The organism is Micromonospora sp. C95 (genome assembly GCF_018070465.1).
Taxonomy (GTDB): Bacteria; Actinomycetota; Actinomycetes; order Mycobacteriales; family Micromonosporaceae; genus Micromonospora.
The window spans coordinates 1-114863 of record NZ_JAGPXT010000009.1; the positions used below are offsets into that span (position 1 = coordinate 1).

108 protein-coding genes, 2 tRNA genes and 1 pseudogene (1 of these 111 running past the window's edge) are annotated in these 114863 nt (G+C 71.4%); 65 read left to right on the top strand and 46 right to left on the bottom strand.

Features of this window, described 5'->3' with window-relative positions; genetic code table 11:
• The 7 genes from KBX00_RS13060 to KBX00_RS13090 form a co-directional block, all read right to left on the bottom strand.
• The coding region (locus KBX00_RS13060; RefSeq protein ID WP_210826663.1) for a hypothetical protein at positions 1-525 on the bottom strand (525 nt) is incomplete at its 3' end.
• A gap of 151 nt (positions 526-676) precedes the next feature.
• The gene (locus tag KBX00_RS13065) at positions 677-1075 is read right to left on the bottom strand and encodes a Fur family transcriptional regulator (protein ID WP_210826665.1); all 399 of its coding nucleotides are present in this window, start codon (positions 1073-1075) and stop codon (positions 677-679) included.
• A gap of 67 nt (positions 1076-1142) precedes the next feature.
• Positions 1143-1442, bottom strand: coding sequence for a helix-turn-helix transcriptional regulator (locus KBX00_RS13070; RefSeq protein WP_093407467.1), 300 nt, complete (start codon positions 1440-1442; stop codon positions 1143-1145).
• A 37-nt stretch (positions 1443-1479) separates the two neighbouring features.
• Entirely contained in the window at positions 1480-2349 is an 870-nt protein-coding gene (locus tag KBX00_RS13075) for a metal ABC transporter permease (protein ID WP_210826667.1), read from the bottom strand.
• Positions 2346-3110: a metal ABC transporter ATP-binding protein gene (locus tag KBX00_RS13080; RefSeq protein WP_210826669.1), complete on the bottom strand. Its 765-nt coding sequence runs from the start codon at positions 3108-3110 to the stop codon at positions 2346-2348. The genes KBX00_RS13075 and KBX00_RS13080 overlap by 4 nt, the downstream gene beginning before the upstream one ends.
• Positions 3107-4084: a metal ABC transporter substrate-binding protein gene (locus tag KBX00_RS13085; protein WP_210826671.1), complete on the bottom strand. Its 978-nt coding sequence runs from the start codon at positions 4082-4084 to the stop codon at positions 3107-3109. Before KBX00_RS13085 ends, KBX00_RS13080 begins: the two co-directional genes overlap by 4 nt.
• Before the next feature lie 54 nt (positions 4085-4138).
• On the bottom strand, positions 4139-4396 hold the full coding sequence (locus tag KBX00_RS13090) for a hypothetical protein (protein ID WP_210826674.1): 258 nt from the start codon (positions 4394-4396) through the stop codon (positions 4139-4141).
• 29 nt (positions 4397-4425) lie between these two features.
• On the opposite strand from KBX00_RS13090, the gene KBX00_RS13095 reads away from it, so the two are divergent.
• The 5 genes from KBX00_RS13095 (at position 4426) to dusB (ending at position 9019) form a co-directional block, all read left to right on the top strand.
• Positions 4426-4767 carry an antibiotic biosynthesis monooxygenase gene (locus KBX00_RS13095; RefSeq protein WP_164449440.1) on the top strand — a complete coding sequence of 114 codons (342 nt, stop codon included), beginning with the start codon at positions 4426-4428 and terminating at the stop codon, positions 4765-4767.
• Between the two features lie 25 nt (positions 4768-4792).
• Positions 4793-5350, top strand: coding sequence for a hypothetical protein (locus KBX00_RS13100; RefSeq protein WP_301547875.1), 558 nt, complete (start codon positions 4793-4795; stop codon positions 5348-5350).
• A 112-nt stretch (positions 5351-5462) separates the two neighbouring features.
• Entirely contained in the window at positions 5463-6842 is a 1380-nt protein-coding gene (locus KBX00_RS13105; protein ID WP_210826676.1) for a glycine--tRNA ligase, read from the top strand.
• 122 nt (positions 6843-6964) lie between these two features.
• The gene (locus KBX00_RS13110) at positions 6965-7816 is read left to right on the top strand and encodes a hypothetical protein (RefSeq protein ID WP_210826678.1); all 852 of its coding nucleotides are present in this window, start codon (positions 6965-6967) and stop codon (positions 7814-7816) included.
• 54 nt (positions 7817-7870) lie between these two features.
• Positions 7871-9019: a tRNA dihydrouridine synthase DusB gene (gene dusB / locus KBX00_RS13115; protein ID WP_301547893.1), complete on the top strand. Its 1149-nt coding sequence runs from the start codon at positions 7871-7873 to the stop codon at positions 9017-9019.
• Positions 9020-9269: 250 nt separating this feature from the next.
• Here the strand turns inward: dusB and KBX00_RS13120 are convergent, their stop codons facing one another.
• Together KBX00_RS13120 and KBX00_RS13125 are read right to left on the bottom strand one after the other, a co-directional pair.
• On the bottom strand, positions 9270-9929 hold the full coding sequence (locus tag KBX00_RS13120) for a C39 family peptidase (RefSeq protein WP_210826683.1): 660 nt from the start codon (positions 9927-9929) through the stop codon (positions 9270-9272).
• A gap of 673 nt (positions 9930-10602) precedes the next feature.
• On the bottom strand, positions 10603-12483 hold the full coding sequence (locus KBX00_RS13125; RefSeq protein ID WP_210826685.1) for a beta-N-acetylhexosaminidase: 1881 nt from the start codon (positions 12481-12483) through the stop codon (positions 10603-10605).
• 312 nt (positions 12484-12795) lie between these two features.
• Between KBX00_RS13125 and ppdK the strand changes: the two genes are divergently transcribed.
• Positions 12796-15531, top strand: coding sequence for a pyruvate, phosphate dikinase (ppdK, locus tag KBX00_RS13130; protein WP_210826686.1), 2736 nt, complete (start codon positions 12796-12798; stop codon positions 15529-15531).
• A gap of 388 nt (positions 15532-15919) precedes the next feature.
• On the opposite strand, the gene KBX00_RS13135 is transcribed toward ppdK, so the two are convergent.
• Positions 15920-16420, bottom strand: coding sequence for a roadblock/LC7 domain-containing protein (locus KBX00_RS13135; RefSeq protein WP_210826688.1), 501 nt, complete (start codon positions 16418-16420; stop codon positions 15920-15922).
• Between the two features lie 290 nt (positions 16421-16710).
• Here KBX00_RS13135 and KBX00_RS13140 point away from each other — a divergent pair, with 290 nt between their 5' ends.
• The 9 genes from KBX00_RS13140 to KBX00_RS13180 all read left to right on the top strand — a co-directional run bounded on the left by KBX00_RS13140 (position 16711) and on the right by KBX00_RS13180 (position 26203).
• On the top strand, positions 16711-17064 hold the full coding sequence (locus KBX00_RS13140; protein WP_164449447.1) for a VOC family protein: 354 nt from the start codon (positions 16711-16713) through the stop codon (positions 17062-17064).
• A complete protein-coding gene (locus KBX00_RS13145) occupies positions 17061-18302 on the top strand; it encodes a deoxyguanosinetriphosphate triphosphohydrolase (RefSeq protein WP_210826690.1) in 1242 nt (413 codons plus the stop codon). Before KBX00_RS13140 ends, KBX00_RS13145 begins: the two co-directional genes overlap by 4 nt.
• Positions 18303-18354: 52 nt before the next feature.
• Entirely contained in the window at positions 18355-19200 is an 846-nt protein-coding gene (locus tag KBX00_RS13150) for a siderophore-interacting protein (protein WP_210826692.1), read from the top strand.
• 199 nt (positions 19201-19399) lie between these two features.
• Positions 19400-20983, top strand: coding sequence for a BCCT family transporter (locus KBX00_RS13155; protein ID WP_374225298.1), 1584 nt, complete (start codon positions 19400-19402; stop codon positions 20981-20983).
• A gap of 178 nt (positions 20984-21161) precedes the next feature.
• Positions 21162-23027 carry a DNA primase gene (gene dnaG, locus KBX00_RS13160; RefSeq protein ID WP_210826696.1) on the top strand — a complete coding sequence of 622 codons (1866 nt, stop codon included), beginning with the start codon at positions 21162-21164 and terminating at the stop codon, positions 23025-23027.
• Positions 23028-23029: 2 nt separating this feature from the next.
• On the top strand, positions 23030-23566 hold the full coding sequence (locus KBX00_RS13165) for a hypothetical protein (protein ID WP_210826698.1): 537 nt from the start codon (positions 23030-23032) through the stop codon (positions 23564-23566).
• A 49-nt stretch (positions 23567-23615) separates the two neighbouring features.
• Entirely contained in the window at positions 23616-24548 is a 933-nt protein-coding gene (locus KBX00_RS13170; protein WP_210826700.1) for an ABC transporter ATP-binding protein, read from the top strand.
• 26 nt (positions 24549-24574) lie between these two features.
• Complete coding sequence (locus KBX00_RS13175) at positions 24575-25372, top strand: ABC transporter permease (RefSeq protein ID WP_210826702.1); 798 nt, start codon at positions 24575-24577, stop codon at positions 25370-25372.
• Positions 25373-25393: 21 nt separating this feature from the next.
• Complete coding sequence (locus tag KBX00_RS13180) at positions 25394-26203, top strand: ABC transporter permease (protein WP_210826704.1); 810 nt, start codon at positions 25394-25396, stop codon at positions 26201-26203.
• A gap of 257 nt (positions 26204-26460) precedes the next feature.
• On the opposite strand, the gene KBX00_RS13185 is transcribed toward KBX00_RS13180, so the two are convergent.
• Positions 26461-26775: a flavin reductase gene (locus KBX00_RS13185; RefSeq protein ID WP_307868572.1), complete on the bottom strand. Its 315-nt coding sequence runs from the start codon at positions 26773-26775 to the stop codon at positions 26461-26463.
• A 594-nt stretch (positions 26776-27369) separates the two neighbouring features.
• Between KBX00_RS13185 and KBX00_RS13190 the strand changes: the two genes are divergently transcribed.
• The 3 genes from KBX00_RS13190 (at position 27370) to KBX00_RS13200 (ending at position 29512) form a co-directional block, all read left to right on the top strand.
• The gene (locus KBX00_RS13190; protein ID WP_307868575.1) at positions 27370-28173 is read left to right on the top strand and encodes a helix-turn-helix transcriptional regulator; all 804 of its coding nucleotides are present in this window, start codon (positions 27370-27372) and stop codon (positions 28171-28173) included.
• Positions 28164-28355 carry a DUF397 domain-containing protein gene (locus KBX00_RS13195; RefSeq protein WP_210826706.1) on the top strand — a complete coding sequence of 64 codons (192 nt, stop codon included), beginning with the start codon at positions 28164-28166 and terminating at the stop codon, positions 28353-28355. The genes KBX00_RS13190 and KBX00_RS13195 overlap by 10 nt, the downstream gene beginning before the upstream one ends.
• 197 nt (positions 28356-28552) lie before the next feature.
• A complete protein-coding gene (locus KBX00_RS13200; protein ID WP_210826708.1) occupies positions 28553-29512 on the top strand; it encodes a hypothetical protein in 960 nt (319 codons plus the stop codon).
• An 83-nt stretch (positions 29513-29595) separates the two neighbouring features.
• Here KBX00_RS13200 and KBX00_RS13205 read toward each other — a convergent pair whose 3' ends face one another.
• From KBX00_RS13205 to KBX00_RS13225, 5 genes are all read right to left on the bottom strand, one after another.
• Entirely contained in the window at positions 29596-30564 is a 969-nt protein-coding gene (locus tag KBX00_RS13205) for a TAXI family TRAP transporter solute-binding subunit (protein ID WP_210826709.1), read from the bottom strand.
• Positions 30561-30983, bottom strand: a complete 423-nt coding sequence (locus KBX00_RS13210; RefSeq protein WP_301547876.1) for a roadblock/LC7 domain-containing protein — start codon at positions 30981-30983, stop codon at positions 30561-30563. The genes KBX00_RS13205 and KBX00_RS13210 overlap by 4 nt, the downstream gene beginning before the upstream one ends.
• Complete coding sequence (locus KBX00_RS13215) at positions 30984-33392, bottom strand: nitrate- and nitrite sensing domain-containing protein (protein ID WP_307868578.1); 2409 nt, start codon at positions 33390-33392, stop codon at positions 30984-30986.
• Positions 33393-33454: 62 nt separating this feature from the next.
• Positions 33455-34474, bottom strand: a complete 1020-nt coding sequence (locus KBX00_RS13220) for a TAXI family TRAP transporter solute-binding subunit (RefSeq protein ID WP_210826710.1) — start codon at positions 34472-34474, stop codon at positions 33455-33457.
• A 17-nt stretch (positions 34475-34491) separates the two neighbouring features.
• On the bottom strand, positions 34492-36702 hold the full coding sequence (locus KBX00_RS13225; RefSeq protein ID WP_374225295.1) for a TRAP transporter permease: 2211 nt from the start codon (positions 36700-36702) through the stop codon (positions 34492-34494).
• 647 nt (positions 36703-37349) lie between these two features.
• On the opposite strand from KBX00_RS13225, the gene KBX00_RS13230 reads away from it, so the two are divergent.
• The 17 genes from KBX00_RS13230 to KBX00_RS13310 all read left to right on the top strand — a co-directional run bounded on the left by KBX00_RS13230 (position 37350) and on the right by KBX00_RS13310 (position 59901).
• Positions 37350-38513, top strand: coding sequence for a YhjD/YihY/BrkB family envelope integrity protein (locus KBX00_RS13230; protein WP_301547878.1), 1164 nt, complete (start codon positions 37350-37352; stop codon positions 38511-38513).
• Between the two features lie 183 nt (positions 38514-38696).
• On the top strand, positions 38697-39875 hold the full coding sequence (locus KBX00_RS13235; RefSeq protein ID WP_210826711.1) for an ROK family transcriptional regulator: 1179 nt from the start codon (positions 38697-38699) through the stop codon (positions 39873-39875).
• The gene (locus KBX00_RS13240) at positions 39872-41446 is read left to right on the top strand and encodes a sugar ABC transporter ATP-binding protein (protein WP_301547879.1); all 1575 of its coding nucleotides are present in this window, start codon (positions 39872-39874) and stop codon (positions 41444-41446) included. Before KBX00_RS13235 ends, KBX00_RS13240 begins: the two co-directional genes overlap by 4 nt.
• Positions 41443-42561 (top strand): ABC transporter permease, encoded by a 1119-nt coding sequence (locus KBX00_RS13245; RefSeq protein WP_210826712.1) that lies wholly within the window; start codon positions 41443-41445, stop codon positions 42559-42561. Before KBX00_RS13240 ends, KBX00_RS13245 begins: the two co-directional genes overlap by 4 nt.
• Positions 42562-42651: 90 nt before the next feature.
• On the top strand, positions 42652-43704 hold the full coding sequence (locus KBX00_RS13250) for a substrate-binding domain-containing protein (protein ID WP_210826713.1): 1053 nt from the start codon (positions 42652-42654) through the stop codon (positions 43702-43704).
• 54 nt (positions 43705-43758) lie between these two features.
• Entirely contained in the window at positions 43759-44934 is a 1176-nt protein-coding gene (locus KBX00_RS13255; RefSeq protein ID WP_374225299.1) for a Gfo/Idh/MocA family protein, read from the top strand.
• A 499-nt stretch (positions 44935-45433) separates the two neighbouring features.
• The gene (locus tag KBX00_RS13260; RefSeq protein ID WP_210826715.1) at positions 45434-46594 is read left to right on the top strand and encodes an inositol-3-phosphate synthase; all 1161 of its coding nucleotides are present in this window, start codon (positions 45434-45436) and stop codon (positions 46592-46594) included.
• Positions 46578-47534: an SCO3242 family prenyltransferase gene (locus KBX00_RS13265; protein ID WP_210826716.1), complete on the top strand. Its 957-nt coding sequence runs from the start codon at positions 46578-46580 to the stop codon at positions 47532-47534. Before KBX00_RS13260 ends, KBX00_RS13265 begins: the two co-directional genes overlap by 17 nt.
• Positions 47531-48466, top strand: a complete 936-nt coding sequence (locus tag KBX00_RS13270) for a sugar phosphate isomerase/epimerase (RefSeq protein WP_210826717.1) — start codon at positions 47531-47533, stop codon at positions 48464-48466. The genes KBX00_RS13265 and KBX00_RS13270 overlap by 4 nt, the downstream gene beginning before the upstream one ends.
• Positions 48467-48536: 70 nt before the next feature.
• Positions 48537-49154 (top strand): EboA domain-containing protein, encoded by a 618-nt coding sequence (locus tag KBX00_RS13275; RefSeq protein WP_210826719.1) that lies wholly within the window; start codon positions 48537-48539, stop codon positions 49152-49154.
• Complete coding sequence (locus KBX00_RS13280; protein WP_210826721.1) at positions 49154-50002, top strand: TatD family hydrolase; 849 nt, start codon at positions 49154-49156, stop codon at positions 50000-50002. Before KBX00_RS13275 ends, KBX00_RS13280 begins: the two co-directional genes overlap by 1 nt.
• On the top strand, positions 50002-51303 hold the full coding sequence (eboE, locus tag KBX00_RS13285) for a metabolite traffic protein EboE (RefSeq protein WP_210826724.1): 1302 nt from the start codon (positions 50002-50004) through the stop codon (positions 51301-51303). The genes KBX00_RS13280 and eboE overlap by 1 nt, the downstream gene beginning before the upstream one ends.
• A complete protein-coding gene (locus KBX00_RS13290) occupies positions 51300-52688 on the top strand; it encodes an alkaline phosphatase family protein (protein WP_210826726.1) in 1389 nt (462 codons plus the stop codon). The genes eboE and KBX00_RS13290 overlap by 4 nt, the downstream gene beginning before the upstream one ends.
• A complete protein-coding gene (locus tag KBX00_RS13295; RefSeq protein WP_210826728.1) occupies positions 52685-53752 on the top strand; it encodes a polyprenyl synthetase family protein in 1068 nt (355 codons plus the stop codon). Before KBX00_RS13290 ends, KBX00_RS13295 begins: the two co-directional genes overlap by 4 nt.
• Positions 53753-54015: 263 nt before the next feature.
• Positions 54016-56847 carry a PQQ-dependent sugar dehydrogenase gene (locus tag KBX00_RS13300; RefSeq protein WP_210826962.1) on the top strand — a complete coding sequence of 944 codons (2832 nt, stop codon included), beginning with the start codon at positions 54016-54018 and terminating at the stop codon, positions 56845-56847.
• 78 nt (positions 56848-56925) lie between these two features.
• Positions 56926-58644 (top strand): ThuA domain-containing protein, encoded by a 1719-nt coding sequence (locus KBX00_RS13305; protein ID WP_210826730.1) that lies wholly within the window; start codon positions 56926-56928, stop codon positions 58642-58644.
• A gap of 249 nt (positions 58645-58893) precedes the next feature.
• Positions 58894-59901, top strand: coding sequence for a sugar phosphate isomerase/epimerase (locus KBX00_RS13310; RefSeq protein WP_210826732.1), 1008 nt, complete (start codon positions 58894-58896; stop codon positions 59899-59901).
• 36 nt (positions 59902-59937) lie between these two features.
• Here KBX00_RS13310 and KBX00_RS13315 read toward each other — a convergent pair whose 3' ends face one another.
• Positions 59938-61116 carry an ROK family transcriptional regulator gene (locus KBX00_RS13315; protein WP_210826734.1) on the bottom strand — a complete coding sequence of 393 codons (1179 nt, stop codon included), beginning with the start codon at positions 61114-61116 and terminating at the stop codon, positions 59938-59940.
• Between the two features lie 157 nt (positions 61117-61273).
• A complete protein-coding gene (locus tag KBX00_RS13320) occupies positions 61274-61657 on the bottom strand; it encodes a hypothetical protein (RefSeq protein ID WP_210826736.1) in 384 nt (127 codons plus the stop codon).
• A 276-nt stretch (positions 61658-61933) separates the two neighbouring features.
• Between KBX00_RS13320 and KBX00_RS13325 the strand changes: the two genes are divergently transcribed.
• From KBX00_RS13325 to KBX00_RS13345, 5 genes are all read left to right on the top strand, one after another.
• Positions 61934-62006 (top strand) — tRNA-Asn (locus KBX00_RS13325).
• Positions 62007-62141: 135 nt separating this feature from the next.
• Complete coding sequence (locus KBX00_RS13330; protein ID WP_210826738.1) at positions 62142-63377, top strand: NAD(P)/FAD-dependent oxidoreductase; 1236 nt, start codon at positions 62142-62144, stop codon at positions 63375-63377.
• Positions 63378-63424: 47 nt separating this feature from the next.
• Complete coding sequence (locus KBX00_RS13335; RefSeq protein WP_301547880.1) at positions 63425-64375, top strand: lipopolysaccharide assembly protein LapB; 951 nt, start codon at positions 63425-63427, stop codon at positions 64373-64375.
• Positions 64372-66069: a pitrilysin family protein gene (locus KBX00_RS13340; RefSeq protein WP_210826742.1), complete on the top strand. Its 1698-nt coding sequence runs from the start codon at positions 64372-64374 to the stop codon at positions 66067-66069. Before KBX00_RS13335 ends, KBX00_RS13340 begins: the two co-directional genes overlap by 4 nt.
• 153 nt (positions 66070-66222) lie before the next feature.
• Positions 66223-66299: transfer RNA gene (locus KBX00_RS13345), tRNA-Ile, on the top strand.
• A gap of 294 nt (positions 66300-66593) precedes the next feature.
• On the opposite strand, the gene KBX00_RS13350 is transcribed toward KBX00_RS13345, so the two are convergent.
• The 5 genes from KBX00_RS13350 to KBX00_RS13365 form a co-directional block, all read right to left on the bottom strand.
• Positions 66594-66848: a Txe/YoeB family addiction module toxin gene (locus KBX00_RS13350; protein ID WP_210826744.1), complete on the bottom strand. Its 255-nt coding sequence runs from the start codon at positions 66846-66848 to the stop codon at positions 66594-66596.
• Entirely contained in the window at positions 66845-67129 is a 285-nt protein-coding gene (locus KBX00_RS13355) for a type II toxin-antitoxin system Phd/YefM family antitoxin (RefSeq protein ID WP_210826746.1), read from the bottom strand. Before KBX00_RS13355 ends, KBX00_RS13350 begins: the two co-directional genes overlap by 4 nt.
• A gap of 341 nt (positions 67130-67470) precedes the next feature.
• Positions 67471-68388, bottom strand: coding sequence for an NADP-dependent oxidoreductase (locus tag KBX00_RS13360; RefSeq protein WP_210826748.1), 918 nt, complete (start codon positions 68386-68388; stop codon positions 67471-67473).
• Between the two features lie 168 nt (positions 68389-68556).
• Positions 68557-68688, bottom strand: coding sequence for a nuclear transport factor 2 family protein (locus KBX00_RS29280; protein WP_301547881.1), 132 nt, complete (start codon positions 68686-68688; stop codon positions 68557-68559).
• Positions 68689-68699: 11 nt separating this feature from the next.
• Positions 68700-69803, bottom strand: a complete 1104-nt coding sequence (locus KBX00_RS13365) for an aldo/keto reductase (protein WP_210826750.1) — start codon at positions 69801-69803, stop codon at positions 68700-68702.
• Positions 69804-69935: 132 nt separating this feature from the next.
• On the opposite strand from KBX00_RS13365, the gene KBX00_RS13370 reads away from it, so the two are divergent.
• The 3 genes from KBX00_RS13370 to KBX00_RS13380 all read left to right on the top strand — a co-directional run bounded on the left by KBX00_RS13370 (position 69936) and on the right by KBX00_RS13380 (position 71595).
• Positions 69936-70541 (top strand): TetR/AcrR family transcriptional regulator, encoded by a 606-nt coding sequence (locus KBX00_RS13370; protein WP_210826751.1) that lies wholly within the window; start codon positions 69936-69938, stop codon positions 70539-70541.
• A 458-nt stretch (positions 70542-70999) separates the two neighbouring features.
• On the top strand, positions 71000-71284 hold the full coding sequence (locus KBX00_RS13375; RefSeq protein ID WP_210826752.1) for a type II toxin-antitoxin system Phd/YefM family antitoxin: 285 nt from the start codon (positions 71000-71002) through the stop codon (positions 71282-71284).
• Complete coding sequence (locus KBX00_RS13380) at positions 71284-71595, top strand: type II toxin-antitoxin system RelE/ParE family toxin (RefSeq protein WP_210826753.1); 312 nt, start codon at positions 71284-71286, stop codon at positions 71593-71595. Before KBX00_RS13375 ends, KBX00_RS13380 begins: the two co-directional genes overlap by 1 nt.
• Before the next feature lie 721 nt (positions 71596-72316).
• Here KBX00_RS13380 and KBX00_RS13390 read toward each other — a convergent pair.
• Complete coding sequence (locus KBX00_RS13390; RefSeq protein ID WP_210826754.1) at positions 72317-72664, bottom strand: hypothetical protein; 348 nt, start codon at positions 72662-72664, stop codon at positions 72317-72319.
• Positions 72665-72932: 268 nt separating this feature from the next.
• A complete protein-coding gene (locus KBX00_RS13395) occupies positions 72933-73334 on the bottom strand; it encodes a helix-turn-helix domain-containing protein (RefSeq protein ID WP_210826755.1) in 402 nt (133 codons plus the stop codon).
• A gap of 94 nt (positions 73335-73428) precedes the next feature.
• On the opposite strand from KBX00_RS13395, the gene KBX00_RS13400 reads away from it, so the two are divergent.
• The 5 genes from KBX00_RS13400 (at position 73429) to KBX00_RS13420 (ending at position 77223) form a co-directional block, all read left to right on the top strand.
• On the top strand, positions 73429-74076 hold the full coding sequence (locus KBX00_RS13400) for an NAD(P)-dependent oxidoreductase (protein WP_210826757.1): 648 nt from the start codon (positions 73429-73431) through the stop codon (positions 74074-74076).
• 846 nt (positions 74077-74922) lie between these two features.
• On the top strand, positions 74923-75270 hold the full coding sequence (locus KBX00_RS13405) for a PadR family transcriptional regulator (RefSeq protein WP_210826759.1): 348 nt from the start codon (positions 74923-74925) through the stop codon (positions 75268-75270).
• A gap of 2 nt (positions 75271-75272) precedes the next feature.
• Positions 75273-75653: a DUF1048 domain-containing protein gene (locus KBX00_RS13410; RefSeq protein WP_210826761.1), complete on the top strand. Its 381-nt coding sequence runs from the start codon at positions 75273-75275 to the stop codon at positions 75651-75653.
• Complete coding sequence (locus KBX00_RS13415; protein WP_210826763.1) at positions 75650-76462, top strand: ABC transporter ATP-binding protein; 813 nt, start codon at positions 75650-75652, stop codon at positions 76460-76462. The genes KBX00_RS13410 and KBX00_RS13415 overlap by 4 nt, the downstream gene beginning before the upstream one ends.
• A complete protein-coding gene (locus KBX00_RS13420) occupies positions 76459-77223 on the top strand; it encodes an ABC transporter permease (RefSeq protein ID WP_210826765.1) in 765 nt (254 codons plus the stop codon). The genes KBX00_RS13415 and KBX00_RS13420 overlap by 4 nt, the downstream gene beginning before the upstream one ends.
• Before the next feature lie 93 nt (positions 77224-77316).
• Here the strand turns inward: KBX00_RS13420 and KBX00_RS13425 are convergent, their stop codons facing one another.
• From KBX00_RS13425 to KBX00_RS13450, 6 genes are all read right to left on the bottom strand, one after another.
• Positions 77317-78165, bottom strand: coding sequence for an aminoglycoside phosphotransferase family protein (locus KBX00_RS13425; RefSeq protein WP_210826767.1), 849 nt, complete (start codon positions 78163-78165; stop codon positions 77317-77319).
• Positions 78166-78251: 86 nt separating this feature from the next.
• Positions 78252-80120 carry a DUF2207 domain-containing protein gene (locus KBX00_RS13430; RefSeq protein ID WP_210826769.1) on the bottom strand — a complete coding sequence of 623 codons (1869 nt, stop codon included), beginning with the start codon at positions 80118-80120 and terminating at the stop codon, positions 78252-78254.
• An 11-nt stretch (positions 80121-80131) separates the two neighbouring features.
• Entirely contained in the window at positions 80132-80653 is a 522-nt protein-coding gene (locus KBX00_RS13435) for a LemA family protein (protein WP_210826964.1), read from the bottom strand.
• A gap of 179 nt (positions 80654-80832) precedes the next feature.
• The gene (locus tag KBX00_RS13440) at positions 80833-81978 is read right to left on the bottom strand and encodes an RNA polymerase sigma factor (RefSeq protein WP_210826771.1); all 1146 of its coding nucleotides are present in this window, start codon (positions 81976-81978) and stop codon (positions 80833-80835) included.
• 6 nt (positions 81979-81984) lie between these two features.
• Positions 81985-82392 carry a YciI family protein gene (locus tag KBX00_RS13445; protein WP_210826773.1) on the bottom strand — a complete coding sequence of 136 codons (408 nt, stop codon included), beginning with the start codon at positions 82390-82392 and terminating at the stop codon, positions 81985-81987.
• 104 nt (positions 82393-82496) lie between these two features.
• Positions 82497-83375, bottom strand: coding sequence for a dihydrodipicolinate synthase family protein (locus KBX00_RS13450; RefSeq protein ID WP_210826775.1), 879 nt, complete (start codon positions 83373-83375; stop codon positions 82497-82499).
• 70 nt (positions 83376-83445) lie between these two features.
• Here KBX00_RS13450 and KBX00_RS13455 point away from each other — a divergent pair, with 70 nt between their 5' ends.
• Entirely contained in the window at positions 83446-84354 is a 909-nt protein-coding gene (locus KBX00_RS13455; RefSeq protein ID WP_210826777.1) for a LysR family transcriptional regulator, read from the top strand.
• Between the two features lie 67 nt (positions 84355-84421).
• On the opposite strand, the gene KBX00_RS13460 is transcribed toward KBX00_RS13455, so the two are convergent.
• Positions 84422-85507, bottom strand: coding sequence for a hypothetical protein (locus KBX00_RS13460; RefSeq protein ID WP_301547883.1), 1086 nt, complete (start codon positions 85505-85507; stop codon positions 84422-84424).
• A gap of 184 nt (positions 85508-85691) precedes the next feature.
• Here KBX00_RS13460 and KBX00_RS13465 point away from each other — a divergent pair, with 184 nt between their 5' ends.
• Positions 85692-86588, top strand: coding sequence for an aminoglycoside phosphotransferase family protein (locus KBX00_RS13465; RefSeq protein ID WP_307868592.1), 897 nt, complete (start codon positions 85692-85694; stop codon positions 86586-86588).
• A 42-nt stretch (positions 86589-86630) separates the two neighbouring features.
• Positions 86631-87869: an acyl-CoA thioesterase/bile acid-CoA:amino acid N-acyltransferase family protein gene (locus tag KBX00_RS13470; RefSeq protein WP_210826782.1), complete on the top strand. Its 1239-nt coding sequence runs from the start codon at positions 86631-86633 to the stop codon at positions 87867-87869.
• Positions 87870-87894: 25 nt separating this feature from the next.
• Here the strand turns inward: KBX00_RS13470 and KBX00_RS13475 are convergent, their stop codons facing one another.
• The 3 genes from KBX00_RS13475 to KBX00_RS13485 all read right to left on the bottom strand — a co-directional run bounded on the left by KBX00_RS13475 (position 87895) and on the right by KBX00_RS13485 (position 90299).
• The gene (locus KBX00_RS13475; RefSeq protein ID WP_210826784.1) at positions 87895-88584 is read right to left on the bottom strand and encodes a dihydrofolate reductase family protein; all 690 of its coding nucleotides are present in this window, start codon (positions 88582-88584) and stop codon (positions 87895-87897) included.
• A 108-nt stretch (positions 88585-88692) separates the two neighbouring features.
• The gene (locus tag KBX00_RS13480; protein ID WP_210826968.1) at positions 88693-89940 is read right to left on the bottom strand and encodes an RNA polymerase sigma factor; all 1248 of its coding nucleotides are present in this window, start codon (positions 89938-89940) and stop codon (positions 88693-88695) included.
• A complete protein-coding gene (locus KBX00_RS13485; RefSeq protein ID WP_210826785.1) occupies positions 89937-90299 on the bottom strand; it encodes a YciI family protein in 363 nt (120 codons plus the stop codon). Before KBX00_RS13485 ends, KBX00_RS13480 begins: the two co-directional genes overlap by 4 nt.
• Positions 90300-90569: 270 nt before the next feature.
• On the opposite strand from KBX00_RS13485, the gene KBX00_RS13490 reads away from it, so the two are divergent.
• The 6 genes from KBX00_RS13490 (at position 90570) to KBX00_RS13515 (ending at position 95134) form a co-directional block, all read left to right on the top strand.
• Positions 90570-90839 (top strand): hypothetical protein, encoded by a 270-nt coding sequence (locus KBX00_RS13490; RefSeq protein ID WP_210826786.1) that lies wholly within the window; start codon positions 90570-90572, stop codon positions 90837-90839.
• Complete coding sequence (locus KBX00_RS13495) at positions 90839-91876, top strand: hypothetical protein (RefSeq protein WP_210826787.1); 1038 nt, start codon at positions 90839-90841, stop codon at positions 91874-91876. Before KBX00_RS13490 ends, KBX00_RS13495 begins: the two co-directional genes overlap by 1 nt.
• Positions 91877-92014: 138 nt before the next feature.
• On the top strand, positions 92015-92386 hold the full coding sequence (locus KBX00_RS13500; protein WP_301547884.1) for a GntR family transcriptional regulator: 372 nt from the start codon (positions 92015-92017) through the stop codon (positions 92384-92386).
• Entirely contained in the window at positions 92383-93303 is a 921-nt protein-coding gene (locus KBX00_RS13505) for an ABC transporter ATP-binding protein (RefSeq protein WP_210826788.1), read from the top strand. The genes KBX00_RS13500 and KBX00_RS13505 overlap by 4 nt, the downstream gene beginning before the upstream one ends.
• Positions 93300-93995, top strand: coding sequence for an ABC transporter permease (locus tag KBX00_RS13510; protein ID WP_210826789.1), 696 nt, complete (start codon positions 93300-93302; stop codon positions 93993-93995). The genes KBX00_RS13505 and KBX00_RS13510 overlap by 4 nt, the downstream gene beginning before the upstream one ends.
• 209 nt (positions 93996-94204) lie before the next feature.
• On the top strand, positions 94205-95134 hold the full coding sequence (locus KBX00_RS13515; RefSeq protein WP_210826790.1) for an LLM class F420-dependent oxidoreductase: 930 nt from the start codon (positions 94205-94207) through the stop codon (positions 95132-95134).
• A 267-nt stretch (positions 95135-95401) separates the two neighbouring features.
• Here the strand turns inward: KBX00_RS13515 and KBX00_RS13520 are convergent, their stop codons facing one another.
• The gene (locus KBX00_RS13520) at positions 95402-95830 is read right to left on the bottom strand and encodes a hypothetical protein (RefSeq protein WP_210826792.1); all 429 of its coding nucleotides are present in this window, start codon (positions 95828-95830) and stop codon (positions 95402-95404) included.
• Positions 95831-95889: 59 nt separating this feature from the next.
• Between KBX00_RS13520 and KBX00_RS13525 the strand changes: the two genes are divergently transcribed.
• Entirely contained in the window at positions 95890-97125 is a 1236-nt protein-coding gene (locus tag KBX00_RS13525; RefSeq protein WP_210826794.1) for a D-arabinono-1,4-lactone oxidase, read from the top strand.
• 59 nt (positions 97126-97184) lie between these two features.
• Positions 97185-97739, top strand: a complete 555-nt coding sequence (locus tag KBX00_RS13530; RefSeq protein ID WP_210826797.1) for a Uma2 family endonuclease — start codon at positions 97185-97187, stop codon at positions 97737-97739.
• A 17-nt stretch (positions 97740-97756) separates the two neighbouring features.
• Here the strand turns inward: KBX00_RS13530 and KBX00_RS13535 are convergent, their stop codons facing one another.
• Entirely contained in the window at positions 97757-98896 is a 1140-nt protein-coding gene (locus tag KBX00_RS13535; RefSeq protein WP_210826799.1) for a site-2 protease family protein, read from the bottom strand.
• A 420-nt stretch (positions 98897-99316) separates the two neighbouring features.
• Between KBX00_RS13535 and KBX00_RS13540 the strand changes: the two genes are divergently transcribed.
• On the top strand, positions 99317-100582 hold the full coding sequence (locus KBX00_RS13540; RefSeq protein ID WP_210826800.1) for a glycosyltransferase: 1266 nt from the start codon (positions 99317-99319) through the stop codon (positions 100580-100582).
• 310 nt (positions 100583-100892) lie between these two features.
• Positions 100893-102974, top strand: a complete 2082-nt coding sequence (locus tag KBX00_RS29670) for a prolyl oligopeptidase family protein (RefSeq protein WP_210826802.1) — start codon at positions 100893-100895, stop codon at positions 102972-102974.
• Between the two features lie 13 nt (positions 102975-102987).
• Here the strand turns inward: KBX00_RS29670 and KBX00_RS13550 are convergent, their stop codons facing one another.
• The 7 genes from KBX00_RS13550 to KBX00_RS13580 form a co-directional block, all read right to left on the bottom strand.
• Entirely contained in the window at positions 102988-103959 is a 972-nt protein-coding gene (locus tag KBX00_RS13550) for a hypothetical protein (RefSeq protein ID WP_210826804.1), read from the bottom strand.
• A 120-nt stretch (positions 103960-104079) separates the two neighbouring features.
• Positions 104080-104526, bottom strand: coding sequence for a hypothetical protein (locus tag KBX00_RS13555; protein WP_210826805.1), 447 nt, complete (start codon positions 104524-104526; stop codon positions 104080-104082).
• Between the two features lie 74 nt (positions 104527-104600).
• Complete coding sequence (locus KBX00_RS13560; protein ID WP_210826806.1) at positions 104601-105248, bottom strand: hypothetical protein; 648 nt, start codon at positions 105246-105248, stop codon at positions 104601-104603.
• Positions 105245-105883, bottom strand: coding sequence for a hypothetical protein (locus tag KBX00_RS13565; protein WP_210826807.1), 639 nt, complete (start codon positions 105881-105883; stop codon positions 105245-105247). The genes KBX00_RS13560 and KBX00_RS13565 overlap by 4 nt, the downstream gene beginning before the upstream one ends.
• 16 nt (positions 105884-105899) lie before the next feature.
• Positions 105900-106160 (bottom strand): hypothetical protein, encoded by a 261-nt coding sequence (locus KBX00_RS13570; protein ID WP_210826809.1) that lies wholly within the window; start codon positions 106158-106160, stop codon positions 105900-105902.
• Positions 106161-106329: 169 nt separating this feature from the next.
• Complete coding sequence (locus KBX00_RS13575; RefSeq protein WP_210826811.1) at positions 106330-106542, bottom strand: DUF397 domain-containing protein; 213 nt, start codon at positions 106540-106542, stop codon at positions 106330-106332.
• Positions 106535-107413, bottom strand: a complete 879-nt coding sequence (locus tag KBX00_RS13580) for a helix-turn-helix transcriptional regulator (RefSeq protein ID WP_210826813.1) — start codon at positions 107411-107413, stop codon at positions 106535-106537. Before KBX00_RS13580 ends, KBX00_RS13575 begins: the two co-directional genes overlap by 8 nt.
• 354 nt (positions 107414-107767) lie before the next feature.
• Between KBX00_RS13580 and KBX00_RS29295 the strand changes: the two are divergent.
• From KBX00_RS29295 to KBX00_RS13595, 3 genes and pseudogenes are all read left to right on the top strand, one after another.
• Positions 107768-108067, top strand: a pseudogene (locus tag KBX00_RS29295) (DivIVA domain-containing protein); the annotation flags it as partial.
• Positions 108068-108183: 116 nt separating this feature from the next.
• Positions 108184-108441 carry a hypothetical protein gene (locus tag KBX00_RS13590; RefSeq protein ID WP_210826816.1) on the top strand — a complete coding sequence of 86 codons (258 nt, stop codon included), beginning with the start codon at positions 108184-108186 and terminating at the stop codon, positions 108439-108441.
• Entirely contained in the window at positions 108438-110459 is a 2022-nt protein-coding gene (locus KBX00_RS13595; protein ID WP_210826818.1) for a hypothetical protein, read from the top strand. The genes KBX00_RS13590 and KBX00_RS13595 overlap by 4 nt, the downstream gene beginning before the upstream one ends.
• Positions 110460-110498: 39 nt before the next feature.
• On the opposite strand, the gene KBX00_RS13600 is transcribed toward KBX00_RS13595, so the two are convergent.
• The gene (locus tag KBX00_RS13600; RefSeq protein ID WP_301547885.1) at positions 110499-111413 is read right to left on the bottom strand and encodes a L,D-transpeptidase family protein; all 915 of its coding nucleotides are present in this window, start codon (positions 111411-111413) and stop codon (positions 110499-110501) included.
• A 146-nt stretch (positions 111414-111559) separates the two neighbouring features.
• A complete protein-coding gene (locus KBX00_RS13605) occupies positions 111560-113008 on the bottom strand; it encodes an alpha-amylase family protein (protein WP_210826821.1) in 1449 nt (482 codons plus the stop codon).
• Between the two features lie 256 nt (positions 113009-113264).
• On the opposite strand from KBX00_RS13605, the gene KBX00_RS13610 reads away from it, so the two are divergent.
• Positions 113265-114863 carry the 5' portion of a ferric reductase-like transmembrane domain-containing protein gene (locus KBX00_RS13610; protein ID WP_307868599.1) on the top strand. 186 nt of this gene lie beyond the right edge of the window, so the window shows 1599 of its 1785 coding nt (coding positions 1-1599); it begins with the start codon at positions 113265-113267; its stop codon lies off the right edge, out of view.

Consider the following 114863-nt stretch of genomic DNA (forward strand, 5'->3'; position numbering starts at 1 on the left):
CGCCTCGGCGACGTCGGGGGCGATCCGGGTGAGTTTGCGCAGCGGTTGGCCGGCCAGGGCGCGCAGGGCCAGCAGATCCCGGCCGGCGGGCGCGGCGGCCAGCGCCGCCGCCGAGCCCGCCCGGCGCATCCAACGCACCCGCAGCGGCAGCCAGCCGAACACCACAAGCCCGAGCGGCACGATCAGCAGCCCGACGGCCAGTGCCAGCGCCAACTGGTCGACCAACTCCTGCTGGTCGCGGCCGGCTTCGGCAAGCGAACGGGCGGCAGCGGCCGCCCGCTCGAAGGGCGCGGTCAGCTCGTCGCCGACCAGCGGCACCCGGCCGACCTTGCCGCCGGCCTCGGCGAGATTGTCGGCAAGCCCGCCGCCGGCCCCCTCCAGCTTCTGCCCGGGTACGGCAAGTTTCTGCACCAGGTCGTGCAGCCACAGCGCGCCCCGGATCGTCGCGTACACCCAGGCGACGACGAGCAGGTCGGTGAGCAGCTGTCGCAGCGCGGTCGGGAAACGATCAGCGTAGATCTTCACGCCGGACAGCCTGCCACGGACCCCGCCCCCCGGCACCCCGTCAGACCGCGCCGATCTTGCAGTTATGGTCGCCGGTATGCCTGCTTTGGCGGCATCCGTCCCGACCAGAAGTGCAAGATCGCCGAGGGGTGGAGTGGGGGTGGGGGTGGGGTCAGGGGGCGCAGGTGGGGCAGGTGCCGAAGATCTCCAGGGTGTGGCTGACGTCGGTGAAGCCGTGCTGAGCGGCGACGCGGTCGGCCCAGGTCTCCACGGTCGGGCCGGCGACCTCGACGGTACGCCCACAGGCTCGACAGACCAGGTGATGGTGGTGGCCCTCGCTGCACCGGCGGTACAGATGCTCACCGCCCGGTGGGCGCATCACGTCGATCTCGCCCGCGTCGGCCAGCCCCTGCAACGTCCGGTAGACCGTGGTCAACCCGACCCGCTCGCCACGGTCGCGCAGCATCGCGTGCAGTTCCTGGGCGCTGTGGAAGCCCTCCGTCTCGGCGAGCAGCGCACTCACCGCCGAACGCTGACGGGTGTTGCGAACCGCCGTACCACTGTCGCTCATGACGCCACTCCGCTTCGCTGCGTGCCGTCATGAGGCACGTCCGCACTGAGCCTGATGATTCGCTCGCTCATGATCCCTCCCCGGCGTGGCTGACCGCGTCCGCCACGATGTGCGCGACGTGCTCGTCGACCAGGGTGTAGGCGATCTCCCGCCCCCGCCGGGAACCCCGGACCACGCCCGCCCCACGGAGCACCCGCAGATGCTGGGAAACCAGCGGCTGGGCCACCCCGAGCTTGTCCACCAGCTCGTGCACGCAGCGCTCACCGCCCGCCAGCTCGCTGACGATCGCCAGCCGGATCGGTGCCGAGAGGGCCCGCAGCAACTCGCTGGCACCCTCGTACGCGTCATAGCCGGATCCGCTGGTCACCCTGCAACGGTAACCAATACCGGCGCACCGCTCGGGATCAGGATCCGCCGAGCACCACCTCGTGGGGCTCCGGAGCCGGCGCGGGCTGGGGTCGGGTCCGCCGGAGCCGGCGCCAACCGGCAGCTAGCAGGGTGACCGTCACGAACGAGGCGATCGCGAGCACCACCACCGAGGCGCCGGGCGCGGTGTCGGCGAGCGCCGCCATCCAGATGCCCGCCCCGCCGGCGAACAGACCCAGCGCCATCGCCGCCGCCATGGTGCTGCGGAACCCCCTGGTGACCTGCTGCGCGGTGGCCACCGGGACGACCATCAGCGCGCTGATCAGCAGTACGCCGACCGCGCGCATGGCGATCGTCACCGTGATCGCCGTGGTGATCGCGAGCAGCAGGTTGAGGGTGCGTACCGGCAGGCCGGAGACGCGGGCGTACTCCTCGTCGTGACAGACGGCGAACAGCGCCGGCCGCAGCCCGATCATCGCGATCAGTACCGCCGCACCGAGCACCGCGATGGTGGCCACGTCGGCCCGGGATGCCGTGCTCAACGCCCCGAACAGGTACGCGTTGAGGTTGGAGCTGGTGCTGTCGGAGAGCCCGACCAGCACCACCCCGCCGGCGATGCCGCCGTAGAAGAGCAGCGCGAGGGCCAGGTCGCCGGAGGTACGGCCACGTTCGCGGATCAGCTCGATGGCGATCGCACCGATGGTGGCCGCGATCACCGCCATGATCACTGGGGAGGTCTGGAAGAGCAGGCCGGCACCGACCCCGGTCAGTGCGACGTGCCCGATGCCGTCACCGATCAGCGCCAGCCGCCGCTGCACCAGGTAGATGCCGAGCGCGGGCGCGGTCAGCCCGATGATCAGAGCGCTGACCAGCGCGAGCTGCATGTACTCGTACTGAAAGAGGCTCATCGTGCGCTCCACAGCCCGGCGGGCTCCTCGGGGCCGTGCGGATGCACGTGGTCGTGGTCCGGAGCCGCGTGGTGCCCGGCCGGCTCCGGTACGGCGCCGTCGTGCGCCACGAACCCCTGGTGTACGACGATCGCCCGGCCGATCACCGGGCGCAGCGGACCCAGCTCGTGGGCGACGAGCAGGACGGTCCCCCCGCCGAGGGTGAAATCGCGCAGCGCACCGGCGAACGCCTCCTGGCTGGCCGCGTCCACGCCGGCCGTCGGCTCGTCGAGGATCAACAGTTCGGGCCGCCCGGCCAGGGCTCGGGCGATGAGCGTGCGCTGCTGCTGCCCGCCGGAGAGGGTGCTCACCGGGTCCTTCGCCCGGTCGGCCAGGCCGACGGCGTGCAGCGCCTCGGCGACGGCCTCCCGGTCGGCTCGCCCGGGTGGGCGCAGCACTCCCCGGCGGGCCAGCCGCCCGGCGGCGACCACCTCGGCGACGGTGGCCGGTACGCCGCTGCCGGCACCGAGACGCTGGGGGACGTACCCGACGCGGTGCCACTGCCGGAACCGGCGGACCGGCCGGCCGAAGAGGGTCACCGTGCCGGCGCTGAGCGGGACGAGCCCGAGGATGGCGCGGATCAGGGTGGACTTGCCGGAGCCGTTGGCGCCGAGGACCGCGACCACCTCACCGGCGGTCACGGTAAGCGAGACGTCACGAAGCACGGGGCGGCCGTCGTAGCCGGCCACCCCGTGCGTGACGGTGATGACGTCAGGTGTCACGAGCAGCTCAACGCCGTCCTCAGGGTTTCCAGGTTGGTACGCATCACCGAAAGGTAGTCCCCGCCGGCCTCGGCTGACAGGCCCTCGATCGGATCCAGCACGGCGGTCTGGGCGCCGACCTCACGAGCGATGGTCTCGGCCACCTTCGGGCTGACCAGCGTCTCGAAGAAGATCGTGGTGGCCTGGTGCTCCCGGGCCTCCTCGGTCACCTCCGCCAGTCGCTGCGGGGACGGCTCGTTCTCCGGGGTGAGCCCGGTGATGCCGATCTGCTCCAGCTGGTACTTCTGCGCCAGGTAGCCGAACGCGGTGTGGCTGACCACGATCTCCCGACGCTGGCAGGTCTTCAGGCCCTCGGTGAACTCGCTGTCCAGTTGCTCCAACTCGGTACGCAGGGTGGCGGCCCGAGCGGTGTAGTCACCGGCCCGGTCCGGGTCGACCGTGCCGAGCCGCTCGGCCAGCTTGTCGCCGATGGTGGCCAGTCGGGTCGGGTCGAGCCAGACGTGCGGGTCCTTGGCGCCCTCGGACGCCTCCTCGGCGTGCTGCTCCTCCTCGGCGTGCGCCTCGTCCTCGTGGCCGTGGTCGTGGCCACCGGCGGTGGCGTCCAGCAGGGGCTCCACGGTCGCCACGTCGAAGGCGCGGTCACCGGCCTGCTGCTCGACCGCCTCGTCCACGGCGGGCTGGAAGCCGTGCAGGAACAGGACCAACTCCGCCTCGCTGATCTGGCCGACCTGGCCCGGGTTCAGCTCCAGGTCGTGCGGCTCGGCACCGGGGCGGGCCAGGCTGGTCACCGCCACGGCGTCGCCGCCGACCCGCTCGGCGAGGAACTGCAACGGGTAGAAACCGGCCACCACGTCGACCCGCTGCGGGTCGGCGCCGGCCGGGCTGTCGTCGTTCGAACAGGCGGTGACGCCGGTCAGGGCGAGCAGGGCGGCCGTGGCGGTGGCCAGGGCACGCGGGGCGGAGCGGAAGGTCATGCCCTCGACTTTCCGCGACAACGACAATGATTGTCAAAAACGCATGATTGCATGTCAGAGCAGCTTCACCAGACCGGCGGTGACAAGCAGGGTCAGCACGATCAGCCGGATCGCCCGGGTCTGCGGCGTCTGCACCGACCAGGTGGTCACCAGCAGGGCCGCCAGCGCGCCGGCCAGCAGCAACGTCAACAGCCCGCCGAGCACCCCCGGAGCGAAGAACGCGACAAGCGCGAGAAGGAGGGTGACCAGGAACACCGTCGTCGGGTTGGTCCGGGCCAGTCGGGCGGCGATCCCAGGCTGCGTACGCTGCATCCCACAGACTCTACGAGGAGGAGAAGCCGGTGCTGGTGACCAACCGGTTCGTGGTCGACGAAGACGTCGCCGAAGCGTTCGCCGCCCGGGCCCACGCAGCCCTCGCGGCGCTGGCCGCCCGGCCCGGCTACCAGCGCGGACAGCTCGTCCGGGCGCTGGACGACCCCCGTCACTGGTGCCTGGTCACCGAGTGGGAGTCGGTGGGCACCTACCGCCGTGCCCTCGGCGGATTCGACGTGAAGATCACGGCGGTGCCGTTGCTCGCCGAGAGTCTCGACGAGCCGTCCGCGTACGAGCCGTTGGCGACCGCCGTGCCGGGCGGGGACGTGGTCACGGTGGCCAGCGACCGGGCTGCGGGTCCTTACCGCTGAGTCGCTGGGCACTACGCTGGCTCCTATGACCGCTCCCGGACCGGCAGCCCCACCACCAGACCCCTCGCTGCCCGGCCCCGATGCGCCCCCGCCCAGCCCGGAGCAGGGTGCGCCGGTGCCGCCGCCCGGGCCCGGGGTGGCGCCGCCGTTCGCGGCACCGCCGACCGAGGGAGGTCGATCCCGGCTCTGGCTCGGTCTCGGCGCGGGAGCACTGGCTCTCGTGCTCTGTTGCGGTGGTGGCGGCACCGCAGTCGTCGGCCTGCTCGTCAGTCAGGTGCAGGCGATCGAGGAGCAGGGCCGCACCGTCTCCGGCGACTACTACCGGGCCCTCTCCGACGGTGACTACGCCCGGGCGTACGACCAGCTCTGCGAGGACGCCCGGCGGCGCGAGTCCCGGCAGGAGTTCGAACGCCGCTCCGCCGCTGAGCCGCAGATCTCCTCCTACCGGGTCGGTGAGGTGGACACCACCACGCTCACCGTGCCGGTGGAGGTGACCTACCGTGGCGGCGGCCAGGAACGCCAGCAGGTCGTGCTGGCACAGGATCCACAGACCGGCGGCATGGAGGTCTGCGGAGTCAACTGACCGGCCGCAGGTAATGTGCTGGGTTCGGGACCGCACCGGTCGTACCGTGGTCCCGAACCGTCCCCGCCGACCGTGACGTCCCCGCCGACCGCCAGTCGGCGTAGGAGGAGAAATGCCAGCCGACCGTATCGACGCCGTCGTCAGCCTCGCCAAGCGCCGAGGCTTCGTCTTCCCCTCCAGCGAGATCTACGGGGGCACCCGGTCGGCGTGGGACTACGGTCCGCTCGGCGTGGAACTCAAGGAGAACGTCCGCCGGCAGTGGTGGAAGACCATGGTCCAGCAGCGCGACGACGTGGTGGGTCTGGACTCCGCGGTGATCCTCGCCCGGGACGTGTGGGCCGCCTCGGGGCACCTGGAGGCCTTCGTCGATCCGCTGACCGAGTGCCAGTCCTGCCACAAGCGGTTCCGCGCCGACCATCTTGAGGAGGCGTACGAGGCCAAGCACGGCCGCCCGCCGACCTCGCTGGCCGAGCTGAACTGCCCGAACTGCGGCAACAAGGGCACCTTCACCGAGCCACGGATGTTCAACGGTCTGATGAAGACCTACCTCGGCCCGGTGGAGAGCGACGAGGGCCTGCACTACCTGCGGCCGGAGACCGCCCAGGGCATCTTCGTCAACTACCGCAACGTGGAGACGGTGGCCCGAAAGAAGCCGCCGTTCGGCATCGCGCAGACCGGCAAGTCGTTCCGCAACGAGATCACCCCGGGCAACTTCATCTTCCGTACCCGCGAGTTCGAGCAGATGGAGATGGAGTTCTTCGTCGAGCCGGGCACCGACGAGCAGTGGCACGAGTACTGGCTCGCCGAGCGCTGGAACTGGTACCTCGACCTCGGTCTGTCGGAGAACAACCTGCGCTTCTACGAGCACCCCAAGGAGAAGCTCTCGCACTACTCGAAGCGCACCGTCGACATCGAGTACCGGTTCCAGTTCGGCGGCACCGAGTTCGCCGAGTTGGAGGGCATCGCCAACCGCACCGACTTCGACCTCTCCACGCACAGCAAGCACTCCGGCGTCGACCTGTCGTACTTCGACCAGTCCAAGGGCGAACGGTGGATCCCGTACGTGATCGAGCCGGCCGCCGGCCTCACCCGCGCGGTGCTGGCCTTCCTGCTGGAGGCGTACGACGAGGACGAGGCGCCGAACACCAAGGGCGGCGTCGACAAGCGCACCGTGATGCGTTTCGACCCTCGCCTGGCCCCGGTCAAGGTGGCGGTGCTGCCGCTGTCGCGTAACGAGGCGCTCTCGCCGAAGGCGAAGGGCCTCGCCGCGCAGTTGCGCAAGCGCTGGGTGGTCGAGTTCGACGACTCGCAGGCCATCGGTCGCCGCTACCGCCGGCAGGACGAGATCGGCACCCCGTTCTGCGTCACCGTCGACTTCGACACGCTCGACGACGACGCGGTGACCGTACGGAACCGGGACACCATGACCCAGGAACGGATCGGCCTGGACCAGGTCGAGCGCTACCTGATCGACCATCTGCCCGGCTGCTGATCCCGGCTCGCCCCGGTGAGCGCGGTCCGGACCGCGCTCACCGGGTAACGCAACTGGCATCCATGGCCGATGATGTCGTCAGGGCGGGCAGCGCCGCACGGAGACGACGAAGGGCCGACGACGTGGAGCCGGAAGCACGCGAGGAGATCTTCGAGCGGGCGCGGGAGCTCTCCAGCCGACCGGCGGGCTGGCAGCAGGCGGACGCGCTCTGGCTGCGGGTGATCGAGGCGTACCGGCAGGCCGTCGCGGGTGGCCGGGTCGACCGGCACGATCAACGCCAGCTGGCCCGGGCCCTGTGGCGGCACAGCATGGTGTTGGCCGCCATGGGCCGCCACGACCGGGCGAAGGATTCGGGCCACGAGGCCATCGTGCTGTTCGCGGAGATCCATCAGGCGGTGAAGGCGGAACATCCGGATCCGACCCAGCCACGCCGGGACGAGGCGCTGGGTGAGCTGATCACCGCGTTCGTGGACTCCGGCGAGTCGGCGTTCGTGGCCGGCAGTCCCGTTGCCCGGCTGCAGTTGCTGGAGAAGGCGATCGAGATCGGTCTGTACAGCGCCGGTCCGCCGCCCGGCGCCGGGCCGCGTACCCGTGCGGCGATGGCCACCGCCTACCACAACTACGCGAACGCTCTGCTGCACCGCCACCAGGAGCAGGGTGCGGCGTCCGATGTCCAGGAGGCGGTGCTTGCCGGTTCCCGGGCGACGGAGCTGCGTCTGAAGGCGCTCGACCCGCATCAGCCGATCACCATCTGGGAGCTGGCCAACACGTACTCCATCTACGCGCCGGCGTTGTTGATGGTCGGTGACGTCGAGCGTGCCCGGTTGGTGGTCGAGCAGGGCAGCCAGCTGGCTGATCTGCTCGGCGTGACCGGCATGGAGATCCGGCACAAGCTACGGGCGACGGCGGATCTTCTTCGGAGTGCCTCGGAGCCTGACCGCGGGGGTCGCCGGTGGCCGTGGCAGCGGCGCTGACCACGGCCCCCGTACCCTTGGGCGGTGGAAACCGCCCTCCGTCCCGCCACCGACCTGCCGCCGCTGGCCATCGGACCGCACCGGGTGTGGCCGCCGGTGGTGCTCGCCCCGATGGCCGGCATCACGAACGTCGGCTTCCGGCAGCTCTGCCGCGAGCAGGGCGGCGGCATCTACGTCTGCGAGATGATCACGACCGTCGCCCTGGTCGAGCGGAACCCGAAGACGCTGCGGATGATTGCGTTCGGGGCGGACGAGCGCCCGCGTAGCCTCCAGCTCTACGGCACCGACCCGGAGACCACCGCCGCCGCCGTGCGGATCGTGGTCGAACGGGACCTCGCCGATCACATCGACCTCAACTTCGGTTGTCCGGTGCCGAAGGTGACCCGGCGCGGTGGCGGCGCGGCACTGCCCTGGCGGCGGCGGCTCTTCGCCCGCCTGGTGCGGGCCGCCGTGGACGCCGCGTCACCCGCCGGGGTGCCGGTCACGGTCAAGATGCGCAAGGGCATCGACGACGACCACCTGACGTACGTCGAGGCGGGGCTGGCCGCCCAGGAGGCCGGCGTCGCCGCGGTCGCCCTGCACGGGCGTACGGCCGCCCAGCGGTACTCGGGCACCGCCGACTGGGACGCCATCGCCACCCTCAAGCAGGCGCTCGACGTGCCGGTGCTCGGCAACGGCGACATCTGGGAGGCCGACGACGCGCTGCGGATGGTGGCGCACACCGGGGTCGACGGTGTGGTCATCGGCCGTGGCTGCCTCGGCCGGCCGTGGCTCTTCGCCGACCTGGAGGCGGCGTTCGACGGCTCGCCGCAGCGGCGGCTGCCCATGCTCGGCGAGGTGGCGGTGACCATGCGCCGGCACGCCGAGCTGCTGGTCGAGCAGTTCACCGCCGGTGCCCGCAACCCGGCCCGGGGTGAGCGGGACGGCTGCACCGACTTCCGCAAGCACGTCGCCTGGTACCTCAAGGGCTTCCCGGTCGGCAGCGAGCTGCGCCGCTCCCTGGCGATGATCGACAGCCTGGCCCAGCTCGACGACCTGCTCGGCAAGCTCGACCCCGCGGTGCCATTCCCGGTGGAGACGTTGGGCCAGCCGCGCGGCCGCACCAACTCGCCGGGCAAGGTCTTCCTGCCCGACGGCTGGCTGGCCAGCCGCGACGACGACACCGTTCCCGAGGGCGCCGAGCTGGACGACTCCGGCGGCTGACCCCGACCGCCCCCACCCCCACCCCACCCCGTCGCCCCGCCCTCGCATCCGCCTGCTGGCGGCGAGGCGGCAACATCGGGGATGTTGCTGCCTCGCCGTGGCTTGACACCACAACATCCCCGATGTTGCTGCATCCTCCGGGCGGTCCGGGGTGGGGTGTGGGTGGGGATGGCGTAGGGGTTGGGTCGGGGGGAGAGACGGCGAAGGGCCGACCCGCTGGGGGTCGGCCCTTCGTGGTGTTCCCGGTTGGTCAGGAGGTGGCGGTGTAGCCGCGGGTGGCGATCCAGTCGGCGAGGGCGTCGATGCTCATCCGGTAGGAGGCCTGGGCGGGGTCGGCGGAGTCGGCGATGGTGACCGTGTCGCCGCCGTCGCGGTAGCCGACGACGCTGATGTAGTGGCCGCCTTCGAAGCTGTGCGTGGTGCCGTCGGTGTCGGTGGCGGTGCCGGCGATGTTGGCGACCACGGCACGGCCGTTGTCGACGGTGCGGACGATGTCGTCGCGCAGCTTGTCGGTCTGCTTGTCGTCGGCCTTGGTGTCGGTGATCTCGACCGACTTGTAGACGTCCTTGCCGGTCTCCTTGTTCAGTACCGGGGTGATGTCGTTGATGGAGTTGGTGCCGGCCTCGGTGGTGCGCATTTCCTTGGCCATGGTGTCGACGTCGATGTTCTTGCCCTGGACGCTGAGTGCGTTGCGGGCGGCGGCGGGGCCGCAGTAGTAGAAGTTGGGCTGGGCTTCGTAGCGGACGCCGAGTTCGCGCTCGCCACCGGCCTTGCGGTCGGTCTGTACCTGTGCGGCCGGCTTGGTGGTGGGGGCGGCGTGGGCGGCGACGGCGGGGCCGGCGATGCCACCGGCGGTGGCGGCGGCTGCGGCGATGGTCAGGGCGGTCTTGCGCAGGATGGTGGTAGCCATGATGGTCTGCACCTTTCGGTCGGGGGTGCGCGGCGGTTCCCGCGGTAAGGGGGGTGCGGGTGGGCCTCGCGTGAAAGGGAAGACGTGCTACGAGCTGGTCCGTTGCCCGGAGACGGTGTAACGCCGGGTGGTGCGGGGTCATTCCGGGGCTCGCGGCCCGGCCAGATGTAACGCCGGGTGGTGCGAAGTCATTCCGGCCGGGGTCATTCCGTGGGCGTCGCGGGAGGCGGTCGCCCTGGCGTTGTCCGGGGGATGTAACGCCCGACGGCGGGGGGCCATTCCGACCCGGGCCGGGGGCGGCGCTCGGAGGCGCCCGTGGTTACCCCATGTACAACCACCGGACCCGGCCCGCGATTCCGCCGGTGGCGTGGCCGCGGCCACCGACGAACCGGACAATCCGGCCACATGGTGATCCGGGTGTCAGGGGCTGGTCAGGAGCCGGGTGCCGGCGACGCCGAGCCAGGTGATCCCGGCATATATCGCGATCCGCTCGAACAGCCCCACCCGGCGCGCCGGGGCGCACCCCGGCATGGTCGAGGGTGGCGCAGGTGAGGAAGGCGGTCAGCACCAGCGCCGCGACGCCCCGCCCCATCGCGGAGGCGCTACTGGCGATCCTGCGTACGGCCGGTTTTCGGGACGAGGGCTGTGCGTGGGCGGTCGACCGGCTCTCCCTCTACGTCACCGGCGGGGGCTCGGCCGGCTCGGCGCTGGACGACGGCCTGCGCGGGGCGGGCACCGCCGTCGCCGGCCAGGGCAGATCGGGGCAGCGGTGGTACGCGATGCCTGCCATCGCCCACCGTGTGCCGTGCAGCGCCAGTCGTTCGCGGAACGCTGCCCAGTCGTGCGTCGAGCGGGGGGACCAGCCCAGCTCGGCGATGGCGGGCAGTCGGGGGAACAGCATGAACTCGATCTCGGCGAGGGTGGTCACCGACTCGGTCCACAGCGGCGCCTCGACGCCGAGCACCGCCTCGGCCGGTACGCCCGCCAGGTGATCGGCCGGGTTCCAGTCGTACGCCCGGCGTACGTCGATCAGGCCGGCCCAGTCGTGCCCGATCGGGGTGTCCGGGGCGTACTTCATGTCGAGGTACGCGTGGTTGCCGGGGGAGAGGATCAGTCGAGCGCCCCGGCGTACCGCCTCGGCGGTCGCCGGGTCGTCGCCGGTCGTGCCCCACCATTGCAGGATCCGCCCGTCGCAGTGGGCTGCCGGGGCGATCTGGTGCCAACCGATCACGTCCCGGCCCAGCCCAGCCACGATGCGTTGCGTCCGCTCGACGAAGCCGGCGTACACCTCGGCGGGCACCTTGAACGCCTCGTCGCCGCCGATGTGCAGCCACCGGCCGGGGGTGAGCGCGGCGATCTCGCCGAGCACGTCGGCGACGAAGTCGTACGTGCGCTCGTTGGCGGGATCGACGTAGCTGAAGCCCACCTCGGTGCCGGCGTACGGCGGCGGTGCGACCCGGTCGGGGGCCAGCTCGCCGTACGCGGTCAACGCCGCGTTCGTGTGACCGGGCAGATCGATCTCGGGGATCACGGTGATGTGCCGGTCGGCGGCGTAGCCGACGATCCGTTGGTAGTCGGCCCGGGTGTAGTACCCGCCGGGGGCGTCGCCGACCGCGCCGGCCCCGCCGACGGTGGCCAGTCGCGGCCAGGAGTCGATCGCGATCCGCCAACCCTGGTCGTCGGTGAGGTGCAGGTGCAGCCGGTTGAGCTTGTACCGGGCCAGGTGGTCGATCACCCGCAGCACGTCGGTGACGCCGAAGAAGTGCCGGGCCACGTCGAGCATCGCGCCCCGGTGGGGATAGCGGGGGCGGTCGAGGATCGAACCGCCGGGCAGCACCCAGCGTTCGGTGACCGGGGTGGCGCTCTCGACGGCGGCCGGCAGCAGCTGCCGCAGCGTCTGCACCCCGTGAAAGAGGCCGGCGGCGGTGCCGGCGGCGATGCGTACGCCGTCGGTGCTGATGTCGAGCCGGTAGCCCTCCGCGCCCAGGGCAACCTCGTTGGTCAGGGCGAGGGCGATGCCGCCGGCCGGGACGGGCGCAATGGTGTCGGTCACCGGCAGCGGGTATCCGGTGGCCGGGCGCAGCAGCGCGGCGAGCTGCCCGGCGACGGCCACGGCGGCCGGATCGGCGCTGACCCGGATCACCGCGTCGGCGCTGAGCAGGTAGTCGGCCGCGGCGTCCGGTTCGACCCGTTCCGGGGCGGGCACCACGTCACCCAGCCGGGCCGCTGCCGGCGGCCCGAGCAGCGCCGCCGCCTTCCGCTCCGCCGCACCGGCCAGCTCCTCGGCGGTACGCCCGGCAGCCTGAGCCGCGTCGTCGGCACCCGCGGCGGTCTCGGCCGCCGCGTCCACCGGTACGGCGGCCTGCGCCTCGGCGCTGGCGTTCGTCCGCGCGACGGACTCCGCCCCGGCGTTCGCCCGGGCGGCGATCCCACCACCTGTGCCGCCCCGGGCGGCGGTCTCCCGCTCCGGGGTGGACGCCGCCTCGGCGGGTGGGGTGGCGGCGCGGTGGGTCGGGTCGAGTGGTTCCGGAGCGGTGCGGGGTGGGGCGGACACGAGGACTCCCGAGGGGGTGTATTCGCGGCGGTTGTGGCAATGGTGCGGGGTGGTCACAGAGCGTGCCGTCAAGCGTACGGGGAGGCCGGCAATTGCGTGAATGTGCGCGTGGAAACGTTCCCAAAAACTGTGCCGAACGCGAACAGTCGTGATTGCTGTGCCTATTGTCACCGAATGGCCCCGGGCTGCGCGATGTTCGCTTAGCCTTCGCCCACCGATCGGCACGACTCCCCGGATTGCCAGCCCATGGATTCGGGGTATCGGAAAACTGAACCTTCGTTAAGTGTCAATCCGGGCGCGTGGGAGGCTCTGGTGGCTGCGCAAGAGACGGTTGAGCACAAGTACGTCTACGACTTCGCCGAGGGCAACAAGGATCTCAAGGACCTCCTCGGCGGCAAGGGGGCGAACCTGGCCGAGATGACGAATCTCGGCCTGCCGGTGCCGCCCGGCTTCACCATCACCACCGAGGCGTGCAAGGCGTACCTCGGCACGGGTACGGAGCCGGCCGGACTGGCCGAACAGATCAGCGCGCACCTGACGGCGCTGGAGCGTGAGATGGGCCGGCGCCTGGGTGACCCGGACGACCCGCTGCTGGTCTCGGTGCGCTCCGGGGCGAAGTTCTCGATGCCCGGGATGATGGAGACCGTACTCAACGTCGGTCTCAACGACCGCAGCGTCGAAGGGCTGGCCCGGCAGGCCGGCGGCTCGACCGACCAGCCCGCCTCCGGCGGCGCGGACAGGTTCGCGTGGGACTCCTACCGGCGGCTGATCCAGATGTTCGGCAAGACCGTCTGCGACGTACCTGGCGAGGAGTTCGAACACGCGATCGACGAGGCCAAGCGCGCCAAGGGCACCGACCTCGACCTGGACCTGGACGCCGACGACCTGCGCGGGCTTGTCGACGCGTACAAGAAGATCTTCACCAAGCACACCGGGCGGGAGTTCCCGCAGGAGCCGCGCGAACAGCTGGACCTGGCGGTCCGCGCGGTGTTCGACTCGTGGAACGCCGAGCGGGCGGTGGTCTACCGCCGGCAGGAGCGGATCCCGGCGGACCTCGGCACCGCCGTCAACGTGGTGGCGATGGTCTTCGGCAACCTCGGTCCCGACTCCGGCACCGGCGTCGCCTTCACCCGCGACCCGGCCAGCGGTGCCCAGGGCATCTACGGCGACTACCTGGCCAACGCGCAGGGCGAGGACGTCGTCGCCGGCATCCGCAACACCGTGCCGTTGCAGGAGCTGGAGCGGATCGACAAGGACTCCTACGACGAACTGCTCGACTACCTGGCCCGGCTGGAGCGGCACTACCGCGACCTGTGCGACATCGAGTTCACCATCGAGCGCGGCAAGCTGTGGATGCTGCAGACCCGGGTCGGCAAGCGCACCGCCGCCGCCGCGTTCGTCATCGCCGGCCAGCTCGTCGACGAGGGCCTGATCGACGTCGACGAGGCGCTGCACCGGGTCAACGGCGCGCAACTGGCCCAGCTGATGTTCCCGCGCTTCCAGCTCGACCACGAGTTCCAGCCGGTCGCCACCGGCATCGGCGCCTCGCCGGGCGCGGCGGTCGGCAAGGTGGTCTTCACCTCGGCCCGCGCGGTCGAGCTGGCCGCCGAGGGTGAGGCCGTCATCCTGGTCCGCCGGGAGACCAACCCGGACGACCTGAACGGCATGATCGCCGCCCGGGGCATCCTGACCTCGCGGGGCGGCAAGACCAGCCACGCCGCCGTGGTGGCGCGGGGGATGGGCAAGACCTGTGTCTCCGGCGCCGACCAACTGGACATCGACGTGCCGAAGCGGCGGTTCGTCGTGGCCGGACACACGGTCACCGAGGGCGACGTGGTCTCCATCGACGGCACCACCGGCAACGTGTACCTGGGCGAGGTGCCGGTCAGCCCGTCGGAGGTGGTGCGCTACTTCGAGGGTGAACTCGACCCGGCGAGCACGGACGACGCCCTGGTCAAGGCCGTACACCGGATCATGTCGCACGCCGACGCCAGCCGGCGCCTGGTGGTGCGTACCAACGCCGACACCGCCGCCGACGCGGCCCGGGCCCGGCGCTTCGGCGCCGAGGGCATCGGGCTGTGCCGCACCGAGCACATGTTTCTCGGCGACCGCCGTGAGCTGGTGGAACGACTGATCCTGGCCCGCGACCCGGCCGAGCGGGAGGACGCGCTCGCCGCGTTGCTGCCGTTGCAGCGGGCCGACTTCGTGGAGATCTTCCGGGAGATGAACGGCCTGCCGGTCACCGTCCGGCTTATCGACCCGCCGCTGCACGAGTTCCTGCCGCCGCTGGAGCAGCTCGCCGTGAACGTGGCGGTCGCGCAGGAACGCGGCGAGGACGTCGCGAAGGAGGAGGCGCTGCTCGCGGCGGTACGCCGCATGCACGAGGAGAACCCGATGCTCGGGCTGCGCGGCGTACGCCTGGGCCTGGTCATCCCCGGGCTGTTCGCGATGCAGGTCCGGGCCATCACCGAGGCGGCCGTGGAGTGCACCCGCCAGGGCGTCCCCGCCTGCCCGGAGATCATGGTCCCGCTGGTCGGCGCGGTGCAGGAGTTGGAGACGGTACGCGCCGAGGCCGAGCGGATCATCGCCGAGGTGGTCGGCGGCAGCGCCGTCGACGTGCTGATCGGCACGATGATCGAGGTGCCCCGGGCGGCGTTGACCGCCGGGCAGATCGCCGAGGCGGCCGAGTTCTTCTCCTTCGGCACCAACGACCTGACCCAGATGGGTTGGGGCTTCTCCCGCGACGACGTCGAGGGGGCGTTCTTCTGGCGCTACCTGGAGCTGGGCATCTTCGGCATCTCACCGTTCGAGTCCATCGATGCCGACGGCATCGGTCGGCTGGTCCGGATCGCCGCCGAGGAGGGGCGGGCGGCCCGCCCGGGGCTCAAGATCGGGGTCTGCGGCGAGCACGGCGGCGACCCCGACTCGGTGCACTTCTTCCACTCCGTCGGGCTGGACTACGTCTCCTGCTCACCGTTCCGGGTGCCGGTGGCCCGGCTGGAGGCCGGCCGCGCGGCGGTGATCACCACCGGCTCGGACAGCCGCTGACCCACACGGCTCGCCCCGCCCGGGACGAGCCGTCGCCCGCGTCGCCCGCGTCCCCTGCGTCGCCCGGGTCGGCTGGGTCGCTTGGGTCGCCTGGGTCGCCCGCGTCGCCTGGGTCGCCCGCGTCGCCCCATGCCACCCCACGCCGCCTCGTGTCAGGTCTGGAGGCAGCAACATCGGGGATGTTGCTGTGTCGCGCTGCTTTGAGGCAGCAACATCCCCGATGTTGTCGCCCTGCCTGCCGTGGCGTGGGGTGGCGTTCGGCGCGGCGCGGCGTACGGCGTGGCGTGGCGTGCGGCGTACCGCGTGGCCGCGGCGTACCGCGTGGCGCGGTGCGTGGCCGGCGCACGGTGGCGGGCGGAGTGCCCGGGGCGCCCGCAAGATGCAGTGGTCAGAGCGGGGGGCGGCGCCAGGTGATGGACTGTGCGCGGCGGGGGCGCTGGTTCGGCAACGTGGCCATCGGGGTGCGCACCGCCAGCGGGGCGTGCGGATCCGCCTGGTGGGGCAACAGCGTCGGCTGGCGGCAGGCGGCCAGCGCCGGACCGGCACGCCGGACCACCCCACGGGCCTCCTCGCGCAGCGCCGCCAGATCCGCTCCCGGTGTGGCGACCAGGGTCAGCAGGGCGTCCCGGCCGGCCGGGTAGGTGACCACGCAGCCGGCCGTGGTGTGCACCACGGACTCGTGGAACTCGCCCTGCCGCACGGTGGCGGCCATCCGATGCCCGAGGCCGAAGCTGGCTGCGGCCAGCGCCGCCAGGTGAGTGGCGTCGGTCGTGGGCAGGTCGCTGGAGATGAGCAGGCCGTCCGTGCCGGCGAGGACCGTGCCGGCGACCTCGGGACGGCGTCGGCGCAACCCGCGCAACTCGGTGCCCATCATCGTTTCCGCGTTCACGAGCGTGTCTCTCCCACCGGTCGTGTCTCGCCGCAACAGGTGACTTTCCGCTATGGCGACGCTACCGGTGGATGTCGATGAGCGCGATCCCGTCACCGTCGGCAATCGGACGGCAACTCTCATCTGATCGGAGGATGCGGACCCGCCGGGGCCACGTCGTCGGCGCGCCGAACCGAGCCCCCGGGCGTAACCTGACTTCGCCCGTGGACCGTCGTTTCGCGAAGGGGTGGCCGGATGGGATCCCGTACCGAGTTGTCAGAGGCTGTCGGTGTCGCGGTGGCGGTGTCCGGATGACCGCCGTGTGGGAGAGCCTGACCGTCGACGCCCGTGATCCGGGTCGGCTGGCCCGCTGGTGGGCCGAGGCGCTCGGGTACCAGGTGGTCGAGGAGCGGCCGGACGAGGTGGAGATCCGGCAGAGCGCGGATCGGCTGCCGGGCATCGTCTTCGTGCCCGTGACCGGGGCCAAGGCCGGCAAGAACCGGCTGCACCTCGACCTGCGGCCGACCGACCGGGAGGCCGAGGTGGAACGGCTTGTCGACATGGGCGCCCGGCACGTCGACATCGGCCAGGACGGCGACGACTGGACGGTGCTGGCCGACCCGGAGGGCAACGAGTTCTGCGTGCTGCGGCAGCGTGGGGATTGAGTGCCGCGTCCGGTGCGCCGGACGCGGCGCGTCGGGTCGCGGAGCCGGTCAAGGATCCGGAGCACGGCCGGTCCCCGTACGAGCGGGACCGGGCCCGGGTGCTGCACTCGGCGGCGTTCCGCCGGCTCGCCGCGAAGACCCAGGTGCACACGGCCGGCACCGACGACTTTCTGCGTACCCGGCTGACCCACTCGCTGGAGGTGGCCCAGATCGCCCGGGAGATGGGCGCCCGGCTGGGCTGTGACCCGGACGTGGTGGACACCGCCGGACTGGCCCACGACCTCGGACACCCGCCGTTCGGGCACAACGGCGAGGGCGCGCTCGACGAGTTGGCCGCCGACTGCGGTGGGTTCGAGGGCAACGCCCAGACGCTGCGGGTACTCACCAGGTTGGAGGCCAAGGCGTACGCCCAGGACGGGACGTCCGCCGGGCTGAACCTGACCCGCGCCTCGCTGGACGCGGTCGGCAAGTACCCGTGGACCCGCCAACCCGGCCGGCGCAAGTTCGGGGTGTACGCCGACGACCTGCCCGCCTTCGCCTGGCTGCGGCAGGGCTCCCCGGCCGGCGAGCGGCGGTGCCTGGAGGCGCAGGTGATGGACTGGGCCGACGACGTGGCGTACTCGGTGCACGACGTCGAGGACGGCATCCACGGCGGCTATCTCACGCTGGAGCCGCTGCTCGGCGACCCGGACGAGCGGGCGGCGCTCTGCGCCGACGTCGCCGCCGTCTACTCGACCGAGTCGCCCGACTACCTCGACGCGGCGTTGTCGGATCTGCTCGCCGACCCGGTGCTCGCCCCGCTGGCCGGTTACGACGGCAGCCACCGGGCGCAGGCCGCGCTCAAGGCCACCACAAGCGTGCTGACCGGTCGGTTCGTGGCGACCGCCGTCGCCGCCACCACCGAACGCTCCGGCCCGGGACCACACCGACGGTACGCGGCCGACCTGGTCGTACCCCGGCCGTTGCGGGCCCGGTGCGCGCTGCTCAAGGGCATCGCCCTGCGCTACGTGATGCGTCGGCCCGGTGCCCAGGGCCGCTACCAGCGGCAGCGGGAGATCATCGCCGGGCTCGTGGCAACCCTCACCGCGCGGGCACCGGAAGTGCTCGATCCGGTCTTCGCTCCGCTGTGGCGGGAGGCAGCCGACGACGAAGGTCGACTGCGAGTGGTGATCGACCAGGTGGCCTCGTTGACCGATCCCGCCGCGCTGGCCTGGCACGATCGTCTGATCAGAAGCTGACATCGCTGCCGGGGGCTGACCGTTGGGCCGCGAGTGAGGTTAGCCTAACCGAATGACGGATCGCTCGAAGAAGGTCACCTCCGCCCGCGTACTGCGTACCTGGCGGCCCACTGCGCACGTGGTCCGGCTGGTGCTCGGCGGGGAGGAACTGGCCGGCCTGCCGGTCGGCGAGTTCACCGACCACTACATCAAGATTGTCTTTCCGGTGGCCGGGGTCGACCACCCGCGCCCGATCGACCTGGCCGCCATTCGTCGCGACCTGCCGCGCGAGCAGTGGCCCCGGCTGCGCGCGTACACGGTCCGCGCCTGGGACGCGGCGGCCGGGGAGATGACCGTCGACGTGGTGCACCACGGCGACGAGGGGCTGGCCGGTCCGTGGGCGGCGGCGCTGCGGCCCGGCGACGAGGTGCTGTTCGTCGGCCCGGGCGGGGCGTACGCGCCGAACCCGGCGGCCGACTGGCACCTGCTGGTCGGCGACGAGAGCGCCCTGCCGGCGATCGCCGCCGCCCTGGCCCGGCTGCCCGTCGGTGCGCCCGCGCACGTGTACGTCGAGGTCGACGGCCCGGCCGACGAGCAGCCGCTGCCCACCCCCGGCGCGGTGCGACTGACCTGGCTGCACCGGGGCGTACGTCCGGTGGGTGAGGCGTTGGTGGCCGCGGTGCGTGACTTGGAGTTCCCGCCCGGCACCGTGCACGCCTTCGTGCACGGTGAGGCGTCGTTCGTCCGCCAGTTGCGTCGTCTGCTGCGGGTGGAACGGTCGGTTCCCCGCGAGTGGCTGTCCATCTCCGGCTACTGGCGCAAGGGCCTGGACGACGAGGGCTGGCGGGCCACCAAGGCCGACTGGAACCGCCAGGTCGAGGCGGACGAACAGCCGCGTCTTCCCGTGCCGCTCGGTTGACCTTGCGGTCGATAACCGGCAAGGTGGCACCCCAACTGCGCCCCTGAACGCCCGAAAGTCGGCTCTCAGGGTGCGATTCGCCGGAATGCCGGAGCGCGACGGCAGGGGAACGGGAGGATGGTCAGGGGTGACCATGAGCGAGCAGGTAGACGAGAAGGCCGCCGAACCTGGCGGTAGAGGCGGCGCGATCGACCCGATCGTGCTCGGCCTGGGCGTCGGCGGGGTGCTCGCCGTGGTGCTCTGGGGTGTGCTGGCCCGTGACTCGCTGGCAAGCGTCGGCGAATCGGGTCTGGCCTGGGTGATCGACACGTTCGGCTGGTTCTTCGTGGTGGCGGCCAACGCCTTCCTGGTGCTGGCGGTGGTGCTGGCGCTGTCCCGGTTCGGCCGGATCCGGCTCGGCAAGGACGACGACGAGCCGGAGTTCAGCACGCTGGCGTGGATCGCCATGATGTTCAGCGCCGGCATGGGCATCGGCCTGGTCTTCTTCGCCGTGGCTGAGCCCATCCAGCACTACGCCACCCCGCCACCGGCGACCGGCGTCGAGCCGCAGACCGGGCAGGCGGCGTCCGCGGCCATGCAGTTCACCCTCTTCCACTGGACGCTGCACCCGTGGGCGATCTACGCGGTGGTGGCGCTGGCGCTGGCGTACTCGACGTTCCGTCGGGGTCGGCAGAACCGGATCTCGGCGGCGTTCCGGCCGCTCATCGGCGACCGCGCCGACGGCGCCGTCGGTCAGGTCATCGACCTGCTTGCCGTCTTCGCCACCGTCTTCGGCTCCGCCACCAGCCTCGGGCTCGGCGCCCTCCAGGTCGCCGCCGGCCTGGACCTGGTCGCCGGGGTGCCGGACAGCACCGCGGTGGAACTGGTGGTGATCGGGGCACTGACGCTGGCCTTCGTCCTCTCCGCCTTCACCGGCCTGCACCGGGGCATCAAGTGGCTCTCCACCACCAACGTGGTGCTGGCCGTCGCGCTGATGCTCTTCGTGTTCGTGGTCGGGCCGACCATCTACACCCTTGAGGTGCTGCCCGCCTCCATCGGCGACTACCTCAGCAACCTCGTCTTCATGTCCACCCGGACCGGGGCGTTCTCCGACCCGGCCTGGCTGGGCGGCTGGACGATCTTCTACTGGGCGTGGTGGATCTCCTGGGCGCCGTTCGTCGGCACCTTCATCGCCCGCATCTCCCGGGGCCGCAGCGTGCGGCAGTTCCTGATCGGGGTGCTCCTGGTGCCCAGCGGTGCCAGCGCCGTCTGGTTCGCCATCATGGGCGGCAGCGCGCTGCGGGTACAGGCCACCGGGGTACGTGACCTGGTGGCGGACGCCTCCACCAGCAGCGAGCAGGCGTTGTTCGGGCTGCTCGACGCGCTGCCGCTGGCGGCGCTGACGAGCGTGCTGGCCATGGTGCTCATCGCGCTGTACTTCGTCACCAGCGCCGACTCCGCCTCGCTGGTGCTCGGCTCGCTGACCTCCCGGGGTGCGCTGCGCCCGCACCGGGTGGTCGTGGTCAGCTGGGGCATCCTGATCGGCGCGGTCGCCGCCGTGCTGCTGCTCGTCGGCGGACTCGACGCGCTGCAACAGGCCACCATCATGGTGGCGTTGCCGTTCGTGGTGGTGATGCTCGGGCTGGCCGTCGCCCTGGTCAAGGACATGGCCCGCGACCCACTGCTGGACGTGCCGGCCCGTACCCGCCCACACGGCCTGGCCGACGCGGTGCGCGCCGCCCGGTCGTACGAGGAGGAGGACCCGCCGCCGGTACGCCGCTACCTGCGTCGCCGCCCCCGCTGACCGTTCCTACCCGCCCGCCGCGCCGTCCCGCCTCCGTGGCGGAACGGCGCGGCGTCGGTGTTCGCGCCCCGCGTCGATGGTGTCGGCAACGGCGCGTCCGCTGTCGGCGACGTCACCAAGGGGCCCTTCCGCGCGCCGTGGGCGGGCAGGGCAGGATGTAGGTCGAGGAGGTGGCGGCATGGCGGGGCGGATCCGGGACGAGGACATCGCGCTGGTCCGCGAGCGTACGTCGATCGCCGAGATCATCTCCGACACCGTGACGCTCAAGTCGGCCGGCGGCGGCAACCTCAAGGGGCTCTGCCCGTTCCACGACGAGAAGAGTCCCTCGTTCAACGTCTCGCCGGCCCGCAACGTCTGGTACTGCTTCGGCTGCGGTGCCGGTGGCGACGCCATCAAGTTCCTGATGGACGCCGAGCACCTCAGCTTCGTCGAGGCGGTGGAGCGGCTCGCCGCCCGCGCCGGCCTGCAACTGCGGTACGTGGAGGACGACCGGTCCGCGCCCCGGCCGAACCGCCCGCAGCAGGGGCAGAAGCAGCGGCTGGTGGCCGCGCACGCCGCCGCCGTCGAGTTCTACAGCGCGCAGTTGGCCACCGCCGGCGCGCGTCCCGCCCGGGAGTTCCTCGCCGAGCGCGGCTTCGACCGCGCCGCCGCGCAGCGGTACGGCTGCGGCTTCGCCCCCGACGGCTGGGACCTGCTCACCAAGCACCTGCGTCAGCGTGGCTTCAGCCACGACGAACTGGTCACCGCCGGGTTGTCCCGCCCGGCCCGCTCGGGCAGCCTGATCGACCGGTTCCGCCGCCGGCTGCTCTGGCCGATCCGGGACCTGACCGGCGACGTGATCGGCTTCGGCGCGCGCAAACTCTTCGCCGACGACGACGGCCCGAAGTACCTGAACACCCCCGAGACACCGATCTACAAGAAGTCCCACGTGCTCTACGGCATCGACCAGGCCAAACGGGAGATCGCCAAGCAGGGCCGGGTGGTGGTGGTCGAGGGCTACACCGACGTGATGGCCTGCCACCTGGCCGGCGTGTCGACGGCCGTGGCGACCTGCGGCACCGCGTTCGGCGCCGACCACATCGGCGTGCTGCGCCGGCTGCTGCTGGACACCGACGCCGTCGCAGGCGAGATCATCTTCACCTTCGACGGGGACGCGGCGGGGCAGAAGGCCGCGCTGCGCGCCTTCGACGACGACCAGCGCTTCGTCGGGCGTACCTTCATCGCGGTCAGCCCCGACAACATGGACCCGTGCGAGCTGCGGCTGGCAAAGGGCGACCTGGCCGTACGCGACCTGGTCGCCCGCCGCGAGCCGCTTGTCGACTTCGCGCTGCGCCACGTGATCAGCCGGTACGACCTGGACACCGTCGACGGTCGGGTCGAGGCGATGCGGCGCGCCGCGCCGCTGGTGGCGAAGCTCAAGGACCGGGAGAAGCGCCCGGAGTACGTCCGCAAGCTCGCCGGTGACCTCGGCATGGAGATCGAACCGGTGCAGCGGGCGGTGCTGACCGCCGCCTCGGGACGCCCGGGGGACGGCCCGGCTACACGGCCCGCTCGCAGCGAGCCGAGCGTGGACAGCCCACAGTCGATGGTCGAGCGGGAGGCGTTGAAGCTGGCCCTGCAGGAGCCGGTGCTGGCCGGGCCGATGTTCGACGCGGTGGAGGCGACCGACTACCGGCACCCGGTGCACGTGGCAGTGCGGGCGGCGGTCGCCGCGGCCGGCGGGGTCGCCTCGGCGGCCGGCGGCGCGGTGTGGATCGAAGCGGTGCGCGACGCCTGCGACGACCTCGCCGCCCAGGCACTGGTCGGTGAGCTGGCCGTGGAACCGCTGCGGATCGACGGCGAACCGGACCTACGCTACGTCTCGATCACCATGGCCCGGTTGCAGTGGGGATCGGTCACCGCACGGATCCGGGAGTTGAAGTCCCGGATCCAGCGGATCAATCCGGTCAACAACAAGGACGAGTACTTCGCCGCCTTCGGTGAGCTGCTCTCGCTGGAGCAGCACGCCCGTGCCCTGCGCGAGCAGGCGGCGGGAGGGTTGTAGGGATGCCACTGTTCCGCCGCCAGCCGAAGCTGCCATTGGCCGACCGGCCACCGCTGGAGCGCGACGAACGGGTGCTGGCCTGGGCCGCCGGCGGCAACGGCGAGGGTGACGGGGTGGTGGTCGCCACCAACCTCGGGCTCTGGCTGCCGGGCCGGGGCCACCGGATCAGCTGGCACGAGATCGTCAAGGCCGTCTGGTCGGGCCGGGAGTTGACCGTGACGCCGGGCGAGCAGGTCGCCGAGCGGGACGGCTACCTGGTGGTCGCCGAGCTGCCGGCCGAGCGGTACCTGCTGCTCGATCCGGGCGACCTGCCGCACCAGGTACGCACCCGGGTCACCCGCTCCGTCGCGTACACCCAGCACCACGCCCTGCCCGGCGGGTCCGGGCGGGTCGTCGGCCGCCGGGTGTCCGGCCGTGACGGTCTCACCTGGATGGTCCACTACGACCCCGGCACGCCCACCGACGCCCCCGACGTCCTCGCCGAGACCGACCTCCTGGTCGCCACCGCCCGCACCGCCACCACCCCCGCCGACCTCTGAACTCGTTAATCCGTTGGGAAGTGTCGGACCGGGTGTTTAGGGTCCGGGGGTGACCACGGGGCGACCATTGATTCAGGCACAGGGGCTGGTGAAGCGGTTCGGCGACTTCACCGCCGTCGACGGCATCGACGTGGAGGTGCACGCCGGTGAGGCGTTCGGCTTCCTGGGGCCCAACGGCGCCGGCAAGTCGTCGACCATGCGGATGGTCGGCTGCACCTCGCCGCCCAGCGGCGGCCAGCTGCGCATCCTGGGCATGGATCCGGTGCGCGACGGGCCGGCGATCCGGGCACGGCTCGGCGTCTGTCCACAGCTGGACAATCTCGACCCGGAGCTGACCGTCCGGGAAAACCTGACGACGTACGCCCGCTACTTCGGCATTCCACGCCGGGTGGCCCGGGCCCGGGCTGCCGAGTTGCTCGATTTCGTGCAGCTCGGCGACCGGGCGGACAGCAAGGTCGAGCCGCTCTCCGGTGGCATGAAGCGGCGGCTCACCATCGCCCGCGCGCTTGTCAACGAACCGGACATCGTGCTGCTCGACGAGCCGACCACCGGTCTCGACCCGCAGGCCCGACACCTGGTCTGGGAACGGCTGTTCCGGCTCAAACAGCAGGGCGTCACGTTGGTGCTCACCACGCACTACATGGACGAGGCCGAGCAGCTCTGCGACCGGTTGGTGGTGATGGACGGCGGCCGGATCGTCGCCGAGGGGTCACCGCGTGCCCTCATCGAGCGGCACGCCACCCGCGAGGTGGTCGAGCTGCGGTTCGCCGCCGAGTCGCAGGAGGCGTTCGCCGGCAAGCTCGACGCGCTGGGGGAGCGCGTCGAGGTGCTTCCCGACCGGATCCTGATCTACGTGCCCGACGGTGACGCGGCGGTGGCCGAGGTCGCCGCGCTCGGTCTGCACCCGGCCAACGTGCTGGTCCGGCGCAGCAGCCTGGAGGACGTCTTCCTGCACCTCACCGGCCGCACCCTCGTCGACTGAGTCCGGACTCGCTGGAAGGGGCCGCCGTGACGGCACAACTGACCCGGGACCGACCCGCCCTGCCGAGGGTGCCGGCGCTGCGGGTGCTCGAATACCACCTGGTGGGTTACCGGCGCACCTGGCGGGCCGGCGCCTTCTCGTCCTTCCTGCTGCCCACGCTCACCGTGCTCGGGTTCGGGCTGGGCGTCGGGGCGTACATCGACCAGGGGGTCGGCGGCGTCACTTACCTGGAGTGGATCGTCGGCGGGCTGCTCGCGTCGACGGCGTTGCAGGTGGCGATCGCCGAGTCGACGTGGCCGGTCTTCGGCAACCTCCAGTGGCAGAAGATCTACTTCGGGCAGCGCTCGTCGCCGCTGCGGGTGGGCGACATCCTCGCCGGCCACCTGGCGTTCGTGCTGTTCCGGGTGCTGACCTCCGTCATCGCGTTCCTCCTGGTGACCGGGGTGCTGGGGGCCCTGCGCTCGCCGTGGGCGGTGCTGACGGTTCCGGTGGCGGCGCTGCTCGCGCTGGCCGTCGCCGCACCGACCTTCGCGTACGCGGCCTCGGTCGACTCGGACAGCTGGCTCGCCATGCTGTTCCGCTTCGCGGTGATCCCGATGACCCTGTTCTCCGGGGTGTTCTTCCCGGTCGAGTCGCTGCCGCTGGTGCTGCGCTGGCTCGCGTACGCCACGCCGCTCTGGCACGCCGTGGACCTGTGCCGGGCGGCGGTGCTCGGCGTCGCCCCGTACTGGTCGGTTGCCGGCCACCTCGGTTACCTGGCCGTCTGGGCGGCCGGGGGATGGCTGCTCGCCCGCCGCGTCCTCACCCGCCGGCTCGTCGTCTAGCTCGTCGTACAGGAGAAGGTCATGGTCGCTCTGGTGCTGCCCCGGCTGGTCGACGTGTCGGCCGCCTCGCGGCGGTCCGCGTCGGTCACCGAGCGGAACGTCGCGGCGCTGAGATCCGTCTACTGGTTGCTGCTCGTCTCCGGTTTCGTCGAGCCGCTGCTCTACCTGCTCTCCATCGGCGTCGGGGTGGGTGCGCTGATCGGCGACCTGACGCTGCCCAGCGGTGCGGTCGTCTCGTACGCGGCGTTCGTCGCTCCGGCCATGCTCGCCTCGTCGGCGATGACCGGCGCGCTGGCGGAGACCACCTTCAACTTCTTCGGCAAGATGAAGTACATGAAGCTGTACGACGGGGTGATCGCCACCCCGGTGCAGCCGTTCGAGATCGCCCTCGGCGAGTTGGCCTGGGCGATGCTGCGGGGCAGCGCGTACTCGGCCGCGTTCCTCGTGGTGATGGTGGTGATGGACCTGACCGTGCCCGCCCGCGCGCTCGCCGCGTTCCCGGCGGCGGTGCTCGTCGGCTTCGCGTTCGGCGCGCTCGGCATGGCCATCTCCACGTTCATGCGCAGCTGGCAGGACTTCGACCTGATGAGCTCGGCGCAGTTCGTCCTGTTCCTGTTCTCCGGCACCTTCGTGCCCGCCGAGGCGTACCCGACGGTGCTGCGCTGGCTGGTCGAGGTGACTCCGCTCTACCGGGCGGTGCACCTGGTCCGCGCGCTCACCGTCGACACCGGCGGCTGGAGTTGGACGCTCGACGTGCTCTACCTGCTCGCGGTGCTGGCAGCCGGCCTGCTGATCGCCTCCCGCCGGATGAGCCGCCTCCTCTACAAGTAGCCCACGCTCCTGCCAGCCCTCGGACGGCGCGGCCCTGTGGGACGGCGCGGGTGGCGGAGAGTGTGGCACTTGAGGTGCCCTTCGGTCGGCGTGTCGAGCGCAATAAGTGCCACGGTCTCAGCACCGCCCAGCAGTGCACCCGCACCCGCACCGCACCGCATCCGCATCCGTACTGCACCGAACACGCACCCGCACTGCACCAAACACGCACCGGCACCGCACACGCCGCGCTGCATCTCGGCGTGGCGCATCGCGCGTCAGCGAGGGCGGGCCCAGGTGAGGAAGCGATCGGCCAGGACGCCCGGTGGATGTTGGCCGGTGAGGTCGCCGGCCGCGTCGTACATCATGGTGCCGAGATAGATCAGCAGGCCGGTGCGGTTCTCCCGGTACTCGCCGAGCAGCGCCAGCCGGGCCGGCGAGCACGGCCAGGCCGCCCCACACACCCGGCACCGCCACGAGGGGCGCGCCGCGAGATGCGGCCGGTAGCGGGGCATCAGCACTGCCCCGGCTCGCCGCTCCGGGAAGATGGGTCGTCGCGCGGTGGTGACCAGCGGCCCCCGTTGGCCCGCCACTCCTGCGCCCGGGTGAGCCACCCCGGTCGCCCCGGGCGGTTCAGGGGGAACACCTCGGTCGGTGCCACCGCCCAGTTCGGGCGATTGTCTTGTTGTGACGGTGTGGGGCGGCGTGGGTCTTGTTGTGACGGTGTGGAGCGGCGTGGGTTTCGTTGCGACGGTATCGGGTGCGCTGGTTGGTTTGCGGCCGAGGCGGGTCGCATGCCTGGTCCCGGCGCGCACGGGTGGGGTGGCGGGCTGAAACTGCCGGATGCCGGGTTGGTCGAGGTCGCCTGGTCGGTCATGTCCTGCCATGGGGCCGGTGGCAGAGGGCGGGTGTTCCGCGTGCGTTGGGGGAGCGGCGCGGCCGTGGCCGGGGGTCGGCAGCGCCAGAACCTGATTCGCATGAAGCCTCCGTCGAGGTGGAGGGGGCGCCGGCCGGCTGTCGCGTGTTGCCGGCGCCCCGGCCTGGTTCCGCCCGTCGTCCGATCCCGTGAGCGGTTCCGCTGCGTGACAGTCTGGTGAGGACACGACTACGGTGGGAGGCCCGGCGCGGTGACGACCAGCGCGTCCACGGCCGGTCCCAGGCGGTACGAGGATGTACGGAGGGTGTCCGTGGAGCGCTCGTCCATGCTGGAGCACTTCGCCGAGGAGCTGCGACTGGCCCGGGCCGGCGCCGGCATGTCACAGACCGCGCTGGCTGAGGCGCTCAGCTACTCGGCCGCGCTGGTAGCCAAGGTGGAGACCGGTGAGCGCCGCCCCAGCCTGGACTTCGCCCGCCGCAGCGACACCGTGTTCGGCGGGGACGGCCGGTTCGAGCGCATCCAGCGCCGAATCAGCCGCGAAACAGTGGTGCCGTGGTTCCGCGACTGGCCCGGCATCGAAGCCGAGGCCACCGCGCTGCGTTGGTTCGAGCCGCTCTGCGTGCCGGGACTGTTGCAGACCGAGGGGTACGCCTGCGCGCTGCTGTCCAGCGGCGGCTTGTTCGCCTCGGACGAGGTCGAGCAGCAGGTGATGACCCGGCTGGACCGTCAGGGCGTGCTCACACGCGACCGGCCGCCGCTGTTCACCGCCGTCATCGACGAGCACGTGCTGCGCCGCCGAGTCGGCGACGCCGAGGTGATGGGCGAGCAACTGCGACATCTGGTGAAGGTCGGCTCGACGCTGCCCCGGGTCCGAATCCAGGTCGTGCCGCTCTCCGTCGGGGCCTACCCTGGTATCAACGGCCCCTTCGTGATCGCCGCCCCGCCGCACGGGGAGGACGTTGTCTATCAGGAAGGTCAGCTCCACGGTCAGGTGGTCGACCGCGCCGAGCACGTCCGAAAGATGGTCGAGGTTTGGGAGTCGATCCGGGGTGAGGCACTATCGCAGCAGCAGTCCCTCGACCTGATCGCGGAAGTGGCGGAAACATGGACATGACTGGTGCCAGATGGCGCAAGAGCAGTCGCAGCAACGGGCAGGGCGGCGCGTGCGTCGAGGTGGCCGACAACCTGCCCGGTCTGGTGGCCGTGCGTGACTCCAAGGACCCGACCGGCCCGGTGCTGGCCTTCCCGCCCACCGCGTGGCGTACCTTCCTCACGCACCTCCCCGTACACCCGTAGCCCCGCCACGCCCGGCGGCCCTGCCGCCTTCTGCGGCCTGCCAAGCCCCCACGGCCGCCAGGCCCCGACGTCCCGGCCCGGCACCCGGGCGATCAACCGTCCTATCTGGTCAATCTTGGACAGAATCCGTTAGCACGTAACGGGAAGTGTCCAAGATCTGGTGGTTTTGGGGCCGACGAGGCGGCCAGTGTGGACGGATGGTTCCTGATGACACGGCTGGGGCGCTGGAGTGGTTGGCCTTCGAGCAGGCCGGCGTGCTCACCAGCGCGCAGGCCCGCAGCGTACTGACCGATGGGACCGTGCGCGGGTTGGTGCGGTCCGGGCGGTGGCGGGCGTTAGGTCGCGGGCTGCTGCTGACCGGCAACGGTCGGTTGGCCCGGGATCAGCAGTTGTGGGTGGCGGTGCTCGCCGCCGGAGCGGGTGCGGTGCTCGCGGGTGCCACGGCAGCCACCGAGGCGGGTGTACGCGGTCTGCGACCCGAGCCGCTGCACGTGCTCGTGCCGGCGTCCCGTCGGGCCGGGCGGACCACCCTGCGACAGTTGCCGATCGACATGGCAGCCGTGGTGGTGCACCGGACATCGGTCCTGCCTGCCGAGCATCTCCAGGTCGGCCGTCCGCCCCGGACGACCACCGCGCGAGCCCTGGTCGACGCGGCCAGTTGGGCACCCTCGGCACGGGTGGCGCAGGAGGCGCTCGCCGCCGGCTGCCAGCAGCGGCGGGTGCTGCCGGAGGAACTGACCGCCGTGCTGGACGTGCTGCCTCGCGCGCCCCGGCGGCTGCTGATCCGGCAGACCATCGACGACATTGCCGGCGGCGCTCAGGCGCTGAGCGAGATCGACTTCGTCCGGCTCTGCCGTCGGGCCGGTCTGCCCCGGCCCGACCTGCAACAGCGGCGGACCGACGCGGCGGGCCGGACGCGCTGGTTGGACGCGTACTGGCGGGAGTGGGGGGTGCACGCGGAGATCGACGGCGCGCACCACATGGACGTAGGCCAGTGGACGGCGGACATGCGACGGCAGAACGACGTGTGGACCGCAGGGGAGCGGATCCTCCGCTTTCCCGCCTGGTTGGTCCGGGCACACCCGGAGCAGGTCGCCGACACCGTCCGCCGCGCCCTCCTGGCCGCCGGCTGGCAACCCGACGCCACAAACCGCTGAGATCTTGGGAAGTTCCCGTTCGGACCTTGGGCTCACCTAACGGAAAATGTCCAAGATCTCGCGACTGCCAGGCGGTGCGGGGGTCAGCCGCCCTGGTAGTAGCGGGCGGCGCCGGGGTGCAGGGGGATCGGGTCGGTGGTGGCGGCGGACTCACGGTCGAAGTTGCGTGCCTCGGGATGCGCCACGGCCAGGTCGGCCTGGTAGGTGAAGAGCAGTCGGGTCAGGTCGTACGCCAGGTCGTCGGGCATCTCGGCGCTGACCAGGATCACGTTGGGGACCGTCACGGTCGGGGTGCCCGAGGGGGTTTCGTAGGCGTCGGGGGGCAGCTCGGCGGTGGTGTAGACCGAGCCGTGCGTGGCGCTCAGCGGCTCGATCAGGTCCGCGACCGGCAGCAGCCGGAACCGGTTGGGCGCGTTGGTGAGCAGGTCGGCGATGCCCGGCGTGGGCAACCCACCGGAGAAGAACATCGCGTCGAGGGTGCCGCTGCGCATCCGGGCCACCGTCTCCGGCAGCGACAGGCGGGCCCGGCGTACGTCCCGCTCCGGGTCGAGGCCGGCGGCGGTGAGCAGCCGGCCGGCGATGACGTCGGTGCCGGACTTCGGCGAGCCGGTGGAGACACCCTTGCCGCGCAGCCCCGCGAGGTTGGCGATCTGCGCGTCGGCGCGGACGATCACGTGGGTGTAGTTGCTGTAGACCCGGGCCAGCGCCCGGACCGGTTGCGGGCGTCCCTCGAAGGCGCCGCGGCCGGCGGTGGCGTCCGCCGCCGTGTCGGCGAGGCTGAAAGCGATCTCCATGTCGCCGTCGACCAGCCGGGTGATGTTCTCACCGGAGGCGCCGGTGGGTTCCGCCCGCGCCTCGTAGCCCGGCAGGTGGCGGCTGATGACGTCGGCATAGCCGCCACCCAGCTGGTAGTAGACCCCGGTGGTGTTGCCGGTGGCGAGGAAGATCCGCCCGTCGTGCCACGGCCGAGCCTCCGGGGTGCGCTCGGCACCGCAGGCGCTGACCAGCGTGACCGACAGCAGCGCCGCCACCAATCGCCACCCCCGACTCATGCCGGCACTCCGCCGGGGTGGTCCGCCCAGTTCCGGGCCGCCGGTTCGAGCGCCTCGGCGACCCGCTGGACCAGCGTCGCCGTCTCGTAACCGATCTGACCCAGGTCGCACCCGGCGGCGGCGAGCACGCCGAGCAGGGCGCGGTCGCCGACCGCCATCACCAGCAGTACGCCGCCGTCCATGTCCACGATCTGCTGTCGGACCCGGCCGGCGGACATCAGCCGGGCGGCGCCGACGGTCAGGCTGGCCAGGCCGCTGATCACGGCGGCGAGCTGGTCCGCCTGGTCGGTCGAGAGGTGCGGCGAGGCCGCCAGCCGCAGCCCGTCCCCGGAGACGGCGAGGGCGTGCGACACGTCCGGTACCTGCTCGGCGAAGTTCGCCAGGAGCCAGTCGAGGCCGGGGCTGCCGTTGGGCATCATCTAGGGTCTCCCGTTCGTCTGCTGGTTACGTCGCATCGCGTGGGCCACCCCGGCGGAGAGGGCGGACAGCCGGGCCCGTACCACCTCGGGGTCGAGCAGGTCCGGCGCGGCCTGCGGCGGCGGCATGTCGTGCAGTTCGGACTGAAGGCCGCCACCGCGCACCCGCCGGGGCAGGCCGACCGCGGTGGGTTCCTCGGGACGGGCGGCGCCGGCCCGCCAGGGCGGCGCACCATTGGCCCCGGACGGTCCGTGCGGCGCGACGCCGACGGGCTGAACCGACGGCCGGTGGTGCGGTTGACCGGGCTGCTCGGGTGACCAGGCCGCCGCGCCGTTGCCCACCACCGGCAGCGTCAGCGTCGGGGCCCGGTGCACGTCGAGCCGGTCCGACGCGACCTCGGCCGGAGCGCCCCGCTGCCGGAACCAGGCACCGACGGCCGGGGTGGCCGGCCGGCCGATGGGGTTCGGTCGGCCGGTGAGCTGCTCCATCCGGGTCAGCAGCGACTCCGGCACGTCCACCTGGGCGACCGTCCCGGCACCGGCACTGTGCAGCCGCACCAGGATGCCGTGCCGGGCGGCCAGGTGGGCGACCACGTGCAGGCCCATGCTGCCGGCCGCCGCGCTGGACAGCGCGGCCGGGGCGCGCAGCCTCTCGTTGATCTCGGCCAGCCGGTTCTCGCCGATGCCGATGCCCTGGTCGTGCACGCGCAGGGTCAGCCCGTCGACGGTACGGCGACCGTCCACATGCACCGGCGTGTGCGGCGGGGAGTACGAGGTGGCGTTCTCCAGCAGCTCGGCCAGCAGGTGTACCAGGTTGCCGACCGCCGAACCCTGCACACCGGCGGTGGGCACGTCGATCTCGACCCGGGCGTACTCCTCGATCTCGGAGGCGGCACCGCGCACGACGTCGGCCACCAGATGCGGCCCGTCCTGTGCGCGTCCGGGTTCGCCACCGGCCAGGACCAGCAGGTTCTCCCCGTTTCGCCGCATCCGCGCGGCGAGGTGGTCGAGGGCGAAGAGCCGGGCCAACGCGTCCGGATCGGTCTCCTCCTGCTCGAACTCGTCGAGCAGCCGCAGCTGTCGGGTGATCAGCGTACGGATCCGGCGGGCCAGCGCCTCGACCATCCGGGTCACGTCCATCCGCAACTCCGCCTGCGCACCGGCGAGCCGCAGCGCGGCCCGGTTGACGGTGTCGAACGCCTCGGCCACCTGGGCGATCTCGTCGCGCCCACGGCTGATCCCCGCGGTGAGCTGCGAGGCGGTGCCCTCGGCCGGAACACTGTCACCGGCCGCGATGGCGGTGATCCGCTCGGGCAGCTCCCGATGTGCCATGGTCAGCGCCGCCACCCGCAGCCGGCGCAACCGGCGGCTGGTGCGTACCGCCAGCAGCGCGGCGGTGACCAGCGAGACCAGCGCCAGGCCGGTGGTGGCGCCGCCGGTGACCAGCGCCCGTTGCCGGGCGGCGGTGGCCAGCTCGGCGGCGCGCCGGTCCAACTCGTCGGAGAGTTCCCGGCCGAGCAGGTTGAACCGGCGGATGGCACCGCTCTGGGCGACGTACCAGGCGTCACCGTCGGCGGCGAGCGCGGCCGGCTCGGTGTCGGCGTTCAACGCGCTGTCGCGCATCCGCCGCGCGGTGGAGACGTCGCTGCCGGCGATCAGCCGGGTGTACGCGTCGGTGGCACGTGCCCCGGCGATCCGGGCGAACTCGGCCTGCCGCTGCTCCTGCGCGCCGCGTAGCCGGCCCAGCCGGGCAAGTTCGCCCTTGGCCAGCTCACCCCGGGTGAAGATGGCCCGTAGCAGGTCACGTTCCAGCGACGCCAGGTGTTCCTGGGCCGCGACCGCGGCCACCTCACGGGCGCGGTTGGCCAGCTCGGGGTCGCGTAGCTGGGCGGGGAGCGCGTCGGCGACGGCGAGTAGCGACTCCACGAGTGCCACGTAGACACCGTCGGCGGTGTCGGTGGTGAGCGCGGCGATCCGGGCCTCGTCGAGCTGGTCGAGGTGTTCGGTCACGCCATCGAGGTCGCGGCCGAGGTCCGGGACGGTACGGCGGGCGTCGGAGCTGGACGTCTGGTAGCGCTTGCCGGCCTCGTCGACCCGGAGCCGCTGCGCGTCGACCAACTGGCGGCCGGAGGTGCCGCCGCGCTGGCGCAGCGCCGCGGTCTCGCCGAGTTCCCGTTCCAGCTCGTGCACGAGCGAGACGGTGGCGGTGGCGGTACCGGCCAGCACCCGGGCCCGTTCGGCGTCGGTGGAGGCGGCCAGGGCGTCACCGGTCTGGATGGCCCCCAGCACGAGCAGGCCGGCGATGGCGATCAGGATCGGAGCGAGCAGCTGGGTACGCACCGACCAGAGCCGGCCGGTGTGACCGGACGGACGGTTGTGCCGGCGTACGCGGGCCAGCGAGGACAGCGGCACGGGGGTCTCCCGAGGTAGGGGCGGCCGGGCCGGAGGGGAGGCGCCGGCCCGGCCGCCGTCGGTCAGCTCGCGCCGAGGTCCTGCAACGCCTTGGCCGCGCCCCGGTGCAGACCGACCGGGTCGGTCTTGCGGGCGGTGTCCAGGGCGATGCCCTTGGCAGCGGGGTTGGCCTGGGCCAGCGCGTCCTTCTTCTCGAACACGGTCCGGGTGATGGCGCAGGCCACGTTGGCGTCGAGGTCCTTGCGGACGAGCAGCACGTTCGGGACCACGATGGTCGGGGTGTCCGCCGACGTGGAGTACACGTCCCTGCCGATCGTGCCGGCCTGGTACGCGGGGTTCAGTTCGCTCATCTTAGGCAGCAACGGCGTGACGTCGATGAATTTCACCTTGTCACCGGCGGTGGTGAACAGGTCGGTGACGCCGCCGGTGGGCAGGCCGCCGGACCAGAAGAAGCCGTCGACGGTGCCGTCCTTGACGCCCTCCACGGTCTTGGTGAGGTCGAGCCGCTGGGCCTGCACGTCCGTGGCCGGGTTCAGGCCGGCGGCCTCCAGCAGCCGGTTCGCGATGACCTCGGTGCCGGACTTGGGGGAGCCGGTCGAGATCTTCTTGCCGCGCATGTCGGCCACCGAGTTGATTCCCGAGTCGGCCCGGACGACCACCTGGGTGTAGTTGTCGTAGATCCGCGCCAGCGCCTCGACCGGCTGCGGTGCGCTGAAGCTGTCCTTGCCCTCCACCGCGTTGACGGCCGTGTCGAACAGCGAGAAGGCCACGTCGTACTGGCCACCGACGAGCTGTTCGATGTTCTGGACCGACGCACCGGTCTCGGCCGCGGTGCCGGTCAACCGGCCGCCGGTGCTGTCGGACAGCTGCCCGGCCAGGGCGTTGCCGACCACGTAGTAGACGCCGGTGGCGTTGCCGGTGGCGATGCCCACCCGGGTGTTGTCGGCCACCTCGCAGGTGACGGCGCTCGCGGCGTCGTCCGTGGCCGCGGCGCCCTGGCGGCCTCCGCAACCGGCGGCGCCGGCGGCGACGAGGGTGAGGGCTCCCACCCCCGCCACGAGCCGCGCGTTGATCCGTCCCACACTGTCTCCTTCCTGGGTCATGCCGGTGATCCGGCTCGCGTCCCACCGGAGGGGCCGGCGGATCCGCGACGTACGAACACGCCCACCGTCATGACGCCGGCCAGCACGGCGCCGATCGCGACGGGTACGGGTTGCAGCCAGAGCAGCGTCAGGCCGGCGGCCACCCCGATCACCCGTTCCGGCACGCCCGCCGGGCCGACGCCGGGCAGCCAGCCGCCGGCCGCGACGGCCAGCACCGCGACACCGAGGGCCGTGACGACGGTCGCGACGAGGATGCGTCGGGGACCGCCGATGCCGAGCAGGCCGAGTCCGGTCGGGGTGATCACGAACGCCAGCGGGATCAGGTACGCCGGCAGCGCGTACCGCAGGGTGTGCCACATGGTCGGCACCAGCCGTCCGCCGGTGACCGCGGCGGCGGCGACGGCGGCGAGCGCGGTCGGTGGCGACACCTCGGACAGCACCGCGAAGTAGAAGACGAACATGGCGGCGGCGGGAGCGCTGACGCCGAGATCCAGCAGGGCCGGTCCGATGATCACCCAGCCGATCACGAACGACGCGGTCACCGGAACCGCCAGGCCGAGCAGGCTGAGCGCGACGGCGGCGAGCAGCGCGGTAAGCGCGAGCACCACGGCCGGCTCGGAGCTGACTGTGCTCGCGGCGCCGACCAGCAGCGCGGCGGCCTGCGGACCGAGACCGGTCTTGGTGGTGGTGGCGGTGATGACGCCGGCCGCCGCGCAGACCACGGTGACGGCGAGGACGCCGCGTACGCCGGTGGAGAGGGCGGCGACCAGCCGGGCCGGGGTGAGCCGGTGTGCCCGGTCCAGGAAGGACAGGGCGACCGCGAGCAGGGTGGCCAGCACCACGGCCCGGGTGGCCGAGAGCCCGACGGCGAGTAGCCCGACGATGGCGAACAGGGAGGCGAAGTGGTAGCCGGAGCGGGCCAGCAGCCGCCAGGCGGAACCGGCCGCGAGGGTTGCCGGCCGCACTCCGGAGCGCCGCGCGTCGATCTCCACGGAGAGCACGATGCCGAGGTAGTAGAGGACGGTCGGCACCATCGCCCAGCCGAGCACCTGGAGGTAGGACACGCCGAGATACTCGGCGATGATGAAGGCCGCCGCGCCGAGCGTCGGTGGGGACAGGATGGCGCCCACGCCGGCGGCGGCGAGCATCCCGCCGGCCCGTTCCGCCGGGTAGCCGGCACGCCGCAGGATCGGCCAGGTCACCGCGCCGATGCTGACGGTGGTGGCCGCACCGGAGCCGGAGACGGTGCCGAGCAGGAAACCGGAGGCCACTGCGGTGCGACCGGCGGCGGTACGCGAGCGCCGGAACGCCGCCGCGGACAGGTTCACGAAGAACCGGCCGGCGCCGGACAGGTCGAGCACCGCACCGTAGATGGTGAACAGCACGATGTACGTGGCGGCCACGTCCAGCGGAGTCCCGTAGAAGCCGCTGTCGGAGTTGTAGAAGGCATCGACCAACTGCCCGAAGTCCAGCCCGGCGTGCGCCACCGCCCAGGTCTGCGGCAGCAGCCCGCCGTAGTAGCCGTAGCCGAGGAAGACCACACAGACGGCGGGCAGGATCCAGCCGGTGGTGCGCCGGCATCCCTCCAGCAGCAGGAGCAGCAGGAGGGTGCCCATCGCCACGTCCATCCCGACCAGCAGCCCCTGCCGGTCGAGGAAGGCGTCGTAGCCACTACCACCGCCGGCCAGGGCGATCGGCAGCACCGGGTAGAGGCAGCCGGCCAGCGCCGCGACGGCCAGCAGCCAGTCGACGCGGCTGGGCCCGGTCCGGCCGGTCGCGGTAGCGGTCGCGTCGGGAGTCGAGGCCGACGGCCGCCGCCCCGCGAGCACCGCCCGCAGCCGGCGCGGCAGCCGCAGGTCGGCCGGGTAGGCGAGGAAGACCAACGGGAGTACGCCGGCCAGGAAGAAGATCAGGTAGTACTTGCTGCCCTGCGCCAGCGGCCGGAACACCTGCCAGAGCGCGAGCAGGCCGATCGCCAGGGTGGCCGTGGTCAGGGCGAGGGCGACCGGCCCGGTCAGCACCCGTCCCGGCTTCTCGTCCTCGAATCGGCCGGCGAGTTCGGCCGAATCGATCCGGCCGGGATCGATTCGGGCCGAATCGATCCCGGCCGAATCGGTCGGCAGGGCCGTCGCCTCCGCCTCCGCCACTCGGCCGTGTCCGCCGTGACGCTGCGGTCCGGAATCTTCGGTGAATCGGATAGCCGACACGAGGGGGGACGATACGCGAATTGACTCCGCGTTGGGGGACATTGTCGAACATCGCTTCGCTGAGTGACGTTACATTTGTTCACGCCACTCGAAGTGGGAACAATTAAGAATAGTGTTCATGATCTGCCCCGGACGTGCCGATGGAGCGTTGCGCGGCGCCGGGCGGCGTGACGGGCGACGCCCGTTTTGCCACATTGGCGGCCACCGTGTGACCATCCGGGTGGCAAATAAACTTACTTGGGCGGTTACTCTCCGTGCATCGAATTACGGTGGGTGTCGACCCGAGTCGCCTGGGTCGCGACGCGGTCGACGCCGTTAAGGCCGTGGCTCGGGGTGTGCGCCGAGTCGCATCGCCGGGATGTCGGCCGCTCCGGCGGGCGGTGACGGGACCATTCCCGCAGTGAACGGATTCGCCCGGCTCCCGTCGACGGGAAGCGAGTTCGATGCATTTCCCAAGAGTGAGATCGGGGTTTGCGTGCCGGCTGGTTCGACCCTCGCCCGGCGGCTTCGCCGCCGGCCGAGGTGACCGGTCGGGCGACCGGCGGCGGTCGCCTGCCGCGCGTGCCGGGTTCGGGTGGGTTACTTCCCGTCGGTGGCTGGGCATGTGTCCTCGACGATCACCGCGAGCGGAGCCGAGGGGAGGGGCGATGGCCTCCGAGGAGTCTTCCCGTCCAGACCGGCGTGACCCGGAGTCCGACCCCGCCCGCGCGGTACGGCGGGACGAGCCGGACACCGACCCCGCCCGCGCGGTGCGGCGGGACGAGCCGGACACCGAGGACGCGCGCGAGGTGCGGCGGGACGAGTCGGGCGCGGACAGCGCCCCGCCGGAACGGCCGGAGCCGGACGCCGACCGTGACACGCCAGCGCATCCGGGCCGGCTGTCGCGGGGCGAGTGGGTGGCGGCGATGCGCCGGACGGTGCGCGAGTTCGGCGACGACAGCCTGACCGACTGGGCCGCGGCGCTCACCTACTACGGCGTGCTCTCCATCTTCCCGGGCCTGCTGGTGCTGGTCTCGCTGCTGGGCCTGCTGGGCCGAGAGGCCACCCGGACGGTACGCGACACCGTCGCGGAGTCGGTGCCCGAGCAGAACATCCGCCAGATTCTCGACACCGCCATCGAACAGGCCTCGCAGAGCGGCGGGTTGGCCGGTGTCGCCGCGATCATCGGTCTGCTGGCCGCCTTCTGGTCGGCCTCCGGTTACGTCGCCGCCTTCATGCGCGCCTCCAACGCGATCTACGACGTGCCGGAGGGGCGGCCGATCTGGAAGACCCTGCCGATCCGAGTGGGGGTCACCGCGGTGATCGGCGTACTGCTGCTGGTCAGTGCGGTGATCGTGGTCTTCACCGGCCGCTTCGCCGAGGAGGTCGGCGCCGCGCTGGGGGTGGGGCGTACGGCCGTGACGGTATGGGACATCGCCAAGTGGCCGGTGCTGCTGATCCTGGTCAGCCTGATGTTCGCCATCCTCTACTGGGCTTCGCCGAACGCGCGTCTGGGCGGCTTCCGCTGGGTGAGTCCCGGTGGACTGCTGGCGGTGCTGATCTGGCTGCTGGTCTCCGGCCTGTTCGCGTTCTACGTCGGCAACTTCGGCTCGTACAACAAGACCTACGGCGCGCTCGCCGGGGTGATCATCTTTTTGGTCTGGCTCTGGCTGAGCAACATCGCGATCCTGTTCGGTGCGGAGCTCGATGCCGAGTTGGCGCGGGCGCGGGCGATCAGCGGTGGCCTCCGGCCGGTCGATCGCGAGCCCTACGTTGAGTTGCGCGATGACCGCAAGCTGCGCCCGAAGGGTGGTGAATCGCCTTCCCAGTGACCTTTCGGGCGCATCCGCACCTAACTAGCCGCTGCCTTCCGCCGAAACTTTTGCTAGATCAGGCAAAAGTTGCCACCAAAATGCTCTAAGGTCTGGACAGCGCAGGTTGAAGCCTCCTACTGTGTCGGGCACCACACGTCGGCATTTCGCCGAGGTGAATATCCCGCTGGGAGAGGTGAGCCCGTGCCCAACGCCGACCCCCTGCACGTCCGGCTGTTGCGGTTGTTGCGCGACGAGGGAGCGCTGTCGCGGGCCGAACTCGCCGACCGGCTGGAGATGCCCCGGCCTCGACTGCTCGCCGAGTTGGAGCGGCTGGTCGCCCTCGGCTACGTGGCGGAGGCGGGCAAGGCGGCCTCCCGGGGCGGGCGGCGATCGACGCTTGTCGAGTTGAGTCCGGAGCTGCGCTTCGCGGCCGTCGACCTGGGCGCCAGCTCGATCGACGTGGAGGTCGTCAACGGCCGGCTGGAGCCGGTGGCGGCGTACGCGGAGGCGGCCGACATCCGGTCCGGCCCCAAGGTGATCCTCCAGCGCGTCAACGAGCTGCTGCACAAGGCCCGGGTCGACGGCGTCTACGAGCGACTCAACGCCGTGGGCATCGGGGTGCCCGGCCCGGTCAGCTTCCGCGACGGCGTGCCGGTCTCACCGCCGATCATGCCCGGCTGGGACCGCTTCCCCGTCCGCGAACTGCTCACCCGCGAGCACGGTTGCCCGGCGGTGGTCGACAACGACGTGAACATCATGGCCATCGGCGAACGGCACGGCGGGGTGGCCCACTCGGTCGACGACTTCCTCTTCGTCAAGATCGGCACTGGCATCGGCTGCGGGATCTACCTCAGCGGCGACGTCTACCGGGGCACCGACGGGTGTGCCGGCGACATCGGCCACATCCAGGTCGATCCGCAGGGGCCGATCTGCTCCTGCGGCAACGCCGGCTGCCTGGAAGCGCTCTTCAGCGGTGCGGCCCTGGCCAAGGACGCCAGCGCCGCCGCGCGGGCCGGCACCTCACCCGCCCTGGCCGAACGACTGGAGGCAAACGGCGAGGTCACCGCCCTCGATGTCGCCGCCGGGGCCCTCGAAGGCGATGTGACCTGCATCCAGCTCATCCGCGAGGGCGGGCGGCGGGTCGGCGGCGTGCTCGCCGGGCTGGTCAGCTTCACCAACCCCTCGATGATCGTGATCGGCGGCGGGCTCGCCCAGCTCGGGCACATCCTGCTCGCCGAGATCCGCAGCGTCGTGTACCGCCGCTCGCTGCCGCTGGCCACCGGCAACCTGCCGGTGGTGCTCTCCGAACTCGGCCCACGGGCCGGCGTGGCCGGCGCCGCGGTACTCGCCAGCGACCTGGCCTTCGGGGAGGCGGCATGACCGGGCACGACGCCGTGAGCGGGACCGGCGGCACGCCGGTCGAGACGACCACCGGCGAGGTGGTACTGCGCCTGACCGACGTGGTCAAGACCTTCCCGGGCGTACGCGCGCTGGACGGGGTGCAACTTGAGGTACGCGCGGGTGAGGTGCACTGCCTGCTCGGGCAGAACGGCGCCGGCAAGTCCACCCTGATCAAGGTACTCGCCGGGGTGCACCGGCCGGACTCCGGGCACGTCGAGTGGCTCGGCGAGCGGGTCGCCTTCGCCAACCCGCAGGCCGCGATGCGCGCCGGGATCGCCACCATCTACCAGGAACTCGACCTGGTCGCGGATCTGTCCGTGGCGGAGAACGCCTTCCTGGGCCACGAGCCGCGTCGGTTCGGCTTCATCCGCCGGGGCCACATGGCCGGCCGGACCCGGCAGATCCTTGACCGGCTCGGTCACGCCGAGATGCCACCGAACCGGATGGTGCGGGCCCTGCCGGCGGCCGGCAAGCAGGTGGTCAGCATGGCCCGGGCGCTGTCCCACGAGGCCCGGCTGATCATCATGGACGAGCCGAGCGCGGTGCTTGCCCACGACGAGGTGGAGAACCTCTTCCGGATCATCCGCGAGCTGACCGCGCAGGGCATCGCGGTCATCTACATCTCGCACCGGCTGGAGGAGATCCGCGAGATCGGCGACCGGGTGACCGTTCTCAAGGACGGCCGGACCACGGCGGCGAACCTGCCGGCCCGCGAGACCCCGACCAGCGACCTGGTCTCCCGGATGACCGGCCGGGACATCGAGTACGTCTTCCCGGACCGCCCCGCCGAGACCGTGGTCGGCGACGAACTGCTCCAGGTCGACGGGTTGACCCGCACCGGCGAGTTCGCCGACGTGTCACTCACCGTCCGGGCGGGCGAGATCGTCGGCATCGCGGGCCTGGTCGGCTCCGGCCGCTCCGAACTACTGGAGACGATCTACGGTGCGCGGGCGGCCGAGACCGGTTCGGTGCGGATGGCCGGCCGGGCGCTGCGCCCCGGCAGCGTCGGCGCGGCGGTCAAGGCCGGCATGGGCATGGCCCCCGAGGAGCGTAAGAGCCAGGCGTTGCTGCTCGGTGAGCCGATCTACCGAAACGTCACCCTCGCCACCTTCGCGCGCTACGCCCGCTTCGGGTTCACCAACATGGGCCGCGAACGGGCGGAGGCCGACCGGATCGCCGAGAGCCTGGAGATGCGCCCGCGTGACGTCCGCCGGGCGGTACGCACGCTCTCCGGCGGCAACCAGCAGAAGGTGGTGGTCGGTCGCTGGCTGCTCGGCGACACGAAACTGCTGCTGCTCGACGAGCCCACCCGGGGGGTGGACGTCGGTGCCCGGGCCGAGCTGTACCAGGTGATCCGGCAGCTCGCGGCCCAGGGCGTCGGTGTGCTGCTGGTCTCCAGTGAGGTGCCCGAGGTGCTCGGCCTGGCCGACCGGGTGCTGGTGATGCGGGAGGGACGGGTCGTCCGTACGGCCCCCGCCGACGAACTCGACGAACCCACGGTGCTCGACCTCGTCATCGCGGGGTCCCTGATGGAAGGCGCAGCGGCATGACCGATAGTCCGCCCACGACCAAGCTGCCGGCGCAGTCGCCGCCGGTGGACCCGGCCGAGACCGAGGCGGCGGGGCACGCCACGCCGACCGCCACGGCGGGCCCCAGCGGCGGGCTCTCCTGGTGGCACGGCGACGGCGGTGAGGGCGCCAAGCGGAATCTCGCCCTGATCGGGGTGCTGCTGGCTCTGTTCGTGATCGGAGCGGCCACCCGCTGGGATTTGTACGCCAACCCGGACTGGGTCTGGGCGAACATGCTCAGCATCCTGAAGCTCGCCTCGGTGGTCGGCGTGGTCACCGTCGGGATGACCTTCGTGATCATCGGGGGTGGCATCGACCTCTCGGTCGGCGCGATCGTGGCGCTGGCCGGGGTCTGGTGCACCACGGTGGCGACCCAGAGCTTCGGCGCCGGCGGAATGATCTTTACCGCGATCATCGTCGGGGTGGCGGTCGGCCTGGTCAACGGGACGCTCATCGCGTACGGACGGCTGGTGCCGTTCATCGCGACGCTGGCCATGCTTGTCGCCGCGCGCGGACTGGCCGCCGAGATCTCCCAGAAGCAGACCCAGATCTCGCAGAACAGCACGATCAACGGCATCGCCAGCACGGATCTGCTCGGCATCCCGCTGCTGGTCTACATCCTGGCCGCCGTGGTCGCCGCGGGCTGGGTGCTGCTCAACCGCACCACCTTCGGGCGGCGCACGGTCGCCGTCGGCGGCAACCCGGAGGCCGCCCGGCTGGCCGGCATCAACGTCAAGCTGCACACCCTGCTGCTGTACGCGCTGTCCGGCCTGTGCTGCGGCATCGCCGCCATCATGCTCACCGCGCAGGCCACCTCGGCCCAAGCGGCGATGGCGAACCTCTACGAACTGGACGCGATCGCCGCCGTGATCATCGGTGGCACGCTGCTCAGCGGCGGGCGGGGCACCATCGTCGGCTCCCTGCTCGGTGTGATCATCTTCGCCACCATCACCAACCTCTTCGCCATCAACGGCCTCTCCACCGAGGCACAGAACATGGTCAAGGGCGGCATCATCGTCGCCGCCGTCCTGATCCAGCAGATCCAGTTCGGCAGTCTCTCCCAGTTCTTCCGTCGTAACCGGCTCACCACGAGCTGACCACCGCTACGTCCGGGCCATCCGCGCAACCGACGGTGGCCGGGATCCGTACACCCAAAATCCCCACCACTTGATAACCAGGAGGTCGTCATGACCCAGCACAGTCGCGACATGTCGCGGCGCCGGCTGCTCTTCGGCGGGGCGGCCGTCGGCGCCGGCGTACTGCTCGCCGGTTGTACCAGCAACGAGCAGTCGCCGACCGAGGCGCAGACTAAGGCGGCCGACGGCAACGCCAACGCCGAGCCCGGCAAGCAGGTGACCATCGGCTTCTCCGCGCCGGCGGCCGACCACGGCTGGATCGCCGCGATCACCAACAACGCCAAGGCGCAGGCCGCCGCGTACTCCGACGTGACCTTCAACATCGTCGAGGCGGGCGCGGACGCGGCGGCCCAGCGGGCGGCGCTGTCCACCCTGATCTCCCAGAAGCCCGACGTGATCGTGCTGCTGCCGCACGACGGCAAGGAGCTGAACTCGTTCGGGCTGGAGGCGATGCAGGCCGGCATCCCGGTGGTCAACCTGGACCGGGCCTTCCCGGACGCCAAGGCGTACCGGCTGCAGATCAAGGGCGACAACTACGGCATGGGCGTCTCCGCCGCCACCTTCATCGCCGAGCAGCTGAAGGCCAAGGGCGTCAGCAACCCGGTGATCGCCGAGATCGCCGGGATCGACTCGCTGGAGCTGACCCAGGAGCGTACGAAGGGCTTCAACGACACCCTGGCCCAGCACGGCCTGAAGGTGAAGAACCGGCGGGCGGCCGAGTTCACCGTGGACACCGGGCAGCGGGAGGCGGCCCAGTTGCTACAGGCCGAGCCGAAGATCGACGCGATCTGGAACCACGACGACGACCAGGGCATCGGCGTGCTGGCCGCGATCAGCCAGGCCAACCGCAACGAGTTCTTCATGGTCGGCGGCGCCGGCTCGAAGAAGGCGATGGAGGACATCCTGGCCGACAACACGGTGCTGAAGGCCACGGTGACCTACAGCCCGTCGATGGCGTCCTCGGCGATCTCGCTGGCCCGCCTCATCGGCCAGGGCCGGGGCATGTCCGACCTGGTGGAACTCCAGGTTCCCAAGGAGATCGTCCTCGCCTCCGAAACGATCACCAAGGAGAACGCGAGCGACTACCTCAAGCTCGGGTTCTGACACAACGGGGGGAGACCCACCTTGTCCACGACAAACAACGAACTGCGGGTCGGCATGGTCGGCTACGCGTTCATGGGGGCCGCGCACTCGCAGGCGTGGCGCACCGTGAACCGGGTGTACGACCTGCCCGCGCGGGCCCGGATGGCGCTCGTCTGCGGCCGGGACTCCGCGAAGGTGGCCGAGGCCGCCGACCGGCTCGGCTGGGAGGAGCACACCACCGACTGGCGGGAGCTGGTGAATCGTCCGGACATCGACGTGGTCGACATCTGCACGCCGGGTGACAGCCACGCCGAGATCGCGCTGGCCGCGCTAGCCGCGGGCAAGCACGTGCTGTGCGAGAAGCCGCTTGCCAACACGGTCGCCGAGGCGCGGGAGATGGCCGCCGCGGCGGCCACCGCCCGGGCCGGCGGAGCGCGGTCGATGTGCGGTTTCAACTACCGGCGGGTGCCCGCGGTGGCGCTGATGCGCCAGCTCATCGCCGACGGGCGGCTCGGCGAGATCCGGCACGTCCGGGCCACCTACCTGCAGGACTGGATCGTGGACCCGCAGTTCCCCCTGGTCTGGCGGCTCCGTAAGGAGGTGTCGGGCTCCGGTGCGCTGGGTGACATCGGTGCGCACATCATCGACCTGACCCAGTACGTCACCGGCCAGCTGATCAGCGGAGTCAGCGCGGTCACCGAGACCTTCGTCAAGGAGCGGCCGCTGCCGGCCGAGTCGAGCGGGCTCGCGGCGCAGGCCGACGGGGCCGGGGCCGCCACCGGCCCGGTCACCGTCGACGACGCGGCCATCTTCGTGGCCCGGTTGGACGGCGGGGCACTCGCCACGTACGAGGCGACCCGGTTCGCCACCGGACGCAAGAACGCCCTCCGCGTGGAGATCAACGGGTCGTTGGGCAGCGTCGCCTTCGACCTGGAGCGCCTCAACGAACTGGAGTTCCTCGACGCCACCCGGCCCGCCGCCGAGCAGGGGTTCAGCCGCATCCTGGTGACCGAGGCCGAGCACCCGTACCTGTCGGCCTGGTGGCCGCCGGGCCACATCATCGGGTACGAGCACTCCTTCACGCACCAGATGCGCGACTTCATCGAGGCGGTGGCGACCGGCACCGACCCGTCGCCCTCGTTCGCCGAGGCGTTGCAGGTGCAACTGGTGCTGGACGCGGTGACCCGTTCGGCCGAACTGGGCTCCTCCTGGGCCCAGGTGGAGCCGTCACCGGCGCCGGTCGCCGCCTGAACCACCTCCGGAGCCGACCGGCGAGGGCCGGCCACGGTTGCGCCCCGTGGCCGGTACGGGCCGGGTCCGGAGGTCGTGCCCCGGGCGACCGGCGGCACGAGCAATGCGGTTCCTCCGGTGCGGCCGGACCGGGATTCCCCGGCCGCACCGGAGGACCGCCGCCCACGACCAGCTCACCGACCGTCCACCTGGAGACTCCCGCCACCAGGCGGACCGCGTCCGACGAGTCGTCCGGTCGGGACACCGTCGTCCCGACCGGGCCGGATGCGGGGGAGGCAGGGGCGAGACGCCGACTGTCCCTGCCTGCCAGCCCCGTCCGTCCGCCCTCTCCGGTATGCCGGCCCGGCGTCGTCGCCGCCGACCTCGGCGCCGGCCGGCGAGTTACACCGGAGCAGGCGGCGGACGGGGCGCATCGGCATAACCCGTATCTTTTTCAGCTTTTTCCTGATATCAAGGTTCAATCGATGCATGTCGGTTCCTGGGCACCGGAAGGAGCGCTATGCGTACAGGTGTCTGGCTGGTGGGGGCGCGTGGTTCGGTCGCGACCACCAGCATCGTCGGGGCGCTCGCGCTGCGTGCCGGGTTGACCGGGCCGACCGGCTGCGTCACCGAGCTGCCCGGGGTCAACACCCCCGCCCTGCCGGGCTTCGCCGACCTGGTCTTCGGCGGCCACGACGTGGTCGCCACGCCGATCGCCAAGCGCGCCGAGGCACTCGCCGACGCCGGTGTGCTGCCGGCCCGGCTGGTCGCCGCGCTCCCCGAGGAACTGGCCGCGGTGGAACCGGAACTACGCCCCGCGCCCACCGCCGGAACCCAGGCCGACCGGGCCGCCGCGATCGTCCGCGACCTCACCGCCTTCCGCCAGCGGCACGACCTGGCCCGGGTGGTGATGGTCAACGTCGCCGCCACCGAACCGACCCCCCCGGCACATCCCGGGCACGCCGATCCGGACGCGCTGCGGGCCGCCCTCACCGGTCCCGACGAGGTGCTGCCACCCAGCTCGCTGTACGGGTACGCGGCCGTCACGGCGGACTGTCCCTACGTCGACTTCACCCCGTCGACCGGCCTTCGGCTGCCGGCGCTCAGCGCGCTTGCCGACCGCCACGGCGTGCCGTACGCCGGCCACGACGGCAAGACCGGCGAGACACTGCTCAAGTCGGTGCTCGCCCCGATGTTCGCGATGCGCCACCTCGCCGTCCGGTCCTGGTCCGGGCTCAATCTGCTCGGCGGCGGTGACGGCGCCACCCTGGCCAACCCCGACGCCAACGCCGCCAAGGTGCGCAGCAAGCAACGGGTGCTCGGCGAGACGCTCGGCTACCTGCCGCAGGGCGACACCCGGATCGGCTACGTCGAGGAACTTGGTGACTTCAAGACCGCCTGGGATCTGATCACCTTCGCCGGGTTCCTGGGCACCGGGATGCGGCTGGAGTTCACCTGGCACGGCTGCGACTCGGCGCTGGCCGCCCCGCTCGTGCTCGACCTGGCGCGGCTCGCCGCCGCCGCGCACGCCGCCGGCCGCACCGGTCCGCTGACCGACCTGGCCTTCTTCTTCAAGGACCCGCTCGGCACCGCGACCCACTCGCTGGCCGACCAGTGGAACCGGCTGTGCGCGTTCGCCGGCAGCCTCGACGGCGGAGACACCGATGCCGCGCGTGGCTGACCTGGCCGAGCTGGTCCGTGCCCCGGCTGCGCTCTCCGTACCCGGGGACGTGGTCGCCGGTGCCGCCGCGGCCGGTGCCCTCGGTCCGCGTACCCCCGCACTCGCCGCCGCGTCGGTGCTGCTGTACTGGGCCGGCATGGCCGCCAACGACTGGGCCGACCGCGAGTTGGACGCCGTGGAACGCCCCGAGCGGCCGATACCGAGCGGCCGGGTCAGCCCCGGCCTCGCGGTCGGCCTCGCCACCGGTCTGACCGTCGCCGGTGTCGGGCTCGCCGCCGCGGCCGGCGGCCGACGGGCCACCGCCGTCGCGCTGCCGCTGGCGGCCGCCGTGTGGGGGTACGACCTCGCGGCCAAGAACACCGCCGCCGGCCCCGCCGTGATGGCCACCTGCCGGGGGCTGGACGTGCTGCTCGGCGCCGCCGGGGGCCGGACGGCGCGGGCCCTGCCGGCGGCGGTCACCGTCGCCGCGCACACCTGGACGGTCACCGCGCTGTCCCGCCGGGAGGTCAGCGGCACCGACCGGGCCCTGCCGCTGCGCACCCTCGCCGGCACCGCGCTGGTCGCGGCCAGCGCCGCGCTCCCGCCCGGTCAGCGGTTCACCGCGAGCATCACCCGGATGGGTGGTCCGAGGTGCGCCCCGACGGAGCCCGTCCCTGCCGTCGCCCCCGGGTCCGGTCGGCGTGTCCTCGGTGCGGTGGCGGTGGCGCTGCCGGCCGTCCTCGCCGGCTGGTACGCCGCCCGCTACGGCACCGCGCAGGCACGGGTGGCGGCCCAGCCCACCGCCGCCCGGGTCCGCTCGGCGGTCGGCGCCGGCATCACCGGCCTGCCCGCCCTGCAGGGTGCGCTCACCGCCCGCGCCGGGTCCGGACTGCTCGGACTCGCGGTGGCGGCGGCGGCCCCGCTGGGCCGGCGGCTGGCCCGGAAGGTCTCACCGACATGACGGCCGCCGGCACCGCCACATCCCCCGCCGGGCTGCGGTTCGGGTACGGGACCAACGGCTTTGCCAACCACCGCCTCGACGACGCCCTCGCCGTCATCGCCGACCTCGGCTACGCCGGTGTGGCGCTCACCCTGGACCACGACCACCTCGATCCGTTCGCACCGGGACTGACGGTGCGGGTCGACGCCGTCGCTCGCCGGCTTGCCGAACTCGGCCTCGGCCTGGTGATCGAGACCGGCGCGCGGTTCCTGCTCGACCCCTGGCAGAAGCACGCCCCGACACTGCTGCACGACGATCCCACCCGCCGGATCGAATTCCTGCGCCGGGCGGTGGCGATCGGCGCCGATCTCGGGGCCGAGGCGGTCTCGTTCTGGGCCGGTGTCCGGCCGGACACGGTCACCCCGGCGGTGGCCTGGGACCGCCTGGTGGCCGGCTGTGCCACCGTGGTCGAGGCGGCCGAGGCCGTCGGCGTCACGCTGGGGTTCGAACCGGAACCGGGCATGCTCGTCGAGGACATCGCCGACTGGCGCCGGCTGCACGCCGCCCTCGGCGCACCGGTCCGCCTCGGCATCACCCTCGACATCGGACACTGCCGGTGCCTGGAGCCACGGCCGGTACCCGACTGTGTCCGCGACGTCGCCGCACATCTGGTCAACGTGCAGATCGACGACATGCGGCGCGGCGTGCACGAACACCTGGAGTTCGGCACGGGCGAGATCGACTTCCCGCCGGTGCTGGCCGCGCTGCGTGAAATCGGCTACCGGGGGCTGGTGGGGGTCGAGCTGCCCCGACACTCGCACGCCGCACCGACCGTCGCGGCCCACTCGCTCGACTTCCTGCGCGCCGCCGCCGCGCCGCAGGCCCTTTGCTCTGCTTCGACCGGCGCGCCACCAGGCGTCCGCTATCCGGACGACGACCGACGCGTGGAGTGAAGCAGAGCAGAGGACACACGCGGTAGCACCGCCACGGCCGTCGACGGCGGCGGACGAGGGAGGAGACGCGATGACAGTGGACGAGCTGCGGGTGGCCCTGCGGGGCGTACCCGATCCGGACTGGTTGGCCACGGCCCTGGACCGCGTCGCGGCCGAGCCCACCGCCATCGCGCGGTTCTTCCCGGCTGTCGGCCGCCGCTGCGGCCGACACGATCTGCCCGACCTGCCCGGTTGGACCGCCGACGAGGCGGCCCGGGCGCTGCTGCTGGCCAGCCTGCCCACCGGCCACGGTGAGCAGGCCGAGGCGCTCTACCGCACCGGTGACGCCGCCGAGAAGCGGGCCGTGCTCAAGGCGCTGCCGCTGCTGCCGATCGGCGCGGCCGGGACGCCGCTGCTGCACGACGCGATCCGCACCAACGACACCCGGTTGGTCGCCGCGGCCCTCGGCCCGTACGCCCGTCACCTCGACCCGCCGGCCTGGCGGCAGGCGGTGCTCAAGTGCGTCTTCACCGGCGTGCCGCTGGCGGCGGTGGCCGACCTCGACGCCCGCGCCGACGGGGAACTGGCGGAGATGCTCGCCGCGCTGGCCGCCGAGCGCCGGGCCGCCGGCCGGAGCATGCCCGCCGACGCCACCGAACTGCTGGACCGGCTCACCGCCGCCAGCCAGCCCCAGCCCAGGGAGGTGTGATGCGGATCTTCGACCCGCACATCCACATGACGTCGCGCACCACCGACGACTACGAGCGGATGGCCGCCGCCGGCGTCCGGGCGGTGGTGGAGCCGGCGTTCTGGCTGGGCCAGCCGCGCACCAACGTCGGCTCGTTCACCGACTACTTCGACTCGCTTGTCGGGTGGGAGCCGTTCCGGGCCGGGCAGTTCGGCATCCGCCATCACGCCACGATCGCGTTGAACCCGAAGGAGGCCAACGACAGGCGTTGCCGGCCGGTGCTCGACGAGCTGCCCCGCTACCTGGAGAAGGACGGCGTGGTGGCGGTCGGCGAGATCGGATACGACTCGATGACGCCCGAGGAGGACGACGCCTTCGCCGCCCAGCTCGCCCTGGCCGTGGCGCACGACCTGCCGGCGATGGTGCACACGCCGCACCGGGACAAGGCCCGGGGTGTCGAACGCAGCCTCGCGGTGGTCACCGAGTCCGGCATCGCCCCGGAGCGGGTGGTGCTCGACCACCTCAACGAGACGACCGTGAAACTGGTCCGGGACACCGGCTGCTGGCTCGGCTTCTCCATCTATCCGGACACCAAGATGTCGCCGCCGCGCATGGTCGAGCTGCTCAAGGCGTACGGCGCCGAACGGGTGCTGGTCAACTCGGCCGCCGACTGGGGGCGCTCCGACCCGCTGCTCACCCGGGCCACCGGCGAGGCGATGCTCAGTGCCGGCTTCACCGACGACGACGTCGACCGGGTGCTCTGGCGCAACCCGGTCGAGTTCTACGGGCAGTCCGGACGGCTCGACCTGACCGACGACCTCGTGGAGCCGACCTTCGCCGGCAACTCGATCCTGCGCGGCGGCAGCTGATGCGGCTGCGACACGCCGGCGGGCGCACCGTCCACCTCGGCTACTGCACGAACGTGCACCCCGCCGAGGATCTCGCCGGCATCGTCGCCCAACTGGACCGCTACGCGGTGCCGGTCCGCGAGACGCTCGGCGCCGATCCGCTCGGCCTGGGCCTGTGGCTGGCCGCGCCGGTGGCCGCCGAACTGGCCGCCGACCCGGCTGCCCGCCGCCGGTTGCGCACCGAGCTGACCGTACGCGGGCTGGAGGTGGTCACCCTCAACGGCTTCCCGTACGCCGCCTTCCAGGCGCCCGTGGTCAAGGACGCGGTGTACCGGCCGGACTGGACCACGGACGACCGGCTCGGGTACACCCTCGACCTGGCCCGGGTGCTTGCCGACCTGCTGCCCGACGACGCCGCCCGCGGCTCGGTCTCCACCCTGCCGCTGGCCTGGCGTACGCCGTGGGACCAGGCTCGCGCGGACGCCGCCCGGCGCCGGCTCGACCGGCTCGCCGTTGGACTCGCCGCGGTCGAGCGGGAGACCGGCCGGCCGGTGCGGGTCGGCTTCGAGCCGGAGCCCGGCTGCGTGGTGGAGAGCACCCCGCAGGCCGCCGCCGCGCTGTCCGGGATGGATACCGATCGCCTCGGGATCTGCCTGGACCTGGCCCACCTCGCCTGCGCCTGGGAGGAGCCGGCCGCCGCCCTGGAGCGGCTGGCCGTCGCCGGCCTGCCGGTGGTGAAGGTGCAGGTGTCGGCCGCGCTGGAGGCGGCCGACCCGGCCGGTGACGCCGCCGCCCTGCGCCGCTGGGTCGAGCCGCGTTTCCTGCACCAGACCCGCACCGCCGGCTGCGCCACCGCGACCGGCAGCGCATCGACGGCCACGACCGGTGCCCTACCGGTCGCCGGCAACGGGGCCGTACCGACCGCCGGCACCGGCGCCGCACCCACCGCCGGACCGCCGGTCGCCGATCCGGCGGATCCGAGCTGGGCGGCCGACGATCTCGACGCCGCCCTGGCCGTCGCGCTGCCCGGACCGTGGCGGGTGCACTACCACGTGCCGCTGCACGCGCCGCCGGAACCACCGCTGGGCTCGACCCTGCCGGTGCTGCGCGCCGCGCTGGCCGCGCTCTTCACCGGCACCGACGCCGGGTGCGACCACCTCGACGTCGAGACGTACACCTGGGGGGTGCTGCCGGCCGCGCGTCGGCCGCGCACCGACGCGGAACTGGCCGCCGGGATCGCCGCCGAACTGGCCTTCACCCGGGACGAGCTGGTCGCCCTCGGGCTGACCCCGCACTCGCGAACAGAGGTGATCACAGCATGAGTCGGCAACTGGTGGTGCTCGACGTGGTGGGGCTGACGCCCCGACTGCTGGCGCACATGCCCCGGTTGCGGGCGGTCGCCGACACCGGGTTCCGCGCCGAGTTGGGCACCGTGCTGCCGGCGGTGACCTGCTCGGTGCAGTCGACGTTCCTCACCGGTGCCCTGCCCGCCGAACACGGCATCGTCGGCAACGGCTGGTACTTCCGGGATCTCGGCGAGGTGCTGCTCTGGCGGCAGCACAACGCGCTTGTCGGCGGGGAGAAGTTGTGGCAGGCCGCGCGCCGCACCCGGCCCGGCTACACGGTGGCGAACGTCTGCTGGTGGTACGCGATGGGCGCGGACGTGAACTGGACGGTCACCCCGCGACCTGTCTACTACGCCGACGGTCGCAAGGAGCCCGACTGCTACACCGACCCGCCGCAGCTGCACGACGCGCTCACCGAGCGGCTCGGCACCTTTCCACTGTTCACCTACTGGGGACCAGGTGCCGGCCTGCCGTCGTCGCGCTGGATCTGCCGGGCGGCCGAGCAGATCCTCACCGGGTACGCGCCCGATCTGACCCTGGTCTACGTGCCGCACCTGGACTACGACCTGCAACGCTTCGGTCCGTCCTCGCCCCGGTCCGCCGCCGCGGCGGCGGAGCTGGACGGCGTGCTCGCGCCGCTGCTGGACGCCGCGCAGGCCCGCGACGCGACGGTGGTGGTGCTGTCGGAGTACGGCATCACCGAGGTGTCCCGGCCGGTGGACGTGAACCGACTGCTGCGCGCCGAGGGGCTGCTGCGGGTGCACACCCAGGTGGGCATGGAGTACCTCGACCCGTGGACCTCGCGGGCCTTCGCGGTCGCCGACCACCAGGTCGCCCACGTGTACGTGCGCGACCCGGCCGACGTGCCGGCGGTGGCGAAGCTCTGCGCGGGTCTGCCCGGGGTGGCCGAGGTGCTCGACGCCGACGGCAAGGCGGCGCACGGGTTGGACCATCCGCGGGCCGGTGAGCTGGTGCTGCTGGCCGAGCCGGACGCCTGGTTCACGTACTACTACTGGCTCGACGACGCGCGTGCGCCCGACTTCGCCCGGCTGGTGGAGATTCACCGCAAGCCGGGGTACGACCCGGCGGAACTGTTCTTCGACCCGGCCGGACCCGGTGCGGCCAAGCGTCGGGCCGCTACCGCGCTGGCCCGCAAGAAGCTCGGGATGCGGTACCTGATGAACGTGGTCGGACTGGATGCCGGCGCCCGTGCGGTCCGGGGCTCGCACGGCCGGCTGCCCGCCGATCCCGCCGACGGGCCGGTGCTGCTCTGCTCCGACGCGTCGGTGGCCCGGGACCGGATAGCGGCCACGGAGGTGAAGGGGCTGCTGCTGGAGCTGGCCGGAACGGAGGAACGGTGACGGTCGCCGCGGCACCTGTCGACTCCGCCGGGTTGCGGGCCCGCTTCGACGCCGAGCTGACCGCGTTCCTCGACCGGCAGGATCCGGACTGGCCGGACGGCGCACCACGCGGTGTTTTCACCACGCTGCACCGGTTCGTACTGGCCGGCGGCAAGCGTCTGCGACCACTGTTCTGCTACTGGGGCTGGCGCGGCGCGGGCGGTCCGGACGGCACGCCGATCGTGGCCGCCGCCGCCGCGCTGGAACTGTTCCACGCCTTCGCGCTGATCCACGACGACATCCTGGACGGCAGCGACCGCCGCCGGGGGGAGCCCTCGGTACACCGGATCTTCGCCGACCTGCACGCCCGCTCGTCCTGGCGGGGCGACCCCGAGGCGTACGGGCGCAACACCGCGCTGCTCTGCGGTGACCTCTGCGCCGCCTGGTCGGACCAGATGTTCCACGAGTGCGGGCTGAGCCCCGACCAGGTGCACCAGGGGTACGCCGTGTTCGCGCTGATGCGTACCGAGGTGATCGCGGGGGAGTACCTCGACCTGGTGTCCGGGGTGGGCGACGGCTCGGTGGCCAGCGCGCTCACCGTGATCAGGATGAAGGCGGCCCGCTACACGGTCACCCGGCCGTTGCAGATCGGCGCCGCGTTGGCGGGTGCACCGGTCGAGTTGCTGGACGCGCTTGCCGAGTTCGGTGACCCGCTCGGGGACGCCTTCCAACTTCGCGACGACGTGCTCGGGGTCTTCGGTGACCCGGCGGTCACCGGCAAGTCCGTGCTTGACGACCTGCGCGAGGGCAAGCCCACGGTGATGATGGCGCTGGCCCGTGACGCCGCCGACCGGGCGCAGGGCGCCCGGTTGCGCGAGCTGTTCGGCAATCCCGACCTGGACGCCGACGGTGCCGCCGAGCTTCGCGAGATCATCGAGAGCACCGGAGCCCGTCGGAAGATCGAGCAGATGATTCAGGTTCGCGCCGAGGCCGGGCTGGCGGCGTTGGAGCACACCGAGGTGTCCGCGGAGAGTCGTACCGCCCTGATGGAACTGGCCGCCCAGGCCATCGACCGCCAGCGCTGAGCGCCGCCGCGGGCGACCGCTCCCGTACGGCTTTTGACCGAACTGACGAAAGTCGGCATCCGGCGGGCAGAAGATATAGACACATCAACGTATGACGTTTAGTGTCGTCGCTAGGACCGACATGTTTCGTCGAGGTGAACCGGCGGCGCGGCACCCCCCTCGGCACCCCCTCGGCACCCCCCGCTACGGCATCCGGCGCGACGGCGCGCGCCCCGCCCTGGCAGAAGCACTCGTCAGGAAGGGACAGCACAGCGATGTCCACCATGCGTACCACCCACCACCCCGCACGGTGGTCCACCAGCGCCTCAGCGCTGCTCCTCGTCGTCACCGCCGGCACCGTGGCCGTCGCCGGCCCGGCCCCGGCCCTCGCCCATCCGATCGTCGCCAGCGACTTCCAGCAGGTCACCCTCGCCAAGGGGCTGGCCGAGGTCGGTGAACCGATGAGCATCGCGGTGTTGCCGGACCGATCGGTTCTGCACACCGCCCGCAACGGCACGTTGCGTCGCACCGACGCCGCGGGCAACACCTCGGTGATCGCCAACATCCCGGTCTACACGCACGACGAGGACGGGTTGCAGGGCGTCGGGGTCGATCCGAACTTCGCCACCAACCGGCACATCTTCCTGTACTACGCCCCGCCGCTGTCCACCCCCGGCGGCGACGCCCCGGCCACCGGCACCAGCTGGTCCGCCTGGCAGGGCGTCAACCGGCTGTCCCGCTTCACCCTCAACGCCGACTTCACGGTCAACCAGTCCAGCAAGGTCGACATCCTCGACGTCGCCGCCGACCGGGGGATGTGCTGCCACGCCGGCGGCGACATCGACTTCGACGCCGCCGGCAACCTGTACCTGTCGACCGGCGACGACACGAACCCCTTCGACTCCGGCGGCTACTCACCGATCGACGAGCGGACCAACCGCAACCCGGCGTACGACGCGCAGCGCAGCGCGGCCAACACCAACGACCTGCGCGGCAAGATCCTCCGGATCAAGGTCAACGCCAACGGGTCGTACTCGATCCCGGCCGGCAACATGTTCGCCCCCGGCACCGCCCGCACCCGGCCCGAGATCTATGCGATGGGGCTGCGCAACCCGTTCCGGATGAGCGTCGACAAGGCCACCGGTGTCGTCTACGTCGGCGACTACGGCCCGGACTCCGGCTCCACATCGAGCCGTGGCCCCAGCGGGCAGGTGGAGTTCAACCGGATCACCGGGCCCGGCTTCTACGGCTGGCCGTACTGCACCGGCACCAACACCAGCAACGAGACGTACGCCGAGTGGAACTTCGCAAACAACACCGCGGGCGCGAAGTACAACTGCATCGGCGGCGCGACCAACAACTCGTTCCGCAACACCGGCCTGACCAGCCTGCCGGCCGCCAAGCCGGCCTGGATCCGCTACGCCGGTGACGCGGGCAGCCCGCCGGAGTTCGGCGGCGGCTCCGAGTCGCCGATGGCCGGCCCGGTCTACCGGTACGACGCCGCGCTGAACTCGGCCACCAAGTGGCCGCAGAGCTTCGACGGGCTGTTCTTCGCCGGTGAGTTCGGCCGGGGCTGGATCAAGCCGATCCACGTCAACACCAACGGCTCGATAGCCAGCATCGACGCGTCCTTCCCATGGAATGGCAAGCAGGTCATGGACATGGCTTTCGGCCCGGACGGCGCGCTCTACGTGCTGGACTACGGCACCGGTTTCTACAACGGCGACGCCAACTCCGCCCTGTACCGCTACGACTACGTCGGCGGCGGAAACCGGGCGCCGACGGCGGTGGCCTCGGCGAACCGGACCTCGGGCGTCGCCCCGTTGACCGTCAACTTCTCCTCGGCCGGGTCGTCGGACCCGGAGGGTGGGGCGTTGACCTACTCGTGGGCGTTCGGCGACGGCACCACCTCGACGGCGGCCAACCCGAGCAAGACGTACACCGCCAACGGCAGCTACACCGCCACGCTGACCGTACGCGACCCGCAGGGCGCCACCGGCACCGCCAGCGTGCCGATCCGGATCGGCAACACCGCGCCGACGGTCACCATCAACGGCCCGGTCAACGGATCGCTGTTCTCCTTCGGTGACACCGTGCCGTTCAGCATCACGGTGACCGACCCGGAGGACGGCACCATCGACTGCTCCAAGGTCAAGATGACCTACGTGCTGGGCCACGACAACCACGGCCACCAGATCACCTCGCAGAACGGCTGTTCCGGCTCGATCGCCGTGCCGGTCGACGGTGAGCACGACGACGCCGCAAACATCTTCGGCATCTTCGACGCCGAGTACACCGATGCCGGCGGTCTGACCACGCACACCCAGCACACCCTCCAGCCACGCAAGCGGCAGGCGGAGCACTACAAGACGTCCTCCGGCGTCGACCCCTTCGACAAGGCGGCAGCCGAGGGCGGCAAGACCGTCGGCAATATCAACAACGGTGACTGGATCGCGTTCGAGCCGTACCGGATCAACAACGTGACGTCGTTCAGCGCCCGGGTCTCCTCGGCCGGCTCCGGCGGCACCCTCCAGGTGCGCGCCGGCTCCGCCACCGGCACGGTGCTCGGCTCGGCGACGGTTCCGGTGACCGGCGGCTGGGACACCTTCACCACCGTCACCGGTAGCATCGCCAACCCGCCCACCGGCACCACCACGCTGTACCTGACCTTCGCCGGCTCGGGAACGGGCCACCTCTACGACCTGGACTCGTTCTCCTTCACCACCGGCAACGGTGGCACCGGTCCGATCGTCGGGCTGGCCGGTAAGTGCCTGGATGTGCGCGACGCCGCCACCGCCGACGGCACGCAGATCCAGATCTACACCTGTAACGGCACCGCGGCGCAGACCTGGACGGTGACGCCGAACTCGACGATCCGGGCGTTGGGCAAGTGCCTGGACGTCAACGCGGCCGCCTCGGCGGACGGTACCAAGATCCAGTTGTGGACGTGCAACGGTGGCGGCGCCCAGGTCTGGTCGGCCCAGTCGAACGGCACGTTGCGTAACCCGAACTCGGGCAAGTGCCTGGACGTGTCGAACAACAGCTCCGCCGACGGGCAGGCCGTGCACCTGTGGACCTGCCACACCAACGCCAACCAGCGCTGGGTCCTGCCCTGATCCGAGGAGGGGCCCCTGGTCAACGCCTAGTGTTGGACACGGGCCCCTCCTGACACCACCAATCGTTGGGAGAGCGACATGCGCAGACTCCTCCGCACCACAGTCGGCCTGGCCACCGCCGCCCTCGCCGTACTCGCCTGCACCACCCCGGCCACCCCCGCCAGCGCCGCCGACACCCCGTACGACGTGCTGGTCTTTTCCAAGACGGCCGGCTTCCGGCACGACTCCATCGCCGTGGGCACCCAGACCATCCGCGACCTGGGCGCGGCGAACAGCTTCACCGTCACCGCCACCGAGGACGCCGGCGTCTTCACCACCGGCAACCTCGCCCAGTACGAGGCGGTCATCTTCCTCAACACCACCGGCGACGTGCTCAACAACAGCCAGCAGAGCGCGTTCGAGTCGTACATCGGCTCCGGCGGCGGCTACGTCGGCGTGCACTCCGCCGCCGACACCGAGTACGGCTGGTCCTTCTACGGCAACCTGGTCGGCGCGTACTTCCGCTCCCACCCGGCCATCCAGCAGGCCACCGTCCGGGTGGAGAACCGCGCCCACGCGGCCACCGCACACCTGCCGCAGAACTGGGTCCGCACCGACGAGTGGTACGACTTCCAGAGCAACCCCCGGGCCAACGCGCGGGTGCTGGCGAACCTCAACGAGTCGACGTACTCGGGTGGGGTGATGGGTGCCGACCACCCGATCGCCTGGTGCAAGACGTACAACGGCGGTCGGTCCTTCTACACCGGCGGTGGTCACACCCAGGCGTCGTACGCCGAGCCGGCCTTCCGGGCGCACCTGCTCGGCGGCATCCGGTACGCGGCCGGCCGCACCAAGGCGGACTGCCGGCCGGAGACCGGCTACACCTCCCTCTACAACGGCTCGACAAACGGCTGGTCCCAGGCCGGGCCGGGCAGCTTCAGCAACTCCGACGCCACCCTGACCTCGGTCGGCGGGATGGGGCTGTTCTGGCACAGCGCCAAGCAGTTCACCAACTACTCGCTGAAGCTGGACTGGCGGGTGGCCGGCGACGACAACTCCGGCGTCTTCATTGGCTTCCCACCGTCGAGCGACCCGAACTCCGCCATCAACAACGGCTACGAGGTGCAGATCGACCCCACCGACGCCGCCGACCGGACCACCGGCGCGGTCTACGGCTTCAAGGCCGCCGACCTCGCCGCCCGCGACGCCGCGCTGAACCCGGCCGGGGAGTGGAACACCTACGAGCTGCTGGTGGAGGGGGAGCGTCTCCAGGTCTTCCTGAACGGCTCGAAGATCAACGACTTCACCAACACCGACCCGGTCCGGTCGCTCGCCGGGCACATCGGCATCCAGAACCACGGCACCGGCGACGACGTCTCGTTCCGCAACATCCGGATCAGGGAGCTCGGCGGCACGAACCCGCCGCCGGACGGCGACCGGACCGGCCGGATCACCGGACTGGCCGGCAAGTGCCTCGACGTGCGTAACGGCTCCTCGGCGGACGGCACGCAGGTCCAGATCTGGTCCTGCCACGGCGGCGCGGCGCAGACCTGGACGGTGACGCCGAACTCGACGATCCGGGCGTTGGGCAAGTGCCTGGACGTCAACGGCGCTGGCTCGGCCAACGGCACGAAGATCCAGTTGTGGACGTGCAACGGTGGCGGCGCCCAGGTCTGGTCGGCCCAGTCGAACGGCACGTTGCGTAACCCGAACTCGGGCAAGTGCCTGGACGTGTCGAACAACAGCTCCGCCGACGGGCAGGCGGTGCACCTGTGGACCTGCCACACCGGCGCCAACCAGCGCTGGGTCCTGCCGTAACCGAACCAGCAGTAGCGCCCCGGTGCGGCGGCCACCCGTCGCGCCGGGGCACTTTCCTACCGCGCGCCACGGGCCTAGAGTGAGAGACGGCGACCGCGAGGTGGCCGGTGAGTCGACGGGAGGCGCAACCCGTCGGCCCCAGGCGCGACCGCGTCCACCGGTGCATCGTCGGGGCCGTCACCCATCCGGTCACCCTCGCCCCGGTCCCGCAGGTAACGGAATCCCCAACACGACAGGGGAAAAGGACACATGGCGCGACCGATCACGCTGTTCACCGGCCAGTGGGCCGACCTTCCGTTCGAGGAGGTGTGCCGGCTCGCCGCCGAGTGGGGCTACGACGGCCTGGAGATCGCCTGCTGGGGCGACCACTTCGAGGTCGACAAGGCCCTGGCCGACGAGTCGTACATCGAACGCAAGCGGGAGACGCTCGCCAAGCACAACCTCCAGGTCTTCACCATCTCCAACCACCTGGTCGGCCAGGCGGTCTGCGACCACCCGATCGACGAGCGGCACCAGGGCATCCTGCCCGCCCGGATCTGGGGCGACGGCGAGCCCGAAGGGGTACGCCAGCGGGCCGCCGAGGAGATCAAGGACACCGCCCGCGCGGCGGCGAAGCTCGGCGTGGACACCGTCGTCGGCTTCACCGGCTCGTCGATCTGGCACACCCTGGCGATGTTCCCGCCGGTGCCGCCGGAGATGATCGAACGCGGCTACCAGGACTTCGCCGACCGGTGGAACCCGATCCTCGACGTGTTCGACGAGGTCGGCGTGCGCTTCGCCCACGAGGTGCACCCCAGCGAGATCGCGTACGACTACTGGACGACGAAGCGCACCCTGGAGGCGATCGGCAACCGGCCCGCGTTCGGGCTGAACTGGGACCCGTCGCACTTCGTCTGGCAGGAGCTCGACCCGGTCAACTTCATCTTCGACTTCGCCGACCGGATCTACCACGTCGACTGCAAGGACGCCAAGGTGCGTACCGGTGACGGCCGGCGCGGCCGGTTGGCCTCGCACCTGCCCTGGGCGGACCTGCGCCGCGGCTGGGACTTCGTCTCCACCGGCCACGGCGACGTGCCCTGGGAGGACTGCTTCCGGGCGCTGAACGCCATCGGTTACTCCGGCCCGATCTCCGTCGAGTGGGAGGACGCCGGGATGGACCGGCTGGTCGGCGCACCCGAGGCGCTCCAGTTCGTCCGCCGGCTCGCGTTCGACGCACCGTCGGCCGCCTTCGACGCGGCCTTCAGCAGCAAGGACTGAACCGTCCGGGGGCCGGCCCGCCGCCGGCCCCCGTGGTCAACCGGCGCTGAAGACGTGCTCGCTGGCCAGGTACGCCGCGCCCACCACGGCGGCCCGGCCCGCCAGGTCGGGCAGGACGATCGGCATGGTGCCGGTGGCCAGCGGCGCCGACCGCCGGTAGACCACGCCCCGGATCTCGGAGAGCAGCAGGTGCCCGAGCCCGTCGGGTGCGCCGCCGATCACGACCATGCCGGGGTTGAAGAAGCTGACCAGGCCCACCAGCACCCGACCGAGCCGGCGGGCGGCGTCGCGGACGATCAGCTGGGTGGTCGGGTCCCCGGCGGTGGCGGCCGCGACCACGTCCGCGACGGTGAGTGTGCCCGCCTCGGCCAGCCGCGCGGCCAGCACCGGCGAGCGGTCCGACCGGGCGACCGCCAGCGCCGCCCGGACCAACCCGACATCCCCGCAGTACGCCTCGAGGCAGCCGGCCTCCCCGCAGGCGCAGGGCGGCCCCTCCTCGCCGAGCGGCAGGTGCGCGATGTCGCCCGCGCTGCTGGTCGCGCCCCGGTAGAGCGATCCGCCGAGCACCAGCCCGCAGCCGAGCGCCGTGCCGAGCTTCAGGTAGAGGAAGTCCTCGACGGTACGGCCGATGCCGGCGTGCCGCTCGCCGAGGGCGAGCACGTTCGCGTCGTTGTCGACGAGCACCGGGCAGCCCAGTTCGGCGGCGAAGGCGTCCCGGACCGGAAAGCGCTGCCACCGAGGCAGGACGGCCGGTGCGGTGGAGGTGCCGCCGTCGACCGGGCCGGGGAGGGCGACACCGACCCCGGTGAGTTCGGTGACGCCCAGCTCGGCGCGGAGCTTGTCGACCAGCTCGATGGCCCGGCCGATCACCGCCTCCGGTCCGTCGCGTACGTCCGCGACCTCGCTGGCCTCGGTCAGCACGTTCAGCTCGCCGTCGGTGACGGCGACGGTGACCTGGTCGGTGGCGACCACCACGCTGGCGAAGCGCACGCCGCGGCAGAGCCGGAGCAACGACGAACGGCGCCCGCCCCGGGACGCCGCCGGCCCGGCGGTTTCGACGAGGCCGCGGGCGACGAGCCGGTCCAGTTCGGTGGTCAGGGCCGTCCGCGACAGGCGCAGCAGGTCGCCCAGCTCCACCCGGGATCGGGGCCCCTCGTCCCGCAGCAACCGAACCAACCGCGCCTGCTGCGGATTCTCCGGCCGGACCAGGGCCATCGCGACCACCTCCGGGCGAAGTGTTCCACGGCGGTGTTTCGGACCAGTGGCCAGCCGAAGCCGACAGTGTCAACGCCTGGCCGCCTCGGCCTGCTGCCGGACGCGCGTACGGACGGGCCCGGTCACCGAGGTCGGTGGCCGGGCCCGTCCGAGGTGCTCAGAGCGTGCTGCCGTTGGCTCCGGTTCCGGACGGCTTGGTGCGGGGGGTGGTGGACGTCGAAGCGGTGCTCGACGTGCCGGAACCCGACTTGCTGCCGGCCGTGGCCGGCGTACCGGCGAACGTGTCGTCGGCCGGGGTGAGCCTTTCCTTGCCATTGGAGTTCAGCTTCTCGCCCAGCTTGGAGTTGCCGAGCTTGTCCCTGCCCTCGTGGTAGAGGCGGTTCGCCTGGGCCTGCGCGACCCCGGCCGCCTCCTGAACGGTCGGGTGGTCGAGCACCTTGCGGCCCCGGACCACCAGCTCCTCGTACTTCTCCCGGCCGGCACGGGCGCCCAGGACGAACCCTGCAGCCAGCCCGCCAAGGAACATGATCTTTCCGCGCATGGCGGCTCCTTTCGTACCTGACGCGCCGTCGTCCCGCTCCGGGAGGCCCGGGTGGCGGGACTGATCGATTCGCGCCTGCGTCCTGTCGTCGGCAGCTAACTACCCATCCTGCTCTCCGCTCATACCTCCTTGTGCCGGGATGACGATTTGTCTGGTAAACGGCCCCCGGCCCACTCGGTGATGGCCGATGAACCCCCTGGACCAACACCCCCTGACGTCCTGTACTCTTGTGCCCGGCGCGCGGTGCGGAGCAGTCCGTTCCGGGCGTTGTTGCGGTCCCCCGTAGCTCAATTGGCAGAGCAGCCGGCTGTTAACCGGCAGGTTTTTGGTTCGAGTCCAAACGGGGGAGCTTCACTTCCCACCATGACGCCCACCGGCCCGATCCGGTGGGCGTCAGTCGTTCCGCCCGCCAGGCCAAGCCGACCGGGGTCACGCCGGTTCTTCGCGAGGCGGCGCGAGGTCAACCGGTCTACGCTGGTACCCGATGTCCACTGACACCGACGTGGTGATCGTGGGCGGCGGCCTCGCCGGCCTTGCCGCGGCTCGCCGCCTGCACCGCGCCGGGCTGTCCTGGCGGCTGGTGGAGGCCGCCGACCGGCTCGGTGGTCGGGTCGCCACCGACACCGTCGACGGATTCCGGCTCGATCGTGGATTCCAGGTCCTCAACACCGCGTACCCCCGGTTGGGCGCGCTGCTCGACGTGGACGGTCTCGACCTCGGCTATTTCGTCCCGGGAGTGCTGGTACGCAAGGGCGGCCAGCTGCTGCGGCTGGTGAACCCGTTGCGCGAGCCCGCCGGTGGTCCGGGCACCGCCCTGGCCCCCGTCGGGTCGCTGCCCGACCGGCTGCGCTTCGCCGCCCTCGCCGCGAGCTACGCCACGCTGCCCCCCGAACGTCTGCTCGCCGGGCCCGAGACCACCGCCGAGGCGGCGCTGCGCCGCGCGGGCCTCTCCCACGCGATCATCGAGGACCTGCTCCGGCCGTTCCTGTCCGGCGTGCTGATCGACCGGGAGCTGGCCACCTCCAGCCACGTCCTGGCGATGGTGCTGCGCTCGTTCGCCCGCGGCCGGGTCGGGCTGCCCGCCGACGGCATGGCGGCGCTGCCCCGGGCCGTTGCCGCGCCGCTGCCGCCGGGGTTGCTGGAGCTGAACACCGCCGTCGCCGAGGTGGCACCGGGTCACGTCCGGACCACCGTCGGCGAACTGCGCTGCCGGGCCGTCATCGTCGCCGTCGACCCAGCCGCCGCCACCCGGCTGCTGGACCTGCCACCGGTGCGTATGCACGCCTACACCACCTTCTACCACGCGGCCACCGAGCCACCGTTGGACGAGCCGATCCTGCTCCTCGACGGCGACCGCCGCGAGATGGTCGCCAACACGGTGGTGGTCAGCCACGCCGCGCCCGGCTACGCACCCGCCGGCCGGCACCTGATCGCCACCTCCGTGGTCGGGCCGTCGGTACCGACCGAGCCGGCCGTGCGGCTGGAACTGACCCGGCTGTACGGACGGCCCACCGCCGACTGGGAGCACCTGACCACGGTCACGATCCCCGCCGCGCTGCCCGCCGCGCCGCCGCCGCAGGGCCGGCTACGTAAGCCGGTGGCGCTGGGAAACGGGCTGTTCGTCGCCGGTGACCACCGCGACAGCCCGTCCATCCAGGGGGCCCTGGCCAGCGGCTGGCGCACCGCCGGGGCCACCCTGCGGCAGCTGCGCCAGCACTGAGAAATTCGGGGTCACCGGCCCGAAGATGATCACCTATGATCCTCGCCATGCCCGCACCCCTTCCGCCGCCGGTCTTCGATGCCGCGGCGGCGTACCCCCAGGTGGCGGCCGCCCGGGCCGCGCTGGCCGCTGGCGACTGGCCGGCGCTGCGCGCCCTCGTCGACGCCCAGGATGCGCACGGTAGGACGGTCCTCGTCGGCGAGGTCGGTGACGCGGCGGAGGCCGAACCGCTCCTGCGGAAGGCCCTCGCCGAGCAGCCGGACGACCCGGTCGCCGCGGCCATGCTGGGGGCACACCTGATCCACGCGGGATGGCGGATCCGGACGGCCAGCCGGGCACAGCACGTCAGCCCGGCACAGTTCGCCCAGTTCTTCGACCACCTGCGTCGGGCCGAGCAGGTCCTCATCGAGGCCACCGCCCGCCACCCGCAGGACGCGGCAGCCTGGACCCAGCGGGTGACCAGCGCCCGCGGCCTGCAACTCGGCCAGGCCGAGGCCCGCCGCCGCTACGACCGCCTCGCCGCCGGGCACCCGCACCACCTGCCGGCACAGCGTTCTCTGTTGCAACAGTACTGTCCGAAGTGGAGCGGCACCTGGGAGAAGACGCACGCCTTCGCCCGGGAGTGCGCCGCCGCCGCACCGGCCGGCGCCCCCAACGCCGTCCTCGTCGTCGAGGCGCACCTGGAACAGGCCCTCGACCACGGCAACCTCTCCGCCGCCGGTGAGTTCCTACGCGGACAGCGGGTACGCGCCGAGATCCACGACGCGGCCCAGCGCTCCGTCTGGCACCGCGAGTTCCGCCACGGCTGGGACTGGGTTGCGGTCCGCAGCACCTTCGCCCTCGCCTTCTGCCTGATGCAGGAGTGGACACCGGCGGCGCAGCAGTTCACCGCCCTCGGACACCTCGGTGACGAGTCGATGTTCGGCTACTTCGGCGACGCGGTGACGCAGTTCCAACGGCTCCGCGACAAGGCGTACGCGAAGGGCGGGCGACCGTGATCCAACACCTGGAAACCGACGGGGTGCCGACCCTGCTCGCCCCCACCGGCGGGCCGATGCGCGCCGGGCTGACCTTCCGGGTCGGCACCGCCGACGAGACGCTGGCCCGGCACGGCATCACCCACCTGCTCGAACACCTCGTGCTCGCGCCGTTGGGCATCGCCGACTACCACTTCAACGGCGCCACCGGACCGGTCTTCACCACCTTCCACATGCAGGGCTCGGCGCCGGACATCGCCACCTTCCTCACCTCCGTCTGCGCCAACCTGACCGACCTGCCCACCGGCCGGTTGGCGGTGGAGAAGGACATCCTGCGCACCGAGTGGAGCAGCCGGGGCAGCGCGGCCATCGACGACATCCCGCTGTGGCGTCACGGTGCCCGCGACCACGGGCTCAGCAGCTACCCGGAATGGGGGCTGGGTGGGCTCACCGCCGAGGAACTGCGCCAGTGGGCCGCACGCTGGTTCACCCGGGAGAACGCGGTGCTCTGGATCGCCGGTGACCGGGTGCCCGAAGGACTGCGGCTGGACCTGCCCACCGGCACCCGGCAGCCGGTACCGGCCGCCTCGTCGGCGCTGCCGACCACCCCGGCGTACTTCGTGCACGGCTCGCGGGCGGTGGTGCTCGACGCGGTCGTGCGACGCCGGACCGCCGCGAACGTCTTCGCCGAAGTGCTGGAACGCGAGCTGTTCCGGGCGCTGCGCCAGGACGCCGGGCTCTCCTACACCATCGGCAGCGGCTACGAACCACGCGGCGACGGACAGGCCCACCTGCGGGCCGTCGCCGACGCGCTGGCCGAGAAGCAGGACGCCGTGCTCGGTGGGTTCATCGACGTGCTGGCCAAGCTGCGGGTGGGCCGGATCGAGCAGAGCGACCTCGACGCCGTCGTGGCCAAGCGGATCGACACGTACGGCACCGCCGAGGCCGACGCCACCCGGCTGCCCGCGTACGCCTTCAACCTGCTCACCGGCGAGCCGAACCACACCGTCGACGAGCAACTCGCCCGACTGAAGGCGGTCACCCTCGCCGACCTGCACGAGGTCGCCCAGGAGACGTACGCCTCGGCGCTGCTGATGGTGCCGGACGGAACTCGCGCCGACTGGGCGGGCTTCACCGCCGCACCCACCTCGTCGGAGTCGGCTGTGTCGGGCACCACCTACCACGCCCGCGACGACGACGGTCGACTGCTCGTCGGCACCGAGGGGGTCAGCCACGTCGGTGCCGGCGGCACCCTCACCGTCCGGTACGCCGACTGCGCCGCGATGCTCGCCTGGCCCGACGGCGCCCGGCAACTCATCGGCCACGACGCGATCGTGCTGCACATCGAGCCGACCCTGTTCGACACGCATCCGGCGGCGATGAACGTCATCGACAGCGGGGTACCGATCGACCGGCGGATCATCATGCCGCCCCGCGACCCGGAGAACATCCCGCAGCCGCGGGCCCTCCGCGAGGCCCGTGCGTACCTGGCCCGGCCGAAGCGGGCCGGGTGGGAGATCCTGCTGATGGTGCTCAGCGGTCTCGCCACGCTTGTGGTTGGTGGGTTCACCCTGCTGCTCACCATCGGCATGTTCATCAGCCCCACCGCCGAGGAGGACGTGGCCGTACTGTGGGGTGCGGTCGTGATCGGCTGGCTGCTCACTGTTATTCTCGCGATGCCGATCGTGCTGCTGGCTCGAAGGCGACGCCGGTGAGGAGAGGCCGTCGACGGTGAGTCCTGCCCGACATGCACCGCACGGCGCCGGCACGCAGCGTCCCGACGTCGCGGTCCGTCGGACCGCGAGACCATGTCGGGACGGTGCGTTGGCCGATGATCGGCTGGGCGGGATAAGATCCGGCCCGGTGCCGGGGCGGTAGCTCAGCCGGTTAGAGCAGGGGACTCATAATCCCTCGGTCGCGGGTTCGAGTCCCGCCCGCCCCACCAGAGCCATGAGCTGCAATTCCTCCATGGCTGATCGACCATTGTGCGAACCGGACCGGTGTCGTACCGCGTCAGCGTCAGGATCGACACGCGGGATTCGTTGCTCGTGCGAATGATGACGAGGGCTCGCTCCGCCGAGGGACACGGCCGTGCGGCGGTCCGTGTGCCGTCGTCATGCAACTCGCCGTAGGACAACAGCCCGGCCCGTCTGGCACCGCGCCGCCTACCCTCACGGCCACCCGACCGCCACTCGGTCGATCGGTGCCGGGTCCCGCAATGAGGGCGTGGCCCGGTACCTCATTCGTAGTGGTAGCGGCACTGCGCGATCTGCACTGTGTCGTCCATGATCCGGTATACGAGGCGGTGTTCCTGGTCGATGCGTCTCGACCAAAATCCCGCCCAGTTGCCGCGGAGCTGCTCCGGTTTGCCGATGCCTTGGTGGCCGTTGCGTCGGATGTCCTCGATCAAGGTGTTCACTCGTTTGAGCATCTGGCGATCTCGTTGCCAGGTCAGGTAGTCTTCCCAGCCTCGGCCGGCGAACTGGACCTTCACGCTGCCGATGCCTCGCCTGAACCGGTGTCGGGGTCGATCAGGTCGTGCATCTCCCCACCCCCGTTGCGCAGCTCTTCGACGGCTTCATTCAGGCGGCGCGCGTTGGCGGGGCTGGCCATCAGGTAGGCCGTCTCCTTCAGCGACTCGTACTCGCGCAGCGAGATGATGACTGCGGCCTCCCGGCCGGAGCGGGTGACCACCACTTCCTCGGCGTCGTCCACGACATGGTCGAGCATCTTGGCCAGGTTCTGCCGAACTTCTGAGTAGGGAACGGTGCGCATGCTGCTGCCTCCCAAACGCTACGTACAATAAATTGTACAAGCTGTCGGGACTGCTCGTCAGCTGGTCCAACGTCTGGCCTTGAACTGCCGATCAGGCTCAGGAGCGGCGTGGGCGTAGCGGGAGCAGGTCACCGGCGATCGTGGCGGCGTGGTTCGCATGGTGGTACCTCCGGCCCACGCATTTGGCTGACCTGCTGGTTCGTGGCGGGATGTGGTCACCATGCGAACCGCCGGAGTGGCGTCTGGAGGAATGGTTAAGGCTCACACGCTTTTCGAGCGGTTCACCGGCTGTCGGCTCGGTCTGCAACTGGCCCGGGCCGCCTGCGCCTTCCGTGTCGGGCCTAGTGAATGAGCACGACCTTGCCCGAGAGGCGGGCGGCGGCGTGGCGGCGGTGCACCTCGACGATCTCGGTCATCGGGAGGCGCTCGCTGACGCCCGGCGAGATCTGGTTCGCATCCACCCCGCGAGCGATCGCGTCGAGTTGGGCGGGATCCCAGCGGACGGTCATGACCATCGCGCGTACCGCGTGGTGGCGGTCCGTTGACGCGGACGAGGTGATGGAGACCAGTTGACCCTCTGGCTCGATGAGGGTGACGAGCCGGTTCAGGCCGGACCCGTCTATGGGTGCTGTGTTGAACACCGCGTCAACCGGCTCGGTCAGCCGGTCGACGGTGTAGTCCAGGATCTGGTCGGCGCCAGCCGACTGGGCTGCCGTGATGCTGGCCGGGCCTGCGACGCCCACGACGGTGGCGCCCGCCAGCTTGGCGAACTGCACGGCCAACCGGCCTACGCCACCGCCCGCGCCGTTGACGAGGATGCGCCGGCCGGGCCGTACCCGAAGATGGTCGTGGATGCCTTGCCAGGCGGTGAGCCCGGCGACCGGGAGGGCGGCGGCGTCGGCGAGCGGGATGCTCGTTGGCGCGGGAACCACCGTCGCCGCCGGAGCGAGGGTGAACTCCCCGGTAGCGCCGTCCGCCGGCCGCGGCAGAGCCGCGATGACCTGGTCGCCGATCGCGCGGCCGGTGACATCCGCGCCGAGTTCGACGATCGTGCCAGCGACGTCTGTGCCAGGGATGTGTGGCATCCGGACGGGATGAGAGTGGTGCAGGACTCCGGCCCGGATGATGGCGTCCGCCGGGTTGAACGACGTGCCGGCAACCCTGATCAGGACCTCGCCGGGCCCGGGGACGGGGATTGGGGCCTCCTCGTAACGGAGCACCTCCGGTCCGCCGTACTCGTGCATTCGGATGGCGTGCATGTCTTCTCCAGGGGGTTTGCGGCGGAGAGAGGTGCCCGTGGCCACGACCCGAAACGGCCACGGTCACGGGGGCGGGTCAGCCGCTGACGAGCTTGCTGGCGTACTGCGGGTTGGTGTAGTCACGCCAGGCGGCGGTCTTGCCGTCGCGGATCTCGTAGATCGCCATGGTCATGACCGGCGCCACCGGCCGGCCCGGCAGCCCAGGGCGTCGGGGTGCAGGTAGGGCGCGAGGCGGTCCGCGTCCTTGGTGTTGAACGCCTCGACGAACTCACGAACCAGGGTGTCGTTGCTCGGTGTCATGTCAGGTTCCTTCACTTGGTGGGTTGGGCGGCGCCGTTGAACACCGGCGGGGCGTAGCCGGCCGGCTTGTCGCCGACGCCGAGGCCGGGGCTCACCACCCAGGACTGGTACTGCGGGGTGAACATGCCGTACGGCATTCCGAGGATCGGGGCGCTGGCCTCGTCGAGGCGGCGACGGGCGTCGGCGGGGATCTCGAAGTCGAGCGCCTCGAAGTTGCTGCCGACCTGCTCGGCGCTGCTCGCCCCGATGATCACCGAGGCGACGGCGGGCTGGGTGGCGACCCAGTTGATCGCGACCTGGGCCATGCTGCGACCCAGGTCGGCGGCCACGCTCTCCAGGGCCTCGATGACCTGCCATTCGCTGGGGCTGACCGCGCGACCTCCGGCGTCGGGATTGGTCAACCGGCCGGTCCCGCTCAGGCCGTCGCCGGTGCGCCGGTACTTGCCGCTGAGCAGGCCGCTGGCGATCGGGCTCCACGCGGTCAGCCCCATGCCGACGGTCTGGGCCATCGCCACGTACTCCGCTTCGATGCCCCGGCTGACCAGGGAGTAGGGGAGCTGTAGGTTGATCATCGGGGCCAGGCCGTGCGCCTCGGCGTAGCTCTGTGCCCGGGCCGCGTACCAGGCTGGCACGTCGGAGAGGCCGGCGTACCGGATCTTGCCGGCGCGCACCAGGTCGTCGAGGGTGTGCACGACCTCCTCGACCGGGGTGATCCGGTCCCAGGTGTGCAGCAGGTACAGATCGATGTAGTCGGTGCCGAGCCGACTCAGCGACGCCTCCACGGCCCGCATGATGTGCTTGCGGCCGTTGCCGCTGGCGTTCGGGTCGGTCGGGTCGACGGTGTTGGTGAACTTGCTGGTGAGCACGAGCCGTTCGCGGACGCCGGCCTGGTCGATCAGGCGGCCGAGGATCTTCTCGCTCTGCCCGGCGGTGTAGAAGTCCGCCGTGTCGATGAAGTTCCCGCCCGCCTCCAGGTATCGGCGGAAGATCGGCTCGGCCTCCTCCTCGGGCTTGCCGTACGCGGCATGGAAACCGTCGACGCCGAAGTTCATGGTGCCCAGCGCCAGCCGACTGACTCGCAGACCGGACCGCCCGAGCAGGTAGTAGTGGTTCATCGGTGCGTCCTCCCGATCATGGTGTCGGCCCGGTGCGGGCCGCGTGTCCCCGACCTTTGCTCGCTAAAAATGGACCTGCAAGTCCAAAACCTGGGCTAGGGTTGGACCCGCAGATGCAGACCAGGAGGTCCCATGACACGGGCGTTGACCCGCAAGGGCCAGGCGACCCGGGCCCGGATCGTCGCCGGCGCGGCCGCCGAGATCCGCGAGCGCGGCGTCGACGAGGTACGCCTTGAGGACGTGATGGCCCACACCGGCACCAGCAAGGGGCAGCTCTTCCACTACTTCCCTGACGGCAAGGAAGAGTTGCTGCTCGCGGTGGCACAGCACGAGGCCGACCAGGTGCTCATCGACCAGGAGCCGATGCTGAGCAACCTGACGTCGTGGCCGGCCTGGCTGGCGTGGCGCGACCGGCTCATCGAGCGCTACCTCGCGCAGGGCGTGAAGTGCCCGCTCAACGGTCTGCTCGGTCAGACCGGCCGGCGCGCGCCGGGCGCCCAGGCAATCGTGACCGGGCTCATGTGGCGCTGGCAGAAGGCGATCACCGAGGGCATCCGGCACATGCAGTCGACCGGGGACATCGCCCCCGAGGTGGACGCCGACCGCGCCGCGGCGGCGCTGCTGGCCGGCATCCAGGGCGGCGTACTGCTGCTGCTCGCCACCGGCAGGATCGACCACCTCGAGGCCGTACTCGACCTCACCATCGAACGCCTGCGGGCTGGCGCCCGCACGGCCTGACGGTCGGTCGGCGGCGGCCTGGAGCGAAAATGCTCCAGGCCGCCGTCCTCAGGCGTGAGCCGCACCTGCGCGTCTCAGTGATCCCGGCCGGTCGGCGACCCGGGCAGTACGACCACCTGGCGCCGGGTGATCATCCGACATACCTGAGGTCCGACGCTGGAATCCCGCCTCATCGGGCTGACCTGCCCAAAGGCAGCGGCAACGGTTGCCGGCGGCGGTCGCCGGCTGGTTCGCATGGTGGGACCTCCGGCCCACCTGAAACGGATGCCCAACCGGAGGGGCCAGCGCGGCGAAGCCGCAGGCCAAGGCCAGTATCTCGCCGTGCTCGTATCACCGATCAACTCCGCATCCCGGACAGCTCAGCGAATGCGTTCCGTTCCGTAGCGCCGCTGACCAGGACTGCTTCACCAGGGCGAAGGAAGTGGTCATAATTCTGACCGGTTGCTAGAGTGGTCGCCATGGAGACCATTCCGATCACGGAAGCCAAGGCTCGGATCGCCGAGCTTGCCGACCGGGTCGCTCGGGAGCACGATCGCTTCACGATCACCCGCAACGGCCGTGCTGACGTGATGCTGATTTCGGTCGCGGAGTACGAGTCGATGCGGGAGACGCTCGACCTGCTTTCCGACGACGAGGCCCTCGCGGATCTGCGCCAGTCGCGGGAGGATTTCGCCGCCGGCGATACGTTCGCGATGGACGAGGTTCGCGCCGAGCTGGAACGGCGTCGCGGTAGGGCGGCCTGATGCCTCCGCAAGGCGGGCGGCGGGACGACGCGCGGGAGACAGCCAGCCCGTACACGGTGATGTTCTCCCGGCAGGCCCGCCGCAACCTGCACGAGGACCTGCCGCTGGAGGTCGCGGTCGCGGCAACGGAGACCATCCAGCACGCGATCGCAGTCAACCCCTATCGGGCTGGCAAACCACTCGACGAGCCCTTCGACGGCTTCCACTCCGCCCGCCGCGGCACGTACCGGATCATCTACCGGATCAACGAGGCCAAACGCGTCGTGGAGATCCACTCAATCCGCCACCGGCGCGACGCCTACCGCTTCTAGTGCGGTGTCACCAACGGCCCACCCGAAACGGATACCCAGACGGAGGGGTGCGCCGGCCGGGGACGTGAACACCGGCGCGGCCGGCCATCTGTGCGGCCCTTGGCTCCACCAGGAACCGGGGGGAGCGGAGACCGCGCGACAATCGGGGCTCCGGTAGGCCGGTCGTGATCTGGAGGGTGACCGTTGCGACGTTCGGAAAGAGGTGCTTGGCTCAGCCGGTGAGATCTGATTTCGAGGACTGGGCGCGCCGGACGTTTTCAGGGTGGAACGCGGTCACCGTTGCATCCACCGTCCTCGGTCTCCTCCTGTTCGGCTTGGGGCTCATGCTCGGGACCAGGTAGGACTGCATGCCGGACCGGCGTCGCCCGAGTCCGGTCAGCGCAGTGAGGGGCCCGCCCACGGGCTTCTCTGAACTGCGGTTCTCGGCCGCGTCGCAGTCGTCATGCGAACCGGTTGAACGAAGCCTCGAGTCTTTCCCGGCGAGCGAGTAACGCTGCATGCCTAATGGAGTTGTTGGCCTGCCCACTCCTGACCGGTGACAGCCGGCTCGCCGAGGCCAGCGGCGTCCGCTGCGAGTTCCGACTGCTCGCGGTGTCCTGACGCGGTCGGGCCGGCCAACCTGAGTGGAAGCGGATCACCGGCGATCGTCGCGGGTGGTTCCGGACCGACGCCCTCGGTCCGCACCGAGTCCGCAGCAAGCCGTGCCGCCCAAGTCGGACGTCTACCGGATTGGATCACTGTCTGTGGCGGGGTTCAATTCGGCACCGAGGCCATCCAGACGAGGCGACGGGCGGCGCGGTTCACGGTCGCCAGCCAGGTTGTCCGGTACCTGCTCAACGACGACCGCCATCGAGCCGTAGCGGCGCATCGTGGTCCCAGCTGGCGGCTGTTGGTCTGTGATGAGCCAGACGCCCGTCGAGGTCAACTGACTCAGGGGCGGCCCGTCGGGATCACCGCTGGTCATCTTCAGGTGGTGATCCGTAGTGACCTGCCATGCGGCCTCAACGCTCAGGCCGACAAGGTCAGGCACCGTCGTTTCCTTCTCACTCGCCGGGCCGATCCAGACCACGCCAACCTCCATCAGAGTCCATATCGCACCAGACGCCGCGCGAGGAGTCCCTGTTCCCGTCCGACCAACGTTAGTGGACTCCTCAGCAGCGGTCCGCATCCGCAAGAGGCCGGCAGGTGGCGGGGAAGCCGTGACGAACGCAGCAGCACAGCGGACCAGCCGACCAGGCCGGCGGCCGCGGTGGTGAGCAGCACGCGTACCGAGCGCCGAGCGCGGAGAGGCGCGGCGTGATCGTGGTGGAGGGCTGATGACGGGATGGGTAATCCCCTCACGTGCCGTGGTGCCGTGGCGCCAACCGCTTGTCGTAGGCGTCCTGCGATGCAGACACGTCGCTGAGGTGGTCGATCGACCATTGCTGGAGTGCACGCAGCGGCCCCAACAGTGTCCGGCCGGCCTCGGTGAGCGCGTACTCGACGCGGACCGGCACCTCCGGGTGGACCGTACGGCGTACGAGGCCGTCGCGTTCCAGCCCGCGAAGGGTCTGGGTGAGCATCTTCTGCGAGACGCCCTCGATGCGCCGCCGAAGCTCGGAGAAGCGGGCGTCGCCGTCGCCCAGGATGCTGACGATCAGGACGGTCCACCGGTCGCCGATGCGGTCGAGGATGCGTCGAGTCGGACAGTCGGCCTGATATGGGTCGCCGCCGAGGGCCGCGGCCTGCTTGGTTACCAAAAAGTGCCTTCTTTCCGATAGAGATCTGGTCTCCTATGGTAACCAAAGATGCCCGATCACGGGGTCCCGCAAATCGGAAAGAAGGGCAACTTCCATGTCTCGCATTACCGTCCTCGGCGGTACCGGCTACGCCGGGTCGGCGATCGTCGCCGAAGCCGCCGCTCGCGGTCATGAGGTCACCGCGTTCAATCGGTCGGTTCCGGCCGAACCCGTCCCGGGCGTGACGTACGTCTCGGGCGACGTCACCGACGAGGCGGCGCTTACTTCGGTCATCTCCGGTGCCGACGTTGTGGTTGGGGCGCTCGCGCCGCGTGGTCCGCTGGCCGGTTCCTTCCGCGACGTGTACGCCACGATCGCGCGCATCGCCGACGCCGAGCGGATCCCGCTGTACGTCGTCGGGGGCTTCTCGTCGCTACGCCCGGCCGCCGACGCGCCGCGCTTCGTGGCTGACCTGAGCCACGCCCCCGCCGAGTACCACAACGAGCTCATCACCGTGTCGGCGCTGGTCACCGACGACCTTCCGGCCACGCCGAGCACGCTCGACTGGGTGTTCGTGAGCCCGGCGGGCAGGTTCGGGGCGCACGTGCCCGGCGAGCGGCTGGGCACGTACCGGGTCGGTGACGACGTCGCCGTCGAGCCCGGGGACGGTGGAGCGATCTCCGGCCCGGACTACGCGCTCGGGTTCGTCGACCTGATCGAGAAGCGCGAGCACCACCGGGCTCACCTCAACCTGGCGTACTGACCCGCGACGGTGTGGGCGGAGCCCGGTCAGCGCGCGTCTAGCTGGCCGGTCTCCGCCGTGGCCCACCGGCGGTCAGTCAACGCCGCTGGCGCTCGGGCTGGTCCCGTTCACGGCAGCCGTGGTCTCGGCGGCGGGGCTGGTCGGCATCTGCCGCCTGGCGAGCACGATCAGTCCGGTCAGCAGAAGCACAAGCCACAGCGGCACCAGCAGGGGAGCGAGTGACCGCCAGACAAGTCCGCACCGGCTCGGCGAGCCGGTGCGTGAACAGGTCCGCCCAGGTGAGGGCGGCCCCCTCGATCCGGCCGGCCGATGGGTGTTCTGCGACAAGGTGTGGTGCGGCGCTGCGGCTCTCGCCAATGCCGTGGCGGCATGGTCCACATCGTGGTTTCTGGCATCCGCCGCTGCTGATCTAGCTGCCATAATCATCGATGAAGCGACGCGACGGTGTGTCGCTGGTTTGATCGATGGCGCTCTGGGCTCGTACCAGGAGGTCCGGCTTGATCGCAGTGTCGTCTCCGTCGTGGCGCGGCCGACGGTCACGCGGCAAGCCCGGACTCGTGGCGGCCTGGATGTCGCTGTCGAGGAGACAACCCGTGCTGGTGAGGGGCCACGCCATGGCGCACGACCCAGGCCCTCGGCCCGCGCCCGAAGCGCTCGGGATCGTTCCGGCGCTGCGGGTCACCTCCTTGTCCCGATCGTCGTAGGGCCACCGGGCCAGCGTCATGTGGACTCCGGCGTCGAATGGTCCCGTGCCGAAACCCTCGGTATTCAGCGTTGCTATCTACTGGTACCTAGTGTTACTGTCTACCAGTAGTCAGCGACGCTTGGTAGCGAGGAGGCGATGGTGTGGGCAACCAGATGACAGAGATGCTGAAGGGCACCCTCGAAGGCATCGTCCTGGCGATCCTGGCGCGCGAGTCCGCGTACGGCTACGAGATCACCGCGTGGCTGCGCGAGCGCGGGTTCTCGGACATCGCGGAAGGCACCATCTACGCGCTGCTCGTCCGCATCGAGCAGCGCGGGTTCGTGGACGTGGCGAAGGTTCCCTCCGAGAAGGGTCCCCCACGGAAGGTCTACTCGCTCAACGCGAAGGGGCGCGAGCAACTCGCCGAGTTCTGGAGGACGTGGCGCGTCCTCGCGGACCGCATCGAGCAGCTCCACCACAACGGCAACCAACACGACCAGGGAGCATGAGCATGGCCGCGAAGTGGATCGAGACACTCCTCGGGTCGCTCGAGCAGAAGAAGCAGTACCGGCACCTCATGGCCCGGATCGAGGCCCTGCCGGAGCCCCATCGCGGCGCGGCAAAGGCGCTGCACCGGTACTTCATGTACCACGGCGGGATCCTCGACGGCGACACGCTCACCACCATGCTCGGCGACTTCGCCGACCTCTGGGAGCGCGCGGTCGCCGACGGGACGCCGGTCCGCACGATCGTCGGGGACGACCCGGTCGAGTTCGCCGAGACGTTCCTGCAGGCGTACGCCGGCAGGCAGTGGATTGACAGGGAGCGCGAGCGCCTGCGCAAGGCGATCGACGCTGCTGACGACAACAACGGTGAGGAGAAGAGCGAATGACCACCACGGCTCGCGAACCTGCGATCAGGGTGCAGGCCATCACCAAGTCATTCAAGGACCTGCACGTGCTGCAGGGCGTCGACTTCGACGTGGCGGCGGGAAGCATCTTCGCGCTGCTCGGCTCGAACGGTGCCGGCAAGACCACGCTGGTGCGGATCCTGTCGACGTTGCTCAAGGCGGACAGCGGCACCGCCACCGTCCAGGGGTTCGACGTCTCCTCGGCTCCGGCCGACGTACGCAAGTCGATCAGCCTGACCGGCCAGTTCGCCGCGGTCGACGAGGTGCTCACCGGCCGGGAGAATCTGATCCTGATCGCGAAGCTCCGCCACCTGAAGGACCCGGGCACGATCGCCGACGATCTGCTCGCCCGCTTCTCGCTCACCGATGCCGGCAACCGCAAGGCGGGGACGTACTCGGGCGGCATGCGCCGCCGGCTCGACATCGCGATGAGCCTGGTCGGCAACCCGCCGGTGGTCTTCCTCGACGAGCCGACCACCGGCCTCGACCCGCAGGCCCGCATCGAGGTCTGGCAGACGGTGAAGCAGCTCGCCGAAGGTGGCACCACCATCCTGCTGACCACTCAGTACCTCGACGAGGCCGAGCAACTCGCCGACCGGATCGCGATCCTGCACAAGGGCACGATCATCCAGAACGGCACCCTCGCCGAGCTGAAGCAACTCCTCCCGGCCGCCAAGGTCGAGTACATCGAGAAGCAGCCGAGCCTCGAAGACGTCTTCCTCGCCCTCGTCGGCGAGACCAGTGACACCGCCGACCAGCCGGCCACGCCCGCAGGAGAGGAATCCCGATGACCGCCCACGCTCTCAGCGACACCGGAACCCTCACCGGCCGCTCCCTGCGTCACATCCTGCGCAGCCCGGACACCATCATCACCACCGCGATCACCCCGATCGCGCTGCTGCTGCTCTTCGTGTACGTGCTGGGTGGAGCCATCAACACCGGCACCGGTGAGTCGTACATCAACTACATGCTGCCGGGGATCCTGCTCATCACCATCGCGTCCGGCATCGCCTACACCGCGTACCGCCTGTTCCTGGACATGCAGGGCGGCATCTTCGAGCGCTTCCAGTCGATGCCGATCTCGCGGCCCTCCGTACTCTGGGCGCATGTCCTGACCTCACTCATCGCCAACCTGGCCTCGCTCGTGATCGTCATCGGCGTCGCCCTGATCATGGGGTTCCGCACCGGCGCATCCGTGGTCGACTGGCTGGCCGCCGCCGGCATCCTGATCCTGTTCACCCTCGCCCTCAGCTGGATCGCCGTGATGCCGGGCCTGACCGCCAAGACCATCGACGGTGCGAGCGGCTTCAGCTACCCGCTGATCTTCCTGCCCTTCATCAGCTCGGCGTTCGTCCCCACCGACTCGATGCCCGGTCCGGTCGCGTGGTTCGCCGAGAACCAGCCGGTGACGTCCATCGTGAACACTCTCCGCGCGCTGTTCGCCCAGGAACCCGTCGGCAACGACCTGTGGATCGCCCTCGGTTGGTGCGTCGGGCTGCTCGTGGTCGCGTACCTCGGCGCGACAGCGATCTACCGCAAGAAGATCAGCTAGCCGGTCGTGGCAAGGCGGCCCCGCGTCCCCTGTGGATGCGGGGCCGCCTTGCTGCGCGGTCCGGCCACCCGAGGGGTGAGTTCGGCCGGGCGGTCAGTGGTGACCCGGCTGCCGATCCTCGCTACGGCGGCGGCCCTCGCCACGCAGGTCGCCCGATCGGCCGCGACCCAGGGCATGTTCGAAGACCAGGCGTTGCGCGCGTACGTACCTCGCGTCGTTGAGGTACTGGATGTGGTGTCCATCCGCGAGGTGACCGGCGAAGGCGGCGTTGCCGGCGGCTGCCTGGGCGTGCATGAAGTCGACGAGTGCGTGCAGCCGGGCCACGGCGGCGTCGACCAGACCGGCTCGCCCGCTGTCGTTCAGCCCGTAGCGGTCGCAGAACGTGCGGAGCCGGGCGGCCTGTTCCTCGGCGGTGCCGAAGCCGTCCGTGTTCTCCGGTGCGGTCATCGGCACCCATCGGTAGGCCGCGTAGGCGACATCCCAGATCCGGGGGCCGGGCTGGGCGTGGTCGAAGTCGATGATGCCGACGACGCGGTTGCCGTCGAGCACACAGTTGTGTGGCGCGTAGTCACCGTGACAGATGACCTCCACCGGTTCGGTCGCCGCCACCTGCCAGCCGTCGCGTGGCGCTCGCCGCGCGTACTCGGCTGTCGCGTCGTGGTACGCCCTCAGCAGCGCGGCCGCACTCTCCAACGCCTCGACCGAGGCCGCCGCGGGGGTGGGTGGATAGTTCGACACCTCGCCCGGCAGGAAGTCGAGGATCTCGAAGCCGGGCTCGCTGGTGTCGCGTACCCGAGGTGCCGCCGCGAAGCCCCGGGCAGCGAGATGCCGCAGCAGGTCGTGAACCCGGGCCGACCAGGGCCCGGTGGGGCGACGCACGGTGTCGCCGATCCGAACGACCTCGTTCACGCCGCCGCCCGTCAGGATCTCCCGTTCGACCATCCGCCCCACTCCGCCTCGTCGAGGTCCGTCCGCCCGATCACCCGCCGGCCAACCGGCCACGCGCCGGCCGACCGAGCCTGACGGCATCATCCGCCGTCGCGTGCGGCGGGCAGCCGGGCGGTGCCCTGCGCCAGCAGCCACGGCAGGCGGGCGGTCCGGTCACGGGCGTCACCGAGCACCCTCACCAGCACGATGCTGTCCCGCACCCGCAGGACGGCCCGCTCGCCGGATGCGTACGCCTCGTCGCCGATGCCGGGCAGCTCCTGCCCACGGGAGTTGAGCCGCCAGACCCACTGGGCCGCCACTCCGCTCAGCGTCGCGACCGCCAGGACGGGCCGACCGTCGCCGGCCGCACGGAACTGGACAGCGGTCAGCGGGCCGGGTAGGTCGAGTCGTTCGGCGGGTCGCACCGGCAGCCCGAGCGCCTGTCCGACCTCGTCCACTGTGAACAGCCCCGCCGCCCTGCGCCCCGCCTGCGGCGAACCGGCTCGCCCACCGCGTTCGACCACCGGGTTAGACGTCTGGTCGGTCCCGATCGGCTCGACCAACCGTCGGGAGCGGCCGTGGCCGACGACCGAGAAGGCGACCACCCGCCGGGTCCACGGGCGGACCCGGATCGTCACGAGGTCCCCGTCCTGGCAGTCGCCGGCCCACCGGCTGGGCAGGCCCCAGGCGGTGGTCCGGTCGCCGGTGCCGTCGTCCACCGCCAGGTAGTGCAGCCACGGTCGGGCCGGCCGGTCTTCGCCCTGGCCCGTCGTGCGCCACACCTCCAGCCACAGCACCTCGCCGGTGACGGTTCGCTCCGTGACGAGGTCCGTGACGCCGCGTACCAGGGTGTGGCCGCCGGACACCAGCAGCACGAGGCCCACCACGACGATGCCGTCGGCCACGAACGCGAAGGCCCGCTCCGCCTGGTCGGCCGAGGTGGGCACGAGGTCGAAGGCGGCGCCGAAGACCTTCAGCAGGAACCCGCCAACCGCGATGCTGATCGCCGCGCGCAGCAGCAGCTTCGGCAGCGTCTGGCCGTAGCGGGCGGAGAAGCGCGGATAACGTACCCGGACCCGATGCCACGTGCCGCCGTACGACGACCAGAGCAGCCGTCTGTCGCCCATGCCGAGGTCGAGGACCGTGCTGGTCAGTCGGGTGGCGCCGACGGCCGCGCCGTAGCTCAGGTAGCGGTCCCAGATGGCCACCGACGCCGGGGGCAGTTCGTCGAACTGCTCGTGTCCGCGCAGCCAGTCCCGGACCCCGAGCCAGCGTGCGGCCACCTGACGGCCGAGAGGCGTGTCGCGTTCGCCGGGTGACAGTCCGGCGATGGCGGTCAGCGCGGCGAAGGTTGCGGTTCCGGCCTCGATGGCCAGGTTCTCCTCCGCCTGGTGCCAGATGCTGTAGTGCCAGACGACGATGCCGATGGCCACTGCGACGACCACCGCGGCGGCGGTCAACAGGCTGGTCACGGTGGGGCCGAAGCGCCGCCGGGACAGCCCGGCAGCCCGGGCGTCCGCGACGACCTGCGCTCGCAGCCGCCGGTTCCACGTCTTCGCCTGTGCGCGGTCGCGGAAGGTCAGCGCGGTCAGGGGTACCATGCCGTCGACCGCGAGCCCGCGCACCCGGTCGAGCACCCGGCGTTCGTACGGCCGCAGCCCACTGTCGTCGGGCGGTGTCGGCGGCAGGTGCAGCGTGGTCCGCATCGGATCGTCGTCCGGCTGACGCAACTCGACGAAGCCACGGGCGGCAAGGTCGAGCAGTGTCGACTCGGCCGCGTCTTCGGTCACCGACCACCGGCTGACCAGCAGGCTGACCACGGCGGGTGGTTCGGTCCCGAGTTCCATGGTGGCCGGCGCGGGCGTCGGACTGGCCGGCCGGGTGAGCACGCGGACCAGTCCGTACGCGGCGAACCAGGCGGCGAGGGCGACCGCGCTCACCGCCAGGTCGAGAAGCAGTCGGGGGTCCACCGGGCGCCTCGTCAGGAGCGCACCTGGACGGTGGCACGCTCCCCGTCGAGGGCCTCGAAGTAGTCCATCGGCCGGAAGCCGCCCAGCCCGGCGATGAGGTTGCTCGGGACGGACTGCGTGGTGGTGTTGTACGTCTGGACGGCGCTGTTGTAGAACTGTCGCGCGTAGGCGATCTTGTCTTCGGTTCGTGCCAGCTCACCCTGAAGGACCGCGAAGTTCTGGTTCGCCTTGAGGTCCGGGTACGCCTCCGCCAGCGCCAACAGTCGACCGAGCGTCTGGGTCAGGGCATGTTCGGCGCCCGCGCGGGCGGGCACGCCGGGCGCTGCGGTGGCGGCGATCGCGCCGCTGCGGGCGGCCAGCACCGCCTCCAGCGTGCCGCGCTCATGTGCCGCGTAACCCTTGACCGTCTCGACCAGGTTGGGGACCAGGTCGTACCGGCGCTTGAGCTGGACATCGATCTGAGCCCACGAGGCCTGCACCTGGTTGCGTCGGCGGACCAGGCGGTTGTAGGCGGCAAGTGCCCAGCCGATCATCACCGTCACCAGCAGGCAGAACAGCCCTCCGGCGCCCAGGATGAAACCAGTCTCCACCCGAACTCCCCGAATCCCGTCCCGTGGAAGACGGCCGTGGCTGATCGCCGATGGCGTCCCCGACTGGCACGAGCATGGGGACACCGGCGGCCGGCCGCAATCAGGCGAACGGTTGGCGGCGTTCACCGGCGCAGCAGCGCGTTGAGTCGGGCGGCCTGTCGCGTGAGATGGTCGATTTCGGGAAGGCTGGGCGCCGATCGGGCGGCCTTGGCGTAGAGCCGCGCCGCCGTTGCCAGGTCACCGTCACGCTCGTGCAGGTAGGCGGCGACCGCGTCGTACCGGGGCAGGCCGGGGTCGAGGCCCGCCAGGGCGGCCAGGCCGGCTCGTGCTCCGTCGGCCTCGCCGACCGCGACGGCCCGGTTGAGGCGGGCCACCGGACTGTCGGTGAGGCGGACCAGTTCGTCGTACCACTCGACGATCTGCACCCAGTCGGTCTCCGTGGCCGTGCGGGCGTCGGCGTGCAGCGCGGCGATGGCGGCCTGCGCCTGGAATTCGCCCAGGCGGTCGCGGGCCAGGGCGTTCTGGAGCACCTGCACGCCCTCGGCGATCAGGCGGGTGTCCCAGCGGCTGCGGTCCTGCTCGGCCAGCGGCACCAGGCGGCCGTCGGCGGTGGTTCGAGCCGCCCGGCGGGCGTGGTGCAGCAGCATGAGCGCGAGCAGCCCCGCCACCTCCTCGTGCCGGATGCTGGCCGCCAGCTGGCGGGTGAGCCGGATCGCCTCCGCGGCGAGGTCGACATCGCCGGAGTAGCCCTCGTTGAAGACCAGGTAGAGCACGCGCAGCACGGTGGTGACGTCGCCGGGCTGGTTGAACCGGACTCCGCTGACGGTCCGCTTGGCCCGGCTGATCCGCTGCGCCATTGTCGTCTCCGGCACCAGGTAGGCCCGGGCGATCTGCCGGGTGGTCAGGCCACCCACCGCCCGCAGCGTCAGCGCCACCGCCGAGGCCGGGGTCAACGACGGATGCGCGCACAGGAAATACAGCGCGAGCGTGTCGTCCACCGGCTCGCCCGGTCCGGGCGCGGGCTCGATCTCCACCAGGGCCTCGCGCCGTCGCCGCGAGGTGTCCGCGCGGGCCGCGTCGAGGAATTTCCGCCAGGACGCGGCGACCAGCCAGCCCTTGGGGTCGCGCGGTGGGTCGGTCGGCCACGTCCGGACGGCCTCGACAAGCGCGTCCTGCACGGCATCCTCGGCCGTCGCGAAGTCGACTCCGCGACGGACGAGGATGCCGATGACGGCGGGAGTAACGGTCCGCAGGACGGCTTCATCCACGGTGCGTCACTCGGAGATGGTCGGCGGCTCGGTCAGGAATGGCCGCACCTCGAGCCACTCGTGCAGCGGCTTCCCGCCAGCACCCGGTGCCGCCGACAGCTCGCCGGCCAGCTCCAGCGCCCGGTCGTAGGTCTCGACGTCGATCACCATCCAGCCGGCGATCAGATCCTTGGTCTCCGCGAACGGGCCGTCGGTGACCGGCGGTCGCCCCGCACCGTCGTAACGGACGAACGTTCCCTCCGGGGAGAGCGCCTGCCCCTCGACGAACTCGCCGGTGCCTTCGAGCCGAGCGGCGAAGTCGCTCATGTACTGCACGTGGGCCGAGATCTCCTCGGGCGTCCACTGGTCCATCGGTACGTCGTACAGCGGGGTCGGGCCGCCACGGTAGTGCTTGAGCAGCAGGTACTTGGCCATCGGATGCTCCTTGTCGGCTACGGGCCATTGTGGCCGTGTTCGCAGCTGGGACGGAGCCCGACCCGGCTTCTCGACATGCCGCCGAGAACTTCTCCGGCGGAGTTTCAGGTCCGCACCGCCGGCACCGCGGCCAGGCAGGACAACGCCCGGGTGGTGGCGGTCGACGTGGCGGGCAGCAGCGGCGGGCGGACGAGTGGCGTCGGGATGCGGCCCTGGGCGTGCAGCACCGCCTTGACCACCGCGGGGTTGGGCTCGGCGAACAGCGCGGCCGAGAGGGTGGCGAGCCGGTGACCGAGCGGCCGGGCCCGGGTGACGTCGCCGGCGCGCCAGGCCGCGACCAGGTCGGCGTAGTCGGCGGTGGCGAGATGCGCGGAGGCGAGGATCCCACCGGATGCGCCGAGGGCGAGCAGCGGCGAGACGTACGCGTCCTCGCCGCAGAGCACCGCGAAGTCGGACGGCGGGTCGGCGAGCAGGGCGATCGTGTCGGCGTCGATGCCGCCGACCGCGTGCTTGACGCCCACCAGGCCGGGCAGCCCGGCGATCCGGCGCAACGTGCCGACGCCCAGCTGCTGCCCGGTGCGGTACGGAATGTGGTACGCGACAAGCGGCACCGGTGATTCCTCGGCCAACCGGGTGTAGTGCGCGAGTACCGCCTCCTCGCCGGGGCGCAGGAACGGCGGGACCAGGCAGAGCGCCGCGGTGACCTCGGGTCGTCCGGCGAGTGCCCGCAGCTCCGGCGCGGTGTGCGCGCCGACCAGGAGACCGGCCCGGTGCTCCCGACAGACCGCGGCGATCGCGTCGACCACCATCTGCTGCTCGGCGGCACCGAGGGCGTGCGGCTCGGCGGTGGTGCCGAGGGCGACCAGACCGGCCGCGCCGCCGGTCAGCACCTCCTGGGCGAGTGCGCGCAGCGCGTCGGGTGCGACCGCGCCACTCTCGTCGAACGGCGTGATCATGGGTACGTAGAGACCGGCTGGTGTCATGCCTCCAGCCTCCGACCGAAGAAGATGAAGCACCAGTTCCGATTACTCACCGAATACGTAAGCTGAACTGATGCTTGACGTCCGCCGCCTGCGCCTGCTGCGGGACCTGTCCCACCTCGGCACCATCGCCGCCGTGGCCGAGGCGCACACCTACACGCCGTCCGCCGTCTCCCAGCAACTCGCGGCGCTGCAACGGGAGGCCGGCGTCACGCTGCTGGAGCGGGCCGGTCGGCGGGTCACCCTGACTCCCACCGGGGTGGCGCTGGTCCGGCACGCCGAGGTCGTCCTCGCCGCGCTGGAGGCGGCCGACGCGACCCTCGCCGCCGCGCGGGGCGGGCTCTGCGGCACGGTACGCATCGGCGCGTACCCAAGTGCGGTGCGTACCCTGCTGCTGCCCGCCCTGGTCGCGCTCGGCCGGGACCATCCCGCGCTCGACCTGATGGTCACCGAGCTGGACCCGGTCGCGGTGCCCGACGCGCTGCGCGACCGCCGCCTCGACGTGGCGCTCGTGCACGACTACGACATCGTGCCCGTCGAGCCGGGCCCGGCCCTGGACTCGGTGCCGCTGCTGGACGAGACGGTCTACCTGGCCGTCGGCGCGGACCGGGTCCTCACCGGCGACCCGATGCGCTCGGTACGCGACGCGGACTGGATCGTGGGCAGCCCGGGTACGCTCTGCCACTCGGTGACCCTGCACGCGGGTGAACTGGCCGGTTTCCGCCCGACCGTGCGGCACCACGCGGACGACTTCACCGCCGTGCTCGCCCTGGTTGCCGCCGGCCAGGGCGTCGGTCTGGTGCCGCAACTGGCTGTCGGGCGGCCGCCGGCCGGGGTGGTCCTGGTCCCGCTCGCCCTCCGGCGGCGTACCCGGATCGCCTACCGGCAGGGTGCGGGTGGCCATCCCGCGGTGGCCGCGAGCGTCGCCGCGCTGCGGGCCGCCGCCTCGGACCTGCCCGGCGAGCACCCGGCCGGGTGCTGAGCCGCCGTCGCGTCGCAGCCGTCGCCGGTCCCCGCCCAGCGCGCGCCCTGGGCGGGGACCGCCGGGCTCAGACGCTCGACGAGAAGGTCGAGCTGAACTCGGCGTCCTGCGGCCGGCCGGCGTTGCTGAAGCAGGCGACCGGCAGCATCGCGTCGCTGCCGAACTGCGCCCAGCGGGACTGGATGGTGCAGTACGAGGGGTCGTCACCGATCGCGGTCACCTGCGCCGTGGTGCTCTTCTCGTGCAGGGCCGGGAACTTCACCGTGTAGGTGCCGAGGCCGGTGGGACCGAAGCCGTTCGCGCCCACGCCGAGCGGGTAGGAGTAGTTCGTCGGACCGACGAAGGGCGTCGCGAGGTATCCGAAGTACTTCGGTGGGCCGAACGACGCGTAGACCGAGCGCTCCCGATGGAACGAGGCGGTGAAGTCGCTGTTGATCAACGCGCCGGTGACCGGATCGTGGCAGGCGACGTAGACCAGTACGTCCGAGCCGGTCGCGCCCCAGCGAAGGATCTTGCATCGGCGCGGTTGCGCGTTCGGCTGCTGGGCGGTCACCTGCACGTTCCCGGAGAGCGCGCCGGCCGTGCCGACGGCCAGGAAGCGCAGCGCGTAGATGCCCACCCCGACGTTTGCGACGGTGACCGGCGCGCCGGCCGAGTTGTACGACTGCGCGAGGACGTTCGACAACACCTGTGCCGAGGCGTACGCCCCGACGCCGGCCGGCAGGATGCCGGAGCTGACCGTCCACAGCACGGTGAACGGGGTGTCGGCCGGGACGCCGCCGGGTCGGAAGCACTGCACGTCGACGATCTCGTCGGCACCCGAGCTGCCCCACCGCACGAGCTGGCAGAACCGGCCGTCCCGCGCCACGGCGGTGACGTGTGCGTTGCCCCGGGAACCCAGGGCGATGTTCGGGAACCGCACCAGGAACCGGCCGGGGGCGACCTTGCCGCCGGTGGCCACCGGGCCCGCAGCCCAACTGCCGAACTGGTACGCCGCGGGCAGCGGCGTCCAGACCGGCACGGTGGGATCGGCGACGTACGCGAACCCGAAGCGGTCGGCGGTGGCGGCCGTGGCCGGCGCACCCGGGATCAGCAGTGCCGCCGCCAGCATGGCGGCCAGGGCGGCGCAGAGGGGACGGAGTCGGAGAGACATGGGCCACTCCAATCGGTGGTAGTCGATGCTTGGTTGCCACTGTTCCGGGTGCCGGTCAAGGTCACAGTCGGCTTGCCTACAACCGACGGGACGGGTGTCCGGCACCGGCTCGACCGGGTGGCCCGCGCCCCGGTGCCTGGAGAATTGGGTGGCCCACCCGAGCGCCCGGCGGGAGGATCTCGGCGTGAGACTGCACCAGGGTGAGATTCCGGTCGACGAGGATGTCGTCAGCTCGTTGGTGACGCAGCAGTGTCCGCAGTGGTCACACCTGCCGTTGTCCCGGGCAGGCGCGGGCACCGACAACACCATGTACCGGCTCGGCGCCGACCTGCTGGTGCGGCTGCCGCGCACCCCCGACAAGGCGCCGTCGCTGCGCAAGGAGCAGCGCTGGCTGCCCCGGCTGGCGCCCCGGCTCGCCTGCCGGATCCCGGAACCGGTGCACACCGGCGTACCCACCAGCGCCTTCCCGCTGCCCTGGTCGGTCTACCGATGGATCGACGGCGAGGAGGCCGGACCGCAAACCGTCTCGGACTGGGCGGCCTTCGGCACCGACCTGGCGACCCTGGTGCGGGAGTTGCACAGCGTCGACCTCATGGGGGCGACCCGCACGGGCGAGCTGAGCTGGTACCGCGGGGGAGACCTGCGGCCCTGTGCCGAGTGGGTCGGCCGCGCCCTCTCCGACTGCCGCGCGATCGTCGGGGCGGAGATCGACGTCGACACCCTGGGGCGGCTGTGGCAGGCGGCGCTCGCCCGGCCCGAGCCGTCCGGGCCGCAGGTGTGGCTGCACGGCGATCTGAGGCCCACCAACCTCCTGGTACGGCACGGCAGGCTGCACGCGGTCATCGACTTCGGTGGCCTGTCGGTCGGCCTGCCCGACGCCGAGCACGCCCCGGTGTGGGACCTGCCGCCCGAGGCCCGCCTCGCCTACCGGGACGCCATCGACGTGGACGACTCCACCTGGATACGCGCCCGCGCCTGGGCGATCGCCGTGGCCGCCAGCGGAATTCCGTACTACCAGCACAGTTACCCGGAGTTCGTGGCCGAGTGCCGGGCCCGCCTCCAGGCGATCCTCGCCGAATAGCACCCGTCGCGGAGGTGGACAACCGGCAATACGGTGTGGTCGATGCCGCGTTGGTCGAGAACGTCCAGGATCCTGCCCGCCGTCCTGGTGGGGCTGCTCGTCGCGGCCATGCTCGGCGGCGACCGGGGCAGTGGCGGAGCAGCGCGCCTGCGGCTGGACGTGACGCCGGCCGTGGCGCTCGCCGACCAGCCGCTGCGGGTAGGGGTGACCGGCCTGGCCGCGAGGGAACGGGCGGTGATCGCCGCCGAGGCCGAGGACCACGCGGGGCGCCGGTGGCGTGCGGAGGCGACGTTCGTCGCCGACGCCAACGGTGTGGTGGACGTGTCCCAGGACGCCCCGGTCGACGGCTCCTACTCGGGTGTCGACCCGATGGGTCTGTTCTGGTCGATGGATCCGCTGGACGGCGACGCCTCCTACTTCGCGCCGGTCTGGCCGCACGTCCGGCGTGACTTCACGGTGTGGCTGTCGGCCGTGGGTGGCGGGCGCGAGCCGGCCGCCGTCACCGTCCGGCGGGACTGGACGGCGGGCCAGGTCTCGTTCACCGAGCTGACCCGGGCAACCGACGGGGTTCGCGGGCTGCTCGTCCTGCCGCCGCCGGACGTGCCGCGACGGCGCGGGGTGCTGTGGTTCGGTGGCTCGGAGGGCGGCGTCGGCGGGCTGTACGACGCGCCGTTGCTCGCCTCCCGGGGGCACCCGGTGCTGTGCCTGGGCTACTTCGGAGCGCCTGAACTGCCGGACGGCCTGCACAACATCCCGCTTGAGTATTTCGCCGCCGCCGCCGAACTGCTCGCCCCGCACTCCGGTGGCGAGGTGGCGGTGCTGAGCTACTCACGCGGCACCGAGGCCGCGCTGCTGCTTGCGCAACAGCGCCCCGACCTGGTGCGCGCCGTCGTCGCCTACGCCCCGAGCAGCGTCGTCCATCCCGGGTACCCGGACTCGGGAGCGCCCGCCTGGACCTACCGCGGCCGACCCGTGCCGACCGGCCGGATCCCGGTCGACCGGATCGACGGACCGGTGCTGGCCATCGCCGGGGAGGACGACCTGCTCTGGCGCGCGCCGACCTTCGCCGCCGAACTGGTGCTGGCCCTCGGCGGTCCACCCCACCGGGTGCTGCTCTACCCGGACGCCGGTCACGGCGTGGGTACCTTCCCGTACCTGCCGTCGAAGACGGTGCACCAGGGGCGCACCGGCGAGCAGAACCACGGCGGCTCCCGGGCCGGCGACGCCGCCGCCCGCCGGGACGGGTGGTCCGAGGTGCTCAACTTCCTCGCCACCCTCTGACGGCGCCACCGGCTGACGGCGCGGCCTACGGGGTGCCGGTGCCCCGGCCGCGATCGTCGAGGACCAGCGGGGCGCGCCCGCGCACCGCGTACCGGACGTGGGTGACGTGCGGGCTGGCGACCACCCGTTCGGGAGTCAGCTCGATCGCCTCGAAGGCGTCGAGACCCAGGTCGTCGAAGATTCGTAGCCCGGCACCGAGGACGACCGGCACCACGTGCAGCTCCAACTCGTCGAGCAGCCCCGCCCGCAGTACCTGCCGGACCAGGCTGCCGCCGCCGGCCACCGCGACGTTCCGGTCACCGGCGGCGGCCCGGGCCTGGGCGACCGCGCTGGCCAGCCCGTCGGTGACGTAGGTGAAGCTGGTGCCGCCCTGACGGTGCAGCGTCGGGCGGGGCCGGTGGGTCACCACGAAGACCGGAGCGCGGAACGGCGGTTCGTCGCCCCACGGCACCTCGCCACCGTCGGCCATCCGGCGACCCATCACGTACGCGCCGGCCGCGGCGAACGACTCGGCGATGATCTCGGAGTCGGCGTCGTGTCGGCCGCCGGCGAAACCCTGCCGCTCGCGCCACGCCATCGCCTCGGTGGCCCACCGGGTCACCCGGAAGAACCCGTGGCTCTCCGCCGACCGCAGCCAGTCGCCCTCGCCGTCGTGCTGTGGGCCGGCGTAGCAGCCGTCCAGCGACACCGACAGTTGGGCGGTCACCTTCGTCATGTGTTTCTTCCTCCCGTATGCGACGGCACCCACCGTGGGCGCCGATCCACCTCTGGATCGGAGCCGGAGGGCACAGTTCTACCGGCGCCAGAGGTGACCTGGCTCACATCAGGGACGGCTCGGGTCACTCGCTCCGGCGGCGCGGCGCAGCAGGTACCGCCGTTCGGGATCGCTGCCGGCGTGCTGCGCCGCGGCCCGCCACCGCGCGGCGGCGGCGGGCCGGTCGTCGGCGAGTTCCAGCAGGTGGGCGCGGACGGCGTGCAACCGGTGGTGCCCGGCCAACGGCCCCGACTCCAGCTCGGCGAGCAGGGCCAGCCCGGCGGCGGGCCCGTGGACCATGCCCACCGCCACCGCCCGGTTCAGCGTGACCACCGGGTTGGGCGCGATCTGCTCCAGGACCCCGTACAGGGCGAGCACCTGGGGCCAGTCGGTGGCCTCGGCGCTGGGTGCCTCGGCGTGCACCGCCGCGATGGCGGCCTGCACCCGGTACGGCCCCGCTGGCCTGGCGGCCAGACTTCGTTCGACAAGTGCGCAGCCCTCGGCGATCGCCGCCCGGTCCCAGCGCTGGCGGTCCTGCTCCGCCAGCGGCACCAGTTCGCCGTTCCGGTCCACCCTGGCCGCCGCCCGGGCCTCGGTGAGCAGCATCAACGCGAGCAGGCCGGTCGTCTCGCCGTCGTCGGGCAGCTGCTCGTGCAGCCGGCGCGTCAACCGCAGCGCCTGCCCGCTCAGGTCGGCGCGGCGCAGCTGGGGGCCGCTGCTGGCGCTGTACCCCTCGTTGAACATCAGGTACAGCACCTGGCGCACGACGGCCAGCCGGGCCGCACGTTCCCCCTCCGGCGGCGGTGCGAACCGGGCACCCGCCTCCCGCAGGCGTAGTTTCGCCCGGGATATCCGTTGCCCCATCGTCCGCTCCGACACCAGGAAGGCGGCGGCGAGTTCGGCGGTGGTGAGCCCACCCACGGCACGCAGGGTCAGGGCCAGCTGCGCGGGCGCGGACAGCGCCGGGTGACAGCAGAGCAGGAACAACTCCAGCAGGTCGTCGCGGGGCGGCTCGGCGTCGGGCGGCGGGGCGACAAGCGCGTCGCGGGGAGTGAGGTCCAGCGCCGTACGTTCGCGGCGGGTGCGGGCGGCCTCGGCGCGTACCCGGTCGACGTAGCGGCGGGCGGCGACGGTGTGCAGCCAGCCCGACGGTTGCTCGGGTACGCCGTCGAGCGGCCACCGCTCGACGGCGGCGACAAGCGCCTCCTGCACGGCGTCCTCGGCCCGGCCGAAGTCGCCGTACCGGCGCACCAGCGTGGCCAGCACCTGCGGCGCGAGCCGGCGCAGCAGGTCGACGGTGGCCTCGTCGAGGCTCAGTGGTTCGGCCCGGTCATCAGCGGCCAGATCTCCAGGCCGCCGCTGGCGGTGCCGAACCGCAGACCCGGATAGCCACGGGCGATCTCCACGGCCCGCTGCTCGTCCTCGACGTCCACCACGAGGTACGACCCGACGTACTCCTTGGCTTCCAGGTACGGACCGTCGGTGACCACCGGAGTGTCGGCGACGATCCGCACCGACCGGGGACGTGTCTCCAACCCCTGCACGTCGACCAGCTCGCCGGAGGCGCGCAGTGCCCCGGTGAAGGCGTCCACCTCACCGATCAGGGTGGTCAGGTCGCGCTCCGGGAGGCTGCCCCAGATCTCCTCGTTGCCGTAGATCAACATCAGGTACTTCATGTCTCGCCTCCATAAGAGTCGATATGTCCGTAAACGGACAGGACGGCGTGGCCTGCCCCGACGCATTGTTGTAGCAGGTAGCGAGGCTGCGGATGGCGGGCCACATCCGATCCTCCGGCCGGGTGGGCGGCGCGACGTCCCGCCGGCCGCCAGCACGGATCCCGCCGGGGCGCGCCGCCGCGCCACCCGGCTCCGGCCCGCCGTCGCCGACCAGCCGCACCGACGGTGCTGCATCGCTGGTCGCGACGACCAAGCCAGGAAGGAGCTGCCATGGCCGCTCCCACCGCCAACGCCTCGATGAACCCCACCACCTACTCACCCGGCGAGCAGATGCTGCTGACCGTCGACTACGGCGACGCGGACCACCAGCGGCTCACCGTGACGGTCACGGTGGCCGACGCGCAGGGCAACCGCAGCGCCCCCGTCTCGGTGACCGCCGTGATCGACCCGCTCACCGTCACCGTCGCCGACGACTCGGGGCGTACCTGGTCCCGGGTTTCCGACAACGGCGCGGTGGCCGTCTTCCGGGCGGTGGCGTGATGCCGCGGGTGACCGTCACCGTGCGGGACTCCGCCAGCCGGACCGCCACCGCCAGCGTCGCCTACACCGTGCTGCCACCGGTGCTGGGCGGCTACTACCTCTCCGGCGGTGCGGATCCGACGGCCGACATGGCCGGCGGCAACTTCCGGTCGCTGACCCAGTACCGCAGCTTCGCCGACGCCTACATCTTCCCCGGCTACCAGCGGCCCTGGCTGATCACGCTGGGTCGGGCCGGGGTGCAGCTCAACATGGTGCTCGAACTGAAGCACTACGGCGCGCCCGACACCGGGCCGCAGACCTTCACCGTGGACGGGGTGCGGTACACCGTGCCGGCTCCGGCGATGACCATCCAGCAGCGGCCCGGCGCGATCTGGCCGAAGGCGTACGGCTACGGCCAGGTCCTCGCCGGGCAGTGCGACGGGCTGTTCGCCCGGGCGCTTTCGCAGTACCGGACCATGGGCTTCGGGGTGAACATCCAGCTCGCCTCCGAACTGGACACCGATCACGAGTTCGGCACCACGGAGGCCGGCAAGGCGTACACCTGGGCCGAGTCGGACGCCCGTGCGGTGCAGGCAGTGACGTACATCGTCAACTGGTTCCGGGCCAAGGGGCTGGTGCAGGGCAGCACCTTCTCGGTCGGGGTCGGCGGCTTCAACCGGGACTGCTTCCGGCGCACCCACCCGGAGGCGCTGATGTCCCGGCTGGACCACCTCCAGTGGAACGTCTACGCGACAAGTGCCAGCCACACCGCGCTGGAGCGGTTCCGGCGCACCAAGGACTGGGCGGTGGCCGATCTCGGCCCGGTCGCGTTGTCCCGTCCGGTGCTGATCGCCGAGTGGGGCGTACGGGCCATCGAGATCCCCGACCAGGCGGCCTGGATCGCCACCGTGCCGCCGGCCATCGCCAGGCTCAACGCCGAGCGCGGCCCCCTGATCGCCCGGACGAACTACTTCAACTCCGGCTGGGGCACCCTCAGCCCGAAGTCGACCGGACTGGCCGCGCTGCGGGCCGCGTACGCCCGCCCTCCGTACGGCTGATCCCAGGCATGGCGGGCGGCCCGGTCCGGTACGGCCCGGACGGGGCCGCCGTCTGTTTGTCCCTTGACAGCGGCACCATTCTGGTTGCATGGTTAGTTGCATGAGTAATGAACCAGCCAACCAGTGTGGTGACTGGGGATGGTGGACGTGATGGAGGACGGTCGGCCGATCTTCCTCCAGATCGCGGAGCTGCTGGAGAACTCGATCCTGGACGGGACCCTCGCCGAGGAGGACCAGGTGCCCTCGACGAACGAGCTGGCCGCCTACCACCGGATCAACCCCGCGACCGCCGCCAAGGGGGTCAACAAGCTGGTCGACGACGGAACTCTCTACAAGAAGCGAGGAATCGGCATGTTCGTCTCCTCCGGCGCCCGAGCGAAGCTCCGCGGCCGGCGCCGCGACGAGTTCGCCCGGCAGTACGTCCGGCCGCTGCTGACCGAGGCGCGCAAGCTCGGCATCGAACCGGCCGAACTCAAGAGCATGATCGACACCTGGGAGGAGAGCCGATGAGCGCGGTCGTCAGCGTCACCGACCTGACCAAGCGGTATCAGGGGGTCACCGCCCTGGACCGGGTCAGCTTCTCGCTCGCCGAGCATCGGATCCACGGCCTGCTGGGGCGCAACGGGGCCGGCAAGACCACCCTGATGCAGATCCTCACCGCGCAGAACTTCGCCACCAGCGGCGAGGTGAGCGTCTTCGGGCAGCATCCGTACGAGAACGAGCAGGTGCTCTCCCGGATCTCCTTCATCAAGGAGAGCCAGACCTATCCGTCGAACCTGCGGGTCACGCACGTCCTGCGGGCGGCCCGCCTGGTGTATTCCGACTGGGACGAGGAGTTCGCGCAGCGACTCGTCGACGTGTTCCAGTTGCCGCTCGGGCGCAACGTCCGCAAGCTCTCCCGTGGCATGCTCTCCACGCTCGGCATCGTCGTCGGGCTCGCCTCGCGGGCCCCACTCACCTTCTTCGACGAGCCCTACCTGGGCCTGGACGCCGTGGCCCGGCAGCTCTTCTACGACCACCTGCTGGCCGACTACACCGAACATCCCCGCACCATCGTGCTGTCGACCCACCTCATCGACGAGGTCAGCGACCTGATCGAGCACGTCCTGCTGATCGATCAGGGCCGGCTGCTGCTCGACGTCGAGGCGGAGGCGCTGCGCGGCCAGGTGGTCACCGTCTCCGGCCCGGTCGCGGCGGTGGACGAGTTCGCCCGTACCGGCAGCGAACTGCACCGGGCCTCGCTCGGTGGCACGGCCCGGGCCACCGTACGCGGCGACTTCGGCCCGGCCGCGCACGACCGCGCCCGGTCCCTGGGCCTCGACCTCGAAGCGTCCTCGTTGCAGGACATCGTCGTACGCCTGACCACCTCGCACAACGGACGCGCGGCCGGTAGCGCCGCCGCGGCAGACAAGGAGGCTGTCCGATGAACCGCGCCCTGACCGTGGCCCGGCTCCAGTTCGTCGCCTGGCGCAGCGTGGTCGGCTGGCCGTGGGGGATCCTCGCGCTCAGCTTCCTCATCAACCTGGCCCTGTTCAGCGCGATGAACGAGGCCGACGACTTCGAGCCGACCACCGGTGGGCTGATGAGCATCTACGTGGTGATGTTCGTCGCCAGCGTCAACGCGATCACCCAGGACTTCCCGTTCGCGCTCGGGCTGGGTGTCTCACGCCGCAGCTTCTACCTCGGCAACGTGCTCAACTACCTCGGGCAGGCGATCAGCTACGCGGCAGTGCTCTACCTGCTGGCCGTGATCGAGGAGGCCACCGACGGGTGGGGCGTCAACCTGACCTTCTTCGGCATCCCCTTCCTGCTGGTGGACAATCCGGTGCTGCGGTTCCTCGGCTTCGCGATCCCGTTCCTGCTGCTCGGCTTCATCGGCATCGCCATCGCGCTGGTCTTCAAGCGCTGGGGCGTCAACGGCCTGCTGATGCTGAGCACCGTCGCGTTGGCCGGCATCGGTGGGCTCGTCGTGCTCGCCACCTGGCGGGGCTGGTGGTCGGCGATCGGCGGCTGGTTCGTCGACCAGCCCGGGTGGGCGCTACTGGTCGGCTGGCCGGCGCTGCTCACCCTGCTGCTCGCCGGCCTCAGCTACCTGACCATCCGACGCGCGACGCCCTGACCGTCGAGGTGTCGGCGTCCGAGACGGGTGGACGCCGGCACCTCGGCGCACCGTGGACGGGGGCGGCCCCTCCCGATCGGGGATCGGGAGGGGCCGCACGGTGCCGCCGGTGCCAGGTGAGGCCAGCGCCAGGTGTCGGTGACCCAGTGTCGGAAGCGACCGGTGAGCGTCCCTGAGCGCTACAGTCGGTGGCTTTCTATGCTCGACCCATGGAACTGCGGATCTTCACCGAACCTCAGCAGGGTGCCAGCTACGACGACCTGCTCGCCGTGGCCCGACGAGCCGAGGAGACCGGCTTCGGCGCCTTCTTCCGCTCGGACCACTACCTGAAGATGGGATCGGTAAGCGGCGAACCCGGCCCCACCGACGCTTGGACCACCCTGGCCGGACTGGCCCGGGACACCCGGTCCATCCGGCTCGGCACGCTGATGAGCGCCGCGACGTTCCGGCTGCCCGGCCCGCTCGCCATCACCGTCGCGCAGGTCGACCAGATGAGCGGCGGACGGGTCGAGCTGGGCATCGGCACCGGCTGGTACGACGCCGAGCACCAGGCGTACGGGATTCCGTTCCCGCCGCTGGGGGAGCGGTTCGACCGGCTGGACGAGCAGCTCGCAATCATCACCGGCCTGTGGCGCACCCCGTCGGGCGGGACGTTCGACTTCACCGGCCGCCACTACCAGGTGGTCGACTCGCCCGCGCTGCCCAAGCCGGTGCAGCGCCCACACCCGCCGATCCTGCTCGGTGGCAAGGGCGCGAAGCGTACGCCGCAACTCGCCGCCCGCTACGCCGACGAGTTCAACCTGCCGTTCGTCTCGATCGACGAGACGGTGGCCCAGTTCGAGCGGGTCCGCGCCGCCTGCGTCGACATCGGTCGCGATCCGGCCGAGCTGACCTGGTCCAACGCGCTGGTGCTCTGCTGCGGCAGGGACGACGCCGAGGTGGCGCGGCGGGCCGCGGCGATCGGTCGCGAACCGGACGAGCTGCGCGTCAACGGCCTCGCCGGCACACCCGCCGAGGTCGTCGACACCATCGGCCGGTACGCGGAGACCGGCAGCCAGCGCCTCTACCTCCAGGTCCTCGACCTGACCGACCTGGACCATCTGGACCTGGTCGCCACCGAGGTGATGCGGCAGCTCTGACCGGCCCGACGCGGGGCGGCCCTGGCACGGCGCAGGCGGCCCCGGCGCGGCGCGGCGCGGCGCGGTGCGGCTCCGGCGCGGCTCCGATTGCGGCAAGCCGGGGTATCAGCGGTGTCCGGAGACACCGGCATGCCGCAATCGGAGTCGATCTCGCCCAGCGGTCGCCCGCCTGACCGGGCAAGCCGGGGCGGCCTTGCGGGCCGGGCCAGCCGGGCCAGCCGGGGCGGCCCTGCGGGCGGGCCAGCCGGGTGCCGGGCAGGCGGCGCGTCAGACCCGGTGCTCCTCGCGCAGCACGGTGTCGAGCTGGCCGTCGCGGTCGCGGTCGAGGTAGGTGACGTCCGGCAGCCCGTCGCCGTCGAGGTCGAACTGCACCTGGTCGGCCACGCCGTCGCCGTCGAAGTCGGTGACCACCTGGACCGAACCGTCCATGTGCCGGGTCACGATCGACCGGGCGCCGGCCTCGACCCGAGGCGGCGGGCCGGGGGCGGGCGGCGGCTCCGGCACCGGCTCCGGGGTGGGGCTGGGCTGCGGATCGGGCTGGCTCGCCCACGGCCCGGCAGCGGACCAGGTGACCGGGGAGCCGTCGACGATGCCGGCGGGACCGGTGCCGGGCTCCACGCCGTTGCCGGCCGGGTCGATCTCCTCCTCGGAGGGGTACACGTCGCCACGAGGGGCGGGATCACGGTAGCTGCTCATCGGCGTAGGGTTCCCCGACGAGACCGGCGGTAACCGCCGGCGGGCAGAGGGGGTCGGAAGTGTCGACGCAGCGCAACTGGGCCGGCAACGTCGAGTACGCGGCCCGCGCGTACCACCGGCCGTCGTCGATCGACGAGCTGCGGGAGCTGGTCGCCGGCAGCGACCGGCTCCGGGCGGTGGGCAGCGGGCACTCCTTCAACCGGCTCGGCGACACCACCGGGGACCTGGTCACGCTGGCCGGGTTGCCGGGCACTCCACAGCTGGACGAGCGGCGTCGGGTGGTGCACGTGCCGGCCGCGCTGCGCTACGGCGACCTGGCCACCTGGCTGCACGAGCGGGGGTACGCGCTGGCCAACCTCGCCTCGCTGCCGCACATCTCGGTGGCCGGCGCGGTCGCCACCGGCACCCACGGCTCCGGCGAGACCGTCGGCAACCTGGCCACCGCCGTTGCCGGTCTGGAACTGGTCACCGCCGCCGGTGAGCTGCGCACCGTGGACCGCACCGACCCCGATTTCGCCGGCATGGTGGTCTCCCTCGGCGCGCTGGGCATCGTCACCCGGCTCACCCTCGACGTGGTGCCGACCTTCGAGATACGCCAGTACGTCCGCCTCGACCTGCCCCGCGAGGCGCTGGACGCGGCGCTCGCCTCGGCGTACAGCGTCAGTGTCTTCACCGACTGGCGCTCCACCCGCGGCACCCAGGTCTGGTGCAAGCAGCTCGCGGACCAGCCCGCGCCCCCGGCGGACTGGCTCGGCACCACGGCGGCCGACCGGCCCTGGCATCCGGTGCCCGGCATGCCGGTGGTCAACTGCACCGAGCAGCTCGGCGTGCCCGGTCCCTGGCACGAGCGGCTGCCGCACTTCCGGCTCGGCTTCACGCCGAGCAACGGCGACGAGTTGCAGTCCGAGTACCACCTGCCCCGCGCGGTGGCCGCCGACGCGCTCGCCGCGCTGGACCAGGTGGCGCACCTGATCGCCCCGGTCGCGCAGACCAGCGAGCTGCGTACCATCGCCGCCGACGAGCTGTGGCTCAGCCCGCAGTACGGCCGCGACAGCCTCGCGGTGCACTTCACCTGGATCGCCGACGCGGCGGCGGTGCGGCCGGTCCTCGCCGAGGTCGAGCGGGCGCTTGCCCCGTTCGCGCCCCGGCCGCACTGGGGCAAGGTCTTCACCATGCCGACCTCGACGATCGCCGCCACCTATCCCCGCTGGGCCGACTTCGCCGACCTGGTGGCCCGCCTCGACCCGGAGGGCACATTCCGCACCGAGGAACTCGACCACCTGCTGCCCCGCTGACGAGGATCGGCGTGGCGTGGCCTGGTGAACGTGCCCGAACACCGAACTAGGATGAGCCCATGAGCGCTGAGGCAGTCGGCATGCACATGCCCGCCGTCGTGACGCTCGACGACGTGGCGGCGATGAACGCCGCCGACGCGAACGGTCATCGTTACGAGACCAGCCCCGAGGGGGTCCTGTCGGTCATGCCGCCGCCCGACTCGGAGCACGCGACGATCGCGAGCCGACTGTTCGCCTGGCTGATCATGGCGGGCTGGCCGGCGGAACAGGTGCTCCAGGCGGTCGGCGTACGCATCCCTGGTCCGGACGGAAACGGTGGCCGGATCCCGGACCTCAGCGTCTGGCGCAAACCACCCCGGCGTGGCGTGTGGTCGGCGGTGGCGGACGTCGCACTCGTGATCGAGATCGTGTCGCCCGGCTCCGAGGCGATGGACTCGGTGACAAAGGTGCGCGAGTACGCCCTAGCCGGCATCCCCCGGTACTGGGTGGTGGACCGGGACGGCGCGCAGACGGTCACGTTGCACGAACTCGGCGGCGAAGGGCGGTACGTGGAGCAGGCCCGCATGCCGTTGGCCTGGCTGTTGCAGACCGCCCCGGCCGACCACCTCGACTGAGTCAGCGCAGTCGGCGGTCAGCGGCCGGTGGTGAGCTGGTCGCGCATGCTGCTGCGCTGCACGGCGCGGCTGATGTCGCTGGGGGAGACGATGCCGACCAGGCGGCCGTCGGTGACCACCAGCGCCCGGCCGTCGGCACAGTCGCTGAGCCGGGGCAGCAGGTCGGTAAGCGGCTCGTCGGGGGAGGCGAGCACCAGGTCGTCGGCGCGGCAGGCCACCGCCGCCAGGGTGGTGCTGCCCCGTTCGCCGGACGGCACGCCGCGTACCCGGTCGAGGGTGACCAGCCCGACGGGCCGGCCGTCCTCGATCAGCGGCAGCGCCGTGTGCCGGTACGCGAAGAGGTAGTTGTCCACGAAGTCGGCTACCGTCAGCTCGCCGGAGGCGGTCTGCGGCTGCGGGGTCATCACGTCGGCGACCCGGATGCCGCGCAGCGCGTCGCCCACCCGGGCCTGCCGCTCCTCCATGGTGGCCGCGCCGATCAGGAACCAGCCGATGAGGGCCAGCCACAGCCCGCCGACACCGGTGCCGGAGAGGAACCGCCACAACCCGAACCCGATGAGCGCCAGCCCGAGGACCCAGCCGGCCCGGGCCGCCACCACGGTGGCGCGGGTCCGGTCACCGGTGGCCTTCCACACCGCCGCCCGCAGCAGCCGACCGCCGTCCAGCGGTGCGGCGGGCAGGATGTTGAACACGGCCAGCAGCAGGTTGATGCCGCCGAGCCAGGCCATCACCCCCAGCAGCAACCCCTGCACCCCGGCCAGCGCGAGCAGCATCGCGATGGCACCGAAGAAGACGCCGATGATCAGGCTGACCAGCGGGCCGATCCCGGAGATGCGCAGCTCGGCGCCGGGGGAGCGGGCCTCGCCGCGCAGCTCGGCGACCCCGCCGAAGAGCCACAGGGTGATCCCCTGCACGCCCAGGCCGTTGCGCTTGGCCACCACCGCGTGGGACACCTCGTGGGCGAGCAGGCCGAGGAAGAAGACCACCGCGGCGGTCAGCCCGGCCAGCAGGTACGCGATCACGGACCGATCCGGGTACGACTCGGGGAACAGGTTTGCCGACAGCCCCCACCAGATCAGCGCGAAGATGACCAGGACACTCCAGTTGACCCCGACCGGTACGCCCACGATCCGGCCGAGCCGGAAACTCGCCCTCATGTCTCGGTCATACCCCCGTAGCCCGTTCCCATGCCAGGGCCGAGGGTCATCGGTTGATGCTGACGTCGGAGCAGGTCGGTCCCCAGCCGGGTCGGCTGCCCAGCTCGCGGCGGGCCAAAGCGGTGGCGCGCCAATTCGGAATCCTTCGGAATCACGATTCGTACGCCGACCTGCTGGCGATCCGGAGGTCGATCGTGTTTATCTCGCATTGCCCAATTCCATCCGGTGGGAGTGGGCGATCCGGTGTGCCGAGGCCGGAAAGGCGTAGTTCTGCTGGCTCCGTGACCTGGTAAGTGACGAAGTGGTGGGTGAGGTGCGATCCAACCCGGCCTCCGTGGCGACGGCGAGCGATCTCGTCCGGCAGACCTTCGAGGCGCGCTCCACCGCTCGGGTCGGCGGTTGCGTGGGGAGCGCTGGCGAATGAGCCCGCTCGTCTCGGTGGTGATTCCCACCTACAACCGCGCCGCCGAGTTGGCGCGCACCCTGTCCTCGCTCGCCGGGCAACGTACGCCGATCGACGATTTCGAGGTCGTCGTCGCCGACGACGGATCGTCGGACCAGACCGCCGAGGTGATCCGCGCCTTCGCGACCCGGCTCAACCTGCGCTACCACTATCAGGAGGATCAGGGCGCCCGCGCGGCTGAGGCACGCAACGCGGGGGCCCGCCTGGCGACCGCGCCCATCCTCGTGTTCCTGGACGCCGGCACGGTGGCAGGCCCCGACTTCGTCCGGGGACACCACGGGTTGCACACTGGCGCCGCCGGGGACGGCTCCGCGTCATCTGCCGTGATCGGCTACACCTACGGCTACCGGCCATTCGACCCGACACCCGGCCTGGCGGATGCGGTGGCGGCCCTGACGCCGGAGAAGGTGCGGGCGCGCTACGGCGACGATCCGAGCTTCCTGGACACCCGGCATCGTCAGTTCGCCATGGTCGACTTCGATGCCAATGCGCTGGCGCTGCCGTGGATCATGTTCTGGAGCATGAACATGTCAGTACACGCCGACGACTTCTGGCAGGTCGGGGCCTTCGACGAGGGCTATCGGGGCTGGGGAGTCGAGGATCTCGACCTCGGGCTGCGGTTGTACAAGCGCGGGACGCGCTTCGTGGTCGGCCGCGAGGCGTGGGCCATCGAGTACCCCCATCCTCGCAATCCGGCCGCCAACTCGGCCAGCGTCACCCGGAACGCGCTGCGGATGCTCGGCAAGTTCCCGGAGCCGGCCCTGGAGCTGAACTGGGCCTGGTTCGCCACGGGGGACTGGCTGGTCGAGGAGGACTCGCTGGACCTGCATCGGCGCTACCAGAGCCTGGTCGACTGGCAGCAGCAGTCCCGCGACCTGCGTGTTGACGGTGTCATCGACGCGGCCGTCCGCGGGATGCCGACCGGGTCGAGCGTCGCCGTGTTCGGATGCGGAGCCGCGGTGCCGGCGTCGCTGGCAACCGGGACCCTGGTCGACTTCGACGCGGAGGTGCTGGCAGAGGCGGCCCGTGACCGGCCGCACCAGACTCATCACGCGCTGGGCCTGCGTACCCCGATCCGGGACCAGTCGGTCGACCTGGTGGTCATCACGCCGAGGCTGCGCGGCATGTGGCACCGGTACGGCTCGCAGATCCTCGCCGAAGCGCACCGTGTCGGTAGGTCGGTGCGCGACTGTTCTCAGGATCGTCCCTCCGCAACCTCGTGATCGCTTCGCGCCGGCGTTGAAGACGGCGCACCAGGCCGCAGAGTCGGGCACGGCGTCCGGCATCAGCCGCACGCGCCGCCGTAGCCGCTGAACTGCGGCTGGTACGGGAAGACCGTGACAGCGGCATCGGCGATCACCTGGTTCAGTCGCTCGCGCGGAATCCCGCTCCACCCGGTGCCGCGGGTGACGAGCGCATATCCGCGCCCGCGTACTGCTGTCCCACCGCCCCGTCGAGGCCATTCGGACGCCAGTCGCCATCTCGACAGCGGCCGGATGAGGCTTCGCGGCGGTCGTCAGCCATAGTTCGAGGGTGGCGACCTCGACCGATGACAGCCAAGACCCGTACCTCTGGCTCGAAGACCTCGACGGCCCGCAGGCGGCGACGTGGGTCCGCGAGCGCAACACCGAGACTGTTGCGGCGCTGACCGGCGGCCCGGCGTTCGCCGCCCGGCAGGCCGAGATCCGGCAGGTGCTCGACGCGGACGACCGCATCCCGTACCCGGCCTGGCGCGGCGACGGCTTCTACTACGACCTGTGGCGCGACGCGACCCACCCGCGCGGGCTGTGGCGGCGTACCACGCTCGACCAGTACCGCCGACCGGAACCGGAGTGGGACGTCCTGCTCGACCTGGACGCGCTGGCCGAGCGGGAGGGCGAGAACTGGGTCTGGGGTGGTGCCGCGACCCTGCCGCCGCAGCATCGACGCTGCCTGGTCAGCCTGTCCCGGGGCGGCGCGGACGCGGTGGTGGTGCGCGAGTACGACCTGGCCGACCGGGCCTTCGTCGACGGCGGGTTCAGCGTCGCCGAGGCCAAGACCGGTGTCTGCTGGATCGACGCCGACCACGTCTGGATCGGCACCGACCTCGGCCCGGGTTCGCTCACCGACTCCGGGTATCCCCGCGTGGTGCGGCGTTGGCGGCGGGGCACGCCGCTCACCGACGCCGAGGTCGTCTACGAGGCGTCGAGTGTGGACGTCGGGGCGTACGGCTGGCGCGACCTGACGCCCGGCTTCGAACGCGACTTCGTCAGCCGCAGTCTCGACTTCTACCGTTCCGAGAGCTTCCTGCTGACCGGGGCAGGACAGCGGGTCCGGATCCCGGTGCCCGAGGACGCGGAATGGGGGGTGCACCGGGACTGGTTGCTGGTCCAGCCGCGTACGCCCTGGCGGGTGGGGGAGCTGACGCATCCGGCGGGGGCCCTGCTGGCGATCCGGTTCGCCGACCTCCTCACCGGCTCCCGGGATTTCGAGGTGCTGTTCCGGCCCGACGAGCACACGTCGCTCGGCGGCTCCGCCTGGACCCGCAACCACCTGATCCTGACCACCCTCACCGACGTCCGCAGCCGGCTGGAGGTGCTCACCCCCGGCGCGCACGGTTGGCGGCGCGAACCGCTGCCCGGGGTGCCGGTGGACGAGGAGGGCTGCCTCGTCGAGACCGACCCGGACCGCGACGACGCCTACCTGGTCGCCTCGGAGAGCTTCCTCCAACCGGCCACGCTGCGACTCGGGCAGGTCGGTGGCGGCGTCGAGACGCTGAAGCGGGCACCGGCGTTCTTCGCCACCGACAACCTGGCGGTACGCCAGTTCTTCGCCACCTCCGTCGACGGCACCCGGGTGCCGTACTTCGTGGTCGGAGACCCGGCCGCGCCCGCCGGGCCGACGCTGCTGCACGGGTACGGCGGCTTCGAGGTGTCTCTCACCCCCGGCTACGACGGCGTCGTCGGCCGGGGATGGCTCGCCCGCGGCGGCAGCTACGTGGTCGCGAACATCCGGGGCGGTGGCGAGTACGGCCCGCGATGGCACCGGGCCGCGCTGCGTGCGCACCGACCGAAGGCGTACGCGGACTTCGCGGCCGTGGCGACCGACCTGGTGACCCGGGGCATCACCACGCCGGCCATGCTGGGCATCGAGGGCGGCAGCAACGGCGGCCTGCTGATGGGGGCGATGCTGACCCGCTACCCGTCGCTGGTCGGCGCCGTGGTCGCGAACGTCCCGCTGCTGGACATGCGCCGCTACCACCGGCTGCTGGCCGGTGCTTCATGGCTGGCGGAGTACGGCGACCCGGACGTTCCGGAGGACTGGGCCTACCTGCGGGACTACTCGCCGTACCACAACGTGCGCGGCGGAGTACGGTACCCGCCGGTCCTGTTCGTCACCTCGACCCGCGACGACCGGGTGCATCCCGGGCACGCCCGCAAGATGACCGCCCGGCTGCGCGAGCACGGTCACGACGTGTCGTACTACGAGAACGTCGAGGGCGGGCACGGCGCGGCGGCCAACAACGAACAGCGCGCCTTCATCGAGGCGTTGTCGCTGGAGTTCCTCTGGCGACGGTTGGCCCCCGCACCCGACGTCGTGCCCGCCCGCGTCGCGTCCCCGGGTGTGACCCGGTGACCGGATCGCACTGTCATCGATCGAACACGAGGTCGATCAGGTCGGTGCTGCCGTGCCGCAGGGCACTCGGTCCGGTGCCGGTTTCGATCAGGGCTCGCCGACAACCATCGGCCTCGACGTAGATGTTCCCGGTCGGCGGGTGCAGTACCGCGAAGCGGCTGGCCGGCGAGTCGCAGGTGGCAGCCGGGGCAGTGGCTGTCAGTTCCCGCCTGATCGCGGCCCACGTCCGGCCCGGCAGAGTGCCGCCCGACTCGAACTCTCCGGCCGGCTTGCCGCCGCCCCGCTCGCTCACCGGCACCTGATAGACGCAGACGCGAACCTCGGCGTCGGCGGGGGGCAACGCGACCGGCGCGCTGCCCTGGCCGCCGCCGAACTCGCCCGTCACCCACACCATGTCGGCCCACTGCTGGGCACACCCGCTGGCCACGGCCTCGTCCGACTCCAGTTCGCGCAGCACCCGGGTGGCGACCCGCTCGGTCCGCAGCTGGTCGTAGGCGGCGCGAAACTCCTGACGCGGCTTTCCGCAGGCGTCGGTCGGCACACCAGGGTTGATCCACCGGCCCCGCGCGTCCAGTAGCGCCAGCCACGGCACGAACGGCAGGTCTGCGGTGCACGGGCCGTCCGTCCGCTCGGCGTCCGGCAGCCGTAGTGCCGCCACCAGCGTGGTCACATCGTCGGCCCGCTCCTCGACGGCAACCAGCTCCGATCCGCCAGCGGGTCGCGGCTGCGGCCCACTGCGGCAGATGACTGCCGCCACCGGCACGAAATCGTCACCGAGCAGCGGAGCCGCGAGCGTACCCTGGCTGCCGACCGGGTCGCCACCGTCGGCTCCGGCGGCGGCACACGACTCCCAGGCGAGATGCACGTCGACCGGCCCGGAGGATCGTTGTGGACCGGCCGGCGCGTCACCGACCGGCACCGCCTCGGCGCAGCCGGCGACCAGCACCGCCAGGCATGCGAGTGACGCTGCTGCCCGCCCGATCATCACGACCCCCCGTGCTCGCCGACACCGTCACCTACTCAGACGACCATCCACCGCTCTGGGTTGCACGACCCGCCAGCTCGCTGTCGCCCCATCCCACCTCCAACGCCGCCACGCGGGCCGTCAGGACGGCTGGTCCTGCCTGACGGCGTCGTGCTGTTGAGCCGCGAGCGGACGGTCCGGTAGCAGCAGCAGAACGGCCAGCGCTAGGTTGCCGCCGAGCGCGATCACGTTGCCGACCTGGTCCGCTGGTGGGTAGACCTGCAAGTGCAGGGAGTGCCAGAGAAAGTGCACCGCAGTGAAGATCAGCCAGGCGCCGCCGGCCATCCGCAGCGCGGACGGCGTCGGTCGCCGCCAAGCCATCACGCTGAGCACGAGCAACGCCAGGTACAGGGCACCGACGTCGCGGGTCAAATGCTCGTTGTACGGCCCGAGCGCGGAGACCCAGTTTCGCCCCGGCCAGGGAAAATCGGTGTAGAACGACTGGGGGTAGGCGGCCGCCCACACGCCGACGACCGCAGCCGTCACAGCGAGCAGCCCGACGATCGCACGCTTGCTCTTGATGCTCATACCTGCACGACGACTCGGACCGCCACTTCGTGACGAGCGCCGAGGTGCAACGAGTCACGCTCCGGCCGTGAGCGTCAAAGTCTGTCGCGGTAGTTACCGACGATCTTGGCGGAGCCGGTGAGCATCCCGGACGAGTCGTGCACGAGGCCGCGGGCGGTGGACAGCGCGGTGTCCACAGCCCCGACGACCTCTGGTCGCCCGCCGGCCAGGACCGCATTGAGGGCGCTCTGGCTGGCCCACATGGTCCGGTGAATCTTGGCGAGCTGCCGCGACGCCCGGTCGAGTTGCCCCACCACGTTGTCAAGCCCGCCGATCACCTGCCCGGCGATGCTGGCTGAGCCTCCTCGCGGCCGTGGTGTGTTAAGGCTTCCGGCTACGCCATTGCTGCCTCTTCTTCGGAGTCGTCCTCGGTGAGGTGCACTCGCTGCTGTGGCAGCCTCTCTCTGGTCGCGCCGCTCACGAAGGTGGTCAAGGCCGGCCACCACGATCGCCTTGCCCTGCGAGCCGACCATGCCACCGATGATCGCTCCGCCGGTCGAGGCGACGGCAGGGGATACAGGCACCCCATACTTGGCGCCCGCGAGACCGACCAGCATGCCGACGCCGGCCCCGCCCCACTCGACCATCTTGCCGAGCGCTTCCTTGGCGCTCTCGTACTTCAACCGCCGCGCGAACGGCCGCTCCTTTTTCTGCTCCCTGCGTCGCTTACGTCCGTATTTCATGTCGTGATGACAGGGTCCAGGAATGCGCAACCTGTGGTGACCATCAGCGGAAGGTTCAGGGCAGTGTCCCGAGCGACCTCGTGCGGGGTTAGGCCGAGCACGTCCTCACCCTCCTCCCGTTCCTCCGACTCGTCTGCGTAGTAGATGCATGCCTCCCAGACGTTCGGATGTAGGAAGGCATACGACCACTGCGAGTAGACCTGCACTGGCACGGCGACCTTGGGTTGGCCGGCGTGGCCGATGCGGTGGAGGTGGGGCTCCTCGGGGGTGGAGCCGAGCCCTTCTCCGAGGGGGAGGAGTTTGTGGCGGCGGAAGACTGGTTCGAGGTCGCCGTCGGTGTCGAACTCCACGAGCAGGCCACGGGCGATCAGGCTGTCGACCAGGCGGGTAGCCTGGGGCTCCGGATTTGGGGCGGTTTCCAGCAGCCGGATCAGCGACTCGCGGTTGACTTCGAGCTTGGCGTGGCGCTCCGCGTCAACGTACGCCGCCGCCCAGACCGCCGCCTCGGTCTCGGTCAACTCGATGAGGTCGTCGCCGAGGTGAATCTCGTAGCACTCGGGGATCGGGTCCGGTGGGCGGACATAGCGGTATCGAGGGCCCATGGACAGGCCAACGGGGATGATGACGCGTGGCATGGGTACCTCTCGGGTGTCAGAAGCCGGCGGCGTATCGCTGGGTCGTCTCGACCGCGCCGTTCGCGAGCTGCGAAGCCTCGTTGAGCTTGGCCTTGACCTGTTCGATCTGGCTGATCGCCTGGCCGACCGCAGGGTGACTCGTCCCGGCGGTGACGGCCTGCAACAGCGCGAGGCTCTGCTCCAGCGAGTCGTGCACCGCGCGAAGCTGGACGACGCTCTGCTGCGTCTGCTGGCCGAACCGGTTGATGCCGGCCTTGATCTCCTCAATCGACGCCACCGCGACGGCTCCTCCCCGTGAGCATCGAGCATGTTCGCAGCGACCGTACCGGATCATGCACGTTCCGTCAGCACTCGGTCGCTGATCGGTCATACGGACCTAGATACTTCCGTCTGCCATCAAGTTCTCGGGCTTTTGGACCGGTGCCGGAGGTTCGGCCGTGATCCGGCTACTGGCCGGGTCGGGTGCCGGGCGTCTCCTGCTTCACACCGGAGACGAAGGCGGCCCATGCCGCCGGATGGAACGCGAGGACCGGGCCAGAGGGATCCTTGCTGTCCCGTAGCCCGACGACGCCGATCAGGTTGTCGGCGACCTCCACGCACTCGCCGCCGTTGTTGCTGCGGGTGGACTTTCGCCAGGTGGCGCCGGTCAGGTCAAGCACGGGAGTACTCCTCTGCGATCTGGCGGATCAGGCTCTTTGACCGGGCCTCGTCGAGGGCGTGCCCCGTCATGTCGGCCCAGATCGTGTTGTAGGCGGCGGTCTCATGCGGCTTGTCGAGGTAGATCGCTCCGGTCGCTGATTCCAGGTAGGTCACTGGCGGCTCCACGTCCTTACCGGAGTTGTCCGTGGGGAAGTTGATGATCGAGAAAGCTCCGGACATAGCACCAGCGTGCAGCCCTGCCGAAAATGGCAGCACGCGAACGGTTACGTTGGGTAGTTCCATTGCCTTCAAGATCTGGTCAAGTTGTTCGATCATGACAGCGCCACCGCCGACCGGGCGACGTAGTACGGCTTCGTTCAGTATCACGCTCAGTTGCGGAGGTGCGAAACGGGTGAGAAGCGCCTGGCGGTCAATCCGTAGTTGGATGGCACGCTCTCGCTCCTCATCGGCTCGCGGGTCGATCGCGCCGCCAGGCATCTCGAACACCTGTGTGGCATAGGCGCGGGTCTGGAGGAGTCCCGGAACCAGTTCGGGCCGGTAGTGACGGATGCTCGTCGCTGCTTCTTCGAGTCCGATGTAGAGCTGGAACCAGCGGGGCAGGCCGGAGCCGATGTAGTCGTGCCACCAGTTCTTGTTCTCGCGGGTGGCGGCGGTCATCGCCAGCAGCAGCTCGGCATCCTCGGTGGACGCACCGTAGAGGTTCAGCATCTCCTTGACGTCGGCGGCCCGAAAGCGGACGTTCTCCGCGCCGTTCTCGATCCGGTGCAGGGTCGCGCGTGCCCGGTCCAGATCCTCGGCGGCCTGCTCCATGGTGAGCCCGGCCGCCCTGCGGAGGGCTTCCAGTTTCCGGCCGATCTGGCGTCGCAGCATCGTCGTTCCGCTTACTGCCTGTGACACTCGTGCCTCCGCTGTCGTGGCCATTGTCGACGTGCCTCTGTGTGATTAAACAGCCACGATGTATCAAAAACAATAGACATTTCACAGGGAGTGTTCCTTGGCAAGACAAAGCCGATCAGAAGTCGTTCGTTAGACGTTGCATTTCAATCAAGCCGGTGCTTCACTCTCTCCACGGCCACTGTGGAACCGCTGCTCAGGGTCATGTCTGCCCTGTTGCCGTACTGCCGATGGGGGCTGCGGTGGCAGGTGCCGGCGGGTCCGTCGGCGCGCGGCGGGCCGATGGACCCGCCATCCACACCGCCAACGCGAACGAGAGCGAGGTCTGCCATGCGCATTTCACTCCGGCGGCGAGCCGGCCGGCACAGCAATCAGCGCGGCGAGCGGTACGACAGCGGCACCTGTTACCGGGCGGCGACCTACCGGCCGTTGCGCCCGTGGCAGGTGCGGGAACGGCGGTTCCGGTTGGGTCGGCGCGGCTACGACCCGGTGGAGGTGACCGAGTTCCTCGACCGGGTGGCCGGTGACCTGGAGGCGGCGTACCGGCAGGTGGCGGTGGCCGACCGGGAGGCGGCCCAGGTGAGGGAGGCGTTGCGGCGGTGGCAGTCCGAGCAGGCCCAGGCGCGGCAGGCACGCCTCAACCAGCCAAGCCTCAACCAGCCAAGCCTCAACCAGCCAAGCCTCAACCAGGCAAGCGTGAACCAGGCTGAGCCTCACCAGCGGCCGGCGAATCAGGGACGGCATCGGTGAACGGGCGGTGGGTGGTACACCTGCCGGTGACCGCGTCCGACCTGCTCGCGGCGCAGCGGCTGGCCCGGGTGGTGGCCCGGTGGGCGTCGGTGCTGCCGCAGGCCGACCCGGGGGAGACCACCGTGTCGGTCGAGGACGAGCAGGGCGTACGCCATCGGGTCTTCTGTGACCTGCGGCTGCCGGCCGGCGGGCGGTGCCTGCTGCGGGCCGACCACGACGGTGCGTGCGCCCGGCGGCTGGGTGGCAGGCGATGAGCATGACCATCGACTGTGACGAGTGCTCGGGGCTGGGCTTCCAGGTGCGGCGGTGCCAGTGCGCCTCCGGCGGTGACCGGATTCTCGTCGAGGGGGACCGGTATCGCGACGAGACGTACTCCGGATGTCAGGTCTGCGGCGGTGACGGCAGCGTGGCGCAGCCGTGCCATCGGTGTGGGCAAGGTGGGCGGCGGCGGGCGCAGCTCGTGGTGACCGTGGTCAACCTGGACACCGGTGCGGCGGCGTCGCGGCGGCTGGTGCCGGGCGGGTCGCTGCCGCCGGTCGACGCCGAACGGGTGTGGCGGGCCGGTCCGGTGGTCGCCGAGTTGGCCGACACGGTCGGGGTGCGCGGGCTGCGTCCGCGTTGGGGTGGGCGAGATCCGGACGACCTGCTGGGCTGGTTCCCGAAGGCGTGGCGGCCCGACCTGCCGGAGCGGCAGCGGTGGGCGATGGAGGCGGCGGCCCTCGTCGGGCAGGACTTCGACCCGTGGCGGGTCTACGTGGGACGCGGTGGCGAGCTGCCGCCGCCGCCCGATCCGGGGCGCGAGTTGGCCCGGCTCTGTGGTCTGGCGGATCTGCTGCGCCTCGACCTGGTGGTGGACGCCCGTCGTCGGCACGACTGGCTGACCTGGCAGATCCGCTACGAGCTGCCCGGCTCGGCGGTGCCGGACGAGAATCGGGCCAGCGGTCCGGCCGACCTGGCCTCGGCGGTCGCCGGCACCACGGTCGTCGGCGCTCTGGACGGGCTGGACGAGCGGGGGCGGCACGCGCCCGCGTACACGGTGCGGCCGGTGCCGGCGGTCGGCGTACCTCAAGCGGTCGACCTTGACCGGCTCACCCGGAAGATGCTCGCGGACCTGGCCGGCGACGCGCCCGGGGCACAGGCGATCTGGCGCGACGGCGATTGGTGGCACACCCCGCTGCGCCCGGCCGGCAGCGTCGAGGAACTACACGAGCGGGACACCGGCCAGATCGTCCGGTATGTGCGGGAGGCCGTGCGGCGTGACCGGGAGCCGCCCGACCCGGCCTGGTGGGGCGAGCCGATCGGGCACCGGCCCTGCCCGGACTGTCGGCCCGGCACCCGGCTGCGCCGGTGCCACTGCCGCATCGGTACGTCCGGTGCCGACGCGAACTGCGGGCGCTGCTCCGGGGCCGGCTTCGCCCCGTCGGGTCTGGCCTGCTTCACCTGCCGCGACGGCGGTCGGATCCCGGCGGCGCTGACGGTGACCGTCGCCGACCTGCGGCGGGTGCGGCACGAGACGTGGCGGCCGGTGCCGGGGGAGCCGGCTCCGGTGGTCGGCCATCAACCCAACGGCACGCCGGTGTGCCAGTTGGGCGCGCACTGGCGGCTGGCCCGGCACGCCGGCACCTTTGGGGTACGTCCGGTCGACCTGACCCTGCTCGGCCAGGAGAGCACCGTCGACCAGGACCTGCTCGACGGTACGGTGACCGTCTTCGACCCCGCCGTCGAGCCGGCCCGCCGGCATGTCGAGCGGATCGGCGCGGGGCTGCCCGGGGCGCGGCTGTTCGTGCTGGCCGCCGTGCCGGACGCGCCGCCGCTGACCGACCTGCTGCGGCTCGCCCACGCCCTCGACCTGGCCGCCGTGCTCACCTACTGCGATCACCGGCTCGACGTGGGCGATCCGACGAAGATCCAGGGTGAGCGGTGGGACGTGCGACTGCTGGCCCGGGACGCCGAGGTGGGGGCGGAGTTCCCGTTCTGTGCCAGCGTCGAACTGGCCGTGGCCCGCTGCGTGGCACACCTCGACAGTCACCTGCTCGCCGCCGTGCCCCGGGAGCCGGATCGACCGGTGCCCGCGCCGCAGGCGACACCGTCACCTCCGGTGCCGGACCCGGCTCCGCTGCTGCGCCAGGTCGGCCGGCACTACGTCGGGCAGGCGGTGGTGGCGTCGTTCGACCGAGCGGGTTGTCGGCTCTGGCTGGCCGAGGGCGCTTGCGTCCAGCCGCTCGCCCGGGCCGCCACGCTCGGCGACGCGGTGTCCGCCCTGCGGTTGTGAGTCAGCGGATGGTCCACCGGCGGTTTCCCGACCACGGGCTCAGGCGGTGGCGGGTGGGGCCGGCAGTTCGTCGATGACCACCACCGGCGTGCCCGGACGTAGTTTCTCCAGCAGCAGGCGCTGCCCGCTGGCGGTCAGCCGGATGCAGCCGTTCGTGGTCTGCTGGCCCAGCTCGCCGTCGTGGTACCAGGTGTGGATGCCGATGTGGGCACCGCGCAGCCCGGCCGGTACCGAGTCCAGATCGTCGGGGATCGAGCCGAGGGCGTAGATGTCCACCCCGCCGTAGACCGACTCCGGCGGTGGGGTGCGGCCCAGCACGAAGGTCCGGCCGAGCGGGGTCTCCTGGCCGCGTTGACCGAGGCTGATCCGCCAGGATCGTTGCGCGGTGCCGTCGCGGTACCAGGTCAGTCGGAACGGGGTCCGTTCCACCACGATCTGGTCGCGCAGTGCCACCGTGCGGAAGCCGCCGGGTGGTAGCCAGGCCAGTTTGCGGTTGGCCGAGGGGAGCAGCACCGCCGTCCAGCCGGACTCCCGGCGGGCGATCGGCACGGTCAGCTCCACCTCGCTGATCGTCGGCATCAGGAACGCCAGCGGCTGGCCACCGGGCGCGTCGTACGCCGCGATCCTGCGGGTCGGATGCAGGCCGCGGGTCAGCGGTGCGGCGTCCAGGGCGTCCGGGTCGTCGGGAAAACCGGCCGGAGCCGGGTCATAGTCGATCTCCGGCAGCCCGTTCGGTGCCGGTGCGGCGGGCAGCACCCGCTCGGCGTCGGCGGACGGCGGAACCTCCGCCGTCGGCAGCACCGTGTCACCGGTGGGCCCGGCGACCGGCACCGCCCCGGGCGTCGGCGTCAGCGCCCACCCCGTGTACGCGGCCCCACCCATCAGCACCGCCACGCCCACCCCGACGGCGACCCCCCGCCGCCCCCGCGACCCCAGAACCCCCAAAAACCCCATGAACCCATCCTATCCCCCAAACCACCCAAACTCCCCCCGAACACCTGAGCGTGATCATGAGGTTATTGCCCTTTTTGATCTCTAATCCGGGCAATAACCTCATGATCAACGGCGCGAGAGGCGAGGGCGCGAGAGGTGGGGGGTGGTTAGGGGAGGCGGGCGTTTTGGTGGAGGGCTAGGGCGTCGTGGGCGGGGATGTTGGCGGCGAACCAGCCGTTGGCGTCGACGGTGATGACCGGGCCGGAGCAGGTGCCGTTGGTGAAGGTGCCGTGGATGACGTCGCAGTAGCGGCCGGCGGGCAGCCCTGTGTAGTAGGAGCGGCCGTTGATCGCGGAGCCCTCGTCGTTGATGGTGAGGTAGCCCCGGCCGGTGCGGCTGAAGGCGATGTGGTTGTTGCCGTTGTCGTACCAGTTGCTGACCCCGGCACCCTCGGTGGCGTTGCGGAAGCCGACCATGTTCGCGATGACCGGCCAGCGGTGCTCGCACTCCCAGCCGGAGTAGCAGACCGTGTTGAGCGTCTTGTTGCTGCCGTCCGAGGGCGGGCCGGCGTCGCGGCTGCTGAAGGTGTAGCTCGACATCACCGTCGGGGAGCCGTACGGCCAGGCCAGCATGAACGCGTTCGCCAGCGCGTAGATCCCTCGGTCGCGGTAGGTGAGCACCCCGCCGTCGTCGCGCTGGGTGTCGTGGTTGTCCACGAAGACCGAGGACACCCCGCTGGGCAGGTGGCCCCAGCCCTCGCCGAAGTTGCGCAGGTACGCCAGCCGCTCGGAGCGGAAGACCCGGGCCAGATCCTTGCCGTAGCGGAACTCGTGCACGTCACCGTTGCCGGTGTACTCGTTCGGCGTGATCGGCTCGCCCGCGCCGTAGATGACCTCCTGCACGATGTAGGCCGAGCGGTTGAGTCGGCTGCGGATGTTGGCGATGTCGGCCGCCGGCATGTGCTTGCTGGCGTCCAGCCGGAATCCGTCGACCCCGAGCGACAGCAGGTCGTTGAGGTACGCGGCCAGCCGGGAGCGGACGTAGTCGGACTCGGTCTTCAGGTCGGAGAGGTTGACCAGCTCGCAGTTCTGCACCTCGTAGCGGTCGTTGTAGTTGACGATGTCGTTGTTGCCGTTGCGTCCGCAGTAGTGGAAGTCCTGCGCCTGGTAGATGCCGGGGTAGACGTGGTGCTGGTAGGACGAGCCGGCCCAGCCGGTGCCGCCGCCCGTCTGGCCGGACATGTGGTTGACGACCGCGTCGACGATCACCTTCACGCCGGCCGCGTGGCAGGTGTCGACCATGGACTTGAACTGTGCGCGGGTGCCCTTGCGGGACTCGATCCGGTAGCTGACCGGCTGGTAGGCCACCCACCACTGATTGCCGCGTACGTGCTCCTGCGGTGGTGACACCTGGACGTAGCCGTAGCCCTTCGGTCCCAGGGTGCTGCCGCACTCGCTGGCGACCGATGGCCAGTTCCATTCGAAGAGGTTGGCGATGACCTTCTTGCCGCCGCTCGGGGCGGCGACGGCCTGGGGCGTGGTCACCACGCCAGGGGCGAGGAGGCCGGCGATCACGGCGAGGGCGACGATCGCCGGGCGGAGTCGACGTCGATGCATCGGGTGCTCCAGAGGTGCCGGGGGACGGGGGAGGCGGTGCGGGTTGCCCGGATCTTGCAATCAGGGCTGAAAATTTCGGAAAGATTACAAGCTGATTTCAATGTCTGTCAATGGACTGCCCGGGACGACCGGCGGCGGGCCAATACAACGCGCCGGGCGGCGGGGCGGTTCGACAACTCGCCGAGATTTTTTCTTACGACACTGATCCGACCGGAGCCGCGCTGCGTACTGGAGTGGGGAACAGGGTCGGCCGGCGGTGCGCCGCCGCGAGACGATCGAGGAGCAGATGGTCCGGGCTACGCAGAACGAGAAGGCAGCTGCCGTACGTACCAGCAGCAGCAGTCGAGGGATCCGCGTCCGGTCCCGCGGCCAGATCATGGCGCTCTCCGCGTCCGGGCTCGCCGCGCTGTGGGCGTTGACGATGCTCACCGGCGCGGGCCAGCAGATGTACGCGATGGGCTTCTTCTTCACCGAGTTCTTCGCCGGCGTGATCGCGCTTGTCGCGCTGAGCCTCACGGTGATGATGGGGCTGCTCGCCACCGACCGGCTGGTGCTGCTCATCCGGCACCGGGTGCTGATGCAGTCCGCGCACCGGGCCACCGGCATCCTCGGCGTGGCCGGGCTGGCCTTCCACGTCATCACGAAGATCGCCAGCGGTCGGGCGGGAGTGACCGACGCCGCCGTGCCGTTCGTCGGTGGCCGGGGCCTCTACATCGGGCTGGGCACCATCGCCGCGCTGCTCATGGTGGGTGTGCTCTGGACCGGCATCATCCGGGCCCGGTTCGCCGACGTCGGCCCGAAGTGGGTGTGGCGTGCCCTGCACTCCATGGCGTACGTCTCCTGGCCGTTCGCCATCTTCCACGGTCTGCTCGCCGGCCGTCCGCCCGCCACCTGGGTGGGCCTGAGCTACTTCGCCTGCGTACTGCTGGTGGTGATCGCCCTGATGGTCCGCCTTTCGGTCACCCTGCAACGGCGAAGCCGCGAGCAGCAGCAGGCCGCGGTGCTGAACGAGGTCATGAGCGGCGCCAAGTCCACCGAGGAGACCCGGGGCAAGTCCCTGCTCGGCACCCTCACCGGCCGGCGGGAAGAGGCCGACGACGGTCGGGAGAAGCGGATCCGCCGCGACACCAGCTGGGCCGACAGCACCTCCGGGACCTGGGCCAGCCCCACCATCCGGCGCAACGACCCGGAACGGTTCACCGTGCCGGTGGTCCCCGAGCCCGGCACGCTGCGCGAACCGGTCCGATCCGGCCGGGACCGCCGCGAGGAGGAGTTCGAGCCGGTCGTCCGGCGTGCCTCGCGCCGCGAGGAGGAGGAACTGGAGCGGGTCGTGCGCCGCGAGACCGAGGCGCTGGAGCCGGTGGCGCGTCGGCGCCGCGATGCCGAGCCCCGGCGTTCCGCCCGCCGTGACGAGGAACTGGAGACCACCGCGCGGCGCGCCGCCCGGGTGGAGGAGGACCTGGAGCCGGTGACCCGCCGGTCGCGGCGCGACGAGGAACCGAGCGGCCGCCGGTCACGGCGCGAGGTGGAGCGGGAGCCGGTAGGCCGTCGTGCGGCCCGTCGCGACGAGGACCTGGTGGAGTACGAGGAGCCGGTGCGACGCCGCCGCCGCGACTCCGACGACGAGGAGGAGTACGGCCGTTCCCGCCGGTCCCGGACCGACAGCCGGTACTCGGCCCCGCCGCAGCGCGTGGTGGACGAGCCGGAGGAGCCGTGGGACAGCCCCCGGCGGTGGGAGTCGAACGCCCCCGTTTCGGTCGACCCGATCTCCGGTGCGCCGATCTCCGCCGCGCCGCGCAGCGGCGGTGGACGGCACAGCGCCGAGAGCGACCTGCCGGCGGCGGAGACCGACTAC

Bases quoted from the DNA above. Each gene is read 5' to 3' on its own strand.
- KBX00_RS13600 (WP_301547885.1), bottom strand. From the start codon at position 111,413: ATGGGGTTTTTGGGGGTTCTGGGGTCGCGGGGGCGGCGGGGGGTCGCC.
- KBX00_RS13450 (WP_210826775.1), bottom strand. From the start codon at position 83,375: ATGACACCAGCCGGTCTCTACGTACCCATGATCACGCCGTTCGACGAG.
- KBX00_RS13415 (WP_210826763.1), top strand. From the start codon at position 75,650: ATGACCACCACGGCTCGCGAACCTGCGATCAGGGTGCAGGCCATCACC.
- KBX00_RS13360 (WP_210826748.1), bottom strand. From the start codon at position 68,388: ATGCACGCCATCCGAATGCACGAGTACGGCGGACCGGAGGTGCTCCGT.
- KBX00_RS13255 (WP_374225299.1), top strand. From the start codon at position 43,759: ATGGTCGGCTACGCGTTCATGGGGGCCGCGCACTCGCAGGCGTGGCGC.
- KBX00_RS13290 (WP_210826726.1), top strand. From the start codon at position 51,300: ATGAGTCGGCAACTGGTGGTGCTCGACGTGGTGGGGCTGACGCCCCGA.
- KBX00_RS13265 (WP_210826716.1), top strand. From the start codon at position 46,578: ATGCCGCGCGTGGCTGACCTGGCCGAGCTGGTCCGTGCCCCGGCTGCG.
- KBX00_RS13075 (WP_210826667.1), bottom strand. From the start codon at position 2,349: ATGAGCCTCTTTCAGTACGAGTACATGCAGCTCGCGCTGGTCAGCGCT.
- KBX00_RS13425 (WP_210826767.1), bottom strand. From the start codon at position 78,165: ATGGTCGAACGGGAGATCCTGACGGGCGGCGGCGTGAACGAGGTCGTT.
- KBX00_RS13495 (WP_210826787.1), top strand. From the start codon at position 90,839: ATGCCGCGGGTGACCGTCACCGTGCGGGACTCCGCCAGCCGGACCGCC.
- KBX00_RS13120 (WP_210826683.1), bottom strand. From the start codon at position 9,929: ATGGCTACCACCATCCTGCGCAAGACCGCCCTGACCATCGCCGCAGCC.
- KBX00_RS13065 (WP_210826665.1), bottom strand. From the start codon at position 1,075: ATGAGCGACAGTGGTACGGCGGTTCGCAACACCCGTCAGCGTTCGGCG.
- KBX00_RS13515 (WP_210826790.1), top strand. From the start codon at position 94,205: ATGGAACTGCGGATCTTCACCGAACCTCAGCAGGGTGCCAGCTACGAC.
- KBX00_RS13400 (WP_210826757.1), top strand. From the start codon at position 73,429: ATGTCTCGCATTACCGTCCTCGGCGGTACCGGCTACGCCGGGTCGGCG.
- KBX00_RS13475 (WP_210826784.1), bottom strand. From the start codon at position 88,584: ATGACGAAGGTGACCGCCCAACTGTCGGTGTCGCTGGACGGCTGCTAC.
- KBX00_RS13310 (WP_210826732.1), top strand. From the start codon at position 58,894: ATGGCGCGACCGATCACGCTGTTCACCGGCCAGTGGGCCGACCTTCCG.
- KBX00_RS13435 (WP_210826964.1), bottom strand. From the start codon at position 80,653: ATGATCGGCTGGGCACTTGCCGCCTACAACCGCCTGGTCCGCCGACGC.
- KBX00_RS13260 (WP_210826715.1), top strand. From the start codon at position 45,434: ATGCGTACAGGTGTCTGGCTGGTGGGGGCGCGTGGTTCGGTCGCGACC.
- KBX00_RS13210 (WP_301547876.1), bottom strand. From the start codon at position 30,983: ATGATGCCCAACGGCAGCCCCGGCCTCGACTGGCTCCTGGCGAACTTC.
- KBX00_RS13355 (WP_210826746.1), bottom strand. From the start codon at position 67,129: ATGCGCACCGTTCCCTACTCAGAAGTTCGGCAGAACCTGGCCAAGATG.
- KBX00_RS13520 (WP_210826792.1), bottom strand. From the start codon at position 95,830: ATGAGCAGCTACCGTGATCCCGCCCCTCGTGGCGACGTGTACCCCTCC.
- KBX00_RS13320 (WP_210826736.1), bottom strand. From the start codon at position 61,657: ATGCGCGGAAAGATCATGTTCCTTGGCGGGCTGGCTGCAGGGTTCGTC.
- KBX00_RS13410 (WP_210826761.1), top strand. From the start codon at position 75,273: ATGGCCGCGAAGTGGATCGAGACACTCCTCGGGTCGCTCGAGCAGAAG.
- KBX00_RS13305 (WP_210826730.1), top strand. From the start codon at position 56,926: ATGCGCAGACTCCTCCGCACCACAGTCGGCCTGGCCACCGCCGCCCTC.
- KBX00_RS13460 (WP_301547883.1), bottom strand. From the start codon at position 85,507: ATGTCTCTCCGACTCCGTCCCCTCTGCGCCGCCCTGGCCGCCATGCTG.
- dnaG (WP_210826696.1), top strand. From the start codon at position 21,162: ATGGCGGGGCGGATCCGGGACGAGGACATCGCGCTGGTCCGCGAGCGT.
- KBX00_RS13205 (WP_210826709.1), bottom strand. From the start codon at position 30,564: ATGAGTCGGGGGTGGCGATTGGTGGCGGCGCTGCTGTCGGTCACGCTG.
- KBX00_RS13270 (WP_210826717.1), top strand. From the start codon at position 47,531: ATGACGGCCGCCGGCACCGCCACATCCCCCGCCGGGCTGCGGTTCGGG.
- KBX00_RS13280 (WP_210826721.1), top strand. From the start codon at position 49,154: ATGCGGATCTTCGACCCGCACATCCACATGACGTCGCGCACCACCGAC.
- KBX00_RS13245 (WP_210826712.1), top strand. From the start codon at position 41,443: ATGACCGATAGTCCGCCCACGACCAAGCTGCCGGCGCAGTCGCCGCCG.
- KBX00_RS13445 (WP_210826773.1), bottom strand. From the start codon at position 82,392: ATGGCCAAGTACCTGCTGCTCAAGCACTACCGTGGCGGCCCGACCCCG.
- KBX00_RS13510 (WP_210826789.1), top strand. From the start codon at position 93,300: ATGAACCGCGCCCTGACCGTGGCCCGGCTCCAGTTCGTCGCCTGGCGC.
- KBX00_RS13565 (WP_210826807.1), bottom strand. From the start codon at position 105,883: ATGCCACGCGTCATCATCCCCGTTGGCCTGTCCATGGGCCCTCGATAC.
- KBX00_RS13530 (WP_210826797.1), top strand. From the start codon at position 97,185: ATGAGCGCTGAGGCAGTCGGCATGCACATGCCCGCCGTCGTGACGCTC.
- KBX00_RS13555 (WP_210826805.1), bottom strand. From the start codon at position 104,526: ATGAGCATCAAGAGCAAGCGTGCGATCGTCGGGCTGCTCGCTGTGACG.
- KBX00_RS13275 (WP_210826719.1), top strand. From the start codon at position 48,537: ATGACAGTGGACGAGCTGCGGGTGGCCCTGCGGGGCGTACCCGATCCG.
- KBX00_RS13330 (WP_210826738.1), top strand. From the start codon at position 62,142: ATGTCCACTGACACCGACGTGGTGATCGTGGGCGGCGGCCTCGCCGGC.
- KBX00_RS13195 (WP_210826706.1), top strand. From the start codon at position 28,164: ATGGACATGACTGGTGCCAGATGGCGCAAGAGCAGTCGCAGCAACGGG.
- KBX00_RS13150 (WP_210826692.1), top strand. From the start codon at position 18,355: ATGACGGATCGCTCGAAGAAGGTCACCTCCGCCCGCGTACTGCGTACC.
- KBX00_RS13375 (WP_210826752.1), top strand. From the start codon at position 71,000: ATGGAGACCATTCCGATCACGGAAGCCAAGGCTCGGATCGCCGAGCTT.
- KBX00_RS13370 (WP_210826751.1), top strand. From the start codon at position 69,936: ATGACACGGGCGTTGACCCGCAAGGGCCAGGCGACCCGGGCCCGGATC.
- KBX00_RS13485 (WP_210826785.1), bottom strand. From the start codon at position 90,299: ATGAAGTACCTGATGTTGATCTACGGCAACGAGGAGATCTGGGGCAGC.
- KBX00_RS13300 (WP_210826962.1), top strand. From the start codon at position 54,016: ATGCGTACCACCCACCACCCCGCACGGTGGTCCACCAGCGCCTCAGCG.
- KBX00_RS13100 (WP_301547875.1), top strand. From the start codon at position 4,793: ATGACCGCTCCCGGACCGGCAGCCCCACCACCAGACCCCTCGCTGCCC.
- KBX00_RS13365 (WP_210826750.1), bottom strand. From the start codon at position 69,803: ATGAACCACTACTACCTGCTCGGGCGGTCCGGTCTGCGAGTCAGTCGG.
- eboE (WP_210826724.1), top strand. From the start codon at position 50,002: ATGCGGCTGCGACACGCCGGCGGGCGCACCGTCCACCTCGGCTACTGC.
- KBX00_RS13315 (WP_210826734.1), bottom strand. From the start codon at position 61,116: ATGGCCCTGGTCCGGCCGGAGAATCCGCAGCAGGCGCGGTTGGTTCGG.
- KBX00_RS13455 (WP_210826777.1), top strand. From the start codon at position 83,446: ATGCTTGACGTCCGCCGCCTGCGCCTGCTGCGGGACCTGTCCCACCTC.
- KBX00_RS13550 (WP_210826804.1), bottom strand. From the start codon at position 103,959: ATGATCGGGCGGGCAGCAGCGTCACTCGCATGCCTGGCGGTGCTGGTC.
- KBX00_RS13505 (WP_210826788.1), top strand. From the start codon at position 92,383: ATGAGCGCGGTCGTCAGCGTCACCGACCTGACCAAGCGGTATCAGGGG.
- KBX00_RS13470 (WP_210826782.1), top strand. From the start codon at position 86,631: ATGCCGCGTTGGTCGAGAACGTCCAGGATCCTGCCCGCCGTCCTGGTG.
- KBX00_RS13090 (WP_210826674.1), bottom strand. From the start codon at position 4,396: ATGCAGCGTACGCAGCCTGGGATCGCCGCCCGACTGGCCCGGACCAAC.
- KBX00_RS13560 (WP_210826806.1), bottom strand. From the start codon at position 105,248: ATGAAATACGGACGTAAGCGACGCAGGGAGCAGAAAAAGGAGCGGCCG.
- KBX00_RS13200 (WP_210826708.1), top strand. From the start codon at position 28,553: ATGGTTCCTGATGACACGGCTGGGGCGCTGGAGTGGTTGGCCTTCGAG.
- KBX00_RS13165 (WP_210826698.1), top strand. From the start codon at position 23,030: ATGCCACTGTTCCGCCGCCAGCCGAAGCTGCCATTGGCCGACCGGCCA.
- KBX00_RS13085 (WP_210826671.1), bottom strand. From the start codon at position 4,084: ATGACCTTCCGCTCCGCCCCGCGTGCCCTGGCCACCGCCACGGCCGCC.
- KBX00_RS13595 (WP_210826818.1), top strand. From the start codon at position 108,438: ATGAGCATGACCATCGACTGTGACGAGTGCTCGGGGCTGGGCTTCCAG.
- KBX00_RS13105 (WP_210826676.1), top strand. From the start codon at position 5,463: ATGCCAGCCGACCGTATCGACGCCGTCGTCAGCCTCGCCAAGCGCCGA.
- KBX00_RS13580 (WP_210826813.1), bottom strand. From the start codon at position 107,413: ATGCTGCGACGCCAGATCGGCCGGAAACTGGAAGCCCTCCGCAGGGCG.
- KBX00_RS13140 (WP_164449447.1), top strand. From the start codon at position 16,711: ATGACCGCCGTGTGGGAGAGCCTGACCGTCGACGCCCGTGATCCGGGT.
- KBX00_RS13535 (WP_210826799.1), bottom strand. From the start codon at position 98,896: ATGAGGGCGAGTTTCCGGCTCGGCCGGATCGTGGGCGTACCGGTCGGG.
- KBX00_RS13335 (WP_301547880.1), top strand. From the start codon at position 63,425: ATGCCCGCACCCCTTCCGCCGCCGGTCTTCGATGCCGCGGCGGCGTAC.
- KBX00_RS13240 (WP_301547879.1), top strand. From the start codon at position 39,872: ATGACCGGGCACGACGCCGTGAGCGGGACCGGCGGCACGCCGGTCGAG.
- KBX00_RS13500 (WP_301547884.1), top strand. From the start codon at position 92,015: ATGGTGGACGTGATGGAGGACGGTCGGCCGATCTTCCTCCAGATCGCG.
- KBX00_RS13230 (WP_301547878.1), top strand. From the start codon at position 37,350: ATGGCCTCCGAGGAGTCTTCCCGTCCAGACCGGCGTGACCCGGAGTCC.
- KBX00_RS13250 (WP_210826713.1), top strand. From the start codon at position 42,652: ATGACCCAGCACAGTCGCGACATGTCGCGGCGCCGGCTGCTCTTCGGC.
- KBX00_RS13490 (WP_210826786.1), top strand. From the start codon at position 90,570: ATGGCCGCTCCCACCGCCAACGCCTCGATGAACCCCACCACCTACTCA.
- KBX00_RS29280 (WP_301547881.1), bottom strand. From the start codon at position 68,688: ATGACACCGAGCAACGACACCCTGGTTCGTGAGTTCGTCGAGGCGTTC.
- KBX00_RS13540 (WP_210826800.1), top strand. From the start codon at position 99,317: ATGAGCCCGCTCGTCTCGGTGGTGATTCCCACCTACAACCGCGCCGCC.
- KBX00_RS13420 (WP_210826765.1), top strand. From the start codon at position 76,459: ATGACCGCCCACGCTCTCAGCGACACCGGAACCCTCACCGGCCGCTCC.
- KBX00_RS13180 (WP_210826704.1), top strand. From the start codon at position 25,394: ATGGTCGCTCTGGTGCTGCCCCGGCTGGTCGACGTGTCGGCCGCCTCG.
- KBX00_RS13380 (WP_210826753.1), top strand. From the start codon at position 71,284: ATGCCTCCGCAAGGCGGGCGGCGGGACGACGCGCGGGAGACAGCCAGC.
- KBX00_RS13605 (WP_210826821.1), bottom strand. From the start codon at position 113,008: ATGCATCGACGTCGACTCCGCCCGGCGATCGTCGCCCTCGCCGTGATC.